The following is a 115343-nucleotide window of genomic DNA, read 5'->3' as shown; positions in this document are numbered from 1 at the left end:
TTCTGATGAAGAAATACTGGTGCATGCTGGAGAAATGAATGCTGATACATTGTATCGATTTAATCTTTTTTCCGGTAAATTGACCCCGATATACGAAGCTGGTAGTATTATTTTGACCGCAGCCATCTCTGAGAATAAACAGCAAATTTTTATTCAAGTTGCTGGTGAAGCTGGCGGAGAATTGCGTATTATTAATTTAGCTGGAGAAGAGCAGCAAAAATTAGCAATTGAAACGAATGGGTATTTAAATGTTCAATGGAACCCAGTAGAACAAAACCAATTATTTATATCTTATTATCAATGGGAAGAAGAAATGGTTGTTCAAAAATGGGACATTGAGACAAATCAATTAAAAGACATCAAATCAAATTCATTAACGCCGATTTGGTATTCTGAAAACCTTTATTTATATGTGGATAATACTGGAGATTTTTTATTGAAAACAGGGGAATTGTATATGGGCGATATTCGTAACGATGAGGTGACGCGGATTCGGAATCAAGTCTCTGGCTTCTTCTTAAGCAATGACACGTTCGTCACATTTTCACCATCTGATTTCAGCAAAAACGAGTTGCTTTTAACTCGTCAGTATCCATTTATGGTCGACAAAGGATTCATTACCGTACCAAAAGTTTCAATGAATGAACGTTTAGTTTTTCCTTATTTGACACAATCAGGCAGAAAAGAAGCTATTTATGGAGTATTTGCTAAAGAGCCAACTCAATTAGAGTTAGAAACAGGTGAATTTGAGTTTGGTAAATTAAATTTTGATACGCGAAAAATCGAACCTATCGTCGATGTGCCGGATAATGCACCTATCAGCATTGCTGGAAATGGTCGATACAGTTTGTATGGTTGGCGTTTTGAATATATTATTGATTTGGAACAAAAGAAAGTCTATCCTTTGATTCCAATGGAGACCCCTTAAGGATCTTAGAAAACAAGCTTTATAAAAAAATGCTAGTAAAATGCTTTCTTCTTGTGTACAATTATTCATGTGAGTACGAGAAGAGAGGGGCATTTTGAATTGAATGGAAATGTACTATTAAATACAATTTTATTGATCATTATTATAGGATGGGGCGGTTACGAACTGTATCAATACTTTAACCGCAAACGTGCTGCAGTTGAATTAACAGAAGAAGAATTTAAAAAAAATATGCGGAAAGTTCAATTGATTGATGTTCGTGAGAAAGCTGATTTTGATGCTGGCCATATTCTAGGTGCTCGAAATATTCCTTTTTCTTTGTTTAAAACGAGAATGGTAGAGATCAGAAAAGATCAACCAGTTTATCTTTATGACCACAATAAAGCTTTAAGTGGGCGTGCTGCAGTTAAATTGCGTAAAGCGGGCTATGAAGACTTGTATCGTTTGAAAGGCGGTTACCGTGATTGGACCGGCAAAGTTAAGAAAAAATAACAGCATAAAAAAATTCGCCTGCTAAGTGAAGAGGCGAATTTTTTTATGCATTTTTCGAAAAAATTCTATTACTAAAAATCAGGTCAGTCTTCATCTTTAATGTCGCTGTCTTCGGGTAAGGTTTCATTTAAATAATCCTGCAACTCAGCTTTATATTTTTCTAAAGCTTTAAAGTAAAGATTAAATTGTTCTTTATTGACCAATAGATTTTCACCATCGGATACGGTGCGGATTTGTTTTTCACGAACAAGGCGATAGACCTCTGAAATCGTGAGATCCAGATATTCTGCAGTTTCTTCAAGCGTTAGATACATCTGACACACCTCCGTTCTTTTGATATAGTTTATTTTACGCTATTTCACTTAAAAATACGAGGAAAATACGTTTGCCTTAACAGTCGACAATAACGGTTCATTCTATGAATATGTTATAATAAAAACGTTATCGTTGGTAAGTGGAGGTGTTTTAATGAGAAGAACAGAAGTTATCGCTCATAGAGGCAGTAAAGGAACACATCCTGAAAATACACTTCCTGCTTTTGAAGAAGCTTTAAAAGCAGGAAGTGACGGAATTGAATTAGATGTCCAACTGAGTGGAGATCAAGAACTTGTGGTGATCCATGATGAAACAGTAGACCGGACGAGTGATGGCCATGGTTTGGTAGGTGAGTTTACTTTACAAGAATTAAAAACTTTGGATGCGGGCAGCTGGTTTGCTTCGGAATACGCATTTAGCCGTATTCCTAGTTTGCAAGAAGTTTTTGATTTATTGAACAGCTATCAGTATACTGGTGTATTAAATATTGAGTTCAAAACAAATAAATACCCTTATCCAGGTATCGAAGAAAAAGTGATGGAACTGGTTTGCCGACAAAATTGGCCGTTCGCTATTGAATATTCAAGTTTTAATTATCAAACTCTTAGACGTGTGAAAAAATTGGACCAATCCAATAAAATAGCTTTACTGTTTGAACAAAGTGAAGGGGCGATAGAAATATTGGATAATCGGTTTCTTGTCACTATGTGGCACCCAAAATTAACATGGCTTCGAGAAATCAGCGAGTCCAATGTACCAAAAATCCCTACTCGTCCTTGGACCGTCAATCATAGCCATGACTTGGACTACTGTTTCAGTAAAAGAACATATGGTGTTATCACTGATTACCCAGCAAAAGCTCTCGCAATTCGAGAAAAATGGCAATCATAGAAACAAAGGAGAATATTGTGACTAAACCGAAAATTATCGTTATTGTAGGACCAACAGCTGTTGGCAAAACAAGTTTAAGCATTGCATTAGCCAAACGGTTTGATGGCGAAATCATCAGTGGCGATTCAATGCAAATTTATAAACAGTTAGATATCGGAACAGCAAAAGCAACTTTAACAGAACGGTCTGGAATTCCTCACTACTTGATCGATGAAGTTTCAGCTGCAGAAAATTACACTGTTTCCGACTTTCAAAAAAGAGCTAGATGCTTGATCCAAGAAATCAGTGCTAAAGGCAAGGTCCCGATTATTGTTGGCGGAACGGGCTTATACATGGAATCTTTATTGTATGATGTGAGTTTTGGCGGAAAAGGAGAAAATGATGGAATTTTTCGGGCTGAAAAAGAAGCAGAAGCTGCAGAACATGGCTCGATTTATGTGTGGGAAGAACTAAAAAAAGCAGATCCCATCGCAGCCGAGAATATTCATGTTAATAATGTCAGACGAGTCATTCGTGCTCTGGAAGTCCTTCATGTTACTGGTCGTCCTTTTTCTGCTTCGCAAAACGAACGTGAAACAAAAGAACCTTTATATGACGCAAAAATTATCGGATTGACCACCGATCGAGCGCTTCTCTATAAACGCATCAATAAGCGGGTGGAAGAGATGATCGATCAAGGATTGGAAACAGAAGCACGTTGGTTAGTTGAACAAGGATTGCAAGAAGCTCAAGCAATGCGCGGCATAGGCTATAAAGAATGGCTGCCTTATTTTAATGGAGAAGGAACAGTTTCGTCAGTTGTAGAATCCATCCAACAGAATTCCAGGCGGTATGCTAAGCGTCAATTCACTTGGTTCAGAAACCGAATGAAAGATGTTGAATGGTGGAATTTAGTGGAACGTCCCGAATCTGAAAAAGATCTCATTGAGGAAGTCCAGCAATTTTTAAATCAAACTACACTAGAGAGGTAGGATGTAACGATGGAAACTAAAAAAGAACAAGAAAAAGTAGTGCTTGTCGGTGTTCAAACAAACGAAACAGATCAAGATTTTGCCTATTCACTAGATGAGCTCGCTCAGTTGACAGAGACAGCTTTAGGAAAAGTTGTCGGCGAGTTGACTCAAAAAAGAGAGCGTTTTGATCCTAGAACATTTTTAGGTAAAGGCAAACTGGAAGAGTTAGGACATTTAGTTGAAGAGTCTGCAGCAGATGTCGTCATTTTTAACCATGCATTAACACCGGGACAAACCCGAAACATTCAAGAAGTCATTGATGTGAAAATTATTGATCGAATCCAACTAATTTTAGATATTTTCGCTATGCGTGCTCAAAGCAAAGAAGGCAAACTGCAAGTTGAACTGGCTCAATTGCAATATATGTTGCCTCGTTTAGCTGGACAAGGAATCAATTTGTCGCGTTTAGGTGGAGGAATCGGAACTAGAGGTCCTGGTGAAACCAAATTAGAAACAGATCGTCGTCATATTCGTGATCAAATCAGCGATATCAAACGTACGTTAAAAGAAACAGAAAAACACCGTGACCGTAATCGTATACAGCGGAAAGAAAGCGGGACCTTCCAGATAGGGTTGATGGGGTATACAAATGCTGGCAAATCAACGTTGTTAAACAAATTGACACAAGCCGAAACGTATGAAGAAAATCAGTTGTTTGCTACATTGGATCCTTTGACTCGCAAACTAGTCTTACCGTCAGGGATGAATGTTACATTAACAGATACGGTTGGATTTATTCAAGATTTGCCAACAGAATTGATTGAAGCTTTTCAGTCAACATTGGAAGAAACTCGCAATGTAGATCTGTTGCTGCATGTAGTAGATTCTTCTGCAGAAAATATGGCTGGGCATGAAAAAACAGTTATGCAACTATTGAAAGAGTTAAAAATGGATCATATTCCTATGTTGACAGTTTACAATAAAAAGGATTTGGTTGACGGTATGTTTTTCCCAAGCCTATACCCCAATGTATGGATATCAGCTAAAGAACCTGCGGATATTGCTGTTTTACTGGAAGAAATCACGAATCATATGAGAGAGATCATGGTTCCTTATCAAATTGAAGTAAACGCAGCAGAAGGCCATAAATTGGTTCGTTTAAAACAAGAGACGTTGCTGCTGTCAGAAACCTATGACGAAGAAAAAAACGTTTATATTGTAAGAGGCTATACAAAGAAAGAGTCAAAATGGATTGGAGAGAGTCACTAAATGAGTTGGAACAGTCACTATGCACCCGAATTAATCGAGAAAATAAAAATGGTTGAGGAAAAAATCAAACCTGTTCATGAGCAGATTCATGAAGTTGCTTTGGCCAATCAAAATAAAGTATTAAGCAGTTTTAGAAATAAAAAAGTTTCAGAACAAAACTTTACGCCTTCGACCGGTTATGGTTATGACGATTACGGCCGTGATGTGTTGGAAGAAGTGTATGCTGATGTTTTTAAAGCAGAAGCGGGTCTAGTAAGACCGCAGATCATTTCAGGAACCCATGCTATCGCAACAGCCTTATTTGGAGTGATGCGTCCTGGAGACGACCTGTTGTACATTACGGGATCGCCTTATGATACGTTATTGGAAATCGTTGGAGTAACCGGTAATGGCATTGGGTCTTTTAAAGAATATCAAATGGGGTATGACCACGTTGATTTATTAGAAGACGGTAGTGTCGACTTTGAAACAGTCAAAGAAAAAATCACAAAAAAACCAAAAGTGGTTGCCATACAACGTTCACGCGGTTACGCTGATCGTCCTTCTTTCACGATTGAAAAAATCAAGGAGATGATCGACGTTGTTAAAACCGTTCATCCAACAGCGATTATTTTTGTAGACAATTGCTACGGTGAATTTGTTGAACAAAAAGAGCCTATCGAAGTCGGAGCTGATTTAATGGCGGGTTCGTTGATTAAAAACCCAGGTGGCGGTTTAGCTAAAACAGGCGGCTATATTGTAGGACGTTTAGATTTAATAGAAGCTTGCGGATACCGTTTGACTTCTCCAGGAATCGGGCGTGAAGCAGGGGCTTCTTTATACAGCCTGCAAGAAATGTACCAAGGGTTTTTCATGGCACCCCATGCAGTTGGAGAGGCTTTAAAAGGCGCGGTGTACACTGCAGCTTTATTGGAAACCTGCGGAGTAGACAGTTCGCCGAAATGGAACGATCCGCGAACAGATTTGATTCAAATGATTTCATTAAACGACAAAGACAAAATGATCCAATTTGCCCAAACGATTCAAAAGTATTCACCTATTAACGCTCATGTGACTCCGGTTGGAGCTTATATGCCTGGTTATGAAGATGATGTCATCATGGCTGCTGGAACATTTATCCAAGGCTCAAGTATTGAACTAACAGCCGATGGTCCGATTAGACCACCTTATACATTGTACGTCCAAGGCGGGTTGACATATGAACATGTCAAATTGGCAGTAAGCTCTGCTGTATCGGAATTGTATTATCCTCAATAGAAAAAACCTCCCATTAGATTTTTTGTTAATGGGAGGTTTTTTTAGGTAGACCAATATAAGCAAAACTCACACAATCATGTCAGGAAAGTTTTGACAAATCAAATAAGCCTTGTTAAAGTGGAAAGAAATAAAAGATTTATTCATGTGAAATGCGTTGAAAGTTGGACAGTTTTGTTCGTTCAGTTAGAGAAAAAATAAAAAAAAGAGCCACATCATGAAAGGGAGAATTTTTAAGACAATGAAAAAATTCACAGCAGAAGAAATCAGAGATAGTGCAACAGAACAAAATGTTCGTTTTTTACGTTTGATGTTTACCGATATTGATGGAACGATCAAAAATGTTGAAGTTCCGATCAGTCAATTGAATAAAGTGTTAGACAATCAAATGATGTTTGATGGATCTTCAATTGATGGTTTTGTCCGAATCGAAGAAAGCGATATGTATTTATGTCCTGATTTGGCTACATGGTTAGTTTTTCCGTGGGAAATTGGCACTGGGAAAGACAAAGTAGCTCGCTTGATCTGTGATATTTATAATCCCGATGGCACACCTTTTGCAGGCGATCCTCGTACCAATTTGAAACGCGTCTTGAAAGAAATGGAAGAGCTAGGCTTTACTGAATTTAATTTAGGGCCAGAACCAGAATTCTTCTTGTTTAAACTTGATGAGAACGGCAAGCCAACTCTCGAATTAAACGACGATGGCGGATACTTTGACCTTGCTCCGATGGATTTAGGTGAAAATTGTCGTCGTGAAATCGTCCTGCAATTAGAAGATATGGGCTTTGAGATTGAAGCAAGTCACCATGAAACAGCTCCGGGCCAACATGAGATCGATTGGAAATACGCTGATGCTGTAGAAGCTTGTGATAATATTCAAACCTTTAAGCTTATTGTTAAGACTGTTGCGCGTCAACATGGCCTCCATGCAACATTTATGCCTAAACCGTTGCAAGGTGTCAGCGGGTCAGGGATGCATTTCAATATGTCTTTATTCAATCAAGAAGGCAATGCTTTTTGTGATGAAACAGATGACTTGGGATTAAGCAAAACGGCTTATCAATTTTTAGCAGGAACGATGAAGCATGCATTAGCGTTTACAGCTATTTGTAATCCTACCGTTAATTCTTATAAACGATTGATTCCAGGTTACGAAGCTCCAGTTTATGTGGCGTGGAGCGCTCGTAACCGTTCGCCGCTGGTTCGTGTACCGAGTTCACGCGGAATGTCTACACGGGTCGAATTACGAAGCGTAGACCCAAGTGCTAATCCTTACTTGGCTTTAGCAGTTCTATTAAAATCAGGTTTGGATGGAATAAAAAACGAAATGGAAGTAGCAGAACCAATTGACCGCAATATTTACCGTATGACTTCTGAAGAACGTCATGAACGAGGCATCATCGATCTTCCGTCTACACTGCATAATGCATTGAAATACCTGCGTGAAGACGAAGTTGTCAAAGAAGCGTTGGGTTCCCATATCTATAATAGTTTTATTACAGCTAAGCGTGTGGAATGGGCAGCTTATCGTGAACAAGTTTCTGAATGGGAACAAGAGAAATACATGACTCTTTATTGAGCTCGATTAAAATAACGATCTATACAACCAGAAAGAGCCAAGACTTAATATTGTCTTAGCTCTTTCTTTTTTTAGGCCGCTAAATAGATGTCAGGAAATGTAACATCTTCGTTTCTTTTTATTGACAGTAAAAAAAAACACTGCTATTCTGTAAAAGTAATCGAAAGGAGGGCAAAAATGAGAGAGAAAGAGTTGAGACGCTCCAGGTCAGTTTTTCCCATTGGCACAGTTATGACATTAACAGATTTATCAGCACGTCAAATTCGGTACTACGAAGAACAAGACTTGATTCACCCTGAACGCAATGAAGGGAACAGAAGAATGTTTTCTCTAAATGACATTGATGTGCTTCTTGAGATCAAAGATTATTTAGCTGATGGAATCAATATGGCGGGCATTAAGCAAATTTATACTTTAAAAAAAGAGGAATCAGAAACTAAAAAACAAAAAGAACATCAAATGATAACAGATGAAGATGTTAGACGCATTTTACACGCTGAGTTTTTATCGGTTAGCGGATTGATGTCTAAAGAACCGACACAATACATTGATTCAAAAGATTTGTTTTAAAGAAAGTGCATAAAACAAAAAAGGTCCATAAAAGTTTTTCGTTAAACTCTTATAGGCCTTTTTAATTAGCGGAGTGTTTCTCGATGTATCATCTGTAGCGATAAAGTATTAGTTAAACTCTAAATCAATCATCATGTCGTCTAAATTTTCTAAAGCTTCAGTTTTTTCTATATAATCGATCCAAGCTTGATAAGGATCAGAAGATTGAGTACGAATAGTCATTTTAAATTTGTCGTAAACATTTTTCATTAACTCCACCCATAATTTATCGACCGCTCTATCTAATTTCGTCTCATTCCATCTCTTAGCTGGTGCGCGTCTAGCATTTCTGGCCAATTGATCCTCCAACGCTTTTTCATAAAATGTATCTTTACTCGTTAAGTTTTTATCCATGTATGCTATAAATTCTTTAAAAGTCATTTCTTTTACCTCCTAAATGATATGCCTAAAATTATTTTAGAACTTTCTAAAAAACAATATGTATCAGTAAGGGCATCAAATATAAAAATGTTTACTGATCTCAATAAAACATTAAACAAAAAAACTTTTATTACTGTCTTTTAACCACTCGTTTAATAATATGAGCCTGTTTTGTAACTAATAAATGACCAAGAACGGTATTTCAAATCAATGTCTTAATAAATTGAAACACTCTCTGTTTCTCTTCATCAGTTAATTCTGCGCCGTCATAAGCCATATTGACGTTGTTTTCTAACATAACTTTTAAATCCAATATGTCTTTCTTGTCAGACCACTGAGGAGTTGGTTTATCTCCGCCAATAATGAAATCTACTGAAACACGAAATAAATTTGCCATTTTATAAATTGCACCCATACGCGGTACTTTTAATCCTGTTTCCCAATTAGAGATCGTTTGTTTAGAAAAACCGATTCTATCCGCTAATTTTTGTTGGGTCCAACCAAATTGTGAACGAAGTAAAGAAATTTGCTGAGACGTTTTTGTTTCGTTTGCATGAGGCATTTTTCCGCTCCTTGTCCTGAAGTAACTATTGAAGTATAACTTAAAGTGTTGAAAACACAACGGAAAGTTATATAAAGTTATTTTATCGTATATTCTGATAGAAGGAGTTTGCATATGAGCAACAAGAGAGATGAGTACCAGGTAAACTAAATTACAATCCTACTAGTTAAAGCATAGACAGAAAACTTCCTGTTAAAATTGTTTGTAAGAGATTTGTGCATAAAAATTGGTGAAACATACATAAATATGTAAATATATTATTCTGGTTAACAACATAAAAAGCATCCACATTGAAGTGAATGCTTTTTTTGCTTTCCGAGATATTCCGAAATAACTCCGAAATGGTTTTAACTTGTATGTTTCTCAATTTGATGAAACGCTGTGAAATCAACGTTTTTGGTCATCGGTTTTACCTCGTTTTAGGTTAAATACGTCTCAGGAGAGATTCGAACTCCCGACCGTTCGCTTAGAAGGCGAATGCTCTATCCGGCTGAGCTACTGAGACATTTCTTAGCAACAGAATTTATTATATGGGATAATGAATAAAAAGTCAATACTATTCTTGAATTTAATTCAAGAGAATTTAAAATGTTTTTTTAAAAATAAATAGCTTTACTTCTTGGAACCATTTAACGTACTATTTTATTGGAGTTCATTACCTCAAGTTTATTTAATAAATTAAAGTTTGTTTTTTCACAAATCCATTTTTCAAAAAAAAAATTAAAAAAACGACTACTTTTTCAGATTTTAGAAAGGACCTAATAAAACACCTGCTGCTCAATATCTTTTCAAAATAAAAAAATCATACAAAGAAAATAAATGATTGTGAAAGACGTAGGGAACAATTAAAAAAACTGAGATAAAATAAGCGTTTAAGAAGTTTTTGACATTTCACAAGAGATACCATATATAGTGGCAGGGAGCCTTGTGAATATAAAATCAAACTATATATGGTGTCTTTATGATTGTAAAAAAGCAATATATTGTGTAGTATATTAGAAGTAAAGCAATTCGGTGTTTAACCCAAAGAGAATAGGTTTCACCAAAAAATAGTTAATTTAAAGGGAGTAATGAAAATGGCTCAAAAAGTAATCGTTGTTTATTCAAAACCTAATTGTATGCAATGCAACTTTACCAAAAAATATTTAGATGATAAAGGTATTGAATACATTGCTAAAGATATCTTTGAATCAGAAACTGCATTAGAAGAAGTAAAAGAATTAGGATTCAGTTCAGTCCCAGTTATTACAGTTGAAGGGCAAGAAGCATTCAATGGATTCCGACCAGACTTGCTTGACCAATTAGTATGAAAGTTGTTTATATGTCTTTAACAGGGCAGACACGAAAATTTGTGGAAAAGCTAGATATGGATTTATTGGAGATTACGCCAACGAATCCATATCTTTCAATTCATGAACCTTTTATCGTTGTTGTTCCCACTTATGAAGTAGAAGCAACTGAAATCATAAATGACTTCATAGAGACAGATAATAATCGTACTTATTTTAAAGGGATTGCTGGCGGCGGAAATCTGAACTTCGGAAACTTATTTGTTTTTACAGCAAAAAATCTGGCACAAGAATATAAAGTGCCTTTGTTACATACTTTTGAATTTCAAGGAAACGACGAAGATGTACAACTATTGAAGAAAGCGGTGAAAGAACTTGGATAAACCAGTATTAGCAACCAAGCCAAAAGATGTAACTTATTTTAAATTGAATAATGAATTGAATCGACCTGTAAATGGTTCTATTCCTTTGAATAAAGACCGTGAAGCTGTACGTGCTTACTTTTTGGAGTACGTCAATCCAAACACAGTTTTCTTTTATACACTAGATGAAAAATTAAATTATTTACTGGCAGAAGATTATATTGAAGAAGAATTTTTAAACCAATACGATCGTGGATTCGTAAAAGAGTTATTTGAAGATATTTACAGCCGTAAATTTCGGTTCCGTTCTTTTATGTCGGCATTTAAATTCTACACACAATATGCTCTGAGAACCAATGACGGGGAACGTTTCTTGGAACGTTACGAGGACCGTATTGTATTCAATGCGTTGTATTTAGCAAATGGAGACAAAGAACTGGCTCGTACGATTGCAGATGAGATCGTCAATCAGCGTTATCAACCTGCGACACCAACATTCCTAAATGCAGGACGCAAACGTCGTGGCGAATTGGTTTCTTGTTTCTTAGTTCAAGCAACCGATGATATGAACAGCATTGGACGCGTAGTCAATAGTGCGCTTCAATTGTCGCGTATCGGTGGAGGAGTTGGAGTCAACTTATCAAACCTGCGAGCTGCTGGCGATCCAATCAAGCAAATAGAAAATGCCTCAAGTGGCGTTATTCCAGTTATGAAATTATTGGAAGACAGTTTCAGCTATTCTAATCAATTGGGACAACTTAATGGTGCCGGAGCTGTTTACTTGAACGTTTTCCATCCAGACATCGTTTCTTTTTTATCTACAAAAAAAGAAAATGCTGATGAAAAGATTCGGGTTAAAACATTATCTCTTGGTTTAGTTGTACCAGACAAGTTTTATGAACTAGCAGCTCATGATGAGCAAATGTACTTATTCAGCCCTTATGATGTTGAACGTATTTACGGCAGACCGTTTGCTTATGTAGACATCACTGAAGAGTATGACAACATGGTTAATAACGAAGAAATCCGCAAATCAAAAATTAGCGCTCGTGAATTGGAAAATGAGATTTCCAAACTTCAGCAAGAATCAGGTTATCCTTACATTATCAATATTGATACAGCAAACCGCGAAAACCCTGTGTATGGAACAATCACGATGAGCAACTTATGCAGTGAAATTTTGCAAATCCAAGAACCTTCGCTGATCAATGATGATCAAACGTATGAAGCTTTAGGTACCGATATTAGTTGTAACTTAGGTTCAACAAATATTGTGAATTTGATGAAGTCCCCTGATTTTGGCAAATCCGTTGATGCTATGGTACGTGCTTTGACAATGGTGACAGATCAATCCAGTATCGAAGCTGTTCCTTCAGTTAAAAACGGAAATGATAAATACCATACGATCGGTCTTGGGGCCATGGGCTTGCATACCTTTTTAGCATTGAACCAAATCGAATACGGCTCGCCAGAATCGATTGAGTTTACAGATGTTTACTTTATGATGCTGAATTACTATACGCTTGTTGCTAGTAATAAATTAGCTCGTGAACGAAAAGTATCTTTCCATAATTTTGATAAATCAAAATACGCTACTGGTGAATATTTTGACAACTATACGCAGGAAGATCATCAATTTACAAGCGACAAAGTAGCTGGACTATTTGGTTCGCTTATTGTACCGACTAAGGAAGACTGGGCTAACTTGAAGGATGCAGTTATGAAAGACGGCTTGTATCACCAAAATCGTTTAGCAGTAGCGCCTACAGGTTCTATCAGTTACGTTAATGAAACTTCTGCTAGTTTACATCCAATTACTCGGTTGATCGAAGAACGTCAAGAAAAGAAAACAGGTAAAACATATTATCCTGCACCATTCTTGTCGAATGAAACATTGCCGTATTATACTTCTGCTTATGATATTGATATGCGCCGTGTGATCGATGTTTATGCAGCCGCTCAAAAACACATCGACCAAGGGATGAGTTTGACACTCTTTATGCGTTCAGACATTCCAGAAGGCATGTATGAATGGAAAGAAGGACGTACGTCTAAACAAACGACCCGTGATTTAAATATTTTGCGTCACTATGCTTGGCGTAAAGGCATCAAGTCGCTTTATTATATTCGTACGTTTACAGAAAATTCAGAAGAAATAGGTTCAAATGCTTGCGAAAGCTGCAGCATTTAAGAGGGGTGAATTGTGGCTATGACAAAAAGATATGATGCAATAAATTGGAATAAAATAGAAGATATGATTGATAAACTAACTTGGGAAAAATTAGTTGAACAATTTTGGACAGATACAAGAATCCCATTATCGAATGATCTAGGCGATTGGGCTCGTCTGCCTAAAAATGAAAAAGAGATGCTTGCAAAAGTTTTAGGCGGTCTAACTTTGTTAGATACGCTGCAATCACAAGATGGTGTCGAATCTTTGAAAGACTCGATTCGGACACAACATGAAGAAGCCGTCTACAACAATATCCAATTTATGGAATCCATGCATGCTAAAAGTTACAGTGCTATTTTTAGTACATTGAACTCTAAAGCTGAGATTGAAGATCTTTTCCAATGGATCAACACAGATGCATTATTGCAAGAAAAAACAGAGACCATCAATGATATCTATCAAAATGGTACTGAATTGCAACGTAAAGTAGCTAGCGTTATGTTAGAATCGTTCTTGTTTTATTCAGGGTTCTTTGCACCATTGCATTATTTAGGCAATAACAAATTGCCGAATGTGGCTGAAATCATCAAACTTATCTTACGGGATGAATCTGTCCATGGCACTTACATTGGATACAAGTTTCAAATAGGCTACAACCAGTTAGCTGAGGATGAGCAAGAAGAGATGAAAAACTGGACTTATGAATTATTATTCAGATTGTATCAAAATGAAGTGAAATATGCAGAATATTTATATGATGAAATCGGCTGGACTGAACGCGTAAAAGTATTCTTGCGTTACAATGCGAACAAAGCTTTACAAAACCTAGGTTTCGATCCTTTATTCCCTGATACGGCTAATGATGTTGATCCGGTTATTATGAATGGAATTTCAACTGGAACCTCTAATCATGATTTCTTCTCTCAAGTAGGAAATGGTTATTTAGTAGGTATGGTAGAATCGATGGAAGCTGAAGATTACGAAAAATGGACCGTTTAAAAAAATAAAATAAAAAGTAAGCCTGTTTGAAGCATTTATTTCTTCAAGCAGGCTTGTTTTTTTCTGATTAGAATGGGAAAAGAAAAGAGCTCAATGCATCCGATCAGAGAATGTTCTTTGTGATTGTATCGTACCTGTATTCCGTAGAGGTTCTAATTAAAACTAGTGATATTGTTAAACAAATTGTTATGGACTCCTATTGAGAAATTAAATTATTTGAGAAACTTATTTTTATACACTATGATAGAATTTGAAACAGAGGTTTTGCTGCCTCGAATAAAAGGAGGAGATACAGATGAAAATAAAAGAAATCAAACAGACGGCTAGGCAGCGTTTAAAAGGGAATTGGAAAGTGGCTATTTTAAACTTGCTGGTTATTTCTGTTTTAAGCGGAGTAATCAGTCAAGTGATTTTTGGTGTAATGGGATTGGCTTCTTTTTCAACGCTAACCAATCTATTCGACAATGCTGGTTCCTATGATCCTTATACGGCTTCAAAAATAACCATCAGCAGCGGTATACTGGCTAGTTTAATTGGTATGTTTGTTGGAATATTGACCAGTGTCCTTTCTGTTGGTTACGATTGGAGTATATTGGATATGGTAGATGGGGCTAAACTTACTGTAGAAGCACTTTTTCAAACTTTTAGCCGAAAGCGAATCTGGAAAGTGTTGGGGCTTACGCTAGTAACGAGTATTTTGGTTATGTTGTGGTCTTTGCTTTTGGTTATCCCAGGAATTATTAAATCTTATAGTTATAGTCAAGCTTTGAATATCTTAAAAGATGAACCAGAAATAACGATCATGGAAGCACTTGATAAAAGTCGGAAGATGATGAAAGGGAAAAAATGGAAATTGTTCCGTTTGCAATTATCTATTTTATTATGGTTATTGGTGCCTTTATTCGTTTTCATTATTTTCTTATTAGGCAGCCTTCAAACCTTAGAAAACAGCTCCATGAACGGCGGGGGAGTAATGGTTGCGTTTATTATCGTTTTTATTCTGTTAATGATTTATACAATTTTTATTTCATTTTATATTCAACCTTACCAAATTACCGCTAAACAAGTTTTTTATCGTGAGTTATCAGATGGAACAACACCGTTTCAAGCTGAACAAAAATATGATGAAGAGTATGAAGGCACACAATTAGAAGACGTCGAATTAAAATAAAGAAGAAACTGGCAGTTAAAAAAGCTATGATCCTATTAGGATTCATAGCTTTTTTTAGTTTAGCAGGCATCAATGGCGTGTTTTCATGTGCTTATTGAGCCCTTGACGCGCCAAGTGATCGGCTTCTTTATTTTGAGATTCAGGAATCCATTGAATCATAAACGACGGAAACAAGCGCAACAGCTGATTGATGCTGGTGAGGTATGCTTGAAAGACCTTGTTTTTTACGTAATTGCGTTCAATAGCCGTTACGACAATCTTACTATCTGAAAAAATCAATAACGACTGATTTGTGTAATTGTGTTCTGACAAATATATTAACCCCGTCATGAGCGCCTCGAACTCAGCTTCATGATTGCTCAGTTCTCTTTTGAGCGGAATAGCTAACTGTTCATGTAATCCATCGGCAATTAAAACGATTCCTGCACCACTCGGACCGGGGTTGTTTTTTGTAGAAGCATCTGTATACATTCGCAACATAAAGTCTGATCCTTTCTATACTTCTCAATTGGACTTAAGAAAAAGTTGTGCTATGATAAGTGTGTAGTTTCATTAGATGAAGCGGGGGAATGCCAAATAGTTAAAGCAGAATTAGCATTAAAAGTTCGTCTCTCCTTGGAACCAGCTTTCCAAATTATTTATTGGTCGATTTGTTGGTTAACTTTTTTTATCAGTCTTATTGATATTCTAGAAGGACAACATTTTTCTGGTATTAGCATTTTTATGAGCGTTACTTGTCTGATTCTGCTGTATTTTGGATTTGGTTCTACACTAAAGCTTTCAAAAGACTCCTTTGAACTAACTTATTTTAGAGGCTTCAGAAAAAAGAGTTATTCGATGTTTCTTTTGTCTAAATTAGTTTTGTCAGAACAGCGCACCATTCAAGCAGAATTTGCTGATTCCGCAGAACCTCTTGTCTTTTATTTGAATCAAAAAAACAAGAAAAAGTTGGTAACGGCGATTCAACAACTGGCTCCAGCTGTCTTAATTGAAACAGCAGAGGCAATCAACCAAGTATGAAGAGGCTGCAGAGGCGATAAAAAACGATAACTCGATAGAGTTTATCGTTTTTTATTTAGAAAATTTTAGTGAACTATCTAATACTTGATAAGCAGAAGCATTCAAAAATCAAACATTTTCAATTACGATCACGTTTGTCGCTTGCAGGCCTCTGTTGCCTTCCACAATATCGAAAGTAACCTGCTGACCTTCTGATAAGCTTTTAAAACCTTCTCCTTCGATTCCGGTAAAATGCACAAAGACATCGTCTGATTCATTATATTCAATGAAACCATATCCTTTTTCGTTGCTAAACCATTTAACTACTCCATTTTCCATCTGTAAGTCCCCCTTAATGATGAGTTTATTTAAACTTAAGCCAACTTGTGCATATAAAATAAAGAGGATACAAGAATGATGGCTTATCTACATTATAGGAAGATTAACCGCTTCCGTCAAATAGATTTCAATGAAATTGAGCCAATTGAATATTTAACAAGTTTATTTGCCAAGAATAAGAAGCAAGGTTTTTCTTTTTAAGCAAGTGTTGTATAATTTAAAGCAGATAGAAACAAACGAGAAAACAAATTTAGTACGTGTCTGCTCGTTTAGTTGAAAGGAGAGTACATATGTTATCGGATATTGAAATAGCTCAGCGATCGACAATGTTGCCCATTGTTGAAATCGCAGAAAAAATAAATTTAATAGAAGACGATTTAGAACTATATGGTAAGTACAAAGCTAAAATCAATTTAAAACGCATCAACCAATTAGCTGGCCAAAAAAAGCCAGCAGGAAAACTGGTGCTTGTTACGTCTATCAATCCTACTCCAGCTGGAGAAGGGAAAACCACTGTTTCGGTTGGACTGGCTGATGCATTGAACTATTTAGAGCAATCTACTATTTTAGCGTTGAGAGAACCTTCACTAGGACCTACGATGGGGATGAAGGGCGGGGCAGCAGGAGGAGGTTATGCGCAAGTGATGCCGATGGAAGACATCAATATGCACTTCACAGGAGATATGCATGCTTTGACTGCAGCTAACAATGCCCTATCGGCTTTTATTGACAATCATCTCTACCAAGGAAATGGCTGTCAGATCAACCCAGCAACCATCACTTGGAAACGCGCATTAGATTTAAATGATCGTGCATTAAGAAATATCGTGGTTGGACTTGGCGGACGTTTTAATGGCGTTCCTCGTGAAGATGGCTTCGATATTACTGTCGCTAGTGAAATGATGGCTATTCTATGTTTGGCTACTGATATAGATGATTTAAAGAACCGTCTTTCACATATTGTCATTGGCGAAACTTATGATCGTCAAATGGTGACGGTTGCTGACCTGAAAGTTCAAGGAGCTTTAGCTTTATTGCTGAAAGATGCTATCAAGCCAAACTTAGTACAGACTTTATACCATACACCTGCCTTAGTACATGGTGGCCCATTTGCAAATATCGCTCATGGCTGTAACAGTGTTTTAGCGACTCAGACAGCTATGAAACTAGCCGACTATACTGTAACTGAAGCTGGGTTTGGTGCAGACTTGGGTGCAGAAAAATTTCTAGATATTAAAGTTCCGCAATTGGAAAGAGCTCCAGATGTAGTCGTCATTGTTGCGACTATCCGTGCTTTGAAAATGCACGGAGGGGTCATAAAAACTGAATTAGCGCATGAAAACATCGAAGCGCTAAAAAAAGGGTTTGCAAATTTGAAAAAGCATATTGAGAATATGCAAAATTATGGACTGCCTGTTGTAGTAGCCATCAATGAATTTTCATCAGATACCGAAAAAGAAGAAACTTGTTTAAAAGAAATGATTGAAGCGCTGGATGTCCCGGTTGCCCTCACTTCTGTTTGGGAAAAAGGCCCAGTAGGAGGAATTGAATTAGCTAAAGCCGTCATCGAAACGGCTGAGAAGCAATCATCTGATTTTGTTCCACTTTATGATATGAAAAAAAGAACCATTCAAGAAAAAGTGACCACGATCGTCACTGATATTTATGGTGGTTCCGGTGTGCAGTTTAGCAAAAAAGCCAAGAAACAAATGCAAACTTTCGCGGAAAGAGGATGGGATCATCTTCCCATTTGTATGGCAAAAACTCAGTATTCCTTATCCGATGATCCAACCCAGTTAGGTCGTCCTACAGGTTTTGATGTTACTATCAGAGAGTTTGTTCCAAAATTAGGTGCAGGATTCATTGTAGCGTTAACGGGACAAGTGTTGACCATGCCCGGCTTGCCTAAGAAGCCAGCGGCTCTGCAGATGGATATTACGGAGGATGGAGAAATCAAGGGCTTATTTTAACAATAAAAAAGGAGCTTATCTGATATACAAGGATAAGCTCCTTCCTTTTTATATGTGAGGCTTTCTTTGCTGGAGTCTCATAAGCAGAAACAGCCATTACCTTTAAGTTTGTATCGTAAGAAAGGATTGGTAGAATAGGAGGAGAAAGGAGCTGTTAAGAAATGGAGACTATTTTAACTGAAGAGTTGATTGAATTAGCTAAAAAACGAAGCGCGCACTTTCCAGTGGAAGGCTTTTTATGGGGAATAGGGCCAATCCACCCGCGTTTTATGTTGGTAGGTGAAGCTCCTGGAGAAGTTGAATCTTTAAACGGTATTCCTTTCACAGGCAGAGCGGGAATAGAATTGATGAAGTTTTTTGATTTCCTAGAGGTTACTCGTGAAGAAGTTTTTATTACCAGTACTTTTAGAAGTCGACCTTATCAAGAAAAAGAGAAAATAGATAGAAAAACTGGGGAACGTTTTATGCGCAAATACAATCGAACGCCGACTAAAAAAGAAATAATAGCACATGCGCCATTGCTAGATTATGAAATAAAAACCATTGATCCGCCGATTATTTTAACAATGGGCAATGTAGGGTTGCAACGTTTAATCGGAAACCAGGCGAAAATCATGCAGCTTCATGGCCAATTATATGAAGGACCCATTCAAAAGTTAGCTACCCCAGATGCCACTACTTACACCTGGACAATGGAACAGTACCGGATATTTCCGACTTTTCATCCAGCGTCTATTTTTTATAATCGTCAGTTATTAGAGATGATTTACGAAGATTTGGCTCTATTTAAAAATTACTTATCTTAAATTGCAGCTAGTCTTTAGGCCGGAGTTGAGACATCAGTCTCAGCTCCGGCTTTTGTTTTAAGAACTTTCTGAGTGAACCGTCAATATTTAACGGACAGCTGCAAAGTTAAAGCAATAGCTATACAACTGTTCGTTAAAACTAACCAATAGAACAAAACTATCAACCGACTTTTCAAATTTGGATCTTCCGTTTCTGAACTGCCTTTAGAAAGCTGAAAGAACCGAATCGCTTTGGATTGTACGGTGTTCGCTCTCTATAAAATTGAGTAAATGTATGTTAGAATAAAGCAGATTAAAAAATGCGTGCTAGTTATGGGAAAGTGGAGATTAAGTATGAAAGAAATGAAAGTAATCAATTTAACAAAAACATACGGTGAAAAAACACTGTTTGACGATATCAGTTTTTCTATTAAAACAGGCGAACGTGTCGGATTAATTGGCGTCAATGGAACAGGTAAAAGCAACTTATTAAATGTTATTACAGGCAGAGACAGCGGTGAAAAAGGCGAAATTCAAACACCAAAAGGATATCGAATGGGGTATTTGTTACAAGAACCGGATTTAAACCCAGAACAAAACGTTTTTGATGCTGTTTTTGAAGGCGATACGCCCATCTTAGTGGCTCTTAGAAATTATGAGAAAGCTTTGGAACAATTGATTTTAGATCCAATGAACGAAACTTATCAAAATGCCTATTCAAAAGCAGAACAAGGAATGAACGATCATGATGCATGGCTGGCAGACACCAACGCTAAAATGATTTTAACGAGATTGGGTATTACCGACTTAGAGCAATCAGTAGCGACTCTTTCCGGAGGGCAAAGAAAACGCGTAGGCTTGGCCCAAGTCCTGATACAAGAACCGGACCTATTAGTATTAGATGAACCGACAAACCACTTAGATTTTGAGACCATCACGTGGCTTGAAAACTATCTTAGTTCTTATCGAGGAGCTTTACTGCTCGTTACTCATGACCGATATTTCTTAGACCGTATTGTCAATCGTATGATTGAACTGTCACACGGAAAAGCTATTATGTATACAGGAAATTATGAAAAATATATCATCGCTAGAGCAGAACGCCAAGAAGCCTCTATTCGAGCAGAACACAAACGCAAACAACTGTATACCAAAGAATTAGCGTGGATGCGTACCGGAGCTAAAGCTCGAACAACTAAACAGCAAGCTAGGATCGATCGTTTTTCTGATTTGGAAGAAAATTTAAACCAAGTCAAAACAGATGAATCTGTGGAGATGAATTTAGAGGGAGCTAGGATTGGAAAACGGGTCTTTGATTTACAAGATGCCTCGCTGGAATTTGCTGGTCACCCAATTGTCAAAGATTTTAATTTATTGGTGCAAGCAAAAGACCGGATTGGCATCAGTGGGAAAAACGGTGCTGGAAAATCGACGTTACTAAACGTTTTGGCTGGACGTATTCCGTTAGATTCGGGCGTACTTGTCGTTGGAGAAACAGTGAAAATTGCTTATTATACTCAAATGACAGAAGAAATGGATCCTAACAAACGGGTTATTTCTTTCTTGCAAGAAGTTGGAGAAGAAGTTGAAACTTCTAATGGAGAACGAATCAGTGTTACCAACTTGCTAGAACAGTTTTTATTTGAAAAGTATACTCATGGCACACTTATCGGCAAATTGTCGGGTGGCGAAAAAAGACGTCTCTATCTATTAAAATTATTGATGCAGCAACCAAATGTTTTATTGCTAGATGAACCGACCAATGACTTGGATATCGCTACTTTGACTGTTTTAGAAGATTACATTGAAACTTTCCCGGGAGCTGTCATTTCGGTCTCGCATGACCGTTATTTCCTTGATAAAACAGCTGAAAAATTATTGATTTTTGAAGGGGAAGGAAAAGTGGTTCCTTACTTTGGCAGCATTACAGAATACATTCAAGAAGAAGAAACTGCAAAGTTGGATAGCCAAGATAAAAAAAATAAACCCAAAGAAAATAGCAGTGAAAACAAACAAACGGTCTCGGAAGAAAAAGGGTCTAAAGTTAAATTAACGTATGCAGAAAAAAAAGAATGGGATACGATCGAACAAGACCTTTTTGCTTTAGAAAGCGATATTGAAACTACAAAAAATGAAATGCTGGAAAATAGCAGTGATTTTACGCGTTTGCAAGAATTACAAGAAACGCTGACGCGTCGTGAGAATCAATTAGAACAAAAAATGGCGCGTTGGGAATATTTAAGTCAATTTGAAAATGAATAAAGCAATGTAGGGGGAGCAATTGTGGAAACCGAATATCTGAATTTAGGTAAAAATGTATTGAAAGAAGGCAGTAAAAAAACCGATCGAACAGGAACAGGAACAAATAGTCTTTTTGGGTATCAAATGCGCTTTGATCTCCAAAAAGGCTTTCCTCTGCTGACGACCAAACGAGTGCCTTTTGGTCTGATCAAAAGTGAGTTATTGTGGTTTATCAAAGGCGATACGAATATCCGCTATCTATTACAACACAATAACCATATTTGGAACGAGTGGGCGTTTGAACGCTATATAAAAAGCACAGATTATCATGGACCGGATATGACCGATTTCGGACGTAGAGCATTGGCCGACGAAGCATTTAACCAACTTTACCAAACAGAAATGGCAACTTTTTGTCAACGGATTTTGGAAGACGAAACTTTTGCAGCTCAGTATGGAGAATTAGGGAACGTTTATGGTTCGCAATGGCGTCACTGGAAAACAACGCAAGGAGAAACGATCGATCAATTGAAACAAGTTATTGAAATGATAAAAACAACACCTGATTCTAGACGTCTGATCGTTTCTGCCTGGAATCCAGAAGATGTGCCGAATATGGCTTTGCCGCCTTGTCATACGTTATTTCAATTTTACGTAGCTGATGGAAAGTTGAGCTGTCAACTTTATCAAAGAAGCGCGGATATTTTTTTAGGTGTTCCTTTTAATATTGCCAGCTATGCGCTTTTAACTCATTTGATCGCTCATGAGACAGGGTTAGAAGTAGGAGAGTTTATTCATACTTTAGGCGATGCTCATTTGTATTCTAATCATATCGAACAAATGACGAAACAATTAAAACGTGAACCCAAAGACTTTCCAGTATTGAAATTAAATGAAAACAAAACCAGTATTTTCGATTTTGAAATGGATGATATTCAAATTGAACAGTACCATCCGCATCCGGGGATCAAAGCTCCGATTGCAGTTTAGGATAGATCACAAAGGAAAGAAGGGGTAAACATGATTGCTTTTCTATGGGCGCAAGATCGTAACGGTGTTATCGGCAACAAAGGAACGTTGCCTTGGTATTTGCCGAATGATCTAAAGTATTTTAAAGAAATGACACAAGGAAATGCTGTTGTGATGGGCAGAAAAACGTTCGAAGGGATGAATAAACGTCCCTTACCCAACCGCATCAATATCGTAATGACCAACGATAAAGAGTATCAGGCGGAAGGTGTTTTGATCATGCATAGCCGCCAAGAGGTATTGGATTTCGCTAAGGATTATGAGAACGACTTATTTATTACCGGCGGTTCAGGTGTTTTTAAAGAGTTTATGGGCGATGCAGATTTGCTGCACCGAACAATGATCGATGGGGAATTTGAAGGAGATACGTTTATTCCTGAAATAGATTGGACTCAATGGAAACTAGTGAATGTGGAGCAAGGAATAACAGATGATCGCAATAAATACCCGCACCAATTTGAAACGTATACGCGAAACTGACTAAAAATACTCGACTAAAAAAGCCTTCAGCACAAAAGCTGGAGGCCTTTTTCGTTGACTGTGATTTATCAGCAGCAGCAGAAAAAAATCAAACATAAAAAAGAATTGAAAAGTACATAAAGGCTGTACCGGCTAAGACAAATAGATGCCACAGCACATGCATGTATTTAATGTTTCGCAAGCTATAGAAAATAGCTCCAATCGTGAAAGATAAACCGCCCAATACGAGCAAAGTAAAACCTTTAGTACCCAATCCCAAATACATAGGTTTCAAAGCGAAAACACATAACCAACCCATAGCAATATACAACCAAGTAGAATATTTTTGGAATTTGTTGATCCAGATGGCTTTATAAAGGACTCCAAGAATCGCGATTGCCCAAACTATTCCGAAAAGTGTCCATCCCAGAGCTCCGCCAATAGTAATTAAGGTATAAGGAGTATAGGTTCCTGCAATTAAAAGAAAAATACTCATATGATCAAATATTTTAAAGAGCTTGCGAGCCGGTGTAAATGCTAAACTGTGGTAAAGTGTTGAACATAGATATAAAAGAATGAGTGTGGCGCCATAAATAGCATATGAAACGATTTCAAGAGCAGTGCCGGTTTGAGAACCTTTATAAAGTAAAATGACTAGACCAGCAATGCTTAATCCAAAGCCGATACCATGAGTGATTGCATTAAACACTTCATTGGTGATCAAGTAGGTTTTGGTAAAATCGGGGTTATTCTTCAAAGATTTTTTTTCCATTTGACTACCTCCTGCCAATACTGTTTATAGAGTGACTCACTATAGATTGAGTATACGCTGATTAGAGAATCTGTTATACTATTCTATGTATAAATTAGGGTATGGAACGATAAAATAAGTGGGTGTTTTTTCAGTATAACATGATTTTTAAATAAATTGCAGGAAGAAAGATGGGATGAAAGAAAAATGAAGAACATAACAATCGTAACGGATTCATCTGCTCAATTAAGTCCAGAAGAATTGGAAAAATTAAATATCCATGTTTTGCCTTTAACGATTTTAGTGGATGAAGACACTTACGTAGACGGAGAAACGATTCAAAAAGATGTATTTATGGAGCGAATGGCGACAGCCAAAGAATTACCGAAAACGAGCCAACCTCCATTAGGAAGATTTCTAGAAACATACAACAAACTAGGAGAAAACGGCGGACAAGTGATCTCGATCCATATGACTGAATCATTAAGCGGCACAGTTAACGCGGCTAGACAGGCTGCTCAAATGACGGATACAGATGTAACCGTCATTGATAGCAAGTTTACTGACCGTGGGCTTTCTTTTCAAGTGATCGAAGCTGCAAAGTTAGCTTTAACAGGTGCTGATAAAACAGCCATTTTAAACCGTATTGAAACTGTTAGAAAAAACACGAAATTGTTTATCTGCGTTCGAACATTGGAAAATCTAGTTAAAGGAGGACGCGTCAGCCGTGTAGTGGGTGCTGTTTCTAGTTTAATGAACATGAAATTAGTTTTTGAACTCGTTGATGGAAAGTTAGAAAGCCGGGTCAAAGGTCGGGGTATGAAACCAGTCAATAAATGGAACCAGCAATTGAAAGAGGAACTGCAACAAACTAAGAACGTTTGTGAAGTGGGTTTTTCACATGCATCTGATTTTGAATACGTCAACGAATTAAATGAAGCTTTTCAAAAGGCGCTGCCAATGGTTCCTATGAGTATGGATCAGACTAGCCCGGTAATTGCCACTCATACGGGAAAAGGGGCCTATGCTATTATGTATTACACAGATGGAGAAAAAAGCAATAATGAAACGAACTAAACTTAGTTTTATCATGAAGCGGGGTGGAACACGATGAAAAAAATACGTTCTTTTTTTATTACTTGTTTGATTTTAGCAGTCGGTGTCTTCATCGTTTACCAAGGGTTAGATTTTTTATTCGGACAAAACAAACCATTTAAATCAGACCAAGCAGAACCGATGAATGATTCTCTCTATCTAGTAGCGGTAGGGGATTCTTTGACTGAAGGAGTTGGAGACAGCACACAAAATGGAGGTTATGTCCCTTTAACGGCCAACTTATTAAGAGAGACAAATAGCATCAAAGAAGTAACCACAAAGAATTATGGAAAAAGCGGTGACCGCAGCGATCAGATCTTGTCGCGCATTCAACAACAAGAGGAGATTCAATCCGATTTAAAAAAAGCTGATATCATTGTTTTAACAGTGGGTGGAAATGATGTAATACAAACCTTCAAAAAAGACACCCTCAACATAAATCAGGATAGTTTTATTCAACCAAAAAAGAAGTATGAAACCGAATTGAAAACGATTCTTTCAGAATTTAATAAGCTGAACCCTAAAGCACAAGTTTATGTTTTTGGGATTTACAATCCTTACGCTGATCTCTTTCCGGATATTACTGAGATGCAGACGATCTTGGATTCTTGGAATCAGTCAACAAAAGAACTGGTGGAAAAGGAAGAAGGCATCTATCTTTCGCTAGATGATATCTTTAACTTGTCTAAGCTCCCCTTATCAGAAGACGGAGTAGCGGATAGTTCGCTAGCAGCGGAGCAGGCTGAGATCAATCCTTTGTTGTATGAAGAAGATCTGTTTCATCCCAATGATAAGGGCTATGAATTGATGGCTGAAAAATTGTATCAGGCTATTTTAAAACAACGAATTGCTGGAGAATAGTTAAAAATTTTATAATCAAAAGGAGTTCATATGGAAGAAAAGAAAAACCACATCAAACTAAAACAAAAAGGATGGAAATGGGCCTTTCTTATTTTATTGACAATTGTATTAGGGACTGTTATCTGGTTTTTTACTCAAATGACAGCGGTCATTCAAGGAGAACCTAACTTATCAGAGGTTTCTCAAAAAGATGAAATGACGTTTCAAATTCAGGCACACAAAGAAGACCTGAATCAATTGGTAACAAAATATATTGATGAAGAATTATCAAATGAGGCGGTTGAATTTGATTTCTTATTAGAAGATCAAGCTCAATTATTAGGGACTTTTCAGTTATTCGGTCACGACGTGCAGTTTTCCTTGTTTTTAGAACCATTTGTGATGGAAAATGGAAATCTGCAGTTCAAAGCTACAAAAATCGCAGTAGGTTCTTTGAATTTACCCATCTCATTTGCCATGAATTTAATAAAAGAACAATTAAAAGTTCCCGCTTGGGTAGCTATCAACAGTGAAAAGGAACTCATTGTTTTTAATTTAAACGAATTTTATCTAGAAAGCGGCATGCATTTTTCAGCCAGCAAGATTGACTTAGTAGAAGACGATATTCGCTTAAATGTGCATCTGCCAGCCAAATAAATAATAATTTTTACCATACGAGGAGGAAACGATATGAAAGAAACAGCTATTTTTGCCGGCGGGTGTTTTTGGTGTATGGTGTCCCCATTCGATAAACAACCAGGTATCGAAAAAGTAGTCTCTGGCTACACCGGTGGACAAACCATTGATCCAACTTATGAAGAAGTGATGACCCAAACGACCGGCCACACGGAAGCTGTCGAGATCACATTTGATCCAGCGCTGATTTCCTATGAAGAACTGGTCGAAATCTATTGGAATCAAACGGATCCAACCGATGCAATGGGTCAGTTTCAGGATCGAGGCGACAATTACCGGCCAGTGATATTTGTTGCTGATGAATTGCAACGTGACAGTGCGAAGCGTTCAAAAAAACGGTTAGAGCAAAGCGGACGTTACACTAAACCGATTGTGACGACCATTGAACCTGCAACTACTTTCTATCCGGCAGAAGCAGAACATCAAGACTTTTATCGTAAAAACCCTGCCCGTTACGAACAAGAACAACTTGACCGCATAAAAAACAGAGCAGATAGAGAGGTGAAGTAAAAAGATGCGACGTCCATTTTATCATTATTTGATGACCGTAAGAGACCCTCATAAGAAAGATGCCATCACGCTATTTGCTAATGCTGTATACCTAGATGACGGGTTTCCTAAACAATCTGAAGATTATCAAGAAATCAGTCATTATTTAGAATTGAATGGCGATTATTTAGCTGAAATGACAACCTTTGATTTAGCGTGGGAACGGTATGTCGATAGAAACAAAGAATAACAGTTATATCATACACTGGTCTTGTAAAATGACATTTAGGAGGAATAAATAATGAGTGTGCATATTGAAGCAAAAGCAGGTCAAATTGCAGAAACAATTTTATTACCAGGTGACCCATTACGGGCGAAATATATTGCCGAGACTTTTTTAACAGAAGTAGAACAATACAATCGTGTGCGGAATATGTTTGGGTATACCGGGTTGTATAAAGGTGAACGGATCTCTGTTCAAGGGACTGGAATGGGATTGCCTTCCATGATGATTTATGCAGAAGAATTGATCACCAGTTATAATGTTCAAAACTTGATGCGTGTAGGAACCGCTGGCGGAATGAAAATGGATGTTAAAGTGCGAGATGTTGTGTTAGCACAAGGGGCTACAACGGATTCAAGTATCAACCGTCATACGTTCCATAATCAAGTAGACTTTGCTCCGCTAGCAAACTTTGATTTGCTGAAAACAGCTTATGAAGTAGGCATAGAAAAAGGAATGAATATGAAAGTCGGCAATGTTTTGTCAGCAGATCGTTTTTACAACGAAGAACTAGATAAAAAGAAATTAGCGGATTATGGCGTCTTAGCTGTGGAGATGGAAGCGGCAGGTCTCTACACACTCGCAGCTAAATACAATCGCAAAGCCCTAGCTATTTTGACGATTAGCGACCATTTATTGACTGGTGAAGAGACTTCATCAGATGAACGTGAGCGGACATTTGACGATATGATGATCGTGGCTTTAGAAACAGCGTTAAAAATGAAGAAAAAGTAAGGTTTTAGCTCATTTGGCAGGATCTTCGTAAAAGAATCATGCAAAAGCCAACGAAATCAACTTGGTTTTGTTGGTTTTTGTTTTCATGTAAGTTACAATCTCAATAAGAGAGCGGGAGGAGTTGCAGTATGGAGGAAGAACCGAAAAAGAAAAAAAAGATTAAAATGAGAATGGGAACGTATCTTATTTCTCTATTAGCTGTAGCAGCCATTTCGATTGGAGGAACTTATGTTGTTGCTGATCGAACAGAACAAACGGCACCAACCGAAGAAGGAACTGCACAAACCCCAGGTACTTTTTCAAAAATTGAAGCAGTTTACAATCAGCTTTCTACAGATTATTACCAAGAAGTAGATGAAGACCAGTTGATCGAAGGTGCTTTGTCAGGCATGGTAGACGCCATTGGAGATCCTTATACACAGTATTTAGACGTTTCAGAATCAGCTTCACTAAATGATACGATATCAGCTTCTTTTGAAGGTATAGGTGCAGAAGTGATGAAACAAGGCGATTCCATCATGATCGTTTCCCCTATTGCGGGTTCCCCAGCCGAAGAAGCCGGCTTGAAGCCAAATGATGTATTGCTTAAAGCAGATGATAAAAATTTGACCGGTTTAACCTTAAATGAAGCAGTTTCATTCATTCGCGGAGAAAAAGGGTCAGATGTGGTGTTAACCATCCAAAGAGGCGAGGAAACATTCGAAGTCACCGTTACTCGTGACACGATCCCAGTGGAGACAGTGGTATACAATTTAGATGAAACGGATCCAACGATTGGCTATATTGCGATCACTAGTTTTTCAGATCCCACTTATGATGAATTGGTAACAGCAGTTAAAGAGTTAAGAGAACAGGGAGCAACATCATTTGTGTTTGATGTTAGACAAAATCCCGGCGGTCTATTAGATGGGGCATTAAGCATCTCCAATATGTTTGTTGAAGAGGGATCGACCATTATGCAGACTCAGGAACGTGACCAAGAAGCGGTCAAAATTGTAGCCGACGATAAAACAATGGGCGATTTTAAAGTTACCGAACCGTCTGTTTTACTAGTGGATGAAGGAAGTGCGAGTGCTTCGGAAATCTTAGCAGGAGCATTGAAAGAATCAGCCAATATGCAAATTATCGGAACCAAAACGTTTGGAAAAGGAACCGTTCAAACGGTCGCTAGTTTTTCTGATAAAAGTGAATTAAAATTGACGATCGCTAAATGGTTAACGCCTAACGGTGAATGGATCAATGAAAAAGGCATTGAGCCTACTATTTCCGTCGATTTGCCAGCATACACTAAACTTTTGGTGATAGATGCTACTAAAACATACAAACAAGGTGATGTTTCAGCTGAAGTTAAAAACGTTGAACAAATATTGGATGCTTTAGATTACTCCAGCGGTGCTATTGACGGATATTTTGACGAAACGACTACACAAGCCGTAAAAGAATTTCAAAAAGGTCATCAATTAGATGAAAACGGTGTGGTAGAAGGCGAAACAGCTGCCGCAATGATTGCAGACTTAAGAGAATTAATGAAAGAAAACGATACTCAATATGAAAAAGGCGTTCAGTATTTAGAAGAAAATTAAAGTTTAGTTGCCGACCATTCATTAAAATTAAAAATAGAAAAAGAAGAAAGGAAGATGGTACACGCAATCTTCCTTTTTTTATTAGGCATTTTTTTAAGGAAATGAATAGTTATTTTCAACGTTTTCTTGTATGATAGAGTCAAATAGATTAGTTTGGAGCGACAAGTATGGAAAAAAAAACTTGGAGGAATCAAGTATGGGATTGGGTCAAACCATTTTTATTAGCGCTGGTCCTGACAGCTTTTTTTCGAAACTTCATTTTTTTACCAATGACGATTGAAGGTTCTTCAATGATTCCAACGTTTCAACAAAGTGATCAGATTATCGTAGAAACAATTTATCATATTAATCGGTTTGATTTGATTGTCTTTAAAGATGCTTCCAACCGAACATTGGTCAAACGTGTCATTGGGTTGCCTAATGAGACATTGCGTTACGAAGACGATCAATTGTACATTGATGATCGTCCAATTGAAGAGCCTTTCCTGGAAAATGATTTCGTAAACCATGCTGGCGGAACCTGGACTTCTGATTTTACTTTAGAAGAACTGACGGGCCAAAAAACAGTGCCGGAAGACGAGTATTTTGTTTTAGGAGACAATCGGCGATCTAGTAATGATAGTCGTTATTTTGGGTCTATCCCATCATCTGCTATTATCGGTGAAACAACGATGATTTATTTTCCGTTCCAGCGTTTATCCATTGTTCAATAATTTAATAGAAGGTAGTGGTGGTAGTCAATGAATAAAACAACTTATTCGGATGGTCGAGATGCTCAAGAAGAACAGTTTGAGCCTAGACGTTTAAAGTACAATTTGGGTAAAAAACCTAAAAACAAAAAGAAGAAAACTTGGTTGGAAGAGGCCTTCAGTACTTTATTATATGTCGTTATAGCAGTTATTATCTTTTTATTGATTCGTCATTTTTTATTTGTTCCGGTTAGTGTCGACGGGGAATCAATGTACCCGACCCTTCACGACCAAGATCGTTTGATTTTAAATAAAATTGAAGAGACTGAACGGTTTGATTTAATTGTTTTTCCTGCTCCAGATGATCCGGAAAAGCAATACATTAAGCGTGTCATCGGGATGCCAGGTGATGAAATCATGGTAATGGACGAGACGTTGTACGTGAATGGAGAAGCCGTAGCAGAACCTTACCTAGAGGAATCAAAATCAGAATTAGCTCCAGGCGAATCATTTACCGAAAACTTTACGCTGGCTTCGGTGACTGGAATGGAAAAAGTTCCGGAAAATTCTTATTTTGTATTGGGAGATAACCGAACGAACTCTAAAGACAGTCGTTCTTTTGGATTTATCGATAAAGAAACGGTTTCTGGCACTACAGATATCCGAATTTGGCCTTTAAAAGACTTTGGTATGATCAAAGAGTAAGCAGAAAAAAGCATTAAATCAAAAAGGGGGAGCGATTCTGCTCTTCACCTTTTTTTTTGAAGAAATAAAAGGAGCGATACAATGACAACGATACAATGGTTTCCAGGCCATATGGCCAAAGCAAGAAGACAAGTGACTGAAAAGTTAACGTTAGTAGATGTTATTTTTGAATTAGTAGATGCTAGGATTCCGCTTTCTAGCCGTAATCCTATCCTGGATGAATTGATTGGCGACAAACCACGGATAGTTATTTTAAATAAAAGCGATTTAGCTGATGAGGCGTTGACTCAAAAATGGGTCAGCTATTTTAATAAACAAGGGATTTCTGCCGTTCCGATAGTTGCGCAAGAAGGTATTGGCATGAAAAAAGTTATGAGTGAAGCTAAGAGATTATTAAAACCTAAATTTGATCGAATGGCTGCTCAAGGCCGAAAACCACGTCCAATCCGGGCGATGAGTATTGGAATACCAAACGTCGGAAAATCTACACTGATCAATCGATTCGTTAAGAAAAATATTGCTAAGACAGGCAATAGACCTGGCGTAACGAAAGCTCAGCAATGGCTAAGATTAAACAAAGAACTTGATTTACTGGATACTCCAGGAATTCTTTGGCCGAAATTTGAAGACCCAGAAGTTGGGAAAAAACTGGCTTTAACAGGAGCGATCAAAGATACTATTTTGCAATTAGATGATATTGCTTTATATGGAATAGAAGTAATGCAGCAGCACTACCCGGAACAATTGGCTGATCGTTATAAGTTAACCGCTGAAGAGATCGTTTTGCCTTCGCCGGAAATGTTGATGCTGATTTCCGAAAAAAGAGGATTTAGAGAGGATTATAGCCGTGCTGCGGAGATGATCATCTATGAAATTAGAAGCGGAAAAGTAGGGCGCTATACATTAGATGCAGTTCCTGCAGTATCAATACCAGAAAAAGGGGCAGAGTAACATGGAAAAGCCACTGTCCATTATGGCGGTCAAAGAGTTGTTGACAACGATTGAGCATCCTTCTGATGAACGCCTTTTAGCGCTCAAAGCAGATACCCGAAAAGGGGTGGGCACAGCTTTGAAAGCCTGGGAAAAAAGACTTGAAAAAAAACAATTATTAGAAGAAAATTATCAAAAAATGCTGCAAATTGAAAAACACCTTTGGGCTAATGGCATCCAGTTTGTCGCAGGAATCGATGAAGTCGGCCGTGGTCCGTTAGCTGGACCAGTTGTTACGGCAGCAGTGATTTTGCCTCAGGATTTTCATGTTTTAGAGATCAATGATTCAAAACAGCTGTCCAGCGAGAAACGCGATCAATTATTTGATGAAATTCAAGCCAAAGCTTTAGCCATCGGTATAGGGGTGAAAGAGCATTCGGTTATTGACGAGGTCAATATTTACCAAGCAACTAAATTAGCCATGCTTGAAGCTATTCAAAAATTGCCGATTGCTCCAGAGCATTTGCTGATTGACGCTATGCAGTTGCCAACTTCGATTCCTCAAGAAAGTCTCATCAAGGGAGATGCGAAAAGTTTATCGATTGCCGCAGCAAGTATCGTTGCAAAAGTGACGCGTGATCGGATGATGGCGGAGTATGATCGCCTTTATCCAGGATACGGGTTTGCTCAAAATGCAGGTTATGGTACAAAAGTGCATTTAGAAGGCTTGGAGACGTTAGGCGTTTGTCCGATTCATCGCCATTCTTTTGCACCTGTCCGAAATAGATTACAACTTTATTAATAAACACACGACTGAAGCTCATGAAAGACATGAGCTTCAGTTTTTTTCGTATAGAGATCTCTTCATTATAATAAATAATAAATAAAGAAGTTCTGCTTTGCGGATAATAAATCTGATTGTCATCAGACTAAATAGACCATGAAACGAAGGAGCAGAAAAGATGGACAAACAATTACTAAATCAAAGGATTTTTCATTTATCGCATTGTGGCGGTATCGGACCTGCCAGTAAACTACGTATGATTTCTGCCTTACTAGATAACCCTTACTCATCTGCTTATGAGTTGTCCGTAAATGCAAAATTAACTCCAGCACACACAAAAACTTTTTTAAACAGCTATGCTGCCGTTCAACTAGAGTTGCTTTTTCAACGCTATCAAACAAAAAATATCCGTTGGCTAACGATTTTAGATGATCAGTACCCTGAATATTTAAGACAAATCTATAATCCACCCGTCTTGCTGTTTTATCAAGGCGATCTATCTTTATTAGAGCAGCGGTTATTAGCTGTTGTAGGGTCCAGAAAGAGTAGCGCTTATGGTGAAAATGTCTTAAACCGACTGCTGCCGGAGTTGGTTAAAAATGATATCGTGATGGTTAGTGGACTAGCCAAAGGAATCGATTGTGCTGTTCATCAAAAAACAATGCGCGAAAAAGGAAAAACGGTTGCTGTTGTTGGAACGGGTTTGGATCGTGTTTACCCTTATGAGCACAAAGCACTACAAGAAAAAATCGGTCAAGAGCATTTATTGCTTTCAGAATATCCTTTAGGTGCCAAACCATTACGCCATCATTTTCCGATGAGAAATCGAATCATTGCCGGCTTGTCTTTAGGGACGTTAGTAATAGAAGCAAAATACCGTAGCGGAAGTTTAATTACAGCTAATCTAGCGTTACAAGAAGGAAGAGAAGTTTTTGCTGTACCTGGAGACATCACCAATCCTGGTGTTGAAGGAACAAATGATTTGATTTTGCATGGGGCTAAGTGTGTTTTATCGGCTGCTCATATCTTAGAAGAAATAACGTTTTGAAACAGTCATTAGCAAAGAACATTAGATGGTTCATAGAATACAAAAGATGGTTCATAGAATACAAATGAACTCAGTATAAGATCAAAATAGTCTTCTTTTTCTTCTATTTAAGAGAGAACATTGAGGAAGCTGTTTTTTAAGAGGAGATATCAATAGTTGACAAAGGGCCTTTAGATAGCATAAGATGATTAACGATTTCTCTTTTAGCAAAGAAAGTGCTGAAAATAGAAAATAAGAGCTCATTTGAAAGGAGCATTCCATTGGCCTATAAATACCTGGTGATTGTAGAATCGCCTGCGAAAGCAAAAACAATTGAAAAATATTTAGGAAAAAACTACAAAGTTGTTGCTAGTCTAGGTCATATTCGTGACTTGCCAAAAAGCCGCATGGCAATTGATGTAGAAAATAACTATGAACCCGAATACATTTCCATACGTGGAAAAGGGCCTCTAATAAAAGAACTAAAAGGTTACGCTAAAAAGGCTGAAAAAGTTTTTCTCGCAGCTGACCCGGATAGAGAAGGAGAAGCTATCGCATGGCACCTTAGCTTTCTTCTGGGATTAGACAGTGAAGCTAAAAATCGAGTCGTTTTTAATGAAATTACAAAAGAAGCCGTCAAAGGTGCATTTAAAGAACCCCGTTCCATCGATATGGAATTGGTAAACTCACAGCAGGCTCGCCGAATTTTAGACCGTTTAGTAGGCTATACGATTAGCCCTATTTTATGGAAGAAAGTCAAAAAAGGTCTTAGTGCTGGACGAGTTCAATCGATTGCCTTAAAACTTATTTGTGAACGTGAAACAGAGATCAATGAGTTTAAACCAGAAGAATACTGGAGCATTGCTGGGAATTTTAAAAAAGGGACCAAAAAATTCAAAGCCAATTTTTATGGTTTAAACGGCAAAAAAATGAATTTAGGCAATGCTGAGGATGTTCAAAAAGTGATTCAAGAAATCAAAGGCAATGATTTTGACGTTACCAAAGTAACTAAAAAAGAACGCAAACGTAATCCCGCTTTGCCTTTTAAAACAAGTACTCTACAACAAGAAGCTGCACGAAAATTAAATTTCAGAACACAAAAAACCATGATGATCGCTCAGCAGCTTTATGAAGGGATCTCATTGGGGCGTGGCGGAGCCGTTGGTTTGATTACCTATATGCGGACAGATTCTACACGGATCGCTGAATCTGCTAAGAACGAAGTTGCGGAATACATCACTAAAGAGTTTGGACCAGAGTATTCTGCTTCAAAACCCCGTATAGCTAAAAAGTCGGCTAGTTCTCAAGATGCCCATGAAGCTATCCGACCATCAAGCGTGATGCGGACACCTAAAGAAATCGAAAAGCATTTGACAAAGGATCAATATAAACTCTACAATCTTATCTGGTCACGGTTAGTTGCTAGTCAAATGACCCCTGCAGTTTTTGATACGGTAAAAGTTGATATTGTTCAAAATGCCATTCTGTTTAGAGCAAATGGTTCAACACTTAAGTTCCCTGGTTATCAAAAAGTTTATGTGGAAGGAACCGATGACGGGAAAGAAGAAAAAGAAAACATCTTACCTGAGATGGAAAAAGGCGACCGTGTTCAATCGGTTGACATTGAACCGAAACAGCACTTTACTCAACCGCCAGCTCGCTTTTCTGAAGCAACATTGATCCGGACACTGGAAGAAAATGGAGTTGGTCGTCCTTCTACCTATGCTCCAACACTTAATACCATCCAAAAAAGATATTATGTGAAGTTGCAAAGCAAGCGGTTTGAACCAACCGAGTTGGGTATGATCGTCAATAATTTAGTCGTTGAATTTTTCCCGCAAATCGTTGATACTCATTTTACAGCAGAAATGGAAAAAGACTTAGATGCTGTCGAAGAGGGCAAAGAAAAATGGGTGAATGTTATCGATCGTTTCTATCAACCGTTTATTAAAGAAGTTGAAACAGCTGAAGAAACCATTGAAAAAATCCAAATCAAAGATGAACCTGCTGGTTTCGATTGTGAGTTATGTGGCCATCCAATGGTCATCAAACTAGGACGGTATGGTAAGTTTTATGCTTGCAGTAATTTTCCTGAATGCCGCAATACGAAAGCTATCGTCAAAGAAATTGGCGTCACTTGTCCGACATGTAAAGAAGGCCAAGTGATTGAACGGAAATCGAAGAAAAATCGGTTGTTTTATGGTTGTGATCGTTACCCAGCTTGCGAATTCGTTTCATGGGATAAACCGATTGGCAGAAACTGTCCAAAATGCGATCATTATTTAGTTGAAAAGAAAACTAAAGGGAAAAAGCAAGTGATTTGCAGTCACTGTGAGTATAAAGAAGAAGTACAATAATAAAGCAGCGCTGTGCTTTCCCGATGAAAGATAAAAGAACTAAACAGGTATAAACAGCGGTTTTAAAAAAAGACAGAATAGTTTAAAATTTCGATAAGTTTGAAACACAATCAATTGTAATCCCTTTGCTTCTATGATAAAGTAACTTTGTCATATGAGTGGAGGGACTTTTTTTGAATAATCATGAATTGAAAACAACTTTTTTACAATACTTGATCACTGAACGTCACTACTCTGAACTTACCAAAAAAGCTTATGAAGAAGATATTCTTGATTTTTCGAATTTTTTGCTTGAAACGGGCGATGCAGCATATGAAGCCGTGACCTTGCAAGATGTTCGGATTTTTTTAGGCGAACTAACAGAACGCGAGCTAAGCCGTAATACAATTTCAAGAAAGATATCGAGTTTAAGAGCTTTCTATCAATTTCTTTTAAAAAACCATGTGGTTGCAGAAAATCCGTTTTCTTATATACATTTAAAAAAGAAAACGCTTCGTTTACCGCGTTTTTTTTATGAGAAAGAAATGGAAGCTCTATTTCAAACCGTTAAAGGCGATAAACCGCTCGATTTTCGGAATGAAGCTCTTTTAGAAGTTCTATATGGTACAGGGATACGGGTCAGCGAATGCAGAGGGATCAGCATAAAAGATATCGATTTTGATTTAAGCGTTGTTTTGATTCATGGGAAAGGCAATAAAGAACGTTATGTGCCGTTTGGACACTACGCAAGTGTGGCGATCCAAGAATACCTGGAAAAATGTCGGAGTGTATTAATGGCTAAATACCATAAAGAACATGATTATCTGTTTGTGAATCATTATGGCGATCAGATATCTGTATCCGGTATTGAATACGTCTTAAATCAAATCATAAAAAAAAGTAGTTTGACAGCAGATATTCATCCTCATATGTTGAGGCATACATTTGCTACACATTTATTAAACAATGGAGCAGATATGCGAACCGTCCAAGAGTTATTAGGACACGCCAGCTTATCGTCTACGCAAATTTATGCCCATGTTACCAAAGAACATTTACAAAAAAATTACCGTCAATTTCATCCTAGAGCCTGATAACTAGAATGATTGAACAATGGAGGAATAACGATGACAACATTTCACGCAACAACGATCTTTGCGATCCAACACAACGGCTCTTGTGCAATGTCTGGCGATGGCCAAGTGACAATGGGCGAAAGTGTGATCATGAAAGGAACGGCTCGTAAAGTACGCCGCATCTATAATGGAGAAGTACTAGTTGGGTTTGCCGGAAGTGTAGCAGACGCGTTTACTTTAGAAGAAAAATTCGAAGGAAAATTAAACGAATACAAAGGCAATCTAACTCGTGCAGCAGTTGAACTTGCGCAAGAATGGCGGACTGACCGAGCTCTTCAAAAATTAGAAGCCTTGCTGATTGTCATGAACAAAGAAGAGATGTTAATGGTTTCAGGAAGTGGGGAAGTCATCCAACCAGATGATGGTGTCTTAGCGATTGGATCAGGTGGAAACTTTGCACTTGCAGCAGGACGAGCTTTAAAAAAACACGGAGATCATTTAACAGCTGCTGAAATTGCACAAGAGAGTTTAAATGTAGCTGCCGATATTTGTGTCTTTACCAACCATAATATTATTGTCGAAGAATTATAAGGACGTGATGAAATGATGAATACATTAGAAAATATGACACCAAGAGAAATTGTGAATGAATTAGACAAGTACATTATTGGCCAGACAGAAGCTAAAAAATCTGTTGCAGTTGCATTGCGCAACCGGTATCGCCGTTTACAATTAGATGAAGACCTGCAAAAAGAAATCACACCAAAAAATATGCTGATGATTGGAGCTACGGGTGTAGGAAAGACGGAGATTGCACGCCGCCTAGCTACAATCGTTAAGGCACCTTTTATTAAAGTTGAAGCAACGAAGTTTACTGAAGTGGGTTATATTGGAAGAGACGTTGAATCAATGGTGCGTGACTTAGTAGAAGCCGCTATTGGATTGGTCGAAAAACGCCAGTATTCAAGCGTTTATATACAAGCCGAGAAAAAAGCTATTGATCGACTGGTTAAAATCTTAGTTCCGGGCATTAAAAAAGAGAAAAAAGAAACGGCATCAGGTAATCCTTTTGAAGCTATGTTCCAAAACATGGGAATGAATGTGGGACCAAAACATCCTGAAGAAGAGGAAGAAGAAGTTACTGAAGCCATCTCGACCAATCGAGAAACCATCAAACAACAAATTCGTGATGGTTTATTGGACACTAGAGAAGTGACGATCGAAGTTGAGGAAAATAAAAAAGCTAAAAGTTCCCCTATGAACGCTGGTCTAGAACAAATGGGAATTGATTTGAATGAAACGTTAGGAGCAATGCGTCCTAAAAATAAAGTGAAACGTTCTGTAACGGTTAAAGAAGCCATTGAAATCTTGATTCAAGAAGAATCAGAAAAATTAGTAAACCGTGAAGACATCCATTCTGAAGCCATTCGTTTGGCGCAAGATTCCGGTATTATTTTTATTGACGAGATTGATAAAATCACATCTAAAGGCAGCAATTCCGGAGAGGTTTCTCGCGAAGGAGTCCAACGAGATATTCTGCCGATCGTTGAAGGATCACAAGTATCGACAAAATACGGTACGATTCATACTGATCATATTTTGTTTATTGCTTCAGGAGCTTTCCATGTTTCGAAACCAAGCGATTTGATTCCTGAATTACAAGGACGTTTTCCAATTCGTGTTGAATTGGATGATTTAACGAAAGAAGATTTTGTTAAAATTTTAACAGAGCCTAATAATGCTTTGATCAAACAATATGTTGCTATGTTGGGGACAGATAATATTGATGTAACGTTTACTTTTGAAGCCATTGAGCAATTAGCCGATATCGCTTATCGTGTAAACCATGAAACCGACAATATTGGTGCGCGTCGTTTGCACACTATTTTAGAAAAATTATTAGAAGACCTATTGTTTGAAGCACCAGATATGCAAATGGGCGAAATCACCATTACTAAAAATTATGTCACTGAAAAAATTGAGCATATTGTGGAAGACAAGGATTTAAGCCGGTACATTCTATAATAACTATTTGGAGGAAGAACATGAGTGGTTTACTTCAAAAAATGCGTAAAATCAATAACATGCTTCAAAAAAAAGGCGGCGTAGTAAGCAACGGCTCGATAGAAGAAGGGAATTTGCCCTTTACTGATATGGCTGTTATCTTAGGAGACGTTTTAAATGCCAATACTTATTTGATCGATGAAGCCGGTAATCTACTTGGCTATACCGAAAAGCATGAAATCAACAACGAACGAGTTAAAGAAATGCTGGATGCTAAGAAGTTTCCGCTTGAGTATGCTTTAAGCATGCTCGAAATTAAGGAAACACGTACCAATATTGGTATTGAAAGCGACTATACAGTCTTTCCTATTGAAACGCGCGATTTGTTTATAGATGGGTTAACCACTGTTATTCCTATCTATGCAGCTGGTGAACGATTAGGGACGTTGATTTTAGCCCGCTTAGCTCCTCAATTTGATGATGATGATCTGATATTAGGAGAACATGCAGCGACGGTTGTGGGGATTGAAATTCTCTATAAGAAATCTACTCAAATCGAAGAAGAAGCTAGAGATTCGGCTAATGTCCAAATTGCCATTAAAACATTGTCTTATAGTGAATTGAAGGCTGTCAAAGCTATTTTTGAAGAATTGGGCGGCTTAGAAGGACGGCTGACTGCTTCGAATGTAGCGGATAAGATCGGAATCACACGTTCGGTGATTGTTAATGCCTTAAGAAAATTAGAATCTGGCGGCATCATCGAATCTAAATCACTTGGAATGAAAGGGACGTATATTCGTATCCATAATACCAAGTTTATCGAGGCTTTAGATAAAGAATGGGCTTACTGACAACCAATAATAAAGAAACGGGATTAAAGGGGGATATCAATGAGTATTAAATTAGAAAACCAAAACTTAATTGTTACTATTTCTGAAAAAGGTGCAGAATTAACGAGTCTAAGAAATAAAGAAACGGGTATTGAGTACTTATGGCAAGGCGACCCTGCTTTTTGGAATAGACAAGCACCGGTTTTATTTCCAATCGTCGGACGATTAAAAGACGATCAATATGAATACAAGAACAAACGATACTCGATGTCACAACACGGTTTTGCAAGAGACTACCCTTTTAATATAACCCAACAAAGTGAAACAGCAGTAGCTTTACAATTATCAGCCGATCCTTCTACTAAAGAAAAGTATCCTTTTGATTTTCGTTTAACGATTACTTATCGTTTAGAAAACCAAACTCTTGATGTTGGTTATTTAGTTGAAAACTTAAATCAACAAGAAGAAATGTATTTTTCAATTGGAGGCCATCCAGGGTTTAACGTTCCTCTAACCTCAGAGACCGTTTTTGAAGATTACTATTTGAACTTTTCACCTAAGCGTTCTAGAACGCTTATCCCTTTAGAAGGGCCTTATCTAGATCTCGAAAACCGTACATTAGCTCAAACCAATACGGATATCGCTTTAAAAAGAGCTTTATTTGATCAAGATGCATTGATTTACGAAACTAAAAGGAAAAATACATTTTCTATCCAATCAGACAAAACCAAGCATAAAGTAGCCGTAACGTTAGAAGGATTTCCATACGTTGGTATTTGGTCTCCTCCTAAACAAGAAGCTCCGTTTGTTTGTATTGAACCATGGTTTGGAGTGGCAGATTCACTTGATGCAACTGGACAATTAACAGAAAAGCTAGGTATTCAACACCTGGCTCCGGCTGAACAATTTAATTGCCACTATGAAATCGCTGTTGATTGATTTAGTGCAAAAAAACGCCTGACAGATAAAAATCTGTCAGGCGTTTGATTTGTTGAGGATTACTTTTTTGTTTGAGACGAATCTTTTTTATAACCAAATCCAAATGGAACTTTGCTTTCTGTTCCGTTACGGATTCTTTTGATATTATCTTTGTGACGATAGATGATAAAAACAGTCAAGACAGCGGCAATCGTTGTTAAAATCCAATCGTTTGTCAAAAGGGTTGACGGCGTTATAATCAGTAAGGCCAGCATACTTGAAAAACTGACCATCCGTGAAAAGAATAAAATCACTAAAAATAAAACCACGCAGAAAATAAAAAAAGTCGGATTGTATGCCAGAAGAACCCCTGCGCTAGTAGCGACTGCTTTTCCGCCTTTGAATTCAGCGAATATTGGGAATGTGTGTCCTAGGATGGCTCCTAGGCCTAATACCATTGGATTCAAATCAGAATGCACTAAGTAGGGCAAACTCGCTGCTAATGTTCCTTTTAAAACGTCTGCTAGCAATACAAGTATGCCAGCTTTTACGCCTAATACACGAAACGTATTAGTGGTTCCTGAATTTCCACTGCCATAATTACGAATATCTTTTTTATATAGTTTTTTACCTAACCACACTCCAGATGGTATAGAACCTAAGAGGTAGGCTGTAATAAACATGAGTATAATTTTTACCAACTTCACTCACTCCTAACTCAGCAACTTGATTGCCGATAAGCCATATTTTACCACTTATTCTACTGTAAGGCTAGTTAAAATCGATTGAATAAAGCTGAACCAAATTATAGAGAGAGCATTGTTTAACGGTTGCAAAAGAATTGAAATTAAGTTGCCTCTTGCGTTTTACTATGAGAACTAGTTTAATAGTAAAGCAGGAGATGTGCATTTTTTGAATGCGAACATACTTTCCCTTTTTTTACAGAAATAGCGATTTTTTCTTTTCAATCGTTGTTAGATAGAGTATTATTGAATAGATGCTTAGATAAATAAACGGATGAATACGAAGTGAGCTTTTTAATTGTGCACTTGAAAAAGGATTTTTTTGAGGTAAGTTTTAATTAACGCACTAAGTAACTCGTAATAATGGTTAAGGAGTTTTTTTAATGCCAAAAAAAATAAAAGTAGAATACAACGATGAATCCATTCAAGTTCTTGAAGGATTAGATGCTGTCCGTAAAAGGCCGGGAATGTATATTGGGTCAACAGATACTAGAGGTTTGCATCATTTAGTATATGAGATTGTTGATAATTCCGTAGATGAAGCTTTATCTGGCTATGGTAATGAAATAATCGTTACTTTACACAAAGACGATAGTGTTAGTATAAAAGACAATGGACGCGGAATGCCAGTTGGAATGCATTCTTCAGGCGTTTCGACGATCCAAGTTATATTTACTGTGCTGCATGCCGGTGGGAAGTTTGGACAAGAAGGCGGTTATAAAACATCGGGTGGTTTACATGGTGTAGGTGCAAGTGTGGTTAATGCACTTTCTGAGTGGCTGACCGTTACTGTCATTCGAGATGGCACAGAGTACCAACAACATTTCGTAAACGGCGGAAAACCAAAAGGAGCATTAACAAAGAAGAAAAACAATCGCGGAAAAAACGGAACAACGGTTCATTTTAAACCGGATGCGACAATCTTTTCTACCGTTAATTACTCTTATGATGTCTTATCAGAAAGGCTGCGAGAATCAGCTTTTCTTTTGAAAAATTTGCGGATTGAACTGATTGACGAGCGAAACGATAAATCTGACGTTTTCCATTATGAAGAAGGAATCAAAGAATTTGTCGCTTATTTAAATGAAGATAAAGATACTTTAACACCAGTTGCTTATTTTTCAGGAGAGAGCAACAGTATGGAAGTGGAGTTTTCGTTCCAATACAATGACGGCTATTCAGAAAACATTTTATCGTTTGTTAACAACGTGAGAACCAAAGACGGTGGAACACATGAATCAAGTATGAAGACGGCTTTAACTAAAACATTTAATGAATATGCCCGTAAAGTAAATCTGTTAAAAGAGAAAGAAAAAAATCTTGAAGGCAGTGACTTTCGAGAAGGGTTAGCCGCGATCATTTCTGTTCGTATTCCTGAAAATTTGTTGCAATTTGAAGGTCAAACCAAAAGCAAATTAGGGACGGCACAAGCTCGTGGAGCCGTAGATGCGGTCATCAGCGAACAAATGGGTTTCTATTTGATAGAGAACGGTGAAATGAGCCAACAGCTCATTCGTAAAGCTCTTACCGCGCGAGAAGCTCGAGACGCTGCCAGAAAAGCCCGTGAAGAAAGCCGAAACGGGAAAAAACGCAGAAAAAATGAGTCATTGTTATCAGGTAAATTGACGCCGGCACAAAGTAAAAATGCTAAACGTAATGAATTGTACCTCGTGGAGGGAGATTCTGCAGGTGGATCAGCTAAACAAGGACGTGATCGTAAGTTCCAAGCTATTTTACCGTTGCGTGGAAAAGTTATCAATACTGAAAAAGCTAAATTACAAGACATCATGAAAAACGAAGAAATCAATACAATGATTTATACGATCGGTGCCGGGGTAGGGCCTGAATTTGATATAGAAGCCTGTAATTACGATAAAATCATTATTATGACCGATGCAGATACCGATGGGGCCCATATTCAGGTGCTGTTGCTGACCTTCTTTTATCGGTACATGAAACCGTTGATTGAAGCGGGTAAAATCTATTTAGCTTTACCTCCATTATATAAACTATCAAGAGGAATCGGTAAAAAAGAAAAGATAGCCTACGCTTGGACGGATGATGAATTAGTAGAAGTAACGAAAAGATTTGGTAAAAACTACATTTTACAGCGTTATAAAGGGTTAGGTGAGATGAATGCGGATCAGCTATGGGATACGACAATGGATCCTGAGACTCGAACCCTCATTCGTGTTAGAATCGATGATGCTGCACAAGCAGAACGACGTGTTTCTGTTTTGATGGGAGATAAGGTTGAACCTCGACGCAAATGGATCGAATCTCATGTTGAATTCTCACTAGAAGAAGGCAGCAGTATTTTAGACAATGATCAACTTATGGAAACATCGGAATTAGAAAATGAAGGAAGTGCTGTAGATGGAGAATAGAGCGGATATTCAAGAACTGACTCTTGAAGAAGTTATGGGAGACCGCTTTGGACGTTACTCAAAATACATTATCCAGGAACGTGCTCTCCCAGATATTCGTGATGGTTTAAAACCGGTTCAACGTCGAATTTTATATGCCATGAACGTAGAAGGCAACACTTCTGAAAAAGGCTTTCGGAAATCGGCTAAGACAGTCGGAAACGTTATCGGGAATTATCATCCGCATGGAGATAGCAGTGTATATGAAGCGATGGTGCGGTTGAGTCAAGACTGGAAACTACGTGAAGAACTGGTTGAAATGCATGGAAACAACGGAAGTATGGACGGTGACCCGCCAGCAGCAATGCGGTATACAGAAGCTCGTTTATCTAAAATTGCGGAAGAACTCTTACGCGATATCGAGAAAGAAACCGTTGATTTTGTTTTAAACTTTGACGATACAGATGAGGAACCGACTGTTTTACCTGTTCGCTATCCTAATTTGCTAGTCAATGGTGCAACAGGAATCTCAGCAGGATATGCAACCGATATCCCTCCGCATAACTTAAGTGAAGTCATTGATGCAACGATGCACTTAATAGATCATCCGAATGCAAAGGTATCTGACTTAATGGTTTACTTAAAAGGACCAGATTTCCCTACAGGCGGTATTTTGCAAGGGCTAAGCGGGATTAAAAAAGCTTATGAAACCGGAAAAGGAAAAGTCGTTGTCCGTTCAAAAACGCGTATTGAAGATTTAAGAGGCGGAAAACAACAAATTGTTATCAACGAAATTCCTTATGAAGTCAATAAAGCTGTATTAGTCCGGAAAATGGATGAAATCCGGATCAACAAACGAGTGGATGGTATTGCTGAGGTTCGAGACGAATCGGATCGTACCGGATTACAAATCGTTGTAGAATTGAAAAAAGAAGCAAACGCTAACGGAATATTAACTTACCTATTGAAAAACACCGATTTACAAGTTTCATATAATTTTAATATGGTAGCTATTGACCAAAAACGACCGAAACAAGTAGGCATTTCTCGGATGCTAGAAGCGTATCTTGAACACCAACGGGAAATCATTACACGACGCACCAATTTTAATCTAAGAAAAGCTGAAAGCAGATCTCATATCGTCGTCGGTTTGATCAAAGCACTTTCTATTTTAGATCAAGTTATCAGTGCGATTCGAAACAGTAAGGATAAGAAGAATGCAAAAGATAATATCATTGAGCAATTTGACTTTACTGAAGCACAAGCCGAGGCAATTGTTTCTTTGCAACTGTACCGATTGACCAATACGGATATTACAGCGCTGGAAAGTGAAGCAGATGCTTTGAGCAAAGCCATTGCTTCTTTCAAAAAAATATTAACGAGTCCAGCTGAGATGAGACGCGTGATGAAACAAGAGTTAGCTGAGATTAAGAAAAAGTATGGCAGCCCGCGTCGGACAGTCATTGAGAATGAAATTGAAGAGTTAAAAGTGGAGACGGAAGTGCTTGTAGCTCAAGAAGAAGTGATTGTTTCCGTGACAAAAGAAGGGTATATCAAGCGAACCAGCTTGCGTTCCTATGGAGCTTCGAAACCTGAAGAAATTGGAATGCGTGAAGGTGATTATCCAATTTTCATTGAACAGATGAATACATTAAACCATCTCCTGCTTTTCACTACTAAAGGGAATATCATTTACCGGCCAGTTCATGAATTGACAGAATTAAGATGGAAAGATATCGGAGAACACCTCTCTCAAAATATCACCTTTGAGACAGACGAAATGGTTCTTAAGGCATTTGCCTTAAAAGACTTTAATCCGTCTGCGACCTTTACCTTGATAAGCGAAGAAGGATTTATTAAACAAACGAGCGCAGCAGATTTCGTGGTTGGCCGCAGTTATCGAACAAAATCGTTCGTAGCTATGAAGCTGAAAACAGATTCAGATGCTATCGTTAATGTCGTTTACACTGAAGATCAAACAGGACAAGATGTCTTTTTAGTTACTCATCGTGGTTTTGGCTTACGCTACCCACTGGCTGAGGTTCCGATAGTCGGAGCGAAAGCAGGAGGAGTAAAATCCATCAATCTTAAAGATGGCGATTATGTTGTTAACGGGATATTATTTGAAGCGGAAGCCCCTAAGACAGAAGTCATTCTTGTTACTCAACGTGGTTCTGTTAAGAAAATGAATATCCATGATTTTGATTCATTAGGACGAGCCAAACGTGGCTTATTGGTATTGAGAGAATTGAAAAACAATCCTCATCGAGTTGCCTTTTTATTAGATGGTGAAAAAAATCAGGAATACATTATTTTAACTGAAAAAGATAACGCGTTCGATTTATCTAGTACGAGTTATCAAATTAGCGATCGCTATTCAAATGGTTCATTTATTTTGGATGAAGCTACCGATGGAGCACCTGTTGATGTACACAAAAAAGTTGTCTATGAAATAAAAGAATAGAAAAAAAGAGTGCGAAGAGATTCGCACTCTTTTTTTGTACTACAACGAGCGGATAAAAGTCGCGTATACTAGTACAGAAGTATTTAGAAAATATTTTTGTGAAATGACAAACATAAACAAATAAACCATCTGCAGTTTAATGAACGTTTATTCTAAAGGAAATTTAAACAAAAATATGTTTTAATTATAAAATACTATGGAATATAGCGTTAATAAGATTGTTTTATTTTTAACTTGTGTTATACTGAGCATGTAAAAGCTGTTACATAAATATTTTAATTTATAAGGAGGTTCACTTATAATGGAACAATGGCAAGGGTTTAAAGGGAAAGTATGGAAAGAAGAAATTAACGTACGTGAGTTTATACAACAAAACTATCAGCCTTATGACGGTACTGACGAATTTTTAGAGGGTTCTACTGAGGCTACCGCTGCATTATGGGAACAGGTGATGGAATTAAACAAAGCTGAACGCGAAGCAGGCGGGGTATTGGACATGGATACTAAGGTGGTTTCCACGATCACTTCTCATGCTGCAGGCTATTTGAATAAAGAATTGGAAAAAATAACTGGATTTCAAACTGAAAAACCTTTTAAACGAGGATTGCAGCCGTTTGGAGGTATTCGCATGAGCGAACAATCAGCTGAATCTTATGGATTTAGCATTGATCCTGAAGTTTCACACATTTTTCGCGATTATCGTAAAACACACAATCAAGGTGTATTTGATGCCTATACTCCAGAAATCCGTGCTGCTCGCCGCAGCGGAATCATTACAGGTCTCCCGGATGCTTATGGACGCGGAAGAATCATTGGAGATTACCGCAGAGTGGCTTTATATGGCGTAGATCGTTTGATTGCTGAGAAAAAAAGCGATTTAGCTAATACAGGATACGGTACTATGAGTGAAAATGTGATACGCGACCGTGAAGAATTAAATGAACAAATCAGAGCTTTGATCGAATTGAAAGAGTTAGGACATATCTATGGCTTTGACATTTCCCAACCCGCTTCAACAGCCATTGAAGCTTTCCAATGGTTGTATTTAGGCTACTTAGCAGCGGTCAAAGAACAAAATGGTGCTGCTATGTCATTGGGACGGACTTCTACTTTCTTGGATGTTTATATCGAACGTGATCTCGCTAATGGAACGTTAACTGAAGTTGAAGCACAAGAAATTGTTGATCACTTTATTATGAAGCTTCGCTTAGTTAAATTTTCTCGGACTCCAGACTACAATGATTTATTTTCTGGCGATCCTACTTGGGTTACCGAATCAATTGGTGGCGTAGGAGAAGATGGACGTCATCTCGTCACCAAGAATAGTTATCGTTTCTTACACAGTTTAACGAACTTAGGACCTGCACCTGAACCTAACTTGACGGTACTTTGGTCAACGCGTTTGCCGGAAAACTTTAAAAAGTATTGTGCAAAAGTTTCAATCGCTTCCAGTGCCATCCAATATGAAAACGATGACGTTATGCGACTTGAATGGGGAGACGATTATGGGATTGCGTGCTGTGTTTCTGCTATGCGGATCGGCAAACAGATGCAGTTTTTTGGCGCTCGTGCTAACTTAGCAAAAACTTTATTATACGCAATCAACGGCGGGGTAGATGAAAAACTAAAAGTTCAAATCGGGCCTAAATATCAGCCGATCACTTCAGAGTATTTAGACTATGACGAAGTAATGGAAAAATATGATGCAATGATGGAATGGATCGCTGGTTTGTATTTGAACACATTGAATATCATTCATTACATGCATGATAAATACTCTTATGAACGCATTGAAATGGCCTTACACGATAGCGAAGTAATGAGAACTATGGCGACTGGTATTGCTGGGTTCTCTGTAGTCATTGATTCCTTATCAGCTATTAAATACGCTAAAGTCAAAGCTATTCGCGACGAAAACGGCTTAGTCACTGATTATGAAATTGAAGGGGACTACCCTAAATTTGGCAATAATGATAATCGTGCAGATGATATTGGCATCTGGTTATTAAAAACATTTATGTCAAAAGTAAAAAAACACCCCACATATCGGGGAGCAACACACACAACATCTATTTTAACAATCACATCAAATGTCGTTTACGGTAAAAAGACTGGAAACACTCCTGATGGACGTCGTGCAGGGGAACCTTTTGCTCCTGGTGCGAATCCTATGCACGGGCGTGATACACATGGAGCATTAGCAAGTTTAAATTCAGTGGCTAAAATACCTTATCGTTACTCTTTAGACGGCATTTCAAATACGTTCTCGATTATTCCTAAAGCATTAGGGAAAGAAGATGAGGTTCAACAATCAAATCTAGCAAATATGTTAGACGGCTACGTAAAAAAAGGCGGGCATCATCTAAACGTGAATGTCTTTAATCGAGAAACGCTGTTAGATGCTATGGACCATCCGGAAGATTACCCGCAATTAACGATCCGTGTCTCTGGCTACGCTGTAAACTTCATTAAGCTAACGCGTGAGCAACAGATGGATGTTATCAACCGTACGATGCACGGCAGTATGTAAAAATAAACGTTGATGTTATACTTTTTAGAAAATAATGTATGTCTGGCACACTTTCTTTATAAAAAAGAAAGTGTGCCTTCTAAAATAAAGGAGGTTTTATCATGAGGGATTTAACTACCGGTTATGTGCATTCAACAGAAAGCTTTGGATCAGTAGATGGTCCTGGAATCCGTTTTATCGCTTTTATGCAAGGCTGTCGTATGCGTTGTGAATTTTGCCATAACCCAGATACTTGGAATATGGGAGGAGGGACACCTTACACTGCCGATGAATTACTCGAAGAGGCATTAGCTTATCGTGAATATTGGGGAGAAAAGGGCGGAATCACCATTAGCGGAGGGGAACCACTGCTGCACATTGATTTTCTAATTGAACTTTTTAAAAAAGCTCAAGCTGAAGGCGTTCATACAACGCTTGATACATGTGGTCAACCTTTTACGTATGATGATCCTTTTTTTAGCCGTTTTGAAGAATTGATGAAATACACAGACTTACTCTTATTCGATATCAAGCACATCGATGACGAAAAACATAAAAAGTTAACAATGATGTCGAATAAAAACATTTTAAATATGGCTCGTTATTTATCGGATATAAAAAAACCGGTTTGGATCAGACATGTCTTAGTCCCAGAACGATCAGATGTGGATGAAGATTTGGTGCGTTTAGATGAATTCATCAAATCTTTGGGCAATGTCCTTAAAGTTGAAATCCTGCCTTATCATAAATTAGGGGTTTATAAATATGCGGCATTGAATATCCCCTACAAATTAGAACACATCGAACCGCCAACTGCAGAACGCGTAGAAAATGCCAAACGACTCTTACATGTGGATGAGTATACCCTGCATCAAACGGTATAGTGCTTAAGTGAATTTATGACACGAAACAAAGGAAGAGCAATTTTTAGTTGCTCTTTTTCTATTTGTTTATTAGAATGAGAGTAACTATTTACATAAGAAACTGGTTATAATGAAAGAGGTGACGTTAATAATATGGATCAGAAAAAGGTATCTATTTTTTCTTCAAAAACATTGGATTACTTTTTGCAGCTAGCTGAAACCATGAACTACACAAAAGCAGCTCACATTTTAGGGATCTCACAACCAGCCTTAACCCAACAAATTAAAAAGATTGAGCGCTCAATTGATGCGCCGTTATTCTATTCTATTGGAAAAAAGTTATATATGACCGAAGCAGGGCAGACTATGCTGCGGACAACGCACTCTATTTATACGATCTTAAATAATGCCTCTAACGAGATACAAAAAACAACAAATTCTAACCAAGGCGATGTTAAGTTAGGCTTATTGTCTTCTATTGAAGATAAAATATTCATGCAATTTATCATGAATTATTTTAAGGAAAATCCCGGAATCAAAGTAACGCTTTATATGCTGACTCGTGACGAAATCTGGCATAAATTAGAAAACAACAAAATCGATTTAGCTATTATGTATTTACCTGATCAAAAGATAATAAATTGGAAACCATATTCTTCACGAAAAATTATTGATGAAGAACTGCTTTTTTTACACCATAAAGAAGAATTGGCTGATCAAGAAACCATCATGTTAAGTCAAACGACCAATCATCCATGGGCCGTTTATCCTGATACATATTACATCAATGATTTACTGCGTGAGGCCTTTAAAAACCAACTGTCTGACTGGCCTTCAATTTCTGGCTTTTTTACGACACCGGAACAATTGTATGAATTTAGCGAAGCTACAAAAAGCTTTACTGCATTGCCTAAATCATTTGTGCGTGCCAATCAAGATAAAATGTCTGCTAGAGCATTATCGTTCGAACCGCCCATCGTTTTTCAATTATCTTTTGTTTACCGACATGATAAAGAGTTGATTCCGCGAATCAAACGTTTTTTAGAAGATTTTGATCATTATTTAAAAGAAGTAGATTATTCTACTAGACTAAAAACCTAAATTAGTTGATAATAGAAAATAGAGTTAAAAGAGTAAAGGAGCGTTATTATATATGAGTAAAGTATTAATTTTTGGTCACCAAAATCCAGATACAGATGCGATCGCATCTGCTATTTCATTTGCTTATCTGCAAAATCAATTAGGGGTAGAAGCTGAGGCAGTAGCATTAGGCGAAGTAGGCGAAGAGACACGTCATGCCTTAGATTATTTTAAATTTGAAGCTCCGCGTGTTGTTGAAACAGTAGCAAATGAAACCGATAAAGTTATGTTAGTCGATCATAACGAATTTCAGCAAAGTGTGTCAGACATTCGCGATGTTGAGATCTTAGCAGTAGTCGATCACCATCGTATTGCTAATTTTGAGACCGCTAATCCTTTGTATTACCGTGCTGAACCTGTAGGGTGTACAAACACGATTTTGTTGAAATTATACAAAGAAAATAACATTGAAATACCTGCAGCATTGGCAGGGTTGATGTTATCAGCTATCGTATCAGATAGCTTATTATTCAAATCGCCAACGTGTACAGAAGAAGATATCCAAGCAGCTAAAGAGCTTGCAGAAATTGCGAAAGTCGATGTTAATGAGTATGGCTTAGAAATGTTAAAAGCTGGTACTGATTTAAGTGAGAAATCAGCAATTGAACTGATTGATATGGACGCTAAAAGCTTTCCAATGGGAGATAAACAAGTTCGAGTAGCTCAAGTGAATGTTGTTGATGTAAACGACGTATTCTCTAAACAAGCTGAATTAGAAACAGCCATGTTACAAACCAACGAAGCAGAACAATATGATTTGTTTGTTTTAGTGGTAACCAATATTTTAGATAGCGATTCAGTTGTGTTGGCTGTAGGAAATCCTATTGAAGCTGTAGAAGAAGCTTTCAATGTTACATTAGAAAACAACAAAGCTGTATTAAAAGGAGTGGTTTCACGTAAGAAACAAATCGTGCCACAATTAACAGCAGCGTTAACGAAATAAAAGATGAATACAAAAACGGATCAAGCTGATAATAGGTTTGATCCGTTTTTGTATATAAAATTCTATCAAATGAAACTTAGAATGGTTTAAAACTATTTTAAAGTCGTTTAAAGACATACGGTCATAGAAAGAACTTGAAACGAGCTTAAAATCGTCCTAAAAAGCAGATATTTTGATAGAAGTCCGCTTTTTAAGCAAGTTAACTACTCTGTATAATATATATTATGTAAACTAGTAAAAATCGAAATTACTGCCTTATATAGGTTCCAAAACATTTATCAGTTATCCTCTCTTTTTGGTTCGTTTTCTATTTTTTAAATCATTTAATCATTCAGTTGCAGTTTTTATATTTCTTACCGAATAAAAATATTTCTATGATTAATTATGATCTCTAGCGGAATATTTTATACTAACTTATGATCATTATATTTATATTTAGAGTATTTTTTTCAGATCTTTTTATTCGCTCGCTAAAATTATTTATGCATTAGAAAATAAATATTGTTTTTAAATCGATTACCTAATAATTTAAATTAATTTGATCGTATCCATAAAAAATGAATTTATTCGATTCAATTTTATATAAATTTTTAAATAATTGGGTTTGTTTATTGTATTTAAGGATAAATGGTTATTTTGAAAAATCAGGTTCATTAAAGCAATGCAATTCTTTTTTTTGTGGTGAAACTTCCTTTAAAGAGCTTTAATGAATCAAAAACTCAGTTTATTTGCTAACCAAATGAGGTTTACGCATTGAAGTTCTTTGATTTAAGCATTATAGAAAGCCTTTTCATTTATTGAGCAAAAAAAACAGCTTATTTAACCTCCTTCTTTGTTCCCTGCTCTCTTTTTAACCATAAAAGCAGCGAACCCCTCTCTTAAAACAGAACAGGGCAATGAAAAGAGAGGGATTCACAATAGCTGTTCAAAAATTGGCAAGTAACGCAATGTTTCATTAATTTGTTTGCTCTCGTATAAAACAACCTTAGTGACTTCAACAGTATTGACTTTTGGCCAGCTTAATTTTGGTTCTATTTCTTTTATGGGTGCAGTTAGAAGCATTTTTCTTCCAATTGTAATATGAGGCAAAAACGCTGTTTTTTTTATTTTTAACTGTTGGTTTTCTTGAAAAGTCTGTTGCAGCCGAGTATACAAATCAAATAAGGTAGGGTTATTCTCTATCCCTGTCCAAATCACTTGTCTTTTCTTCTTTGTAAATTGCCCCAGGTGATCAAATGTTAGATAAAAAGGCTCAACTATTTCGGCTGATGCTGTGATTATCTCTTTTAAAGGTTGCAAGTCGCTATCTTTAATTTCTCCGATAAACTGAAGGGTCAAATGGAGATTATCCTTAGAAATAAATTTTCCTTTTTCAGTATAAGGTCTTAATTGATTTTGTATGTCCGTCAATTCTTCTTTCACTTGATCCATTTCAAGTCCAATAAAAACACGTTTATTGAAAGAATTACTGTTGCTGTCTCTTATTTCTTTTTCCATGGCCACCATTTCTTCTTCGTTTTTTGTTGTTCAAGGTTATTTTCAGAAAGCTCTTCGCTATTGCTTGAAACTGACTTCCCTTTTTTTAACCGTTCTTCAAATTTATCCCGCATTAACTTTTCGATATTCTTTAAGTCAGGATATTTCCCTTCTTTTTCTCCTTTAGCAATAATCGTCATAACTTCAATGTAGCTCAATGCTAGTGCGGTAGTCATAATTGAAGCCGTTGTGCCGCTGATTAGTCCACCAACAATCGTTCCAACGCCTGGAATCAATTTGATGACATTGGATACAATGTACTTACCAGCATAAGTTGCTCCCCCAGTTCCCCCGATAGCGGCTACCAAACTAGCTATAGTAGCTTTATCCATTGAAATTCCAAAAATCGCAGTGATATGAGCTAACAATGTTACTTGCATCGGAACTAAAACAGACGCATCTGAAAAAGGAATCGGAACGAAACCAATACCAAAAGAAGTGGCAATATACTTGGTCGCCCAACTACGAGCAGATTTTGCTTTACGATCAATATCTACTTGTTGGGCATTGTTAAAAGCTTTCTTTTGCTCTTCAGGAATAATTTCAAAACTCTGTTCAATTAACTCTTTTAATCCGAAAGCAGGAATTGAAAGCTCTTCAGAAATAGAGAATTCCTTAGCCATGACGTTAATAACACCATAGATATTTAAATTTAAATTTTCGATATAGGTTTTAAGTTCTTTTGCCGGCTCGCCAATGGACTGTGTCAAAACGACTAATACTGGTACTTCTTCACTTAACTTTTTAATCAACTCTAATTCCAGCGGTTCGATTCTAGAAGAATTAGCATTGATACAATAGTAAACTAAATGAATTTTTTCTTCATTGTTCTTTTGCTTTCCTTCAGCAATCGTAGAAAAAATTTCTTTTTGAACTTCTTTTTGAACTTCAAGATTAAGTTCTAATCCACGTGTATCGTATAAAACAATGGGTATCCCCTCTTTAGAAATTCTTCTTAAATGTTTAGTGATGGGTCTGCCAATTCCGGTTTTGGCTAAATTTTCACGAAATACTTGATTGATTAATGTGCTCTTTCCTACCCCCGTCTTGCCGACTAGCAATATATTGACGGGTTTCATTTTTTTAATTTCAGTTTCGGTCTTATTTATAATGTCTTCTACAATAGTAAAGTTCTTTTCTATATTTTTCATAGTAACCTCCATTTTTTATTTTTTAAGGAAGATCAAAAGAATCTCCTTCGCTAAAAGTGTCACCGTCTTCCAGGTTTCCAGATTCAAATCCTCGTTTAAACCAACTCATTCTTTGCTGAGAAGTCCCGTGGGTAAAACTTTCAGGGACAATATATCCTTGTGCTTGTAATTGAATACGATCATCCCCTACAGCACTGGCTGCGTTGATAGCTTCTTCGTAATCGCCCTCTTCTAAATAGCCTAGGCTCTGAGCGTGGTTTGCCCAAACCCCTGCTAAATAATCTGCTTGTAATTCAAAACGTACTTGATACTGATTGTATTCACTTTCGCTTATCTTTCCACGCAACTCAGCTAGCTGATCGGTTATGCCAAGTTGTGTTTGAACATGGTGTCCTACTTCATGAGCAACGACATAAGCCATGGCGAAATCGCCAGGGGCATCAAACTGTTGACTTAATTCGTCATAGAAGCTTAAATCAATATATACATTAGCATCTGCCGGACAATAAAATGGTCCTGTTGAAGAACCCGCTACTCCACAGGCAGATTGAACAGAATCAGAAAAAAGAACTAAAGTAGGTTCTTCATAAGTATACCCATATTCTTGAAAAACACTCGACCATACGTCTTCTGTATCTGCAAGTACAACAGATACGAAATCTGCTCTTTCGCCTTCTGTTTCCGTTTCTTGGTAAGGGGCAGTGGCAGTATTTCCGCCTATTTGCGATGCAGTGTTAGTAAGGAAATCACCTAAATCACCGCCTCCTAAAAAAGTGAATACCAATAAAATGATGAGACCGCTGATGCCTCCGCCTACAAGTGTACCACCGCTAATGCTGCTTCCTCTTCTATCTTCGATGTTGCTGCTTTTTCTTCTGTCTTTCCACCGCATATTCATTCCTCCTCCAAAAGCAATAAAAAATTTAATCGTATAAAGCGATCTAGACAAAATAATGATACCATTTTCTGCTTTAAAACGAGAAGCGAAACCTTCTAAGCAGCTTTTGTGTAGCAATGTTTTTAAAAACAAAAAGATTGCTAACCATAGGAAGCCTCCTACAGTTAACAATCTGGTCATTTAGCTTAATTTAATAAACCGCCGTTAGTTTTTATCGTTTACTTTTAATTGTTCAACTTTTGTTGGTTGCCATCCTTGATTATCGACCCAAGACAGATAAATGCGGTAAGTTTCAGTTTGATTGCTATCCGAAACCGTTGCAAGAACTTTTTGATCTCCGTCATTTTCTATGCGCCATTCGATCATATCGGAAGCGTCCAATCCTGTAGCATAAGCAGCAGCTTGTTTTATTTCATTCCGGTCTTGAGAACCAGTATCGTAATTAGTAGCATGTTCCCCTTCTTGTTGAGTACCGATTGGTTTCCAATCCCCTGTAACAGCTGATAGGACATTATCATCAGAAGGCGTTGTTTCTTCTGTTTCAACGGCCTCTGACTCTTCTTTGGTTTCTTCTTCTGAAGCAGAACTTTCTGAAGCAAGGCTGCTTTCCGACTCCATTTCTGGCTTTTCTGTCGAAGAAGTGGTCATGTTCATACTGCTTGACAGTTCTTTCATAGATTCGTTTGAAGCTGAATTATTGCCGCCCAATAACCAAGCGCCAAAAATAACCAGCATAAGAATAAGCGTAACGCTAATAATCAGGGTAATGATTCTAGCAATTTTCCGATTTTTTTCGAATTTATTTGCACGTGTAGGTTTAGTTGGTTTTTTCATAATAGTCTCTTCCCTTTCTATTTGACTCTCTCATAATAGCATATATCTTATTTGTATTGATATTAGCAGTTTATTACAATTTCATACCTCAAGTATTACAGACATATTTAAGTGCCGTTGTTTTATTGTAACGGCTAAAAAGAGAATGTATTTGAACAAAAATAGAAACATGTTATAATACAAGAGAAAAGAGAGAAATGCGTCAACATTCCCCTCTTTTGCAGAACCGTTAAAGACGGTAGCCAAATAGAAGAAACAAAAAGTAATCGTCCTACTCGCTAAAGTTTAGACGGTTACTTTTTTTTGTCATTAGATGAGATTTTTAAAACCAATGTTGCAAAAGCTAGTGCAAACATCAAGGCTTCGAAGATACTCATGGGTTTTCCTTTCTGGGGAAAGCCCGAAACAAAAACATCGGCATCACCCCATTTTAATAAGAGATAGCCACCGTCTTAAACTTTTCTACATTTTCAATAATACCATAGCTGATCTTTTTTTGAAACTAATACTGAACATTAGTTCTTTTTGTTGGTAGAAACAAATGGGATTTTCTTTTTTTTATTTTATCCGTTATAATGAACGAGCTAGAAGATTAACAACTAGCTTAAGATATGTGAATGGAGTGGTAAAATGACAAACAAAATTCGTATCGGCTTAGTCGGGTATGGAAACATCGGAAAAGGCGTAGAATTAGCGCTTGAAGAGTTTCCAGACATGGAAGGAATTGCCGTCTTTACCAGACGAAATCCTGAAGATCTCGATTCTAAACTTAAAGCCATCAGTTTGGATCATATTTTAGACTACCAAGAAGATTTGGATGTCTTGATTTTATGTGGAGGTTCAGCGACAGACTTGCCAGGACAAGGGCCAGCTTTAGCCAAACATTTTTCAACCATTGATAGTTACGATAACCATAATCAAATTCCAGAATATTTTGAAACAATGGATCAATCAGCAAAAGCTGGTAAAAATATCAGCATTATTTCAGTTGGCTGGGATCCGGGTTTGTTTTCATTAAACCGTGCAGTATTTGAATCAATCTTACCTGCTGGAGAAACATATACGTTCTGGGGGAAAGGTTTAAGTCAAGGCCACTCAGATGCTATCCGTCGTATTGATGGTGTTAAATTTGGCGTGCAATACACTATTCCAGTTGAAACAGCTCTGGAAGAAGTTAGAAGCGGCTCAAACCCGACACTTTCTACTCGAGAAAAACATAAACGCGTTTGTTATGTAGTTGCTGAAGCAGGTTCAGATCAAAACCTCATTGAAGAAACGATTAAAACCATGCCAGATTATTTTGAACCATATGATACGACCGTTCACTTTATTGATGAAAAAACATTTAAAGAAGAACACCAAAAAATGCCCCATGGCGGGTTTGTTATTCGGACAGCAACGTCAGCTACTGGAAACAAACAAAAAGCCGAGTTTCAATTAGAACTTGAAAGTAATGCTGAATTTACTTCATCTATTCTAGTTGCCTATGCTCGCGCAGCTTATAAATTTAAAAAAGATGGCAAATCTGGTGCATTAAGTGTACTCGATGTTCCGCCTGCTTATCTTTCTCCTAAATCTGCAGCACAATTAAGAAAAGAGCTGCTTTAAACTTAAAGAACCCTCTTCAAACAGAGTTGACTCCGTTTGAAGAGGGTTCTTTACTGGTCTTTTGTTTAGTTTGTTCTAAACCGTTTTAACGGTCTAGCTACAATAGGTGCGATAATTGCTGCAGCAACAGCTTCTGCAATACCGTTGGTCAGCACGATTGCACCTAACGCTTTGGCAAGATTGGCCACATCCACATTTAAAGCCGTTGCGTAATCGTCTTTATAAAACACATAAATGAAAAATAAGACTAAAACGGTATTTGTCAAAGAAGCAAATACCGAAGAAACGACCATTCCCAAAGAGTCCTTCCCTTTTTTCTGCTTAAACAAATGGTAAACATATCCTGCAACAAAACCGACAAGAATACGTGGGACAATAGAAATGATGGGATTAGTAAACAGCAACAAGTCTAAAGGTGAAGCTGGAGCGATAAAAGCTTTTATTAAGCGGCTGACACCCCACACCCCGCCGATGATCATCCCGTCTTTTGTGCCGAGTGTTAGAGCGGCGACAATTACTGTAATATGAATAATTGTTGGATTTAACGGTGGGATCGGAATATACCCTAATAGAGGCACAAAGTTTTGAATGATAATGATGGCTGACAAAATCCCTAAGATAGCCGTATGATAAGCCTTTCTTTTGTTTTGATACATGGTTTTCCCTTCTTTCTGTTTCACAAGTATAAAAATGATAGCATAGGATTATTCTACAACAATTAGAAATGAATAGCACCAAAAATCAAAGTACTTTTGTTCTAGAAATTAAACGAAAGAAAGTTCTTTACCTATCGGAAAAGGCAGTGAATCGGTTGAGTGTCCAATTTGCTCTGTTTTAAGTACCGGTTTGGCATACTGTTCCGCGTAGAATCGAATCAATTCATCTAACTGTTCCGTTTGTTTTTCAGCTTGGATGGTTGTGAACTGGCCCAATAAAATAGCACCGCAATTTTTAAATGCTCCTGTTTGATCTAGCTGAGCAAAATAAGCAGCAATTTTTTCTATCTTTCCACCATTAGCTTCTAAAAACAAGATTTTATTGGTAATTTCTGGCCAATAGGGCGTTCCGGAAAGTTTCAAAAAGCAGCGGATATTGCCTCCGACAGCAATACCAGTCACAGGAACAGGAGACGTGAGCCAGCAATAATGAAATGCTATCAAAGAAACAGGTTCTATAAAAGTTTTTCGAAAATGCTCTTGTTGCTTTTCCACTTCAAGAAGATGTAAAACCTGGTAATTGTAGCCTATACAGCTTGTCTGAGCGTAGATAGCGTTCAAGATGACCGTTAAGTCGCTGTATCCAACAAATGGCTTGTTGGCCTTATTTATAGCTTCATAATCAAGATAAGGAAGAATCTCATTAGCTACGTCACCACCAGATAAATCAAAAATCATTTTTATCGAAGGATCAGTATAAAATAACATTAAAGCTTCGCCTCGTTCTTGAGGAGTACCGCTAAAAACCGTATTCTTTTTTTGATAAATAGTCGATGCTAAACAAACGTTTAAATCATACTGTTGCTCTAATAAATAAACCAATTGTTTGATGTGAGCTTTTTCTTTAGGAGGTTTCCCGTTAGAACAGCAGATCAATCCAATTTTCTCACCCTTTTTCAACACCGTCCTTGTCCCCCCTTTATATCCTTGTTTAATCGTGTGAAGCAGATAAAAAAAGCAACAACCATACTGAATGATTGTTGCTTCGAACTCATTTACTTTGTACCGTTCTCAAAAGCCGCAATATACTGTTGCATGTACTCTGGAAGATCAAGCGGTCTACGACTCGAAATGATGTGTCCATCTGTAATTGCCGGAACATCATGCCATGTAGCACCTGCATTCGTCATATCATCTTTGATTCCTGGTGTACTCGTAACATTGACACCATCTAAGATGCCAGCAGAAATCAATACCCAGCCAGCGTGACAAATTTGGCCAATAGGTTTCTTTTCTTGATCAAAATAACGAACGAAGTCAAGAACAGCGGGATAACGTCTTAGTTTGTCAGGGGACCAACCGCCAGGAACCAAGATTCCATCATATTCTTCTTTTTTTATTTCATCAAAACTATAATCAGATGTTGCTGGAACTCCATATTTTCCAGTATAAACGGTCTTAGCTTTCTCACCAACTAAATCAACCGTTGCGCCTGCTTCTCTTAACCGGTAAACAGGGTACCATAATTCTAAATCTTCAAAATCATCGCTGACAAGAGCCAATATTCTTTTATTTTTTAAAGTCATAAACGTCTCCCCATTCTTTATTATACTGTAAGTGTATCAATTAAAGGATAGGTCTGTAAACCTATTAAGCTTATTCGGATCAAATATGGTCTTCAATATAATGATCTAATAAATTTAAAACAGCATCTGTTCCATAATCTTGCACAAAATCATTAAAGAGTCCTAAGAAGATACTGCCTTTTTTGGCTGTTCCCTCACTTTCGTCTTCAAAAAATGAAATGAAGTACTCGCTGTAGTCTTGATACCCTTCGACAAAACCTAAGCTTTTAAAGAAACGGTTTTCTTCTATTTCGCTTTCTAATTGCTTTTCGTTTAAACTTAAAGCGGAACTTTGTTCCATGATCAATTGGACCAGTTCTTCTTTGGGAAGGTTTGCTAACGTTTTTTCATCCATGCTTTATCCTCCTGTCTTCTTACGTTTTTTAAATTATTTTTCATTAGTTTACCACTAATTCAATTTTTCGATTGATACGCCTAATCAAAATAATCAATAATTGTTTTTCTTCATCTGGCCAAGAACTGAAAACTTGGGTCAATTGATGTTCGATTTCAAATTGAACGGTATGAACTTTTTGTTTAGCTTCTTTTGAAAGCATCAACTGAATGAACCGCTTGTCTTTTTCGGGCGTTTTTGTAACCCATCCTTTTTCGGCTAAGTCATTTACTTGCCTGCTTAAAGTAGATTTATTTAATGAAGTGATATGAACCAATTCTGTTAGCGTTAGTGGTTGTTCAATAAGCTGTTGCATAATAAAAAAAGCAGAACGGTTAAGCTGGTTTTTTTTGAGCATCGACTGCTCAATGGAAGCATATTTATGCTGGAAGAGATTGAGCTCTCCCATCAATTCATGTACAGAAATAGAGTCAGCCATAAAAGAACTCCTTTAAAACAAACTAGTTGTATTGTGCAACTTATACAGTTGCACAATACAACTATAACGAAAAAAGCTCTCTATTACAAGGGAAAGCTTTTAATTAGACATTTTATTTATTCTTTTTTATGCTTTTTTGTATGAGCATTCTAATGAGAAAGAAAACTAAAAAAGAACAATAGCCTTCGTCTTTTTTAGAGACAAAAGCTATTGTTTCTTTTCATGAAAATGATTAAAAAACACTACATTTATTTTTTTCTGCTTATTGATTCTATCCTGTTATTTTTTTACCCCAGTATCATTTCATCTGAAAGAGCACTTTCTTCTGTTGAAGCTTGGAATAAATTTAAAACTGTAGCGACAGTTAAATTGTTTTTTTCTTCACCTTTGACATCCACGACTACTTTTCCTTGATCCAACATAATTAAACGATTGCCATAATTTAAAGCATCTTGCATATTGTGGGTGATCATCAATGCCGTTAGATGCTCTTCGGAAATCCGCTTATTTGTCAAATCTAAAACAATTTTTGCTGTTTTAGGATCGAGCGCTGCAGTATGTTCGTCCAATAACAACAACTCTGGTTTTTTCATAGTAGCCATTAGTAATGCTATAGCCTGACGCTGTCCACCAGATAATAATCCCATTTCACTGTCCAAACGATTTTCCAAACCCAATCCCAATTTAGATAGAATTTCTTTGAAGAACTCTCTTTCTTTTAGAGAGCTGCCTTTTCGTAGCGTTCTTCTCTTTCCGCGCCGATAAGCGATGGACAAATTTTCGCTAACCGTCATACGCGGCGCAGTCCCCATCAAGGGATCTTGAAATACCCGCCCGATCATTCCTGCGCGTTGTTCTTCTTTTAATTTAGTGATCTCTTTGCCTTCGATTTTAATGGAACCTTGATCAATTAAAAAGTTTCCTGAAATACTATTCAACATAGTTGATTTCCCAGCACCGTTTCCACCAATGATCGTTATAAAATCGCCTTGTTGGACTTCTAGGTTTAGCCCTTTTAAAACTTGGTTTTGGTTAGCTGTTCCAGGATAAAATGTTTTAGTGATATTTTGAAGCGATAAGACTGCGGGCGTTGTCATTTAAAGAACCTCCTTTTTATTGAAAAAGTTTAAATTCAGTTTGTTTCTTAAACTTGGTAAAGCTAAACAGAAAGCTAAAATAATGGCGGAAATCAGTTTTAAATCGTTTGGTTGTAGACCTACTAGCAAGACAAACATAATGATGAAGCGATAAATAATAGCGCCTAAAATCACACAAATCAAACGATTGGCAAAAGATAAGTTCCCGAAGATGACCTCTCCAATGATAACGGAAGCCAATCCGATAACAATGGTACCAATCCCCATACTAATATCTGCATAACCATTGTCTTGTGCAATCAAAGCTCCTGCTGCAGCAACGATTCCGTTTGACAACATTAAACCCAATATTTTTGTACGGTTAGTCGATATTCCTAATGAACGTGCCATTTTTTCGTTATCTCCAGTAGCAATCACCGCTTGGCCTAGTTCGGTTTTAAAGAAAAGGACTAGTGCAGTGATAATCAAGACCGTTAGAAGGATGCCCATAAAGATTGTATCAAACTGAGGCGGCAAGTTGTATCGACTTAATAAGTCCGTTATTTTTTGTTTGCCTAATAAGCTTAAATTCGCCCGGTTCATTATGCGTAAATTAATGGAATAAAGTCCTGTCATAGTCAGAATACCGGCTAATAGACCTGGTATGTTGGCTTTAGTGATCAAAAAACCAGTAATGAACCCCGCGAGAGCTCCAATAATAAAAGCTGCTAGTGCTGCTAGCAGCGGATGAACGCCTGAAAGGATCAATCGGGCACAAACAGCAGCTCCTAAAGGAAAAGACCCTTCTGCTGTCATATCCGGTAAATCTAGAATCCGATAAGTGATAAAAATGCCTAAAGCCATTATTCCCCATAACAAACCTTGTGCTGTTGCTGTTACAATTAAATCCATCGATATGACCTACTCTCTTAGATATAGTTAAATTATTGATTTGCCATTTGGTCTAACAAGGTTTGCGGGATAGAAATCCCTAATTCCTTTGCTTTTTCTTCATTGAGTATAATTTCTCCTTGCTCAAGGTATTGCACAGGCGTTGTTGCCGGATCGCTTTCGCCTTTAAGAACAGCTGCTGTCATTTGACCCGTTAATTTTCCTAATTCGTATTGGTTTAAACCGATCGTTGCTAGTCCACCTTCTTCTACCATTGTATCTACGGCTGGAAATACCGGTATGTGGTTAGCATCAGTTGCTGCAATCAAGGTATTCATAGCACTGGCTACAGTATTATCTGTTGGAACCCAAATAGCATCTACTTGGCTGGCCAATGAAGAACTAACTTGTGACACATCATTCGTTGATGAAACGGTTAAAGTAGTTGTTTCATACCCCATAGCGGTAGCAATTTCAGCAGCTTGTTTAGCTTGAACGATAGAATTGTCTTCACTGGATGAATAAAGAATGCCAATCTTTTTTGCTTCTGGCAAAAGTTCCTTGATCAATTCAAACTGTTCTTTAATTGGAGTTAAATCACTAACACCCGTAATATTTCCACCAGGTTTTTCATTGTTGGCAACCAACCCAGCTTCTTCAGGATTGCTGACCGCTCCTAAAATAATTGGAATCTCTTGAGAACTATTAGCTAGCGCTTGAGCAGCTGGGGTGGCGATGCCCACCATAACTGCCGTATTCCGACTCACGAAACGAGCGCTCATAGAATTTAAATTGCTTTGGTCGCCTTGAGCGTTTTGAAAGTCCAATGTCATGGTTTCTCCGTCGATGAATCCTTCTTCGTTTAGAGCATCGATAATACCTTCATAAATCAAATCTAGCGCAGGATGGCTGGTTAGTTGTAAGACGCCTACTATAGGCAAATCTTTTTTTGTTGCTGTGTTTGTTTTAGTTTGGTTCGTAAAAAATGCAAACGTTAAAATTAGTGCTAACACACTGATAAACCCAATCATTTTTTTCATATTTTTTCCTCCAAAGTAAGTAGCTAAAGAATCTTTCGTTCCTATTGAATTGTTTTCTCCAAGTACTGCCATCGTTTCATAAAAAGAAAAGACATCTTATTTTGCTCCTTTATCTCTATTATTTTAAATAATGATGGTAAAAAAATAAACAGCTACACAAAAGTACTTGTGGTAGCTGTTTATAGTAAACAACTCCACATAGAATAAACGTCTTACTCTATGTGGGTCGTTTTCACGTGTGTTCAAATAAACCAACATAGATACAAGTTCAGAATTTTCCTGAAGGTTGTACCTATGAAGAAGCTTCATAAATCAACCTATCTATCTTGGCTTTGCCAACGATTATTTAAGTTCATAGCGATAGGTAAAAATGGATTCATGGGAAACACTCCTTTTGGTTGATTAAAAACTTATTAGATTTATCTTACTAGTTGCTTTCATAAGTGTCAAGCCAAATCGTTATTTTCTTTAAAAGGGACTGATTTTATTTAGATAAGAAAATAGGCCGATTAGCTGCAGGCTGCAGCGGACGGTTGGTTTTACCAACGTTCTCTTTGAAAGCTTGCAATAGACCTTTGCGCATATAAGCTTGATGTCGAAAAACGATCCAATCAACGGGTCCAGAAGTAGGCGGTGTCGTCAATGAACCGCTATAATGAAAAAATTGTTGTTTGGCCGGTAAAATATTAGCTAAATCTATGGGGACTTCTAGCCCTCTTCCAGAAATTCTTGGGTTTAAGGCTAAGCTATCCATACGAGCCATTTCAGGATTTGCCGGCTCTTTGTTTGGAAGGACAGTAATTCCTAAAACGAGTAATTCATTTTCTCTTGAACGATGAACCAAATGCAATTCTAATGGAAAAGACTCATGGTTGATTTCATGCTCACTAGGTAAGTGAAAGTGCAGATCCTCTAATATGTATCTTTTGTGATTAAAAAAAATCGAGTTCAACTCTCCCCCTGATAATGGTCTCAAATGTACTGTATGGTTAAAAAAAGAAGTCTCAAAACGTGTCGTATGGTAACGAATCGTTAACGACTGTTGACTGATTTTGTCTGTGACCTCTTTCTCGCTTAATTGAATGGGAGATTGCAAACTGCCTTCTTCTGCTGTTTTGAAAGCTTGGCAGATGTCTTTCCAGTGCTCAGGTCCTCGTTCTCCTTCATAATACCATTCCATTTATTTTCTCCTTTAAACTTAGACTTTCCTATTTCAAAAAATAGTAACTAGTTGTATTTTACCTTTCTTTAAATACTTTTTTCAACTGTTTTGTATATTAAAAATAAATTTCTATGTGATTTCCTTGATGCATATACATTCTTATTAAAAATGTTATAATTAAAAGCACGATCATAAAAACGATGAATTGTGTTTGTTTTTACTTAAAAAGAAAGACAAATAGCTATTTAACAATCAGTTATAAAGAAAGAAGGGAAAAACATGTCATTTGATGGTATCTTTACCCATGCGATGGTTGACGAGTTAAGATATGCGCTCAACAATGGACGAGTATCCAAAGTACATCAACCTTATAAAAACGAGATTATACTTGTTATACGTGCGAATGGAAAAAACCATAAGCTGTTGCTGTCTGCGCATCCTAGTTACGCTCGGATTCAGCTTACTGAAATTCCATATGAAAATCCAAGTTCCCCGCCTAATTTTTGTATGGTGATGCGGAAACACTTAGAAGGCGCTGTTTTAGAAGATATTCAACAAGTTGGAAACGATCGAATCATTCACTTTACATTTAAAAGCCGTGATGAATTAGGCGATGTTCAAAATATGATGCTCATCGTTGAATTGATGGGGCGACACAGTAATTTATTCTTAGTTGAACAAGACACGCAGCGAATCATGGATACAATCAAACACGTTCCTGTTAGTCAAAATACGTATCGAGCAGTGATGCCGGGTGCAACCTATGTCACTCCTCCTCACCAAGACAAATTGAATCCATTTGAAACGACTAATTCAGCCCTAATTGAAGTGCTTGAAAATCCTGTTGATCTTCCGTTAGCTAAAAAATTTCAACAAGCCTATCAAGGACTTGGCTCCGATACAGCCAATGAACTGGTCTACCGCAGCGAGGAACAGTTGGATAAATTTCCAGAAGTTGTGCATTCTTTTATTGAAACGATTCGACTGGGGAAAACTGCGCCAACTTTAACACAAGTAAAGAAAAAAACGTTCTTTACACCGGTCCCTTATCTTAGTTTAAATGGAGAATCTGAGAGTTACCCAACATTGAGTACTCTTTTAGACCACTATTATCAAAGTAAGGCCGAAAAGGACCGTGTTCAGCAGCAAGGAGCAGACTTGATCCATGTTGTGCAGACAGAATTGCAGCGAAATATGAAAAAATTAAAAAAACTTGAAAAAACAATGGCAGAAACAGAATTAGCGGATGATTATCGAATCCGCGGCGAAGTATTGACTGCTTACTTGCATGAGCTGCATAAAGGACAAACGGAAGCAACATTAGCGAATTTCTATGATGAGGATCGGCCAATGACCATTGCTTTAAATCCCAGAAGTACTCCTTCTCAGAATGCTCAAAAATATTTTTCGAAATACCAAAAATTAAAAAATGCGATTATTTTTGTTACCGAACAAATTCGATTGACCAACGAAGAAATTGATTATCTGGATTCTGTTTCAACACAATTAGAACTTGCAACGCCTAAAGATATAGCTGAAATCAAAGAAGAATTGATTCAACAAGGGTATTTAAAAAAGAAAACGAAGAAAAAACAAAAAAGGCAAAAAGCTAGTGCTCCTGACAAGTACGTATCGAGTGATGGCGATTCTATTTTAGTTGGAAAAAATAATTTACAAAATGATCAATTGACCTTGAAAACAGCTAGGAAATCGGATATCTGGTTGCATACTAAAAATATTCCAGGCTCACATGTGATCATTCAAAGCAACGATCCTTCTGAAACAACGATTTTGGAAGCTGCTAATATCGCCGCTTATTTCTCGAAATCGCAGCTCTCAGCTTCTGTTCCAGTGGATTTAGTAGAAGTTAAAAAAATACGCAAACCCAATGGTGCTAAACCAGGGTTTGTGATTTACGAAGGACAACGGACAGTCTTTGTAACACCGGATAAAACGTTAGTCGATAAATTAAAAGTTTAGCATTTTTTTGTTAAGATTGGCAATTATAACGAGGGAGGTCTAGAAGATAGAAACAGATGATCCAAAACAAGTTGTATTGCAAGTAGGTGCAGTATTAAGAAAGCTTAGAAAAGAAAGACAGTTAAGCCTCGAAGAATTATCTAAATTAACCAATGTAAGTAAATTAACGCTCGGAAATATTGAACGCGGCGAGACAAACCCAACCCTAGGTATGTTGTGGAAAATTTCAAAAGGATTATCTATTCCTCTTATGACGTTGTTTGCAACAGAAAATGAAGTGAACCTATCTCGATCAGGAGAAGGATTGAGAATTTCGGGAGATCAAAAATCATGGATGATTGAACCCATTTTTCAAAATACAAGCAATGAAATTGAAATGTATCGTGCTTACCTTCAGAAAAATAGTTCATATCATCCAGAAAAGCACCATTGGAATACAACTGAAATCGTGACAGTGATGTCAGGAGAGGTTGAGATTGTTATTAATGAGGAATCGTATACGTTGAGTTCGTATGATTCGATTAGTTTTCGTGCTGATGGTGTGCATTCTTACAGCAATAACTCTAATGATGTGGTTGTATTGCATATTTCATTGAAATACGGTCCTTATTAACTAATTCTTTTTTAAATCAGTAGTTTATCTATTACTAAACCATAACACTCAATTATCTATCTTACTGGATAATTGAGTGTTTTTTTTATGGGCTTTTTAAATAAAGTAAAAATTTAAATAGACAAACCATTAGTTGTATATTATAGTATATTGTATTCGTTTTTTTGTTTACTATAATATACAAAAAGAAAAAGTATTGGAAAGTAACTGTTAGAATGGTAGCAACTAGAAAACTATTTAACCCTATTCAGTTATGAGCACTATCAGGAGGAATAAAGATGAATTTGCCAAAACAATTTAATACCGACCAACGTATAAAAACAACCATAGAGGTTAAGAAACAATCAAAAGAATGGGTGATGATTTTAGGCATCGTTTTTATTGCGACTAATCTACGGGCTCCTTTAACTTCAGTCGGGCCGTTGGTTGGACATATTAGAGATCAATTACAATTATCGAATACATTAGCTGGTATGATTACTACACTTCCTCTACTCGCTTTCGCCTTTATTTCGCCTTTTGTGCCTAAGTTAGGACGAAAATTTGGTATAGAGTTTATGATTTTATTCGCAATTATTTTTTTGACCTTTGGTATCCTCGTGCGTTCTATTTCTGGTACGGCTAATTTATATATTGGAACAGCTATGCTAGGACTCGCTATTTCTGTGTGTAATGTCTTGCTGCCTAGTCTTATTAAACGAGAATTTCCTGGAAAAATCGGGGTAATGACTGGTGTGTATTCTATTTCAATGAATTTGTTTGGAGCTATAGCTTCAGGTATCAGCATCCCTATTATGATGAAATCAGGCTATGGTTGGCAGGGAGCTTTAGGAATTTGGGGGATATTAAGTTTTCTGTCCATTTTCTTTTGGCTGCCGCAAATGAAAAAACAGCACTATCTAAAAACGTCCGAGACATATACCAAACCCACACAAGCTAAAGCCAATTTATGGCGTTCACCATTAGCTTGGCAAGTAACTCTATTCATGGGCCTCCAATCGATGGTGTTCTATGTCCTAATTGCTTGGTTACCTGAAATATTGATGCAACAAGGAATAAGTTCTGATCAGTCAGGATTGCTACTCTCCATGATGCAACTGGCCTTGCTTCCTTTTACTTTTATTATCCCCCTTGTTGCTGGTCGTATGGCTGATCAACGTTTATTAGTCAGCATAACGTCCATTTTATTAATAACAGGCATTTTGGGATTGCTTTATGGCGGTTCGGGTTTAATTATTTTATGGATTATCTTGATTGGTATTGGTGGAGGATGTGCTTTTGGCCTATCAATGATGTTTTTTGGCTTACGAACCGAAAACGCACATCAAGCAGCAGAATTATCCGGTATGGCTCAATCTTTTGGATACCTGCTTGCTGCAATAGGACCCATGCTCTTTGGGTATTTGCATGACGTAACGAATAGCTGGGATAGTCCGTTATTGCTGTTAGCAGGAGCAGCTCTGTTGCTCTTCATTTGTGGTCAAGGCGCAGCTAAAAATCGTTTTATTGGTTCTAGTAACCTATTAAATTAAAAAAGAGGATGAGACTTTTGTCTCATCCTCTTTGCATATCCGAATGTTTATTCTAAAACGTGTTCCAAAAAGCAGACCCGACGTCCACTTTATCATGGCAGTTGTAGCTTTAGCTACGTACAAACACGATACACTTAGGCGCTAGCCTACAGTGTGCTCCTACATAATGCTCGATGGTCTATGACCATACTGCGCTTATTCCCTCTAGTTGCCTTAGCCCTTGCAGCTTTAGCTGCTTAGGTACGGGATGCGAGGTAGAAGATTCGAGTCTAAACGCTTTTTATCTCACTCTCTTTTTATTTCGTTCAGTAGTTCAGCAAATGTGTTCGCTGAGCAATATTATTTTTTCCAATTCACTGGATCTTTTTTCCACTGTTTTAAAATGCTGACATCTTCTTGTTCAATGGCTTTCGTTTCTAAAGCAACTTCAATTAAAGTTGTATAGTTGGTTAATGTTTTTAAAGCAATTTCGTGTTTTTTGAAATTTTCTAATCCTTTTGGCAATTCATAAGTGAAAATAGCAGCTACTCCAAGAATCTCTGCCCCTTCTTTAGCGGCTGCTCCACAAGCATCAATGACACTGCCGCCAGTTGAGATCAAGTCTTCGATCACGACCATTTTCTGACCGGGTACTAACCGTCCTTCTATTTGATTGCCTTTACCATGTTCTTTTGCTTTACTGCGTATGTAAACCATAGGCAAATCCAATACTTCAGCGACCCACGCCGCATGCGGAATTCCAGCTGTAGCGGTACCGGCAATGACTTCTACGGAAGGGTAATTTTCTCTAATCAAATCAGCCATATCTTGGGCGATTTCTTTTCTAACCGCCGGATACCCCATTGTAATGCGGTTATCGCAATAAATTGGGCTTTTCATTCCACTTGCCCAAGTAAAGGGATTATTTGGGTTTAAACTTACTGCTTTAATATCTAATAAGTGCTTTGCAATTGTTTTTTCGATTGTCATTTAATGGTTGTCTCCGTTCCATTGATTTTTGATTAAGTGATAAGCTGCTACGGGATCTTGGGCCAATGTAATGGGACGCCCGACCACGATGTGGCTGGCCCCTTCTTCATAAGCTGATGCTGGTGTAGCGACCCGTTTCTGATCGCCTTTTTCTTCGCCGCTAGGTCGGATTCCAGGTGTGACACATAAAAAGTCTGAAGCGGTATTTTTTTTGATTAGCCGTGCTTCTAACGCAGAGCAAACAACTCCATCCAATCCGGCTGTTTGAGTCAATTGAGCGTAATGGATAACGCTTTGCAATAAAGGTACTTCGATCAGCTGTTCTCTCCGCATAGCTTCGGGTGTAGTAGAAGTCAGTTGAGTGACGGCAATTAAATCCGGCCGCATACTGCCGGCTGGAGTGCCTGCAAGAATACCATCCATTGCAGCTTCCATCATTTCACTTCCTCCAGCTGCATGCACATTGATCATATCGATATCCAAAGCTGCCAAACCTTTCATTGAACGCTTGACTGTGTTCGGTATATCATGCAATTTCAAATCTAAAAAAATCTCATGTCCTAGTTCTTTCATGTACTTAACGATTTCAGGACCGTTTTGATAATAGAGCTCCATCCCTACTTTGACAAATAATGATTCATCTTTAAAATGACTTAAAAACTGTTTTATCTCTTCACTTGTTGAAAAATCTAACGCAATAATTGGTTTAGTATTCACTATTCTGGCCTGCCTTTACTTCTTTGATCAAGGACTCAATAGATGTAATTCCTAGTTCATCCATTCGATCTGGTAAAGCTTCAATCAATTCTTTACAAATCATAGGGTTGTTATAATTAGCTGTCCCTATGGCTACTGCGCTAGCACCTGCCATCAGCATCTCAAGAACATCATCGACTGTCGAGATGCCTCCCATCCCAATGACTGGAATCGATACAGCCCGAGAAACTTGGTAAACCATTCGAACAGCAATGGGGCTTATAGCTGAACCTGATAAACCTCCTGTTTTATTGGCTAAAAAAGGCTGTTTAGTTTTTAAATCGATGCTCATTCCTAAAAGCGTATTGATCATACTGATGCCATCTGCTCCGCCTGCTTCAGCAGCTTTGGCAATTTCAGTAATATCCGTTACATTAGGTGTTAATTTAACATAAATTGGAACAGTAGCCACTGATTTGACTGCTTTTGTCATCTGATAAACAGCTTCAGGATTTGAACCGAATGTTAATCCTCCATCTGCTACATTTGGACAAGACAGATTGATTTCAAGAGCTTTCACAATTGGTGAGTGACAGAGTTTTTTTGTTACCGCTACATAATCGGAAATCGTCGTTCCTGCTACACTTGCGATAATAGGCGTGTCAAATTTTTCTAACGCTGGTAATTTTTCATTTACGATTACATCTACACCTGGGTTTCGTAAACCGACTGCGTTTAATACTCCATTTTCTAAATGATGGTAACGTGGCTCAGCGTTTCCTATCCGCGGCTCTGCAGTTGTTGATTTGATGATCAGAGCTCCTAAGACACTATAATCGTAGCGATCCATGTATAGATCGCCAAAGCCAAACGTTCCGCTGGCCGGCATAATAGGATTTTTTAAATCCAATCCCGGTAATGTTACTGTTAAACGACTCATATGATCCCTCCAAAAATTGATTACATTGATGTGATTCCTAACTTAAATCGGATTTGTTGTGAACGTGCGCAATTCCAAGAAATTTAATACAGCTGAAATCGTTGTAATAGAAGTAAGCAGAGGAATATTTTGTTCATGCGCTGCTTGACGAATGGTCAACTGTTCTTTTACTGTTTTCGTTTTAGATGCTCTAGTGTCGATCACTAATTGAATTTCCTTTTTATTGATTCTTTTTGCACTGCTTTTATCGATAGACTCAAAAGATGGATCCAGCGCAGTCACTACTAAACCTTTTTCAGCTAATTGTTGACTTAATGGTTGAGTAGTTAGCATACGGTATCCTATTTGCTGAAATCGCCTAGTTAATTCTTCGGCTTGATCTTGATCTTTTTCGGAAAGCAGCAAAAGGATAGAACCAAATTCTGACAAATGAACTTGGGCGGCTTCAAAGGTTTTAAATATTGCCTTGCCTAACGTTCGATCAGATCCCATAACTTCCCCCATCCAGTCTATTTCAGGTTCTGATGAAAATGAATAAACAGGGGCTTTTACATAAACGGCGGGGCTTATTGTTTGTGTGTTTTCTTTTAAATCTAATTGAGCTGCTAAAGAGTTACCCAAGAGAACTTGAACGGCCGTCGGAATGATAGGGAAACCCGTTGCTTTGCTTAAAAAAGGAATCGTTTGAGTTGTCCCTAGTGTTAGATTAAGAAACTGGATGTTTTCTTGCTGAATCGTGAAATACATAGTGGTGATGCCCGTCCATTTTAAAGCAAGTGCTAGACGAGCGGCATATTCTTTGATTTTCTGCTGTTTTTGTTCAGAAAGAGTTTGTGTAGGATGAACCATCACGGGCTCTGTCCCTACTCCATTCAGGTGTCCAATGTGTTCGATCAACCCTGGAAATAGTACTCTTTCTCCATCAGAAATACTGATGACTTCGATTTGTTCATCAGCCATTGCCTGATTCTCCGGTGCAGCATATGGGATAGCCAATTCTGCCAGCAACGGTTGAATAAGTTCGATCATCCCGTCATTCTCTGCCTCTTTGCTGACTAAATACGACGGGACAGCGTCCAAGACAGGGATTTCTAAAGGAGTTAACGCTTTAGACAATTCAAGTGCCTCTGGGCCTCCAAATTGAACCATCACGCCTATAGGTTTTTCCAACTGAACTACCTGTACGATATCTTCCACCGTTGACGGGACCAAATACGTTTTAGCCTGGACAGAAAAATCCGTTGAAAGAGATGCTGGATGGCTGTTTAATAAGATTGCTTCATAGCCAGCTTCTTGGATAGCCGTTATGGCTTGTAAAAGAGCGCTATCGTATCCTCTTCTTGGATCGTTCATGCCTGTGCTGGCAGTTAAAAGTAAAATGGACTTTTTACCGATTGCCGTACTTTCATTTTCTTCTTCATACGTACTATAAAAACATGTGGATTGTGCAGCGATTTCTCCCGCCGAGCTATCAATAGCTTTATAAACAGGAACGATATCATGTGCATTACGCAATCTATTTACTTCGTCAGCGGTTGTTTTCCATAGTGCAGCAATAGCTGAATCAGAAAATCCATATTCTTTAGCACTTCTTAATGCAGTAAGATCACTAGGGTGACGTTCGAGCTCGTGCTCGATCTCAATGATATGGGCTAATTTATCTAAGAAAAACAACTCGATTTTTGTTACCTCGCTTAACTCTTCAATCGTGTATCCGCGGCGAAGAGCTTCGAGTAAATAAGCGAGATGATCATACTGAGCATGCAGTAGGTGCTCTGCTATTTCTTCGTCGTTACTGTGAGTGGCTGTTTTCAGTAACGTTACGCCATCTGCTGTATCCAAAGAACGAAAAGCTTTCAAAATCGATTCTTCAAGTGTTCGGCCAATAGCCATTGCTTCTCCGGTAATTTGTTTTTTAGGAGAGTTTCTTTTTACAGATGTCCCATTAGACCAATTCGAAATATAGGTAGTAATGTAGTCCAACGTAGGTTCGTATTCGAGATAAGCCGTTTCATTAAACGGATTTTTTAATGTATCTAACGTTAAACCGGCAGCTAGTTTAACAGACAATTTGATGATTGGATACCCTGTTGCTTTGCTGACTAAAAGAGTTGAACGAGTAAAACCAGGATCTATTTTAGTCACATAATACATAAAACGGTTTGGATGAAAAGCGAACTGGATCGTACATCCTCCTTCGATCTCTAATCCGCGGACAATCGTTAATGCTGCATCACGGAGTAATTGGTAATCAAGATCCGTCAATGTTTGGCTAGGGGTGATCATGATCATAGTTTTTTGATCGGATTCATCTGTCTTCAAATTCTCTGACGTAGAAACAACTAAAGCCTGATCTTTTTTATCCCGCAATACTTCAAATTGAATCAATTTATAACCGGTCAGACCCGTTTCAATAAAAATAGGGGTGTGCGGCGATAAAAGAAAATGAGCAGCTGCTACTTTTTTTACCTTTTCATTAGTAGAACACCATTCTTGTACCCATTCGCCAGTAGGGGTCTGAGACTGAATAAGCAGCGGAAAGCCTTCTTTTTCAGCAAAACCCAAGGCTTCTGTCTGTGAGTAAACGCCTTGTCCTGCTCGTGTTGGTTCTTTGAGGGTCTGCATCCATTTCCGAAAAGTTTCGGGCTGTTTAATTTTTTGAATGGTCTGTTGGCTTGTTCCCAGTACCTTGATGTGCAGTTCTTCTAACAGTCCTGAATGAGCCAACTCTTCCATCAGATAAAAACTTAAAGAGTTGTGTAAGACAGGAAAGATTTCATTTGGCCGTTCTTTTCGAATGATTTGTGAAACAAAATCAACGGTCAGAGGTTCGATGTAAACTTTATCCGCTCTATCTTTATTTGTTGCCAATGCGGTTGGATTCGAATCAACCAGAATAACTTCATAGCCGATCTCTTTTAAAGAGAGAATGATTTGGGCTGTTCCGTAATCCACATTAGCTGAGGAATCACTGTCGCTTGGAGTTGATCCAATCACTAGAACTTTTTTAGCTTTCGCCTTGTTGATCATGCTCTCTTGCCTCCTTCCAACCATCGATCATTTCCATAAACTGATCGAATAGATGAACAGCGTCATGCGGCCCCGGTGTTGCGTTAGGCTGAAACAAAGTGCTGAAAACAGGCTGGTAGCGGTGTTTTATTCCGGCTATAGCGCTGTCTTTAATTTCTGTATGAGTGATGATCCATTGATCAACATCGAGTGTTTCTTTTTCTAATGCAAAGCGATGGTTTTGTGAAGTGAAATCAACTCGACCAGTTGCCTCTTCCCTTACAGCGTAATTAAAACCATGATGACCTACTTTCAATTTGCTGATTTTAGCTCCATTAGCAAGCGCGATCAGTTGGTGGCCCAGACCAATCCCGAAAATAGGAACCGTACCTTGCAACTCTTGAACCATTTTAAGAGCTTGCGGCAAATCATTTGGATCACCTGGGCCGTTGCTCAACATGACCCCGTCCGGAGCCAAGTTTAAAATGGTTTCTCCTGTTGTATCATAAGGTAAAACGACAACATGGCAATTGCGTTTGTTTAATTCTTTTAAAAGACTGTGTTTTAAACCAAAGTCGATCACAATGATATTTCTTCCTACTCCTGGACTAGCATAAGAACGGCTAGCCGAGACTTGCGATACCTGGTTGCTAGGCAAGACCGTTGCTCTTAACTGGTCAAACGCATGAACTAAGTCATCTTGAGCGTCGATTAACATACCGCGCATAATGCCGGATTCACGAATGTGACGTGTTAGTCTCCGCGTATCGATACCCGAAATCCCGGGTATTTTTTTGATTTTTAAAAATTCATCCAAGTTCATTTGACTGCGCCAGTTAGCTGGAACACGGGCAAATTCTTTGACAATAACTGCTTTACAAATCGATTCGATGGATTCATAGTCATCTCGGTTTATGCCGGTATTGCCCACTAAAGGATTAGCAAAAACTAAAATTTGACCGTTGTAAGAAGGATCGGTTATCGTTTCTTGGTAGCCGGTCATTCCCGTTGTAAAAACAACTTCCCCAATCGTATCAATCAAAGAACCGAATCCTTTGCCTTTAAAGATAGTGCCGTCTTCTAAAATTAGTAAACGATCCATCCTTAAATTACCTCCTCATATACAATCTTTCCATCTGCGATCGTCATAACAGTCGTGCCTTTTACTTTCCAGCCAATAAAAGGTGTATTGGCTGACAGCGACAAAAAGTCTTCTTCTCGAATGTCTTTGGCAGTAGTTAAATCAAACAAGGCTAAATCAGCTTGTTTGCCAACCGCTAAAATACCGCTATCCAAGTTGAATATTTTGGCCGGTTGAACGGTTAACCAGTCAACCACTTGTTTCAATGTGAAAATGCCTGTTTCAACCAAGTGTGTATAAAGTAAAGAAAAGGCTGTTTCGCTTCCGACGATCCCAAATGGAGATCCAATCATGCTGCCTTCTTTTTCTTCTTTGCTGTGCGGTGCATGATCTGTAGCGATCATATCAATTGTACCATCAAGTAAACCTTTAATTAAAGCCGCACGGTCTTCTTTGCTTCTTAAAGGAGGATTCATTTTATACAGACTAGTATCTCCAGGAATATCCTCTTCTGTCAGAATCAAGTGATGAGGCGCGACTTCAGCCGTTACATGGATGCCGGCTTTCTTGGCATCGCGGATAACTCGGACACTTTCTTTTGTTGAAACATGACAAACGTGGTAATGCGCTCCAGTTGCCTCACTGATCAAAACGTCACGTGCAATTTGGCTCGCTTCAGTGATGTTTAAGATCCCTGGCAAACCCAGTTCACGTGAACGCTTGCCTTCGTGCATCACGCCGCCAAACAATAAAGAATCATCTTCTGTATGGGCCACGATCGCTACATTATTTTTAGCGGCTTCTTTCATTGCTAAATACATGGTACCAGCTGATTGCACTCCGACTCCATCATTGGTGAAGGCAAATGCTCCTGCAGCAATTAAAGCTTTTTGATCGGTTAAATGATCGCTGCGCAGCCCTTTAGTAATTGGAGCGTATTGTAATACTTTGATAACCGCATCCGCTTTATTTTTTTCCTGAAGAGCCAGCATTTTTTCAGGCGTATCCGGTTCCGGGTTTACGTTTGGCATTGCGCAAATGGTAGTGAATCCGCCTCTTGCCGCTGCCTCCGTACCTGTTTTAATGGTTTCTTTGTAAGAAAAACCTGGTTCTCTTAAATGAACATGAACATCGATCAGACCCGGAGTCAGTAAAGCTCCTTTAGCATCAATGATGTTCTCCGGTTCTGTTTTCCCTTTGATTAAAGAAGCTACATCATCCCCTATTGCAGCAATCTTGTCTTCTTTAATCACTAGTTCGGTTAAGTTAAGATTCCCTTGTTGATCTATCGTGGTTGCATTTTTGATCCATAGTGTCATTTTTATCCCTCATTAGCTTTCTTTATTTCTATTCAATACTATTCTACCCTTTTTGACCAGCCAATACTGCTTCTAAGATGGCCATTCTTGTAAAGACGCCATTAGCCATTTGAGCCACGATTCGCGCCCGTGGACATTCCAGTAAAGTACTTTGCAGTTCAACATCGCGGTTAACCGGAGCAGGGTGCATAATAATGGCGTGGTCCAGCATCTTGCTTTCTCTGCTTTCTGTTAAGCCGTACATTGTTAGATAAGCAGGTTTAGAAAAGTTTCCGTACGTTTCATGCCGCTCATGTTGAATGCGCAGCAACATCATCACGTCAACTATTTTGATCAGGTCATCCATTGGAACGTATTGTCCATATTGATCAAACGATTCATCGTACCATTCAGGCGGACCGGAGAAGTATAGTGTAGCTCCAAGGCGTTTCAACATCTGCATGTTTGATCGCGCAACTCGAGAATGAGTTAAATCGCCAACAATTGCAACTTTTAGACCTTCAAAATAACCAAACTCTTCATAAATCGTCATTAAATCTAACAGGCATTGACTCGGGTGTTGTCCTGCACCATCGCCGCCATTGATGATTGAACAGGTAATCGTAGGACTAGCGATCAATTCAGAATAGAAAGCCTCTGATGGGTGGCGAATAACCGCGACATCTACTCCAATAGCTGACATCGTCAGTACGGTATCGTATAAGCTCTCTCCTTTTGTTACACTGCTTGTCGAAGGTTCAAAATCGATGACTTTGATTCCCATTTTATTTTCAGCCATTTCAAAACTTTTATGTGTCCGTGTACTGTTTTCAAAAAACAGGTTAACAGCATATTTCTTATCGTCATACGAAGGATGAACTCCTTTTTTAAATTCACCAGCACGACCGATCAGAGCTAGTACTTCTTCGTTCGTTAATGCTTCGACTGAAACAAAATGTTCTAATTGAATGCTTTCGATGACTCCACCCATTTTATAGTCCCCCTTGTTTTTTGTACTTCAGTAACCGGTTAGTTCCTTAAAGCCCTTGAATTCAGTTTAATTGTCTTAGGTAGATTTGAGCCGGTTCTCTATTATGCCTCACTGCTTAGTGTTTGGTGGTTGCTGAGGGCAAATAAAAAGAACCTAAAGATCTTAGAGACCTTTAGGTTCGATAATAGCCCAACAGTATAGGAGCAGACGGCTCCCAGCTTGCTGGTTTATAGTCGTGACCTTTTGTGTCTCTCTGGACTCAATTAAAGTTTCACTTTGGTTTAAGTTAATTTCTGAATCATCACGTGATCTGCCCCATCGATTTCTTCGACCGCGACTTTGATTTGTTCTTCCAATGATGTTGGGATGTTCTTTCCTACAAAATCAGCGCGAATCGGCAATTCTCGATGTCCTCGATCGACTAAGACGGCTAATGAGATCTTCCCAGGACGTCCGATATCCATTAAAGCATCTAATGCTGCCCGGATCGTACGGCCTGTATACAAAACATCGTCAATTAAAATGACTTGCTTGCCTTCAATAGAAACAGGAATATCCGTTCCTTTGACTTCAGGTTCGCGGTCCTCACTAGTGTGGACATCGTCGCGGTACAACGAAATGTCTAATTCACCTACTGGTACCGCCACTCCTTCAAGTTGCTGCATTCGTTCAGCGATCCGCTTAGCAAGGTAAATGCCTCGTGTTTTGATGCCGACCAGTATCAAGTTTTCAATACCTTTATTTTGTTCAATAATTTCATATGTGATCCGTGTCAAAGCACGTTTCATAGCATTTTCATCTACTACTTCTACTTCAGATTTAATCAATGTCCTTTACTCCTCCTTCAGTACCAGCGTATAATTAATTTTTTCTGTTTAGCGATAAAAAATGCCCTCTTACCTATTGAGTAAGAGGGCATTTTGAGGTTGACTGTTTTAAAAACTAGCTAGTCTTCGCTCATACGTGTCTGCTCCTTCTTAGTCTCACAGGACTAGGATTAAAGGATTACTTGTTTTTCTATCTCCAAAGACTTTACCGTGTCCCGCATGAAAAGTCAACGGTTTTCTCTTAACTCAGCAAGAGTTTCTTCAAACAATGCAGGTAAAGGTGCTTCAAAAGTTAAAAATTCCCCAGTACGCGGATGCTTAAATCCAAGGACTTTAGCATGTAAAAATTGGCCATTTCCTGCTAACGTTTTTCGCGGACCATAGATAGGATCTCCTGCCAATGGATAACCAATGTATTTCATATGCACTCTAATTTGATGCGTTCGGCCTGTTTCTAATTTCAACGAAACAAGGGTGAAATCTTTAAACCGTTCTAAAACGCGGAAATGGGTCACTGCCGGACGCCCGTCTTGGATGATATCTTGTTTTTTACGGTCTGCTTTTGAACGACCTAAAGGAGCATCTATCGTACCTTTGTCATGGGGTATTACACCATGGACTAAAGCGATGTATTCTCTTAAAGAAGTGCGGTCTTTCAGCTGAGCTGCTAGTTTTTCATGAGCAAAATCATTTTTAGCAACCATCAATAAGCCGCTTGTGTCTTTATCGATTCGGTGTACGATACCCGGACGGATGGTTCCGTTGATTCCAGATAAATCTTTTACTTGATACATCAACGCATTTACTAGTGTACCTGTTTGGTGACCAGCGGAAGGATGTACGACTAATCCTTGTGGTTTGTTGACCACTACGACATCTTTATCTTCATAAACGATATCAAGAGGGATATTTTCAGCTTGAACGTCTAAAGGGACAAGCTCTGGCTCAGTGATCGTGATGGCATCCCCTGGTTGGACTTGATAATTTGGCTTCGTCGAAGCGTTATTGACCAAAACATCTCCTTCTTTAATCCATTGCTGAACATGGGAACGTGTTTTGTCAGGCAGCAATTCGACAAGAACTTTGTCTAATCGCCCTTTTTCATTTTCTATTGTAAACTGATATGCTTGAGACATACAAAAACTCCTTTTTAATGATCAGGTTTGACATAAGCGTTTAACCTGGACTGTTCTTTTTTTGTTTTTTTTCATCGAGAAAGACATAAAGGATCATCAGTACGACACCGATGCTCAATGCCATGTCCGCGACATTAAAGATTGGAAAGTTAATAAATTCTAGACGAACCATATCGATAACGTATTCGACACGCAGGCGATCGATAAAGTTGCCAATGGATCCGGCCAAAATAAAAGCCAATGCGATCGACAGCAAACGGCTATTCTTTCCATATTTTTGTAAATAAACGACCACTACTCCGACGACGACAATGGTTACCAGATAGAAAAACCACATTTTTCCTTCTAAAATACTCCAAGCTGCGCCGGTATTCCGAATGTACATCCATGATAAAACACCTGGAATAACTTCGACGACCTCATATAAATCAATATGGGCTACAGTCAAATACTTTGTCCATTGGTCAACGCCAATAATGACAGCAGCTAAAACATAATATAAAAACATAGGTGTACCTCGCTTTGTTTATAATCTTCTAAATCTAGTCTTCTCCCATTTTACATGATATGCTAGCCAAGTGATAGTTTTTTATTTTGTTGAAGAATGAAAGGTTTACAAATCTCTAAGCTTTTTTATTGGCTTTTAAATAAAAAAGGAGTAAAATAGTAAAAGGTTAAAGAAAGGAGATGAATTTATTATGAATCAAGCAACCATTGAAAAAGTTTGGCAAATCAAAGGTTTATTGTTTAAAAATGATGATTACCCGTTGGCTTTAGACTTAGAAGATAGCGAAAATCGTGTATTGATGCGTTACATCATTGTTGACGCTCATTCTTCAGATTATCAAAATGGCTTGGAAATCGGCTACAACGCTGGTGAATTTCAAGTGTACGCGAACAAAGAAACGGCTAAAAAAAGTTTATATTCTATTGCATAAATAGACTGAGCAATTCGTCCATGAGAGTTGCAGTCTATTTTATCTTTTTTTTAAAATCCCTCCATTTAATGGATGTGGATTATTTTTTTTGCTTTTTTATCAAGCCTGCCTACACTCTTCATATAATTCAAAGCAGCTTTTGAAAAGACAAACGATTGTTTTTACGGAATTTTTTATTCAATCGTAAGGAATATACTGAAAACAAGAGTTATCTCTTGGGTAACATTCCTACTTTTGATATACTGATAGAGTTCTTATGTAACGGTGTTGGATAAGAATAAGCATGTTCTTACTACATAATGATGGTTAAAAATCAGTGGTAAAGACAATAGACTACATAATAAAAGGAGATTTATATTTATGAAGAAACGATCCAAAACGGTTTATGCCTTAGCGACGTCTTTATTTTTAGCTGGTTGCGCCAATGATGGAATTGCTGATGCTACAAAAAGCATTGAAGCCATTGAACCAGAAGAAAAAACGGTACTGACTGAGTTAAATGCTATAACAGAACAAGAAAAAGCTTTACAAAAAATGTTTGAAGACAGTCTAGCTGAGGATAATAGCTCCAGCCAATTTTCAGACGGCAGCTCTCCTGTTTTTGAAAATATCGAAGCACGCACAACTTCTCTAACGACTATTAAAGAAGCCAACTCTGAAATAGAAACCATTCAAAAGGATTTGTCCGAAAATGATGGTGATAAAGTACCCAAAGAGCAAATAGATGCTTTGACTAAAGAAATGGGAACCCTTACCGACTCTCTCGATACTTATTCAACCCAGTATGAAAAATCATTATCCGAAGAAGAAGAGTATTTTAAATCGCTTGCTGCTGAAGATGCTACCTACGAAACATTAACAGACGGCATCACTAAACTAAATGAACAAGACGCTAAAACAAAAGAGCTTTTGCAACAACTAAATGAACAATTTAAAGCATTGGATAAACAACGCAATGAAGCAGAAAAAGCTGTACAATCTGTCAACGATTCATCTAAATAAACGACAACTTATAGGAGTGATACTAAAATGAAACAAACAATTATGGGGTTAACGTTGATGAGCGCCTTGATTTTAAGTGGCTGCCAAACTAGCGATTCTTCATCCGCAAAAGAAAGCTCATCTGACTCTGCACTTACCCAGTCCATGCAATCTAGTTCGGAAACAGCTAATTCTACGAGCGAATCACAAACCTCTTCTGAAGAAGCAGTAAAAGAAAGTGAAGAACAGCCTGCCGCATACAAATACCGTGTAAATCCAGCGAATTCTGTGATTGAACCGATCAATGCCGATGATGAATCAAAAGTCGTTTTATTGACCTTTGATGATGCTCCTGATGAGCATGCTGTTGAAATTGCAACCAAGTTAAAAGACATTGGCGCTCCCGCTATTTTCTTTATTAATGGGATGTTCATCGAGTCTGATGAAGGAAAAGAAAAATTGAAAGAAATTTATGATATGGGCTTTGAAATCGGGAACCATACTCAAACTCACCCTGACTTAAGCACGCTTAGTCCTGAAGAAGAACGGAAAGAAATTTTGGAAACCAACGATTTGATCTATGATGCTATCGGTATAAAACCTCGTTTCTTCCGTGCTCCATTTGGTATCACAACGGATACAACAGACGAAATAATGGCTGAAGAAAAAATGGTTTCTATGACTTGGACCTATGGCTATGATTGGGAAGCCGATTATCAAGATGCAACAGCTTTAACCGATATTATGCTACATACTGAATACTTAAACGATGGAGCTAATTTGTTGATGCATGACCGTACTTGGACCAATGAAGCAGCTGTCGACATTGCAGAAGGTCTAAAAGATCAAGGCTATACTTGGGTCGACCCTGCTTTACTTGAATCACCAGAAAGAGAGGTACCAAACGAATGAAAAACAATAAAAAATGGATAGGAACACTTCTATTAAGTGCAGCCTTCTTCCTAAGCATGCCTTTTGCGGTACAAGCAGAGGAAACGGAACAAAAAGAACCCATCGCAATCAATGATCAGCCTTTATTAAGCATTCCAGAAAAATTTCCGGCGCAATTTGCTTACGATTCAGGAATTGACATCCCTTATCCTGAAAAAGGCGTTAAAGGCATCTACGTAACAGCTTATTCAGCTGGCGGAACAGATAAAATGGCTGAATTGACGGATTTTGTCAAATCCAGTGGTTTGAACTCAATGGTCATCGATGTTAAAGATGATGAAGGAAGCATGACCATGGATATTGGTTCTGAAAATGAAATCGTCCAACAAAGTACACAAGATTACGTAACCGATCCACAAGCTATGTTGAAGCAGTTAGAAAAAGATGAAATTTATCCAATCGGGCGTATTGTTGTCTTTAAAGACACGTTGCTTGCCGAAGCTAGACCAGACCTCTCTTTTAAACGTGCAGATGGCAGTGTTTGGAAAAACAGCAATGGCGATGCTTTTGTCAACCCCTTCTCTAAAGAAGTTTGGGACTACAACGTTGAAGTCGCTAAACAAGCGGCTAAAATGGGATTCAAAGAAATCCAATTTGATTACGTGCGGTTCCCAGAAGGTTTTGAGACTCAAAGCGATTCTTTAGATTACACACACGGAGATTACGATACGAAGAACTTGGATGAAGTTCAACAACGTGTTGAAGCCGTCACTGACTTTGTCAAATACGCTCGTGAAGAACTAAAACCTTATGGTGTTGAAGTTTCTGTCGATATTTTTGGTTATGCTGCTACCGTACCGGAAGCTCCTGGTATTGGCCAAAACTTCAGTAAAATATCGGAAAACGTTGATGTTATTTCTTCAATGATTTACCCAAGTCACTGGGGCTCGTATTTTGGTATTGGAAAACCTGATTTAGAACCTTACAAGCTAGTCTCTGAATACATGAAAGTTGAGAACGAACTGTTAGGCGGTTTAGATACGCCACCACAATCACGACCATGGTTGCAAGACTTTACAGCTTCTTATTTAGGTGCTGGAAATTATATGAATTACGGCGCACCGCAAGTAGAAGATCAAGTCAAAGCGTTGCATGAAGCCGGTGTAGATGAATTCTTATTATGGGATGCAAACAATACCTATACCCCTGGCGTTAACTACAATTTTAATTAAAAAAACCACTCATCGAAATTATTTTCGATGAGTGGTTTTTTCTTTAGGAAGAATCAAATAGTGATGATTTCACCACTCGCTAATAAACACAGATAGGCTGCCGTAACCGGCTTATCTAAAATAGATTCCAAAGCCATTTGATAAAGATTCATTTGCCCTTTGTACTTTTCTAACATTTTTTCTCCAGCATCGCGACCGTAACGAGCTACTTGATCGGTTTTATAATCAAAAAGGATCAGTTCCTTATCAAATTCAAGATACCCATCAACGATACCATGGACCAGAATTTTATCTTCTGCTGTTTCTTCTAAATCCGTAAAAATAGTTTCTGCTGCTAACAGCAATGAAAAAGGCGCTTCTCTATGCACATGATTCGGATGAGCCAGCAACAATTGCCCAATAGTTGTTTGGAAGAAGCGTAAGATGTTTTCAACTTCAATTTTTTCAGCAATTTCGTGCTGCAGCATTCCCCGTCTGATCAAGTCTGCAATCAACTCATTGACTGTCTCCGCTGTTACTGGAACGCTCAAATCAATCGACTGCATCACAAGGTGAGTGCCGGTGCCGATTTCTGCACTGGTAGGTGCAGTCATTTCAGCCATGAAATTTGGCCGGGCCAAGGTATCTTCTATATAACGATTTTGATTCCGCGGCTGATTGATATCAATTTTAACCATTTGACCATCGTCCGGTTCTTCGAACAAGCGTTTGATTTCAGAAACGGATTGGTAACTGGTGGTATGCGTTGCACTTTCATAGCGGTATTGGTAATCCATTAAAGCGATGGCTTCGTTTAATAATGGATACTCTTGTTTTGTTTGTTCATTTTTTGAAATAGCTGTATCTAATTTTTCGATCCACTGTTCATCAGGTACTAGATCTTGTTGAATCATTTGTTGTTGGATCATCGTTTCATTATAGAAATGAATGGAAAATTTAACCGAATGCTGGCTGATCGAGCCATTTTTAGCAGTGACAGACAAGTAATCATTTTGACTGTCTGGATGCCGGACTAATGCTAAGCCCACCCACTTCATTAAACTGTTAGCAGTAAACCGTATATCGTTTGGCAGAACAGTTGCTTGGTGAGCAGCGACGACCCCCCACTCTTTCCAAGCCGCTTCTTCATTTTTGTAGGAACCGACTAAAAACAGCTTTTCTTCAGCTCTTGTCAGAGCTACATACAATTTTCGCATTTCTTCTGACAACAATTTGTTTTTCTTTTCAACTTTTAAGGCGATCTCTGGCAGTGTTTGGTATCGGATACGGCGTTCTAGGTCTTTAAAGTCTGTTCCGACCCCGTATTCTTCATTGAACAAATACCCTTTGCGGATGTCTTGTAAATTAAACCGTTTAGTCAGATCCAGCACAAACACAACCGGAAATTCTAACCCCTTGCTTGCGTGGATCGTCATTACGCGAACCGCATCTTCATCGGTAGTGATGGCGGTTGGTTCAGCTAGATCTTTATCTTTGTCTTGCATTTTTTCGATAAAGCGGACAAATTGGAAGAGTCCTTTAAAGCTGGTTTTTTCATAACTGGCTGCACGTTCATATAAAGCATGTAAATTAGCTTTCCGCTGTTTTCCTGAGCTCATACCGCTGACATAGTCCAGAAAATGAGTATCTTCATAAATAGACCAAATCAAATCTACTAAATGGTTTCTGCGGGCTTCTTCACGCCATTTCGTTAAACGATTTAAAAAGACTTGAACTTTGTGGTAAAGCACAGTCGTAAATCGGCTGGCTTTATCTGATCCGGAATAGCTGGCATGGAAAGCCAACAGTGCTTCATAATAGTCGCCTGTTTTTTGGCTGATGCGAATGGAAGCTAATTCATTTTCATTTAAGCCAACAATCGGCGAACGCAATACAGCAGCTAACGGAATATCTTGGTAAGGATTATCAATTACTTTTAATAATGACATCATGATGGTGATCTCGGTTGTTTGGAAGTAATTTTGTGTGTCGTTGACTTGTAACGGAATGGCAAGCTGTTTAAAAATCTCCAGCAAGACTAAATTATTTTTTTTAGTGGGTGTGAGTAAAACGATATCTTGATAACGAATGGGCCGATTCATCTTGGTTTTTTTATCGTAAATTGGAAACTCTTCTCGAATCAATTGTTGAATCTTTTGGCCAACCATCAGTAACTCACCTTCTGTTTTATCATCGATCCGCATATCCCACTCCAATGGTTCTTCTTCGGTTTCTTCGGGGGTATCTATTCCTTTTTCGTAAATCAGCAGTTCTGTTTCATGCTGATTCATTTCAGGAAATGCTGTAAACCCTTGGATAAGTTTGGCTGATTCGTCATAGTCCATCTGCCCCACAGCTTTATCCATCAATTGTTCAAATATGAAATTGGTGAACTGGAGTACTTCTCCCCGAGAACGGAAATTCTCGGCTAAAATAATCCGTTCTCCGCCTTCTTGCTGACCATATCGTTCATATTTTGATAAGAATAAACCTGGATCGGCTAAACGAAAAGAATAAATCGATTGTTTCACATCGCCAACCATAAATAGATTGCCGGCTTGTGAAAGATCTTGTACAAGCCAATGCAAAATATTTTCTTGTAATTGATTGATATCTTGGTATTCATCAACCATCACTTCTTTGAATTTCTCTTTGTAATGCTGTGAGGCTTCGGTCGCTGACCACTGACCATTCTCATAGCGGGCCAGGATCTGTAAAGTTAAATGTTCCAAGTCATTGAAATCCAACAAGTTCCGTTCGCTTTTACGAGCGCGATAAGCTTCTGTAAAGACATTTGTAACACGCGCCATTTCATCAACAAGCGGTGCTGCTTGTTTCATGATGTCGATCTGCTTCTCCAGAGGTGTGGTAAAATAAGAAAGCTGCATTTCGCTGTACCGTTTTTTTACTTGGTCACGCAATTCTTTCATGTCGCTGCCAACTTCTTTTATCGCTTCATCCGTTGCTTTTTTGACGGCTTTCCAACGAACAAATTCAAAAGCTTGAACCGTTTGATAAGCTGCTTCATAATTATCTTCTTGAATAAATGTTATTAGCTCTTTCAAGTGTGCGGCTTCACGCGCAACAATTTCAGTTTGAGTGCTTAGCTCCTCTGTACCTTCCCCTAATTTTTCTGCAGTTTCAGAAAGTTCAATTAAACTTACTAGAATATCTGATATTTGAGGTTTTAATAACTCTTGGTACAATATGTCATCACCAAAAGAAGTTTGGTCTACTGTATATAATTCGGATAAGCGTTCCAGCCACTCAGCAGGATTAGGATTGGCTCTAGAAAACTCATACAAAGAAAAAATCAATTCCGTTAGACCCGCGTCGCTTCGGTCATTGGAGTACGCACCAGCTAATTCTTTAAAAAAGCTCGTTTCTTCCCCATAAAGCTCTTCTCTGACCTCTTCCCAAACGTCTTCTTTCAATAGGAGGATTTCTGTTTCATCTGTTAACAAACGAAAAACAGGATCTAAATCAATTAGATAATAATAGCGTCGAATCACTTGTAAACAAAACGCATGCAAGGTACTGATCGATGCTTGTGATAATAGAGATAATTGACGAATCAAATGTCGTTTTTCATCCGGCTCGCTTTCGTTAGTAACAGCTTGCTGAATCGCCGTTTGTATGCGTTCTTTCATTTCTCTGGCTGCTGCTTCAGTGTAAGTTACGATCAACAACTCATCAACATTTGTTCCTGCTTTGATTTTTTCAATCACCCGCTGGACTAAAACCGTTGTTTTTCCTGAACCAGCAGAAGCAGAGACCAGAATATTGTGCCCCGCTTCATAAATAGCTTGCCATTGGCCATCTGTAAAGCGGCTGTTTTCCGGTTTGATTGGAATAAGACTCATTCTTCTTCCTCCTCTTCCTCATGCTGCATTTTTTCTAGAATTTCTTCACGCGATAATTTTTCCATTCGACGATAATTGTTTTCAGGAAGCATCGCATCAAATTGAGAAACAGCTCGTAATTCGCCATTAACTGAAGAAATAAATTGCCGTTTTTCATAAAAAGGATTGAGCGTGGTAACGCCATCCATGATTTTGTTTCCAGCGTCCAAAATCAATTTCTGATTGTGTTTTCGTAAAGCGGCCATTTCATCAAGAGTGACAAATTTTCGTGATTTAAGTGTTTCATTTTTCAATTGGTTAAATGGATAAATGAAAGAAGCAGTCGACGGCTCAATAGTCGGATCTAACGCCAATAGCAAGTCTTCTTCTTCTAATAAAAGGCCATCCAATTTGAACTGTTTCAACAGTTCATTGGTATAAGCTTGTTCATCTACCAGTTTATCGCCTTTGATGAAGGGATTTTTAACGTGCAGATAAAAAGCCCCTGCTGGTTTTGCTTCATGACCAATGAGTTGAGGTGCATTTGCAATCGCCGTGTCCAAATAGGTAATCATTTGCATCGCTAATCCATAATAGGCATCTTGGTAGTTAAAGGCATGAGCACTTGATTTATAATCTACAACGCTAAGGTAGTGCTGATGGTCGATTTCTACGGTATCTACACGGTCGATTTTACCGCGAATGTATAATTTTCCTCCGTTATTTAATGGAAAAGACAGTCCTTCGATTCCTTTTTGGTTCGCTAGTTGCCCAAAGAGCACTTCTGTCTGGACATTTCTCATATTTGTTCTTCTGCTTTGATTGCCGAGGGCCCAAGCCATCCTTCTAACCGTTTGGCCTAATTGGTCGCGAATAAACTTCATGCGGTTAGAAGCTGATAAAATAGCGAATTTAGACTTTCCGTAGAGAGACTCCAATACTTCGTTCGTAATAGCATTCACTGTCTCCTGATCTAATTCATGGAAACGCAGATCGCGGCTCAAAAGAGATTTAAACAATTGATCTAAAGCATCATGGAAAAATTCTCCTGTTCCTGCTGGTGATAGTCCGAACACGTCTCTTTCTCTTAAGCGTAAACCGTACTGCAGAAAATGCGCGTAATGGTCCGCATAAAATGTTTCTAAACGAGAAACAGACAAGTACAAATCTTTGCCGTATAAAGCAGTAGCAATGTCGGCTTTCAAAGGATGAGGTATATTTTTTTTCACTAAACTGACCAGTAAGTGATTAAAGGTTGGCGCAATGGCTTTCGTTCGTTTAAAGTACTGATATAATCCCATCCAAAAAGGCGATAACTGTCCTTTTTGATCTTGTTCTTTACGTAAAACCAATAACAACTGGCTTAATGTGCTCCGTTGGGTTCCGATAAAATCCAGTAATTCAGCATTAGCCGGTGAGCTTAACGAACTAGCTTCTCCGACTTTGGCTTGGATCGGAATATCGAAGCCTTTGACGATTCGATCTACATAAGGAGAGAGTTTAGGACTTTCCTTGGAATCATTACTGGTGGGATACGTCATAATGAGTTTTTCTGATGAATTCAAAAATGCTTCATAAGCAATAAACGGTTCAGAAGCCATCATCGATTCCACGTTAGGTTTTAAATACTTGGTAGGATCTAAAAAATCAGCAAAAACACTGCGGTCTTCTTCGGTCAGAATCGTTTTATTTTCATTTTTTGCAGGAAGATGGACATCTGTCATTCCTAATAAAAACGTTACTTTTGCTGTTCCAATACGCGTACTTTCCAGTCCGGAGTAGGTTACTTGATCGATACTGGGAGGTACGATGCTGTATGAAGCATTCTCAAAACCTGAAGCTAGGATTGTTTGGAAACTCTCTAAATCAAAAGGGTCATCTCCTAGTACTTCTACATATTCATCTAACAGTTGTAAGAACGTTTGCCAAGTTTGTTCATGTTTTTTAGCAGTCTCTAAATCATTTTGCTCAACCGCTTGATCTCGCCAAAAAGAAAGTTGTTTGTCGACGCCTATTTTTTCTAAGAAAATGTATAAGATTTTTGCGGCTTCTCCGCTCGTTTCAGCACCTTCTAATCGTTGGTAAAAAGGCAACAATGTATCTTTTAAGAACGTCCGTACCGTGTTAGCGATTTGTTCAATGCGTTGATCGGAATCGGATTGGAAATCGCCGTCTTCATAATTAAATCGTGTGTAATGCCATGGTTTCTTCATCGTCCATTGATGTCCTTCATACCCATAGGCTAAAACAACGTTTTCTGTGACATCAATTTCTTCTCTAAAGGCATTGACTTGCTGTTGAAGAACAGCCACACGTGCGCTTCGCTCAGCTGGTAAATCGTTGTGTGTTTGCGGAACCAGTAATTCGGTTCGTAAAAATCGCATAATATCTGCATAACGCCAATTTCTGCGTTTGATGGACAATAAAGTATCTAAAAATTCCACCAGGGGATGTTGGTTCATCAAATCCGCGCTGTCAATAAAAGTCACGATTCCATTCTCACTAAAAATAGGCTCTAAAATCGTTAAATAATCTTCAATGTTTCGGGTCAATACTAAAATATCTTGGTAACGATAGTCTCCACTTTTTACCATTTTCCGAATTTCTTTCGCTACATGCTCAACTTCTGCTTGTTTATTCTCACCAGCCCAGACTTCGATACAGTCTTCCATTGAAATTTGTTCCTTTGAACGATTATGATCGACAGGGGACAATTTGCTAGTTTCGACCCAAAAGTCTTCTAATTGATTCAACTCTTCACAATAAGATGCGTTCAGCTGGCGGATTATTCGATCAGGAGCGACTGGAATATTTTCAGAACGAGCTGCTTGATACAAATGATAATACGTTTCTCCGGCTGCTTGAAATAATTCATGCAGCTCTGGTTTTTCAGTAGGGTAACCTTTGTCAAGCGTCAAAGCAACGGTCACCTGCTTGGCTTTTTTCATCAAAGCTAAGATAAGAGCTTGTTCTTGAGCTGTAAACCGAAAAAAGCTTTCAATATAAACCGTGGTTTCAGATAGATCCAATTCTTCCAGTTTTTGAGTCAATGCGGTCAAGATATCTTCAGTTTCAATGTATTTTCCGACTAGAGCAGCATCGAAGGCTTGATAAAGTAGTGAGATATCCTGTAGTTTTAAACGAAAATCCGACTCTTTCGGTGTTGAACCTAAATTCATCAATAAATGTGCTAAGTCATCTTGTGTAATACGACCAGTCCTCAGCTCCATAAAGAGATCTGTCATTTGCTGAACAAATCCTGTTTTACGGACTTCCCCTCGGTATATGGTCAACTCTTCCTCGTATTGGATCAACAATTTCCTCACTAACATCGACAACCCTGAAGCGGTCAATTGAGGTTTAACAAATGTATCGGTATCTTGCAGCCAAAACCAAGCCAACCGACTAAAACTAAAAACTTGTAAATGCATCATACCCATTAGGGGCTTTTTATCAAAAGGCGGCATTTTCCCCAAATTTTCTAAGACCGTCATTTCAGCTTCAAATTTAATATGATCGGGTACCAAATAGAATATATTGGCGTGTTTATTTGTGGCCAATGTTTCAGCAATCTCATCTAACATGATACCCCGTTTATCACGATTGGCGCGACCTAATATAAATTGTAATCCCATTGGTGATTCACCTCTTCTTTAACTATTCTATGCTCTTATTTTAACACAAGAAAAAAGAAAGGACGCTTTCTTTTAAATTATCTGTCTCTTAGTCTCGATCTCATTAATTTAAAGACAGAATAAAAAATAAAGGGAGTGAGACAAAAAGCGTTTAGACCCGAATCTTCTACTTCGCATACCGTATCCCTAAGCAGCTAAAGCTGCAAGGGCTAAGGAAACTGGAACGAATAAGCGCAGTATGGTCATAGACCATCGAGCATTATTCGTGAAGTCGACGTCGGGTCTGCTTTTTGGAACACGTTCTAGAATAAATATTCGGATATGCAAAAGAGGTTGGGACTTTTGTCCCAACCTCTTCATTCTTAAGATAACGTTCAGAAAAAATAAATCAAAACGAAAATCATCAAAAAACAGCCCAAACTATAAATTATTTTAAATTTAGGTTCTCGGGTTTTGTGTCTGAAGAGCTGCATCCCTAACAAACCGCCTAGTCCTCCGCCAAATAGTCCTAGCAGTAACAAGCGTTTCTCAGGAATCCGCCATTGGTGTTTTTGGGCTTTTCTTTTATCCCACCCCATTAAAAGAAACAGCCAACTATTTAGGATAACAGCATAACCGATCCCATAAAAAGGGTCAAGCATGGTTTGCAGCATTTAAACGTGCGATTTCTACAATGACGTCTGTTGCTTTCTGCATACTTTCCACTGCTACAAATTCATAGCGGCCATGGAAATTTTCACCGCCTGCAAAAATGTTCGGTGTTGGCAATCCCATGAAAGATATTTTTGATCCGTCTGTTCCGCCACGAATGGCTTCAATGATCGGTTCAATACCTAGATTTTTCATTGCTTGTTCAGCAAGGTCTACTACAGTCATATCTTTTTCGATAATTTCACCCATATTGTAATAAGAATCATTCAAGTCAACAGTAACTCGCTCAGCATTGTAAGCTTTATTTAGTTTTTCAGCAACACTTAAAATGACTGCTTTACGTTCTTCAAATTTAGTACGGTCATGATCGCGGATGATGTATTCCATACGAGCTTCTTCAACTTCTCCGGTCAAGCCTAATAAATGATAAAAACCTTCTCTGCCTGCTGTCTTTTCAGGAACTTCATTTTGCGGCAGTGCTGCATCAAAAGCTAGCGCTAATTTTAATGCATTGATCATCGTATCCTTAGCTGTACCGGGGTGCACATTTTTCCCTTGGATAGTGACGATCGCTGAAGCCGCATTGAAACTTTCGTATTCTAATTCGCCTACAGGACCGCCGTCCATTGTATAAGCGAAATCGGCATTAAAACCTGCCACATCAAAACGATCAGCTCCAATTCCAATTTCTTCATCTGGGCCAAAAGCTACACGAATATCGCCGTGTTCAATTGAATCGTCTGTAAGTAAAATTTCCATAGCAGTCATGATTTCAGCAATTCCAGCTTTATCATCTGCGCCTAGTAACGTTGTTCCGTCTGTTGTGATCAATGTTTGACCGATATAGTTTTTTAAATTCGGAAAATCTTCTGGAGATAAGATTACATTTTGTTCTTTATTCAAAACAAGTGTTTTGCCGGTATAATTTTCGTGGAATTGTGGATTCACGTTTTCAGCATTAAAATCAGCGGTATCCATATGGGCGATGAATCCTATTGTCGGTACTGTTTTAGCCGTATTGCTTGGCAACGTTGCTGTCACATATCCATTGTCCGTATTATAAGCAACTTCTTTTAAACCCAATTCTTTTAATTCAGCCATCAGTGTTTTGGCAAACTCTACTTGTGACTGGGTTGATGGAATGGTTGTACTATTTTCATTAGAACGTGTTTCTGTTTGAACATAGCGAACAAATCGCGGAATTAAATTTTTATACATTTGACAGACTTCCTTTCCATAATAAAAATAAACGAATGGGTACGATCCGTTATCATAAAAACACCAAAATTGTGATTAAATGAATTGATAAGGATCGGTATTCAGATTAGATTGGATAATTTCTAAATCCCAATCCATTTCTTGGCTCCATTTAGTAAAGAGCTGTTGCAGCTCTGCTTTGCAAACACTCTCAATATGGTGCCCTGGGTCAATGACAGACAACCCTTCTGCTAACATGTCATGAGCAGTATGGTAGTAAACATCTCCAGTAATATATACTTGAGCTCCTTTTTTGATAGCAGCAGGATAAAATTTTCCGCCATCTCCGCCGCAAATCGCTACGCGGTGAATGAATTGAGACGCGTCATCGGTCACATAGCGCAACCCTGTAACGCCAAAAACACTTTTTATCTTTTCAGCAAAATCTGAAACTGAAAGAGGTTCCGCTAAGTTTCCTACTCGTCCTAAACCATATTCATCAACATAGTTCTCAATTGTATAAATATCGTATGCAGGTTCTTCGTAAGGATGAGATGCAAACAAAGCCTGTTCGATCTTTGCAGTTAGTCTTTTGGGAAAGACTACTTCGATTCGTGCTTCATGAACTTTTTCAGCTTGACCCAATTGTCCAATCGTTGGATCGGCTTGATTTACCGGTGTGAAACGTCCAGTACCTTCGACCGTATAAGAACAATCTTGGTAATTTGGTCCTATTTTTCCTGCGCCTGCTTTTGTTAAAGCAGTTAGTACTTGTTCTTGATTTTCCACTGGCACAAACACAACTAAATTTTTGTAACTTTCGCGTTTGGTGACGGACATGATTTCGGTATTGTTCAAACCAATCGCTTTCGCTAACCAGGCATTCATTCCATTTGTTGCTACATCTAAGTTCGTGTGAGCTGAATATACGGCTATGTCGTTCTTTAATAACTCAGCATACATTTTATTTTGAGGCTGATCGGTTACCAAGTTTTTAACAGGACGAAACAGCGGCGGATGATGAGAAAAAATCAAATCCACTTGTTGTTCAATGGCTTCTTGCACGACTTCTGGGCGAACGTCTAACGTAACCATCACTTTTTTGATGGGTTTAGCTAACGTCCCAATGGCTAACCCGATTGGATCTCCCTCTTCTGCTAAGTGCTTTGGTGCAAATGTTTCGAATTTATTGATCAAGTCATTTCCATAAATCGTTATCATCTTAACAGCTCCTCAATGTTATCGATTCTAGCTTTAAAGCAGTTCATTTTTGCTGATTGTTCAGTAGCTGACTTAGATAAATCAGCTAAAATTTGTGTATTTTTTGCTAATTCATTTTGCCATTTTTTAATAAAGATCGGCGATTTTTCTTTCCTTAAGTGAAAGCCAAAGGCAATATCAGCTTCGGTCGCAACGACTGGAAGAAAGTTAGCTTTTTCAGCAACCATAATTTCATATAGTTTGCCGCTTTCTTCTAATAATGCTTCGTGCATCATTTGGTAACCATGCTTTACCAACCAGGTCCTTAACTCTGCTTCGTCTTTATTAGGCTGTAAAATCAAGCGTTCTTTGCCGGTTAACTTTTTCAGCTGTTTTCCTTCTTCTAAAATAGAGGCGATCAAGGCACCACCCATGCCGCAAATAGTAATAGCTGTCAGCTGATCGCTCTCTGGATCAATAATCGTTAAGCCGTCCCCTAAACGTACGGTGACCATTTTTTGTAAACCTAAACGCTCCACTTGTTTAGTCGCGATTTGAAACGGGCCTTCAATAATTTCACCAGCAATAGCTGATTCAATTCTACCTGCAGCAGCAAGCGCACAAGGCAAATAGGCGTGATCCGAACCAATATCGGCTAAGCGAGCTCCGGGTTGTACATAGCTAGCAACTTTTTCTAAACGCAACGACAATTTTTTTGTATCCATTTAGTTGGTGTCACTTCTTTCTTTGTAATAAAAATTATTCTAAACTTCTAAGGTTATGAACCTTTAAAAAAGTCCTCATCCATTAAATACCCTTCAGCTGCTTCTTTTGTTTTAAAAATTCCTTCTATTTTATCATTAGGAAGGGTCACCGACCACATGGGATTATCGTAAATCAATCGTAAGACATCGCCTCTTTGATCAAACCATAATTCTGAGTATCCTTCTTCATAACCATCAGCTGTTTTTTTCAAATAAGCAATGGCTTTATCCACTAATTCACGAATGGTCTTCTCATCCGCATCCCGGATGGATAAATAACCTTTATCTGTTTCTTCTTTAGGCAAATAACCGGCATAAACAAAAGCATTGCCATTAGGGTGCAGAAAACGGATTACCATCGTTTTAGCTACTGCACTGTCTTCAAAATGGTAGTTGATCCGATTTAAAGAAACCGGTGCAGCTGTTAATTCTGGATACTCTTCAAAAAGAGCTTTTTTTTCTTCAAATGATAACATAGTATCTCGTCCCTTCGTTCGTTCAGTCATACTTTTTCATTATACCAGTTTTTTAGCGAGTATGCTGTAGTAATACCGACAAAAAAAGCCAAACAAATGCGACTCCATCTGTTTGGCTTTGATGCTTGGTTTATTCTAAAAAGTCTTTCAATTGTTTTGAACGACTTGGATGACGCAATTTACGTAAGGCTTTGGCTTCGATTTGACGAATCCGTTCTCTCGTTACGCCAAACACTTTACCCACTTCTTCTAATGTTCTCGTACGGCCGTCATCTAACCCAAAACGCAACCGTAAGACATTTTCTTCACGATCAGTCAAAGTGTCCAATACGTCTTCTAATTGTTCTTTCAATAGTTCGTAAGCAGCATTTTCTGCAGGACTTGTTGCATCATGGTCTTCAATAAAGTCGCCCAAATGTGAATCATCTTCTTCACCAATCGGAGTTTCTAAAGAAACAGGTTCTTGAGCAATTTTTAGAATTTCACGAACTTTTTCAGTTGGCAAATCCATTTCTGCTCCAATTTCTTCAGGAGTTGGTTCTCTGCCTAAATCTTGCAGCAATTGACGTTGGATACGAATCAATTTATTGATGGTTTCCACCATGTGTACTGGAATTCGGATCGTACGCGCTTGGTCAGCGATGGCACGCGTGATTGCTTGACGAATCCACCAAGTGGCATAGGTTGAGAATTTAAATCCTTTAGTGTAATCGAATTTCTCAACAGCTTTCATTAGTCCCATGTTTCCTTCTTGAATTAAATCTAAGAATTGCATACCCCGACCAACATACCGCTTAGCGATACTAACAACTAAACGCAAGTTAGCTTCTGCCAACCGTTGCTTCGCTTCTTGGTCACCGACTTCAATTTTTTTAGCTAACATAACTTCTTCAGCGGCAGTCAGTAAATTGACACGGCCGATTTCTTTTAAATACATTCTGACAGGGTCATTGATTTTCACTCCTGGAGGAGCAGTCAAATCTTCTGGTTTTTCTGCTTCTTCTTTGCGTTCTTTAGCAAGCATCTGACGCACTGTTGGACCGCCGTCGTCTCCTACTACGCCAATTCCGGCATCTTCCACTTGTTGGATCAAAGCGTCCATTTTGTCAGCATCCAATGTATACGGAACAGCTAATTGATTCGTTAATTCATCGTAATGAATGGTTCCTTTTGGTTTATATTCTTTAATTAATGCCTTTATCGCATCTTTATAAGATAATGTTAGTCCTTTTTTTTCTTCAGCCATTAAAAAATGCCTCCCTTTTCAATCTCACTTTATTCTTACTTAATCAACTGTTTTTTAATGAACGCGATAAGTTTACGACTTCAATCATTAATGTCCGAAGTTGGGCTTGATCGCCTCTTCGGGATGCTTCAGTCATCGCTTCCTGCTTCTCTTTTAACTGAGATTGTAAAATAGATTTTCTAGAAATAACATCAATGTAATCCTCGATTTCTCGTGCCGTCATCTCTTCGCTGACCGACAATAGTTCGATTTCAACCAACTTGCTTTTTAAACTGGATTCTTTAACAAAATCAATAAATGCTTCAATAGATGTATCACTTTGGGCATGATCTAAAAAGCTCTCATACAAAATATACAGCATTTGGTAATCGTCATGAACAAAATGAAATTCATTGGGTAAATTTTTGAGTTGTATCCAAGCTTCTTCAAAATGAAACAGGCGATTCAACAATAATTGTTCTGCACGTTCCGTTGAATCAATTTTACGCCGTTGGTTTTGAACTTGCGGAAATGTCGTTGAACGAATTTCAGGACTACTAGGTGTATTCCGTTTCGTTTCTTTAGCTCGTTCATTTCGTTGTTCGTAAAAATATTTTTGGAATTGTTCTTTCAAAGAGTCCAGCGACACATCAAATTCAGCGGCTAATTGTTTGAAATACATTTCTCGCTCAACTGCTGAAGTAATGGTTAGCATTTCTGTTAAAATCTTCTCAATATAACCTAAACGTTCACTTTCATTGGCCAAGTTCAAAGATCGTCTAAAATACCTCATTTTAAAGCCAAACAATGTCGTACGTCCGTGCGATAACAGTTCTTTAAATGCTGCTGCGCCGTTTTCTTTAATAAAATCATCCGGATCCATTCCTTCTGAAAACGATAGGATCTCAATATCGAAATCAGTTTGTTCAGAAAGTAAATCAGCTGCTCGTTTTGCGGCCTCAATACCAGCATTGTCACTGTCATAAGCGATCAACACATGATCGGTAACCCGATCCAGCATATGGATTTGCTCATTTGTCAGGCTTGTTCCCATTGAAGCGACTCCATTTTGAACTCCAGCTTGCCAAGCCGCAATAACGTCCATAAAACCTTCAAACAAAACGACTTCTTTTTCGCGACGAATAGCAGCTCGGGCTTTATCATAATTAAACAACACATTACGTTTATTAAATAAATAAGTTTCTGGACTGTTTAAATATTTAGGGCCGTCTTCATGATCGTCTACTTCAAAGATACGACCAGAAAAAGCTACGACTTTTCCTTGTTGATTGCGGATAGGGAAAATAATTCGATTGTAAAAGCGATCCAATAATTCGCCGTTATCTCTTTCAACAAATAATCCCGATTCTTTTAATAGAGTCGGTTGATAATCTTTTCCAATTAAGTATTGGTGCAACATAGTTCGTTCCCGCGGTGCAAAACCAATACCAAATGTTTCAATGACTTCTCGTGTCAACCCTCTATCGGTTAAGTAGGCTAAAGCTTGCTCGCCGATTTTTGTGTTGAGCAGGATATGATGAAACAGTTCTAGACTTTCTTCATGAGCTTTTAAAAGGAGCTCTTTTTTTGAATCTGTTGCTTGTGGATTTGTGTTCCGATCATTGATGAGTGATTCCTCTAACTCGATTTGGCTGATTTCAGCAGTTTTAATCACAGCTTCTGGAAAACTTAACCCATCCACTTCCATTAAAAATGTAAAAACATTTCCACCACGACCACAGCTAAAACAATGAAAAATTTGTTTTTCTTCTGTCACAGAAAACGACGGAGTTCGCTCATCATGAAAAGGACAAAAACCAAATAGATTCTTACCTTTCTTTTTAAGTTGTACATATTGACTGACAACATCCGTAATATTTGTTGCTTGTCTAACTTTATTGATGGTTTCTTCCGGAATCATCATTGCCAAGCCATTCACCTCTTCAGTCAAATACAAAAAACTTTCATCTCTCTATGAGCGCAAGTAGTTAAGAGTCGCACCCAATAAAGAAGTGCGACCCAGTTATTTGCATTTATTCATAGACAGAACTCTACATAATTCATTGTAACACAGAAAAAGCCCGGAAACAACTAGTTAGCTTCTGGGCTGACAGCTTATTAAAAAAATAAAATAGGCCTTATGCGTCTTTCTATTTCATTCCGATTAAGGACTCAGTCTATCCCAATGGTTAATTGTTATTTCTTAACTTTGTCATTTTAGCAACAAAACTTTGACGTGTATTCAAAGCTTTCCATACAATGTGGGCCAGGCTAAAATCAACCATACTATGGATAACTGTACCCACCCCAACCATTAAAAATACGGATCGTAAGAAACCTTGGCTGTAATCTGCTTCCGTCATAGTTCCGCCAAAATAAAAGAGTGCTACAACCAAGACTTCTGCAACAGCGTGGAGAATACCGATCATCAGTGAATACAGTTGTGTTTTGATGGGAGAATTCATTAGGCCAGGGTCTTTTTGCAGCCAGTAAGCTCCCACCCCAGCAAATAGTACATGGGTCAAAGCTCTTAATGAGATCACTAATGGAAACCCGCTAATCAAAAACCCGACTGTCGTTCCTAAAGCAACAGAGACAGCCATCATCGGTGAAATAAATAAAGCAATAAAAATAGCTACATGGCTTCCTAACGTAAAAGAAGCCGGTTCTAAAATAATTTTAACAGGAGAAATAATGGGAATCAAAATACCGATTGCTACTAATAGAGCTGAAATTGTTAGCTTTTGTACACGTTCGTGTTGCATATAAACCTCTCCTGCATCGTTATAATTTACATGTGTCAAGACACTTGTATAAACCATATTATAATGCATTGAAAAGAGATGTCAAGACAGCTAGTTATCTTGATATAAAATACCTAATTCATCCAGTTGTTGTTTGATCCGCATAAATGTTTGTTTATCTTTACAAGCGATTGTGTGCAAGTGAACACCTGCTGTTAACTCTGATAATAAATTTGCATTTGTCTTATGAATGCTTTTTAAAAATAGATCGGCATCGTGACGTGAAGCAATGTTTAATTGCCCCGTTAACTCACCATAAATAGGATGTTCGACAACGACATCAATCAGCTCTCCTCCATTATCCACCACCGCATAAAGTTCATGCTGAGTTTCAGCAGCTGTATGTGCACAAGCAAGCTGCCCTAAATAGCGTTGTTCAGTTGTGGAGAGTTTATGCAGAACGTATCCTTTAGGCGTTGCTGTAATGGTCACTCCTGAAGCGCGGATCAACGCCACATCGCCTACAATAATTTGCCGGCTGACTTGTAATTGTTTTGCTAAAGCAGTCGCACTGACCGGAGTATTTTCTTTTTTTAAAATAGCCACGATTTCATTTCTTCTGTCTGATGGTTCCATCTGATCCAATCCCCTCTTCCCAATTTTCGGTTTTTAGTACACTATTTTCAGTATACATAAAGTTGAACTAAAAAACCCAGCAGCTCCGATTTAAGAGCAGCTGGGTCGCTAGATGAAAAAGCATTATTCCAGTCGTTGAGCAAGCAAACTGTCTAGAAAGGAAAACGCTTAGCAGGCGATGCTTGCGTTCGTTTTAATTTTTCGGATCTTCGATTATGGATAAAAGAACGAATAAAAAAGCTGTAAAAACTAAGCAGCATAGCACCATAAATAAGCGATCCGGCTAAAACGGTATACTTATCCATCGAATCTCCTCCATCGTGTTGGTTTTTTGAAAACAACAGATCTATTTTAATAAGCTGATTATACTAAACAAACCCATGTAAAGCTATCTTTTTTATTTTTTTTTTAATTTGCAAACTGTGCTTCATATAAACGTCGATAAGCTCCATTTAAAGCCATTAATTCCTCATGACTTCCTTCTTCAGCAATTCCTGTTTCGTTTACGACAACAATGCGCGTAGCGTGTTTAATAGTGGCTAGACGGTGAGCAATGATCAAAGTCGTTCGTCCTTCTGCTAAAGAATTTAAAGACTCTTGAATCCCTAGTTCTGTTTCGGTGTCCAAAGCAGAGGTAGCTTCATCTAAAATTAAAATAGGAGGATTTTTTAAAAACATACGCGCAATAGATAACCGTTGTTTCTGCCCACCTGATAATTTTACTCCGCGTTCCCCGATAACAGTATCTAGGCCCTGCGGCATATTTTCAATTACTTGATCTAAATGTGCCAGCCGTGCAGCTGCATTAATTTCTGTTTCGCTTGCGTCTAATTTGCCATAACTGATATTTTCGCGGATACTGCCTGGAAATAAAAAAACATCTTGTTGAACAACACCAATTTGTCTTCTCAAAGACTCCATGGTAACATCACGGATATCTGTTCCGTCAATGGTGATTTCTCCTTGGTTGATTTCATAAAAGCGCGGCAATAAGTTGCAAAGTGTGGTTTTTCCGGCTCCGCTTGGTCCGACAAAAGCAACGGTTTCCCCTGCTTTAATAGACAAGCTGACATTGTCTAGTACCTTTTTAGAATCTTCATACCAAAAAGAAACGTGTTGGTAATGGATATCTCCCTTTACCGTCTGCAGCTCTTTAGCATCAGGTTTATTTTGAATAGCGGGCTTTTTGTCCAATTCTTCAGTAAAGCGGTTGAAGCCTGCAATTCCTTTTGGATAGCTTTCAATCATCGTATTCACTTTCTCGATAGGACGCACAAAAATATTAGCCAATAGAATAAACCCAACAAAATCTCCATACGTTATTTCTCCGCGAATGGTATAAAATGCACCAAAGAATAAAGCAAACAAATTAATCAAACGAATTAAAAAGTAATTATAAGAAGAACTGATTCCCATCATCTTATAGAACAAAATTTTTGAACTGCGATAAGCTTGATTCAGTTTTTCGAAACGTCCAGCTTCATACTCTTCGTTAGCAAAAGCTTGGACTTCACGAATTCCGCTGACTGAAGCTTCAATTCCTGCGTTGAATTCTCCAAGGTTCTGGTAAATTATTGTATTTACTTGGGTCATTCTTTTATTGAAAAATACCAATGCAATCGTAATGAAAGGAATCATGATAAAGGTAGCAATCGCTAATTTGACATGAATCGTCAACATCAATATAAAAGCACCGGTCAAGGTGATAAGAGTAATAAAAATATCTTCCGGTCCGTGGTGGGCCACCTCAGAAATCTCAAATAAATCAGTGGTTAAACGAGCCATCAGTTTACCGGTTTTTTTATTATCATAGTAACTGAATGGCTGTCCTTGTAGATGAGCATACAGCTCTCGACGCATATCTGTTTCAATATTGACTCCCAATTTATGCCCAAAAAATACGACAACATATTGTAACGCTGTGTTGATCACATAAAAGAATAATAGCGAAAGCGATGCAGTGACGATCAAGGCCCAGTTTTCTGAAGGCAATAAATCATCAATTACGCGGTTAACGACGATCGGAAAAGCTAATTCTAAAACCGCAGCTAAAACAGCACATGAAAAATCAATTAAAAATAATTTTTTATAAGGACGGTAATAACTAAAAAAACGTTTTAACATAAAATCCCCCTTTATACTTTATTCTATTCATTATATGCAATCAGCAGCTCAAAAGAAAGGCTAAATCTCTTTCCCTTTAACTGTTCTGCTGGTTTTAAAGAGGTTCAATCTTTTTTACATTCTTTTTCTCTGCTTTATCGATCCCTTTAGAAGCGAGAAACTCGAGCAAGACGACCACTTGGTTGTGCTCAACATCTTTGGCAGCGTAAACCAACGTGACGTTTCCTTTTTTCAACTGTTTTCTGATCGTTTCAACAAACTCATCGCTGTTATGGTTTTCTTTTAACTCTGCTAAATAATCTTTTTTGAATTGATCGAATTTTTTAGGATCGTGATTAAAAGCTTTACGCAGCTCCGTTGAAGGTGCAATTTCTTTCTCCCACTCATCCAAGTTGGCTTTTTCTTTTGATAGGCCTCGTGGCCAAATGCGATCCACTAAAATACGATAATGATCAGCTTTTTCTGCTTCTTCGTACACACGCTTCATTCTTAACATAACTATTCCCTCCGCTCGTTTTGATTTTTTTAGGAAAGCAAAAACTCCACTAAGGAAAGCATATCCTTAGTGGAGCAAAAAGTAAAAGATTCAGTTCTACTTAACGATCAATTGATCAACACTTGCAAAAGAAAGCGTCAGTTGAGCGATTTTCATCAATAAAGCCAACCGGTTATTTCGAATTCTTTCATCATCTGCCATAACCATATTTTCATCAAAGAAAGCATCTATTGCGGGATGCAAGCTTTCCAATGCTTGATACTTGCTTTCCATATCTAGTTGATGGAAGTCCGTTTCTATTTTTGCCACACGCTCAGACAATTCTTTTTCCGAATGGGTTTCAAACAAGGTTTCATCGACTCTTGGAACGGTTCCTTCAATCAATTCTTTGCCTTTTTTAGCTAGATTCAATACCCGTGTCAATGACTCGATTGTTGGTTTGAATTGAGTATCTTGAAGATGTTGCTCTAAAATACGTCCCACTTTGACCATTTCGATCAAGTCTTCTTGATTGGATTGCAAAGCAGCATCAATAACATCATGACGAATTTTTTCATTGAGCAGCAATTGGCGGATTCTTGCTTTCACAAAATCAAGTACCTCTTTACCGCTTTGTTCATACCCTTGGAGTAATTCTTTAGAAGTGGTTCGTAAACTAGCGGCCATGTCTCTTCTAAGCGTATTGAGTGGGAAGAACCATCCTTGGGCTTCAACAATACGGACAATACCAAACGTTTGGCGCCTTAAAGCATACGGGTCATTAGAACCGGTCGGAATTTTTCCGACTGCAAAGAAAGACATGACACTATCTAATTTGTCCGCAATGGCTAATACTGCACCAACAGCGGAAGTAGGCAACTCGCCTTCACTCGAAATTGGCATGTAGTGTTCACGAATGGCTTTTGCTACTGCAGGCGATTCTCCTTGTAACAAAGCATACTTCTCACCCATGATACCTTGCAGTTCTGGGAATTCACCTACAACGTTCGTTACCAAATCAAATTTATAAATTTCTGCTGCCCGGTTTAAATCAGCTGTTTCTTCATCGGTTAAACCTACTTTTTGGCCAATAATTTGAGCAAATGAACGAACACGCTGCATTTTGTCATAAACAGACCCTATTTTTTCATGAAAAGTAACTTGAGTTAAACGTTCAACACATTCTTGAATGCTCAACTTCTTATCTTCTTCAAAAAAGAAATTAGCGTCATCTAACCGAGCAGTTAAAACTTTTTCATTTCCTTTTGCAACATTCTCAATGTAGTTCGCATTGCCATTCCGTACGGAAATAAAATAAGGCAGCAATGTACCAGCCTGGTCCGAAACATCAACATAGCGTTGGTGATCCCGCATGGAAGTGATCAGCACTTCTTCTGGAAGTTTTAGATACTCAGGATTGAACTTGCCGTAAAAAGCTGTAGGGTATTCAACTAAGTTGATGATTTCTTCTAATAAATCAGGGACAATAGTGACTTTCCATTGGTTTTCTTTTGCAATAGTTTCAATTTGAGAAACAATCAGCTGCTGGCGTTTAAAGCTGTCAGCAATCACGAATTCTTTTTCTAAATTGGCTTCATAGTCCAGAGCGGTTGCAAAAGTTGTTTCTTTTCCTAAAAAGCGGTGTCCACGGCTCGTATTAGAAGTTTCAATATCCAATAAACGGAATGGGATAACTTCTTCGTCTAACATAGCTGTGATCCAATGAATCGGACGAATGTATTTGAAATGATAGTTAGCCCAGTTCATGCTAACTGGAAAAGTCATTGAGGTAATCACTTCGTGTAATTTAGATAAAATATCTTTAGCTGCTTTCCCAGCAATAAATTTGTCTACATGAACGTATTCGATCCCTTTTAGTTCTTTAAAATAGATATCCTCGACAGTCATTCCTTGTCCTCTAGCAAATCCTATAGCAGCCTTGCTCCAGTTTCCCTCAGCATCTAAAGCTATTTTTTTTGCTGGACCTTTAGCAGACTCTTGGATATCTGTTTGTTTTTCAGCAAGATCTTTAACAATGACAGCTAGTCTTCTAGGTGTTGAGAAAGATAAAACTTCGCCGTAAGTTAAGCGGTGGTCGCTTAAAAACCGTTTTATTTTTTGAGTAAGTTGTTGACTAGCCGGTGTCACAACATGTGCTGGCATTTCTTCTAGTCCAATTTCTAATAATAAATTTTTCGTCATCTTACTTTACCTCCTCAGTTGTAGCCTGGTTATCTCGAAGCAAAGGAAAACCAAGTTTTTCACGTTCTGCTACAAAAGCACGGGCAATAGCGCGTGCCATCTTACGAATGCGGGCTAGGTAACCAGCTCGTTCCGTTACAGAAACGGCTCCTCTAGCATCAAGCAAGTTAAACGTATGGCTGCATTTTAATACGTAATCATATGCTGGATGTACCAAGCCTGCTTCAATCTGGATCGTCGCTTCTTTTTCGTATTCATCAAATAACATCAACAGCATTTCTTGATTGCTGTTTTCAAAAGCATAGGTTGAATGTTCGTACTCAGGTTGAATGAAAATTTCTCCATATTTTACACCTTTCGTCCATTCGATATCGTATACACTGTCTACTTCTTGGATATAAGAAGCCAAACGTTCTAAACCATACGTAATTTCGCTGGTTACAGGATAACAATCTAGTCCTCCGACTTGCTGGAAGTAAGTGAACTGTGTAATTTCCATTCCATCTAACCAAACTTCCCAACCTAAACCAGCACAACCCATTGAAGGATTTTCCCAGTTGTCTTCAACAAAACGAATATCATGTTTTAATGGATCAATTCCTAATAAAACCAAGCTTTCTAAGTAAAGTTCTTGAATATTTTCAGGTGAAGGTTTCATGACAACTTGAAATTGGTGGTGTTGAAATAAACGATTAGGGTTTTCGCCGTAACGGCCATCAGCTGGACGTCTGGATGGTTCTACATATGCTGCATTCCATGGTTCTGGCCCAATGGCTCTTAAAAAAGTATAAGGACTCATGGTGCCGGCGCCTTTTTCCGTGTCATAAGATTGCATTAATAAACAACCTTTATCAGACCAATAATTTTGCAATGTTAAAATGATTTCTTGAAAAGTTAATTTTTCTTGATTCATCTCACTCACTCCTTTAGTTTTTATGCCTTTTTAAGTTAAAATAAACAAAAAAGTCCCTATGCTGACGTTTAGATCAGCATAGGGACGATTTATCATCGCGGTTCCACCCTAATTCTAGCTTCGTTAAAAACTAGCATCTTTGTTGGACAGCTCAAGAATGCCTTTCAAAATCTCTTCTATCTTTGGCTCACACTATCCCAAATTCGCTGAATTAGATTACGAGAAATCTACTTTTATTTCTTTCAACACTGTTTATTTAATTAAACTCATCATATCCTTTGAAGGAAGCACTTGTCAATCTTTTTTTCAAGCCATTCAGTCAGTTTCGGGAGGATCCGTGCGTTTTTCGGTAAGCATGTTTCCCCATGTGTGCATTTGATCAATAAATCGTTTGCTTTTTAATTTTATCCCAACCGATTCATCGTAAATCATATCCAAAACCGTCCGAATCTCACGTTTTGTTTCATCTTTTACATTAATGGTCCCTAATTTATCCATTGACACAACCGAAAAGAGCCTTAGGAAGTAAATAGCTCTTTGACTGGCGTGATAGCGGTGCTGATCTAACCCCCAATGTTCGCGGCAAAGCAATCCGCCGTAACTGCCTGAATAATCAAAAGGCCCTGTTGTATTGCCGCAGATACGACAGCCCCGCCATTCAGGAGCCACACCAAAATAAGGTAGCACTTGAACTTCAAAAATATTTACTAAAATTTCGGGATCGGTACCTTCGTCAATTTCAAACAGCAGTTGTTTGATCTTATGAAAGAGTGTTGGATCTGGTCGACCATCTTCAAGAGCAGCATCCGCTAAACTTAAGATATAGGTTGCATAAGCATTTAAAAAGATATCCGTGTGCAAATGATTTAAATGAACCAAGTCTTTAGCATCGCGGATAAAACAAAGTCCTTCGTCTTTGATATCGGCAATATAGGTAGCGGTAGTGAAGGGTAAAACAGCTGCTTTTAACTTGCTGTTGGCCTTTCTGGTTCCTTTAATGAAAAACATGCGTTTGCCATAGCGTTCTGTAAAAATTTTGACTAAACGATCATTTTCCCGGTAATTGCGTGCAGAAATGACGATACCTTCTGTATCTTGTAACTCAGCCACTCCTAGACCTCCTTTCATTAAAAAACAGGATAGAAAAGAAAACCTCACCAAAGTGAGATTTTCTTAGTTCAATACATCCGGTTGATCAATAATCGTCTTTGCGGTAACCAAAATCTTGTAAATTGGTTTGACGGTCACGCCAGTCTTTTTGTACTTTGACCCAAAGATCTAAATAGATTTTGTCTCCTAAAAGAACTTCGATATCGCGACGAGCACGGATTCCAATGTCTTTTAACATCTTCCCGCCTTTTCCAATGATGATGCCCTTTTGGCTCGAACGCTCAACAATAATGGCTGCATGAACTTGGACTTTACCCAGTTCATTTCGTTGCATACTTTCTACAACAACAGCAACTGAATGCGGCACTTCTTCCCGAGTCAATTGCAAAACTTTTTCGCGAATCAATTCTGAGACAATAAAATACTCAGGGTGATCCGTTACTTGATCTTCAGGATAAAATTGCGGTCCTTCAGGCAAATAATTTGTAACTTCTGAAAGCAACGTGTCAACGTTATTTCCTTCAGTAGCGGAGATCGGTACGATTTGTGCAAAATCCATTTGAGTTCTATAATCGTCAATAATTTCAAGCAACTTATCAGGATGGATCTCATCAATTTTATTAATAAGCAAGAATACTGGAGTATGAACGTCTTTTAACTTGTCAATAATAAAATTGTCTCCTGGACCACGTTTCTCAGCCGCATTTACCATGAAAAGAATGGTATCGACCCCTTTAAAACTGCTTAATGCTGATTCTACCATGAAGTCGCCTAAACGGTGTTTTGGTTTATGAATTCCTGGTGTATCTATAAAAATAATTTGTGAATCTTCTGTGGTATAGATTCCTTGAATTTTATTACGAGTTGTTTGAGCTTTATCGCTCATAATCGCAATTTTTTGGCCGACGATCCGGTTTAATAACGTTGATTTCCCGACATTTGGACGCCCGACAATCGAGACGAAGCCCGATTTGTGTTCAATTGTATTTTTCATTAATTCATATCCTCCGATCGAAACGCTCCCGGTAAAAGTTCTTTAACAGTAGTTTCGAATTTATCGCCTTTTGTATTGGTCAACAATACAGGCATATCTGGCTCAAAAAATTCTACCATAACTTGACGGCAAGCGCCACAAGGAGAAATAGGATCTTCCGTTCCGCCTGTAACCACTAAATAATCAAATTGTTTCTTTCCTTCAGAGACAGCTTTGAAAATAGCCGTTCTTTCGGCACAATTAGAAAGTCCAAATGAAGCATTCTCAATGTTGCATCCGTTATAAATTTCTCCATCACTCGTTAACAGGGATGCCCCAACTGGAAAATGAGAATAAGGTACATAAGCTTTTTCCAACATTTTTGTAGCACCGTCAATCAGTTTTTCTGTCATAACTTGGTTTAGTTTCATATTTTCATTCTCCTTTAGAATAGTAGTTTCCAAATCTTCGGCAATAACACAATTAAAGCTACGATAACCGCAAAACCTGCAGTTATTAAAACCGCAGCTGCGGCCATATCTTTTGCTTTCTTCGCAAGCGGGTGGAAATGGTTATCCGTAACAAGATCGACCACATTTTCAATGATCGTATTCAATACTTCTATAACCAATACCAAAAAAATGCTTAAAATCATCCACAGCCATTCTGATGGTTGCAAATGAAGAAAAAGGCAAGCGATCAAAACAAACGTTCCTAAAAAAACATGAGTTCGCATATTGCGCTCTTCTTGAAAGACTGTTTGAACACCTTTAAAAGCATATTTAAAAGAGTCGATAAACCGTGAGTTTTTCCAATTCTGCTTATTATCTTTCAAGTCCATATGCATCCAATATCTCTTTCTGCATACCAAACATCACTTTTTCTTCTTCTGGTTCCATGTGGTCGTAACCATTTAAATGTAAAAAACCATGAAGAGCAAGAAAGCCAAGTTCACGATCAAAGGAATGACCGTATTCTACTGCTTGGTCTGCTGTTTTTTCAATTGAGATGATAATATCTCCTATATTATTAGGGACAATACCTTCAAAACCGGCTAAGCTCATTGAAAAATCATCTTCGACTTCATCTTCAAGCGCAAAACTGATGACATCTGTTGGTTGATCCTTAAAGCGGTACTCACGATTGATTTCTTGTATTCTTTGATTATCGACAAACAGAACCGACATTTCAGTATTTTCAGCTAAATGGATGTGTTTTCCTGCAAATTCAAGCAAAGAATGAACCAACTCTTGCTGCTCTTTCGTTACTTTATCCGTTTCATCGAATAAATCTATTTCCATAAATTAAACGGTCCCTTCTAATTGTTTATTCAGTCACTTTTAAATCGGTTTTTTTTTTAAAATTTGGATACTCAATTCTTGAATGAAACGTTCCATTCAACCCTTCACAAATAGAATGCTCAACAATTTTTAATTCTTTCATCGAAATATCGCATTCATCAAATTGCCCATCCGCGATCCGACCGTTAATAAGTTGGTGAATGAATTCTTCAATGGCTTTTTTAGAAGGGTTTGACATGGAGCGTACAGCTGCTTCCGCGCTGTCAGCAATGGTAATAACTGCTGCTTCTTTTGTTTGCGGTTTAGGGCCTGGGTACCTAAAGTCGCTTTCTTTTACCTCAGGATCCAGTTCTTTGGCTTTGATGTAAAAAAACTTCATTAAAGTTGTTCCATGATGCTGTGCGCAAATATCAATGATGGTTTGAGGCATTTTAGCTTCTTCTAACATTTTTATACCTTCACTCACATGGCCGAAAATAATCTCTTTGCTTTCAAATGGTGTTAATAAGTCATGTGGATTCTCCATCCCGGGAGACAAGTTTTCTACAAAGAAAAGGGAATGCCTTAGTTTTCCAACATCATGATAATAACAAGCAACTCTGGCAAATAATGAATCTCCTCCAATAGCACCTACTGCATTAGCGCTTAAATTTGCTACCATTAAACTATGGTGATAAGTTCCCGGGGCTTTTGTGACCAACTCTTTAAGTAAAGGGCTATTTGGATTCTCTAACTCTGTTAACGTCAATACCGCATTCTCTTCAAAAAGAACTTCCACATAAGGCGAAAGGATCACGGCTAGGAAATAAGAAAGCAGTCCGCCTGCTAAAGCAAATGCCACCATCAAAAGCGATTTTTTAGTAAAGAACGGCATATTTAAGTATAAAATAAACGAACTGATAAATAATGCATTAAATAACGTTGTCCAAATGAATGTATTCCAGAATTGACTAGCAATTCTTTTTCGTGTGATCATCGTACCCATCATTCCGCTTAATAAATAAAACAACGCTAAAACAATACTGAAGCTTGTCCCAGTATCAGCTTTAAAAATAAAAACTGAAAAGGCAGCTAAAAATCCATTGGAAACAATCCCGTAGCGTCTAGAAATAAAAGCCGTTAATAACACTGGCGCTAAAGCTGTAGGATACAATAAACTTACATTGCTGATATCAGCATTTTGCATTAATTGTAAACCTTTCAAGATCAGTAAAGCTCCAATCATTGTGAAAGCATATAATGTGATTTCATGACCTTGTTTTACTGAAGGATCTTTTTTAGATTTCCCTAGATAGAATAAGACCAAGGCCTGAGCTAAAATCAGCAAAGCCAGCCCGTAAATCATTTGATAAGAAGGTTTAGCGTCTAGTAGTCCCAATAATTTCATTTGGTGCATGGCGTTGCTATCAACCACATGTCCTTCTTGAACAATAACCTGCCCTTGCAGTATCAAAGCCGGTTGGACATTGGCACTTGCTGCTTTCCGCTGCTCTTGAGTGGCTTTTTCATTGTAAATATTATTTTCTACAATGGTATTATCAATAATCAAACTTGCGATTCTTTGATCATTGGTTGTTAGATCCCAATAATCTAAACGTGTGCTTGATTCTTGTTTAACTTTGCTAAGTTCATCAAGTTTGATCGGCTTTGACATTGACTCTGAAACAATATCAGTAGTCGCGTCTTCTATTTGTTTTCTAACGGTTTCAGAGGCATCTAAAAGGTCGAGAATGACCCATTCAGGCAAGCTCTGAATAAAAGTTTTGGTAGCATCATCGATTGCGATCAGCTTTTCGTTAAATAAACTCAATTTCTCTTGCGGCGTTAAGCGCGTTACCTCTGCCTCCGAGGCTTTATCCTCTTTCTTCTTAGCTTCGAGAGCAGCTTTTTCTTTAGACAGTTTCTCTTGATACTGTTCGTCTGCTAATTTATTCACGTCTTCAATAGCAGCGAACAACAATTGGATTTTCTCTGTTTGGATTCCATTCAGATCGGCATTATAAGAAAAAACTGGAGTAACGTTGTCTGCAGCAATTTGTCGATTTTCTTCTGTTTTTTCAGTATCTTCAACAGTCGTTTGAGCCCGAATGGTTTCTTCAGCTACTTGATACAAATGGATTTTCAAAGCTTTAGGCTTAACGTTGCTGAACATAATAAAGAAAAGAAAGGCAGAAAAAAGAATAAGAACAAACGGGATATAAGTTTTCCCCATTCTTTTTTGCACATTGGTTAAATGACCCTTCATTTATTCACATCCTAGCTCAAATTATTCACCGGTTATTCTGTTGAATCTTTTTGGCTTAATAAAGCTTCTTCCTTTTCTGCACTGTAAGCTTCGATAATACTTGCCACTACGGGGTGTCTTACAACATCTTTTGAATCAAAGTAAACAAAATCAATGTTTTTAACATTGCGTAAAATTTTTTCAGCATGGATCAACCCGCTTTGGGCTCCTCTTGGCAAATCAATTTGTGTGACATCACCATTGATGATCATCTTAGACCCAAAACCTAAACGAGTTAAAAACATTTTCATTTGAGAGATTGTTGTATTTTGAGCTTCATCTAAAATGACAAAAGCATCATCTAGCGTCCGACCGCGCATATAAGCGAGTGGAGCAATTTCAATGACTCCACGATCCATCAAACGTGCCGTATGTTCTATACCAAAAAGGCTATAAAGCGCATCGTAGATTGGTCTCAAATAAGGATCGACTTTTTCTTTCAAATCACCGGGTAAAAAGCCTAAATTTTCACCAGCTTCAACGGCTGGACGAGTTAAAATAATTTTTTTAACTTCCCCTTTTTTCAAAGCAGCAATAGCCATCACTACGGCCAAATAAGTTTTACCTGTTCCAGCAGGTCCGATACCAAAAACGATATCGTGTTTTTTTACTGATTGAACGTATTCTCTTTGGCCAAAATTTTTAGCACGAATAGGCTTTCCAGTAAAGTCTTTTCCAATTTCTTCTTCGTACATACTGATAAAATAATTTAAGGTACCGTTTTGAGCCATCTTGATTGCGGTAACGACATCGGTTTGACTGATACGGATGCCACGTTCGAATAATTCCTGTAATTGGGTCAAAATTTTTTCCGTTAAATTAGCTTGTTTTTCAGTGCCAATGATTTCTACTCGATCACCTCGGCTATTGATGACCACTTCCATTGACTCTTCAAGCAATTTCAAGTGTTTGTCTTGAGCGCCAAATAAAGCACCCGCACTATCAGGATTTTTCAATTGAAAATCATTGGTTTCGTTCGTTAACTTGGTCAAACAACCGACACTCCTTCATTGTGAGTTTATTTATCAAAATAATAACTTGTTTTATGTTTAAACAGAGGATTAACTGCTGTTCTTAAAGCGTATTCTTATTTTAGCATAATTAAACTGCTTCTGCGTGTTTTGGTTTCTTTTTATCATTTTTTTACATAAAAAAAGATAAAAGCCAAGGACGTATCCTTTGCTTTTATCTATCGAATTAGTTTAACTGTTCTTTAACTAGACGATTGATCTCATTTCCGTCTGCTTTACCTTTGGTTAAAGGCATAACAGCACCCATAACTTTACCGAAGTCTTTCATGGATGTAGCATTCACTTTCGCTATGGCTTCTGTAACAATCGCTTTTAGTTCTTCTTCAGTAAACTGTTGAGGTAAATATTTTTCAACTAAAGTGATGGCTCTTTGTGTCTGTTCAACCAAATCTTCGCGATTGGCATTTTGAAATTCAACAAGAGATTCACGACGTTGTTTCATTTCGCGAGAAAGAACTGTTAGTTCTTCATCCTCACTCAATTCATTACCTGTTTTAATTTGTTCGTTTTGTAATGCAGCTTTTAACATGCGCAGGACACCTAAAGTTTCTTTATCTTTAGCTTTCATGGCTGTTTTGACATCTTGATTTATGGTTGTTAGAAGTGACAAGACTTTCTCACCCTCAATTCTTCTGCGTTATCTGATTAGAACTTACGTTTTCTAGCCGCCTCAGATTTCTTCTTACGTTTCACACTTGGTTTTTCGTAGAATTCGCGTTTACGGGCTTCTTGCAAAGTACCAGTTTTTGAAACGGTGCGTTTGAAGCGACGAAGAGCATCATCAAGAGATTCATTTTTCTTAATAACTGTTTTTGACATAGTAAATTCCCTCCCTCCGTGCTTGTAAAAGTAACCGTTATTTCTTATACAAAATAAAGAAACTTGTATAAATAAGAACTGTCCTTCTTTATTATATCGAATGTATTTTTTTACGTCAATAAGGTATTTGTTTTTTATTCGAAAAACAGTGAAACGTTTTAGAAAAAAACGTTGGGATAGCTATGACAAATCACGGTAAATAACGATTAGCAAGCTCTAAAAAGAGAAAAACACTTTTATGAATAAAATGCTGGAAATTTTTATTTAGGCCTCTTTTTCGAACATTTTTCGCATTTCCCAAAAATCTCAAAGCGATGAGAATCAATTTCGCAACCCGTCAATTGTTCTTCAAAAAAATTCATAGGACACATTTCAATATTTTTTGTCATTCCACATGTTGTACAAATAAAGTGATGGTGGTGACCTTCATGCATACATCCAAAGCGGAACATTTTCTCACCATTTAATTCTGTTTCTTCGAGCACGTCTAAACCGACAAAAGTATAAAGATTACGATAAATGGTATCATAACTGATTGTAGGATAACTTTCTTTTAAGAGGACGTGCACATCTTTAGCAGGCAGATAACGATTTTCATTTGCAAAAATGGACAGTATTTGTTCACGTTTATCAGTATATTTATATCCGTTTTTTTTCAATGTTTCAATAGCTTTTTCAACAGCAGTCATATCTATTCTTCGTCTCCTTTAAATCATTCACTGATTATCGTCTATTATAACGCATTTTAAAGATATTAAGCAAGGCAGCTGTTCTCTCTTGGTTCCCGCTGTTTTTCTGTTAACAAGTCAGGTATAATGAATGTGACGGATATTCAGAACGTAACGCAATTGGTTTTTACCGTTAGCTGTATCGTTCAGAAAAGAGGGGAAAAATGACGGAAAATGAAGAAATCAATATCTATATCATTTCGGACTCTGTTGGTGGAACTGCTAATACATTAGGTAGAGCAGCAATGGCTCAATTTCCAGAAGTTAATGCAAATGTATCTGCTTATCCTTTTATTCGAGGAGAAGATACACTAGTATCAATATTGGAAAAAGCACATAAAGATAATGCTTTAATTCTTCATACGCTTATCTCCAATAATTTAAACGACATTGTAGCTAAATTCTGTCAAGAGCACAAGTTATTTTGTTTCGATATCTTAAATCCGGTTGTGCAAGAAATTGAGCATCGTTCTCATCAGCAAGCTTTAAAAAAACCAGGAGCCTTACATCAGTTAGATGACAGTTACTTTAATCGCATCAGCGCAATTGAATTCGCTGTAAAGTATGACGACGGTCGTGATCCTAATGGTTTTTTGGAAGCAGATATTGTGATTTTGGGAATTTCAAGAACTTCAAAGACACCTTTGAGTATGTTTTTAGCCAACCAAAACTATAAAGTGGCCAATCTTCCACTCGTTCCGGAAGCTCACATTCCTGATTTATTGTGGCAAGTTGACCCTAAAAAAATAGTTGGGTTAA

At 38.0% G+C, this 115343-nt stretch carries 108 protein-coding genes and 1 tRNA gene (2 of these 109 only partly in view); 52 read left to right on the top strand and 57 right to left on the bottom strand.

Annotated features, from left to right (window positions below; genetic code table 11):
• Both JHE06_RS06590 and JHE06_RS06585 read left to right on the top strand, forming a co-directional pair.
• Window positions 1-928 carry the 3' portion of a hypothetical protein gene (locus JHE06_RS06590; protein ID WP_201088287.1) on the top strand. Its footprint begins 182 nt before the window's first position, so only the last 928 of its 1110 coding nucleotides appear in the window; its start codon lies off the left edge, out of view; the stop codon is at window positions 926-928.
• A gap of 99 nt (window positions 929-1027) precedes the next feature.
• On the top strand, window positions 1028-1420 hold the full coding sequence (locus tag JHE06_RS06585; RefSeq protein ID WP_201088286.1) for a rhodanese-like domain-containing protein: 393 nt from the start codon (window positions 1028-1030) through the stop codon (window positions 1418-1420).
• A gap of 83 nt (window positions 1421-1503) precedes the next feature.
• Here JHE06_RS06585 and JHE06_RS06580 read toward each other — a convergent pair whose 3' ends face one another.
• Window positions 1504-1734 (bottom strand): helix-turn-helix domain-containing protein, encoded by a 231-nt coding sequence (locus JHE06_RS06580; RefSeq protein ID WP_058918640.1) that lies wholly within the window; start codon window positions 1732-1734, stop codon window positions 1504-1506.
• A 154-nt stretch (window positions 1735-1888) separates the two neighbouring features.
• Between JHE06_RS06580 and JHE06_RS06575 the strand changes: the two genes are divergently transcribed.
• From JHE06_RS06575 to JHE06_RS06550, 6 genes are all read left to right on the top strand, one after another.
• Window positions 1889-2626: a glycerophosphodiester phosphodiesterase gene (locus JHE06_RS06575; RefSeq protein ID WP_058918639.1), complete on the top strand. Its 738-nt coding sequence runs from the start codon at window positions 1889-1891 to the stop codon at window positions 2624-2626.
• 14 nt (window positions 2627-2640) lie between these two features.
• Window positions 2641-3597: a tRNA (adenosine(37)-N6)-dimethylallyltransferase MiaA gene (gene miaA / locus JHE06_RS06570; RefSeq protein WP_328706716.1), complete on the top strand. Its 957-nt coding sequence runs from the start codon at window positions 2641-2643 to the stop codon at window positions 3595-3597.
• Between the two features lie 9 nt (window positions 3598-3606).
• Window positions 3607-4848, top strand: a complete 1242-nt coding sequence (gene hflX, locus JHE06_RS06565) for a GTPase HflX (RefSeq protein ID WP_201088284.1) — start codon at window positions 3607-3609, stop codon at window positions 4846-4848.
• Window positions 4849-6105 carry a methionine gamma-lyase family protein gene (locus JHE06_RS06560; protein ID WP_058918636.1) on the top strand — a complete coding sequence of 419 codons (1257 nt, stop codon included), beginning with the start codon at window positions 4849-4851 and terminating at the stop codon, window positions 6103-6105. It abuts the gene before it with no gap.
• 238 nt (window positions 6106-6343) lie between these two features.
• The gene (gene glnA / locus JHE06_RS06555; protein WP_201088283.1) at window positions 6344-7684 is read left to right on the top strand and encodes a type I glutamate--ammonia ligase; all 1341 of its coding nucleotides are present in this window, start codon (window positions 6344-6346) and stop codon (window positions 7682-7684) included.
• A gap of 177 nt (window positions 7685-7861) precedes the next feature.
• Window positions 7862-8254 carry a MerR family transcriptional regulator gene (locus JHE06_RS06550; protein WP_201088282.1) on the top strand — a complete coding sequence of 131 codons (393 nt, stop codon included), beginning with the start codon at window positions 7862-7864 and terminating at the stop codon, window positions 8252-8254.
• Between the two features lie 108 nt (window positions 8255-8362).
• On the opposite strand, the gene JHE06_RS06545 is transcribed toward JHE06_RS06550, so the two are convergent.
• From JHE06_RS06545 to JHE06_RS06535, 3 genes are all read right to left on the bottom strand, one after another.
• Window positions 8363-8674, bottom strand: coding sequence for a hypothetical protein (locus tag JHE06_RS06545; protein ID WP_058918634.1), 312 nt, complete (start codon window positions 8672-8674; stop codon window positions 8363-8365).
• A gap of 202 nt (window positions 8675-8876) precedes the next feature.
• Entirely contained in the window at window positions 8877-9236 is a 360-nt protein-coding gene (locus JHE06_RS06540) for a helix-turn-helix transcriptional regulator (protein ID WP_201088281.1), read from the bottom strand.
• Window positions 9237-9667: 431 nt separating this feature from the next.
• Window positions 9668-9741, bottom strand: a tRNA-Arg gene (locus tag JHE06_RS06535).
• Window positions 9742-10312: 571 nt separating this feature from the next.
• Between JHE06_RS06535 and nrdH the strand changes: the two genes are divergently transcribed.
• The 5 genes from nrdH (at window position 10313) to JHE06_RS06510 (ending at window position 15230) form a co-directional block, all read left to right on the top strand.
• Complete coding sequence (gene nrdH / locus JHE06_RS06530; protein ID WP_058918633.1) at window positions 10313-10546, top strand: glutaredoxin-like protein NrdH; 234 nt, start codon at window positions 10313-10315, stop codon at window positions 10544-10546.
• On the top strand, window positions 10543-10908 hold the full coding sequence (nrdI, locus tag JHE06_RS06525) for a class Ib ribonucleoside-diphosphate reductase assembly flavoprotein NrdI (RefSeq protein WP_201088280.1): 366 nt from the start codon (window positions 10543-10545) through the stop codon (window positions 10906-10908). Before nrdH ends, nrdI begins: the two co-directional genes overlap by 4 nt.
• Window positions 10901-13078, top strand: coding sequence for a class 1b ribonucleoside-diphosphate reductase subunit alpha (nrdE, locus tag JHE06_RS06520; protein ID WP_201088279.1), 2178 nt, complete (start codon window positions 10901-10903; stop codon window positions 13076-13078). Before nrdI ends, nrdE begins: the two co-directional genes overlap by 8 nt.
• Before the next feature lie 18 nt (window positions 13079-13096).
• Window positions 13097-14059 (top strand): class 1b ribonucleoside-diphosphate reductase subunit beta, encoded by a 963-nt coding sequence (gene nrdF / locus JHE06_RS06515; RefSeq protein WP_058920222.1) that lies wholly within the window; start codon window positions 13097-13099, stop codon window positions 14057-14059.
• 295 nt (window positions 14060-14354) lie between these two features.
• A complete protein-coding gene (locus tag JHE06_RS06510; protein ID WP_201088278.1) occupies window positions 14355-15230 on the top strand; it encodes a DUF975 family protein in 876 nt (291 codons plus the stop codon).
• Between the two features lie 69 nt (window positions 15231-15299).
• Here the strand turns inward: JHE06_RS06510 and JHE06_RS06505 are convergent, their stop codons facing one another.
• A complete protein-coding gene (locus JHE06_RS06505; RefSeq protein WP_201088277.1) occupies window positions 15300-15710 on the bottom strand; it encodes a ribonuclease HI family protein in 411 nt (136 codons plus the stop codon).
• 45 nt (window positions 15711-15755) lie between these two features.
• Between JHE06_RS06505 and JHE06_RS06500 the strand changes: the two genes are divergently transcribed.
• Window positions 15756-16250: an EbsA family protein gene (locus JHE06_RS06500; protein ID WP_201088276.1), complete on the top strand. Its 495-nt coding sequence runs from the start codon at window positions 15756-15758 to the stop codon at window positions 16248-16250.
• Window positions 16251-16358: 108 nt separating this feature from the next.
• On the opposite strand, the gene JHE06_RS06495 is transcribed toward JHE06_RS06500, so the two are convergent.
• Complete coding sequence (locus tag JHE06_RS06495; protein WP_058918628.1) at window positions 16359-16568, bottom strand: cold-shock protein; 210 nt, start codon at window positions 16566-16568, stop codon at window positions 16359-16361.
• A gap of 290 nt (window positions 16569-16858) precedes the next feature.
• Here JHE06_RS06495 and JHE06_RS06490 point away from each other — a divergent pair, with 290 nt between their 5' ends.
• The 5 genes from JHE06_RS06490 to JHE06_RS06470 all read left to right on the top strand — a co-directional run bounded on the left by JHE06_RS06490 (window position 16859) and on the right by JHE06_RS06470 (window position 23073).
• The gene (locus tag JHE06_RS06490) at window positions 16859-18538 is read left to right on the top strand and encodes a formate--tetrahydrofolate ligase (protein ID WP_201088275.1); all 1680 of its coding nucleotides are present in this window, start codon (window positions 16859-16861) and stop codon (window positions 18536-18538) included.
• A gap of 161 nt (window positions 18539-18699) precedes the next feature.
• Window positions 18700-19344, top strand: a complete 645-nt coding sequence (locus tag JHE06_RS06485) for a uracil-DNA glycosylase (RefSeq protein ID WP_201088274.1) — start codon at window positions 18700-18702, stop codon at window positions 19342-19344.
• A 333-nt stretch (window positions 19345-19677) separates the two neighbouring features.
• Window positions 19678-21585, top strand: a complete 1908-nt coding sequence (locus tag JHE06_RS06480) for an ABC-F family ATP-binding cassette domain-containing protein (protein WP_201088273.1) — start codon at window positions 19678-19680, stop codon at window positions 21583-21585.
• 21 nt (window positions 21586-21606) lie between these two features.
• Window positions 21607-22554 (top strand): thymidylate synthase, encoded by a 948-nt coding sequence (locus tag JHE06_RS06475; RefSeq protein ID WP_058918624.1) that lies wholly within the window; start codon window positions 21607-21609, stop codon window positions 22552-22554.
• A 30-nt stretch (window positions 22555-22584) separates the two neighbouring features.
• On the top strand, window positions 22585-23073 hold the full coding sequence (locus tag JHE06_RS06470) for a dihydrofolate reductase (RefSeq protein WP_058918623.1): 489 nt from the start codon (window positions 22585-22587) through the stop codon (window positions 23071-23073).
• A gap of 88 nt (window positions 23074-23161) precedes the next feature.
• Here the strand turns inward: JHE06_RS06470 and trhA are convergent, their stop codons facing one another.
• Window positions 23162-23824 carry a PAQR family membrane homeostasis protein TrhA gene (trhA, locus tag JHE06_RS06465; RefSeq protein WP_058918622.1) on the bottom strand — a complete coding sequence of 221 codons (663 nt, stop codon included), beginning with the start codon at window positions 23822-23824 and terminating at the stop codon, window positions 23162-23164.
• A 186-nt stretch (window positions 23825-24010) separates the two neighbouring features.
• Here trhA and JHE06_RS06460 point away from each other — a divergent pair, with 186 nt between their 5' ends.
• The 18 genes from JHE06_RS06460 to JHE06_RS06375 all read left to right on the top strand — a co-directional run bounded on the left by JHE06_RS06460 (window position 24011) and on the right by JHE06_RS06375 (window position 40844).
• Window positions 24011-24880 (top strand): DegV family protein, encoded by an 870-nt coding sequence (locus JHE06_RS06460; protein ID WP_058918621.1) that lies wholly within the window; start codon window positions 24011-24013, stop codon window positions 24878-24880.
• A 33-nt stretch (window positions 24881-24913) separates the two neighbouring features.
• Window positions 24914-25759: an SGNH/GDSL hydrolase family protein gene (locus tag JHE06_RS06455; protein WP_201088272.1), complete on the top strand. Its 846-nt coding sequence runs from the start codon at window positions 24914-24916 to the stop codon at window positions 25757-25759.
• Between the two features lie 30 nt (window positions 25760-25789).
• The gene (locus JHE06_RS06450) at window positions 25790-26395 is read left to right on the top strand and encodes a YpmS family protein (protein WP_201088271.1); all 606 of its coding nucleotides are present in this window, start codon (window positions 25790-25792) and stop codon (window positions 26393-26395) included.
• A 33-nt stretch (window positions 26396-26428) separates the two neighbouring features.
• Window positions 26429-26944, top strand: coding sequence for a peptide-methionine (S)-S-oxide reductase MsrA (gene msrA, locus JHE06_RS06445; RefSeq protein ID WP_082664162.1), 516 nt, complete (start codon window positions 26429-26431; stop codon window positions 26942-26944).
• 4 nt (window positions 26945-26948) lie between these two features.
• A complete protein-coding gene (locus tag JHE06_RS06440; protein WP_058918618.1) occupies window positions 26949-27173 on the top strand; it encodes a YozE family protein in 225 nt (74 codons plus the stop codon).
• A gap of 51 nt (window positions 27174-27224) precedes the next feature.
• Entirely contained in the window at window positions 27225-27941 is a 717-nt protein-coding gene (deoD, locus tag JHE06_RS06435) for a purine-nucleoside phosphorylase (protein ID WP_058918617.1), read from the top strand.
• A 128-nt stretch (window positions 27942-28069) separates the two neighbouring features.
• A complete protein-coding gene (locus JHE06_RS06430; RefSeq protein ID WP_201088270.1) occupies window positions 28070-29524 on the top strand; it encodes a S41 family peptidase in 1455 nt (484 codons plus the stop codon).
• A gap of 167 nt (window positions 29525-29691) precedes the next feature.
• Entirely contained in the window at window positions 29692-30237 is a 546-nt protein-coding gene (gene lepB, locus JHE06_RS06425; protein ID WP_058918615.1) for a signal peptidase I, read from the top strand.
• A 27-nt stretch (window positions 30238-30264) separates the two neighbouring features.
• Window positions 30265-30918, top strand: a complete 654-nt coding sequence (gene lepB, locus JHE06_RS06420) for a signal peptidase I (RefSeq protein ID WP_201088269.1) — start codon at window positions 30265-30267, stop codon at window positions 30916-30918.
• Between the two features lie 81 nt (window positions 30919-30999).
• Window positions 31000-31869: a ribosome biogenesis GTPase YlqF gene (gene ylqF, locus JHE06_RS06415; protein ID WP_201088268.1), complete on the top strand. Its 870-nt coding sequence runs from the start codon at window positions 31000-31002 to the stop codon at window positions 31867-31869.
• A gap of 1 nt (window position 31870) precedes the next feature.
• Complete coding sequence (locus JHE06_RS06410) at window positions 31871-32650, top strand: ribonuclease HII (RefSeq protein WP_058918612.1); 780 nt, start codon at window positions 31871-31873, stop codon at window positions 32648-32650.
• A 160-nt stretch (window positions 32651-32810) separates the two neighbouring features.
• A complete protein-coding gene (gene dprA, locus JHE06_RS06405) occupies window positions 32811-33680 on the top strand; it encodes a DNA-processing protein DprA (RefSeq protein ID WP_201088267.1) in 870 nt (289 codons plus the stop codon).
• Window positions 33681-33940: 260 nt separating this feature from the next.
• Complete coding sequence (gene topA / locus JHE06_RS06400; protein ID WP_058918610.1) at window positions 33941-36016, top strand: type I DNA topoisomerase; 2076 nt, start codon at window positions 33941-33943, stop codon at window positions 36014-36016.
• A 173-nt stretch (window positions 36017-36189) separates the two neighbouring features.
• Window positions 36190-37089 carry a tyrosine recombinase XerC gene (gene xerC / locus JHE06_RS06395; RefSeq protein ID WP_201088266.1) on the top strand — a complete coding sequence of 300 codons (900 nt, stop codon included), beginning with the start codon at window positions 36190-36192 and terminating at the stop codon, window positions 37087-37089.
• 33 nt (window positions 37090-37122) lie between these two features.
• Window positions 37123-37662 (top strand): ATP-dependent protease subunit HslV, encoded by a 540-nt coding sequence (gene hslV, locus JHE06_RS06390; RefSeq protein ID WP_058918608.1) that lies wholly within the window; start codon window positions 37123-37125, stop codon window positions 37660-37662.
• Window positions 37663-37677: 15 nt separating this feature from the next.
• The gene (hslU, locus tag JHE06_RS06385; RefSeq protein ID WP_201089962.1) at window positions 37678-39096 is read left to right on the top strand and encodes an ATP-dependent protease ATPase subunit HslU; all 1419 of its coding nucleotides are present in this window, start codon (window positions 37678-37680) and stop codon (window positions 39094-39096) included.
• 20 nt (window positions 39097-39116) lie between these two features.
• Window positions 39117-39926, top strand: a complete 810-nt coding sequence (gene codY, locus JHE06_RS06380) for a GTP-sensing pleiotropic transcriptional regulator CodY (RefSeq protein ID WP_201088265.1) — start codon at window positions 39117-39119, stop codon at window positions 39924-39926.
• Window positions 39927-39965: 39 nt separating this feature from the next.
• Window positions 39966-40844, top strand: a complete 879-nt coding sequence (locus tag JHE06_RS06375) for an aldose 1-epimerase family protein (protein WP_058918606.1) — start codon at window positions 39966-39968, stop codon at window positions 40842-40844.
• Window positions 40845-40903: 59 nt separating this feature from the next.
• Here JHE06_RS06375 and plsY read toward each other — a convergent pair whose 3' ends face one another.
• A complete protein-coding gene (plsY, locus tag JHE06_RS06370; protein ID WP_058920218.1) occupies window positions 40904-41506 on the bottom strand; it encodes a glycerol-3-phosphate 1-O-acyltransferase PlsY in 603 nt (200 codons plus the stop codon).
• Window positions 41507-41949: 443 nt separating this feature from the next.
• Between plsY and parE the strand changes: the two genes are divergently transcribed.
• The 6 genes from parE (at window position 41950) to JHE06_RS06340 (ending at window position 51851) form a co-directional block, all read left to right on the top strand.
• A complete protein-coding gene (gene parE / locus JHE06_RS06365) occupies window positions 41950-43953 on the top strand; it encodes a DNA topoisomerase IV subunit B (protein WP_201088264.1) in 2004 nt (667 codons plus the stop codon).
• Window positions 43943-46396 (top strand): DNA topoisomerase IV subunit A, encoded by a 2454-nt coding sequence (gene parC / locus JHE06_RS06360; RefSeq protein ID WP_201088263.1) that lies wholly within the window; start codon window positions 43943-43945, stop codon window positions 46394-46396. Before parE ends, parC begins: the two co-directional genes overlap by 11 nt.
• Before the next feature lie 301 nt (window positions 46397-46697).
• A complete protein-coding gene (gene pflB, locus JHE06_RS06355) occupies window positions 46698-48926 on the top strand; it encodes a formate C-acetyltransferase (protein ID WP_201088262.1) in 2229 nt (742 codons plus the stop codon).
• A 101-nt stretch (window positions 48927-49027) separates the two neighbouring features.
• On the top strand, window positions 49028-49789 hold the full coding sequence (gene pflA, locus JHE06_RS06350; protein ID WP_058918602.1) for a pyruvate formate-lyase-activating protein: 762 nt from the start codon (window positions 49028-49030) through the stop codon (window positions 49787-49789).
• Window positions 49790-49921: 132 nt separating this feature from the next.
• The gene (locus JHE06_RS06345; RefSeq protein ID WP_201088261.1) at window positions 49922-50869 is read left to right on the top strand and encodes a LysR family transcriptional regulator; all 948 of its coding nucleotides are present in this window, start codon (window positions 49922-49924) and stop codon (window positions 50867-50869) included.
• 52 nt (window positions 50870-50921) lie between these two features.
• Window positions 50922-51851, top strand: a complete 930-nt coding sequence (locus JHE06_RS06340; protein ID WP_201088260.1) for a manganese-dependent inorganic pyrophosphatase — start codon at window positions 50922-50924, stop codon at window positions 51849-51851.
• Between the two features lie 912 nt (window positions 51852-52763).
• Here the strand turns inward: JHE06_RS06340 and thpR are convergent.
• The 4 genes from thpR to JHE06_RS06320 all read right to left on the bottom strand — a co-directional run bounded on the left by thpR (window position 52764) and on the right by JHE06_RS06320 (window position 56270).
• Window positions 52764-53348, bottom strand: a complete 585-nt coding sequence (gene thpR, locus JHE06_RS06335) for an RNA 2',3'-cyclic phosphodiesterase (protein ID WP_201088259.1) — start codon at window positions 53346-53348, stop codon at window positions 52764-52766.
• The gene (locus JHE06_RS06330) at window positions 53333-54538 is read right to left on the bottom strand and encodes a YcjF family protein (protein WP_201088258.1); all 1206 of its coding nucleotides are present in this window, start codon (window positions 54536-54538) and stop codon (window positions 53333-53335) included. The genes thpR and JHE06_RS06330 overlap by 16 nt, the downstream gene beginning before the upstream one ends.
• 22 nt (window positions 54539-54560) lie before the next feature.
• Window positions 54561-55430 carry a KPN_02809 family neutral zinc metallopeptidase gene (gene ypfJ / locus JHE06_RS06325; RefSeq protein WP_058920217.1) on the bottom strand — a complete coding sequence of 290 codons (870 nt, stop codon included), beginning with the start codon at window positions 55428-55430 and terminating at the stop codon, window positions 54561-54563.
• 210 nt (window positions 55431-55640) lie between these two features.
• A complete protein-coding gene (locus JHE06_RS06320; protein WP_058918597.1) occupies window positions 55641-56270 on the bottom strand; it encodes a YrrS family protein in 630 nt (209 codons plus the stop codon).
• A gap of 630 nt (window positions 56271-56900) precedes the next feature.
• Here JHE06_RS06320 and JHE06_RS06315 point away from each other — a divergent pair.
• Window positions 56901-57878 (top strand): diaminopimelate dehydrogenase, encoded by a 978-nt coding sequence (locus JHE06_RS06315; protein ID WP_058918596.1) that lies wholly within the window; start codon window positions 56901-56903, stop codon window positions 57876-57878.
• 65 nt (window positions 57879-57943) lie between these two features.
• Here JHE06_RS06315 and JHE06_RS06310 read toward each other — a convergent pair whose 3' ends face one another.
• The 9 genes from JHE06_RS06310 to JHE06_RS06270 all read right to left on the bottom strand — a co-directional run bounded on the left by JHE06_RS06310 (window position 57944) and on the right by JHE06_RS06270 (window position 65179).
• Window positions 57944-58534, bottom strand: a complete 591-nt coding sequence (locus JHE06_RS06310; RefSeq protein WP_058918595.1) for an ECF transporter S component — start codon at window positions 58532-58534, stop codon at window positions 57944-57946.
• A 108-nt stretch (window positions 58535-58642) separates the two neighbouring features.
• Window positions 58643-59497, bottom strand: a complete 855-nt coding sequence (locus tag JHE06_RS06305) for a S66 peptidase family protein (RefSeq protein WP_201088257.1) — start codon at window positions 59495-59497, stop codon at window positions 58643-58645.
• Between the two features lie 92 nt (window positions 59498-59589).
• The gene (locus tag JHE06_RS06300; RefSeq protein ID WP_201088256.1) at window positions 59590-60120 is read right to left on the bottom strand and encodes a type 1 glutamine amidotransferase domain-containing protein; all 531 of its coding nucleotides are present in this window, start codon (window positions 60118-60120) and stop codon (window positions 59590-59592) included.
• A 79-nt stretch (window positions 60121-60199) separates the two neighbouring features.
• Window positions 60200-60514, bottom strand: a complete 315-nt coding sequence (locus JHE06_RS06295) for a hypothetical protein (protein WP_058918592.1) — start codon at window positions 60512-60514, stop codon at window positions 60200-60202.
• A 43-nt stretch (window positions 60515-60557) separates the two neighbouring features.
• Complete coding sequence (locus JHE06_RS06290) at window positions 60558-60992, bottom strand: MarR family winged helix-turn-helix transcriptional regulator (protein WP_058918591.1); 435 nt, start codon at window positions 60990-60992, stop codon at window positions 60558-60560.
• 287 nt (window positions 60993-61279) lie between these two features.
• Window positions 61280-62089 carry an ABC transporter ATP-binding protein gene (locus JHE06_RS06285; RefSeq protein ID WP_201088255.1) on the bottom strand — a complete coding sequence of 270 codons (810 nt, stop codon included), beginning with the start codon at window positions 62087-62089 and terminating at the stop codon, window positions 61280-61282.
• Window positions 62090-62980 carry an ABC transporter permease gene (locus tag JHE06_RS06280; protein WP_201088254.1) on the bottom strand — a complete coding sequence of 297 codons (891 nt, stop codon included), beginning with the start codon at window positions 62978-62980 and terminating at the stop codon, window positions 62090-62092.
• A 32-nt stretch (window positions 62981-63012) separates the two neighbouring features.
• Window positions 63013-63999, bottom strand: coding sequence for a tryptophan ABC transporter substrate-binding protein (gene trpX, locus JHE06_RS06275; protein ID WP_058920216.1), 987 nt, complete (start codon window positions 63997-63999; stop codon window positions 63013-63015).
• A gap of 484 nt (window positions 64000-64483) precedes the next feature.
• Window positions 64484-65179, bottom strand: coding sequence for a carbonic anhydrase family protein (locus JHE06_RS06270; RefSeq protein ID WP_201088253.1), 696 nt, complete (start codon window positions 65177-65179; stop codon window positions 64484-64486).
• A 261-nt stretch (window positions 65180-65440) separates the two neighbouring features.
• Between JHE06_RS06270 and JHE06_RS06265 the strand changes: the two genes are divergently transcribed.
• The 3 genes from JHE06_RS06265 (at window position 65441) to JHE06_RS06255 (ending at window position 69286) form a co-directional block, all read left to right on the top strand.
• Complete coding sequence (locus JHE06_RS06265) at window positions 65441-67141, top strand: NFACT RNA binding domain-containing protein (RefSeq protein WP_058918587.1); 1701 nt, start codon at window positions 65441-65443, stop codon at window positions 67139-67141.
• 76 nt (window positions 67142-67217) lie between these two features.
• Window positions 67218-67754, top strand: a complete 537-nt coding sequence (locus JHE06_RS06260; RefSeq protein ID WP_197408972.1) for a helix-turn-helix domain-containing protein — start codon at window positions 67218-67220, stop codon at window positions 67752-67754.
• 278 nt (window positions 67755-68032) lie between these two features.
• The gene (locus JHE06_RS06255) at window positions 68033-69286 is read left to right on the top strand and encodes a CynX/NimT family MFS transporter (protein WP_058918585.1); all 1254 of its coding nucleotides are present in this window, start codon (window positions 68033-68035) and stop codon (window positions 69284-69286) included.
• Between the two features lie 339 nt (window positions 69287-69625).
• Here the strand turns inward: JHE06_RS06255 and pyrE are convergent, their stop codons facing one another.
• The 10 genes from pyrE to lspA form a co-directional block, all read right to left on the bottom strand.
• Window positions 69626-70255 (bottom strand): orotate phosphoribosyltransferase, encoded by a 630-nt coding sequence (gene pyrE / locus JHE06_RS06250; RefSeq protein WP_201088252.1) that lies wholly within the window; start codon window positions 70253-70255, stop codon window positions 69626-69628.
• Window positions 70256-70972, bottom strand: a complete 717-nt coding sequence (pyrF, locus tag JHE06_RS06245; protein WP_201088251.1) for an orotidine-5'-phosphate decarboxylase — start codon at window positions 70970-70972, stop codon at window positions 70256-70258.
• Window positions 70962-71891: a dihydroorotate dehydrogenase gene (locus JHE06_RS06240; protein ID WP_058918582.1), complete on the bottom strand. Its 930-nt coding sequence runs from the start codon at window positions 71889-71891 to the stop codon at window positions 70962-70964. Before JHE06_RS06240 ends, pyrF begins: the two co-directional genes overlap by 11 nt.
• Before the next feature lie 42 nt (window positions 71892-71933).
• Window positions 71934-74921, bottom strand: a complete 2988-nt coding sequence (locus JHE06_RS06235; RefSeq protein ID WP_201088250.1) for an ATP-binding protein — start codon at window positions 74919-74921, stop codon at window positions 71934-71936.
• Window positions 74899-76002, bottom strand: coding sequence for a carbamoyl phosphate synthase small subunit (locus JHE06_RS06230; RefSeq protein WP_058918580.1), 1104 nt, complete (start codon window positions 76000-76002; stop codon window positions 74899-74901). Before JHE06_RS06230 ends, JHE06_RS06235 begins: the two co-directional genes overlap by 23 nt.
• A gap of 2 nt (window positions 76003-76004) precedes the next feature.
• Complete coding sequence (locus tag JHE06_RS06225; RefSeq protein ID WP_058918579.1) at window positions 76005-77300, bottom strand: dihydroorotase; 1296 nt, start codon at window positions 77298-77300, stop codon at window positions 76005-76007.
• A gap of 43 nt (window positions 77301-77343) precedes the next feature.
• The gene (locus JHE06_RS06220; RefSeq protein WP_058918578.1) at window positions 77344-78270 is read right to left on the bottom strand and encodes an aspartate carbamoyltransferase catalytic subunit; all 927 of its coding nucleotides are present in this window, start codon (window positions 78268-78270) and stop codon (window positions 77344-77346) included.
• A 281-nt stretch (window positions 78271-78551) separates the two neighbouring features.
• Window positions 78552-79097, bottom strand: coding sequence for a bifunctional pyr operon transcriptional regulator/uracil phosphoribosyltransferase PyrR (pyrR, locus tag JHE06_RS06215; protein ID WP_082664159.1), 546 nt, complete (start codon window positions 79095-79097; stop codon window positions 78552-78554).
• 227 nt (window positions 79098-79324) lie between these two features.
• Window positions 79325-80233 carry an RluA family pseudouridine synthase gene (locus JHE06_RS06210; RefSeq protein ID WP_201088249.1) on the bottom strand — a complete coding sequence of 303 codons (909 nt, stop codon included), beginning with the start codon at window positions 80231-80233 and terminating at the stop codon, window positions 79325-79327.
• 40 nt (window positions 80234-80273) lie between these two features.
• The gene (lspA, locus tag JHE06_RS06205; RefSeq protein WP_058918576.1) at window positions 80274-80741 is read right to left on the bottom strand and encodes a signal peptidase II; all 468 of its coding nucleotides are present in this window, start codon (window positions 80739-80741) and stop codon (window positions 80274-80276) included.
• Between the two features lie 190 nt (window positions 80742-80931).
• Between lspA and JHE06_RS06200 the strand changes: the two genes are divergently transcribed.
• From JHE06_RS06200 to JHE06_RS06185, 4 genes are all read left to right on the top strand, one after another.
• Window positions 80932-81171, top strand: a complete 240-nt coding sequence (locus tag JHE06_RS06200) for a hypothetical protein (RefSeq protein WP_058918575.1) — start codon at window positions 80932-80934, stop codon at window positions 81169-81171.
• A 360-nt stretch (window positions 81172-81531) separates the two neighbouring features.
• The gene (locus tag JHE06_RS06195; protein WP_058918574.1) at window positions 81532-82173 is read left to right on the top strand and encodes a YkyA family protein; all 642 of its coding nucleotides are present in this window, start codon (window positions 81532-81534) and stop codon (window positions 82171-82173) included.
• A 27-nt stretch (window positions 82174-82200) separates the two neighbouring features.
• The gene (locus JHE06_RS06190) at window positions 82201-83064 is read left to right on the top strand and encodes a polysaccharide deacetylase family protein (RefSeq protein ID WP_058918573.1); all 864 of its coding nucleotides are present in this window, start codon (window positions 82201-82203) and stop codon (window positions 83062-83064) included.
• Window positions 83061-84275 (top strand): putative glycoside hydrolase, encoded by a 1215-nt coding sequence (locus tag JHE06_RS06185; RefSeq protein ID WP_082664158.1) that lies wholly within the window; start codon window positions 83061-83063, stop codon window positions 84273-84275. The genes JHE06_RS06190 and JHE06_RS06185 overlap by 4 nt, the downstream gene beginning before the upstream one ends.
• A 53-nt stretch (window positions 84276-84328) precedes the next feature.
• On the opposite strand, the gene addA is transcribed toward JHE06_RS06185, so the two are convergent.
• From addA to JHE06_RS06055, 26 genes are all read right to left on the bottom strand, one after another.
• The gene (gene addA, locus JHE06_RS06180) at window positions 84329-88117 is read right to left on the bottom strand and encodes a helicase-exonuclease AddAB subunit AddA (protein WP_201089884.1); all 3789 of its coding nucleotides are present in this window, start codon (window positions 88115-88117) and stop codon (window positions 84329-84331) included.
• Window positions 88114-91731 (bottom strand): PD-(D/E)XK nuclease family protein, encoded by a 3618-nt coding sequence (locus JHE06_RS06175; RefSeq protein ID WP_201089882.1) that lies wholly within the window; start codon window positions 91729-91731, stop codon window positions 88114-88116. Before JHE06_RS06175 ends, addA begins: the two co-directional genes overlap by 4 nt.
• A gap of 374 nt (window positions 91732-92105) precedes the next feature.
• Window positions 92106-92384, bottom strand: a complete 279-nt coding sequence (locus JHE06_RS06170) for a DUF1294 domain-containing protein (protein ID WP_156413260.1) — start codon at window positions 92382-92384, stop codon at window positions 92106-92108.
• Window positions 92365-93600, bottom strand: a complete 1236-nt coding sequence (pepT, locus tag JHE06_RS06165; RefSeq protein ID WP_201089880.1) for a peptidase T — start codon at window positions 93598-93600, stop codon at window positions 92365-92367. Before pepT ends, JHE06_RS06170 begins: the two co-directional genes overlap by 20 nt.
• Before the next feature lie 75 nt (window positions 93601-93675).
• The gene (locus JHE06_RS06160; RefSeq protein WP_442861674.1) at window positions 93676-94797 is read right to left on the bottom strand and encodes a Nif3-like dinuclear metal center hexameric protein; all 1122 of its coding nucleotides are present in this window, start codon (window positions 94795-94797) and stop codon (window positions 93676-93678) included.
• Complete coding sequence (locus JHE06_RS06155; protein WP_201089876.1) at window positions 94797-95504, bottom strand: tRNA (adenine(22)-N(1))-methyltransferase; 708 nt, start codon at window positions 95502-95504, stop codon at window positions 94797-94799. Before JHE06_RS06155 ends, JHE06_RS06160 begins: the two co-directional genes overlap by 1 nt.
• A gap of 53 nt (window positions 95505-95557) precedes the next feature.
• The gene (locus JHE06_RS06150; protein WP_058918567.1) at window positions 95558-96019 is read right to left on the bottom strand and encodes a hypothetical protein; all 462 of its coding nucleotides are present in this window, start codon (window positions 96017-96019) and stop codon (window positions 95558-95560) included.
• Between the two features lie 130 nt (window positions 96020-96149).
• Window positions 96150-97265 carry an RNA polymerase sigma factor RpoD gene (gene rpoD, locus JHE06_RS06145; RefSeq protein WP_058918566.1) on the bottom strand — a complete coding sequence of 372 codons (1116 nt, stop codon included), beginning with the start codon at window positions 97263-97265 and terminating at the stop codon, window positions 96150-96152.
• A 43-nt stretch (window positions 97266-97308) separates the two neighbouring features.
• A complete protein-coding gene (gene dnaG, locus JHE06_RS06140; RefSeq protein WP_231726784.1) occupies window positions 97309-99168 on the bottom strand; it encodes a DNA primase in 1860 nt (619 codons plus the stop codon).
• A gap of 265 nt (window positions 99169-99433) precedes the next feature.
• Window positions 99434-100009 (bottom strand): hypothetical protein, encoded by a 576-nt coding sequence (locus JHE06_RS06135; protein ID WP_201089873.1) that lies wholly within the window; start codon window positions 100007-100009, stop codon window positions 99434-99436.
• Between the two features lie 90 nt (window positions 100010-100099).
• Window positions 100100-100624: a transcription repressor NadR gene (locus JHE06_RS06130; RefSeq protein ID WP_058918563.1), complete on the bottom strand. Its 525-nt coding sequence runs from the start codon at window positions 100622-100624 to the stop codon at window positions 100100-100102.
• 152 nt (window positions 100625-100776) lie between these two features.
• On the bottom strand, window positions 100777-100929 hold the full coding sequence (locus tag JHE06_RS06125) for a hypothetical protein (protein ID WP_156413259.1): 153 nt from the start codon (window positions 100927-100929) through the stop codon (window positions 100777-100779).
• A 103-nt stretch (window positions 100930-101032) separates the two neighbouring features.
• Window positions 101033-102748: an ABC transporter ATP-binding protein gene (locus JHE06_RS06120; RefSeq protein WP_058918562.1), complete on the bottom strand. Its 1716-nt coding sequence runs from the start codon at window positions 102746-102748 to the stop codon at window positions 101033-101035.
• 94 nt (window positions 102749-102842) lie between these two features.
• The gene (locus JHE06_RS06115; protein WP_058918561.1) at window positions 102843-103244 is read right to left on the bottom strand and encodes a DUF488 domain-containing protein; all 402 of its coding nucleotides are present in this window, start codon (window positions 103242-103244) and stop codon (window positions 102843-102845) included.
• A gap of 96 nt (window positions 103245-103340) precedes the next feature.
• The gene (gene glyS, locus JHE06_RS06110; RefSeq protein WP_201089871.1) at window positions 103341-105425 is read right to left on the bottom strand and encodes a glycine--tRNA ligase subunit beta; all 2085 of its coding nucleotides are present in this window, start codon (window positions 105423-105425) and stop codon (window positions 103341-103343) included.
• Between the two features lies 1 nt (window position 105426).
• Entirely contained in the window at window positions 105427-106338 is a 912-nt protein-coding gene (gene glyQ, locus JHE06_RS06105; protein WP_058918559.1) for a glycine--tRNA ligase subunit alpha, read from the bottom strand.
• Window positions 106339-106653: 315 nt separating this feature from the next.
• Window positions 106654-107448, bottom strand: coding sequence for a DNA repair protein RecO (gene recO, locus JHE06_RS06100; RefSeq protein WP_058918558.1), 795 nt, complete (start codon window positions 107446-107448; stop codon window positions 106654-106656).
• A gap of 85 nt (window positions 107449-107533) precedes the next feature.
• A complete protein-coding gene (era, locus tag JHE06_RS06095) occupies window positions 107534-108442 on the bottom strand; it encodes a GTPase Era (protein WP_201089869.1) in 909 nt (302 codons plus the stop codon).
• A complete protein-coding gene (locus JHE06_RS06090; RefSeq protein ID WP_058918556.1) occupies window positions 108442-108852 on the bottom strand; it encodes a cytidine deaminase in 411 nt (136 codons plus the stop codon). Before JHE06_RS06090 ends, era begins: the two co-directional genes overlap by 1 nt.
• Window positions 108853-108866: 14 nt before the next feature.
• Entirely contained in the window at window positions 108867-109262 is a 396-nt protein-coding gene (locus JHE06_RS06085; RefSeq protein ID WP_236253555.1) for a diacylglycerol kinase, read from the bottom strand.
• Window positions 109246-109722, bottom strand: a complete 477-nt coding sequence (gene ybeY, locus JHE06_RS06080) for an rRNA maturation RNase YbeY (RefSeq protein WP_201089865.1) — start codon at window positions 109720-109722, stop codon at window positions 109246-109248. The genes JHE06_RS06085 and ybeY overlap by 17 nt, the downstream gene beginning before the upstream one ends.
• Window positions 109723-109747: 25 nt before the next feature.
• A complete protein-coding gene (locus JHE06_RS06075; RefSeq protein ID WP_201089864.1) occupies window positions 109748-111967 on the bottom strand; it encodes an HD family phosphohydrolase in 2220 nt (739 codons plus the stop codon).
• A 32-nt stretch (window positions 111968-111999) separates the two neighbouring features.
• Complete coding sequence (locus tag JHE06_RS06070; RefSeq protein ID WP_442861672.1) at window positions 112000-112998, bottom strand: PhoH family protein; 999 nt, start codon at window positions 112996-112998, stop codon at window positions 112000-112002.
• Window positions 112999-113203: 205 nt separating this feature from the next.
• Window positions 113204-113647 (bottom strand): GatB/YqeY domain-containing protein, encoded by a 444-nt coding sequence (locus tag JHE06_RS06065; RefSeq protein ID WP_058918551.1) that lies wholly within the window; start codon window positions 113645-113647, stop codon window positions 113204-113206.
• Between the two features lie 35 nt (window positions 113648-113682).
• The gene (gene rpsU, locus JHE06_RS06060; protein ID WP_034550187.1) at window positions 113683-113856 is read right to left on the bottom strand and encodes a 30S ribosomal protein S21; all 174 of its coding nucleotides are present in this window, start codon (window positions 113854-113856) and stop codon (window positions 113683-113685) included.
• A 260-nt stretch (window positions 113857-114116) separates the two neighbouring features.
• The gene (locus JHE06_RS06055; RefSeq protein WP_058918550.1) at window positions 114117-114545 is read right to left on the bottom strand and encodes a Fur family transcriptional regulator; all 429 of its coding nucleotides are present in this window, start codon (window positions 114543-114545) and stop codon (window positions 114117-114119) included.
• 203 nt (window positions 114546-114748) lie between these two features.
• On the opposite strand from JHE06_RS06055, the gene JHE06_RS06050 reads away from it, so the two are divergent.
• On the top strand, window positions 114749-115343 hold the 5' portion of the coding sequence (locus JHE06_RS06050; RefSeq protein ID WP_058918549.1) for a pyruvate, water dikinase regulatory protein. It continues 236 nt past the right edge of the window; the window shows 595 of its 831 coding nt (coding positions 1-595); its start codon is at window positions 114749-114751; the stop codon falls past the right edge of the window.

The sequence above is a fragment of the Carnobacterium sp. CS13 genome (assembly GCF_016653495.1).
GTDB classification, from domain to species: Bacteria; Bacillota; Bacilli; order Lactobacillales; family Carnobacteriaceae; genus Carnobacterium_A; species Carnobacterium_A antarcticum.
The sequence above is the reverse complement of the archived record's forward strand: the minus strand, read 5'-3'. Positions and strand labels throughout refer to the sequence as shown.

Bases quoted from the DNA above. Each gene is read 5' to 3' on its own strand.
- JHE06_RS06580 (WP_058918640.1), bottom strand. From the start codon at position 1,734: ATGTATCTAACGCTTGAAGAAACTGCAGAATATCTGGATCTCACGATT.
- JHE06_RS06295 (WP_058918592.1), bottom strand. From the start codon at position 60,514: ATGGATGAAAAAACGTTAGCAAACCTTCCCAAAGAAGAACTGGTCCAA.
- ypfJ (WP_058920217.1), bottom strand. From the start codon at position 55,430: ATGCGGTGGAAAGACAGAAGAAAAAGCAGCAACATCGAAGATAGAAGA.
- lepB (WP_201088269.1), top strand. From the start codon at position 30,265: ATGAATAAAACAACTTATTCGGATGGTCGAGATGCTCAAGAAGAACAG.
- rpsU (WP_034550187.1), bottom strand. From the start codon at position 113,856: ATGTCAAAAACAGTTATTAAGAAAAATGAATCTCTTGATGATGCTCTT.
- JHE06_RS06255 (WP_058918585.1), top strand. From the start codon at position 68,033: ATGAATTTGCCAAAACAATTTAATACCGACCAACGTATAAAAACAACC.
- JHE06_RS06460 (WP_058918621.1), top strand. From the start codon at position 24,011: ATGAAGAACATAACAATCGTAACGGATTCATCTGCTCAATTAAGTCCA.
- ybeY (WP_201089865.1), bottom strand. From the start codon at position 109,722: ATGGAAATAGATTTATTCGATGAAACGGATAAAGTAACGAAAGAGCAG.
- JHE06_RS06200 (WP_058918575.1), top strand. From the start codon at position 80,932: ATGAATCAAGCAACCATTGAAAAAGTTTGGCAAATCAAAGGTTTATTG.
- lepB (WP_058918615.1), top strand. From the start codon at position 29,692: ATGGAAAAAAAAACTTGGAGGAATCAAGTATGGGATTGGGTCAAACCA.
- JHE06_RS06375 (WP_058918606.1), top strand. From the start codon at position 39,966: ATGAGTATTAAATTAGAAAACCAAAACTTAATTGTTACTATTTCTGAA.
- nrdH (WP_058918633.1), top strand. From the start codon at position 10,313: ATGGCTCAAAAAGTAATCGTTGTTTATTCAAAACCTAATTGTATGCAA.
- hslU (WP_201089962.1), top strand. From the start codon at position 37,678: ATGAATACATTAGAAAATATGACACCAAGAGAAATTGTGAATGAATTA.
- JHE06_RS06290 (WP_058918591.1), bottom strand. From the start codon at position 60,992: ATGGCTGACTCTATTTCTGTACATGAATTGATGGGAGAGCTCAATCTC.
- deoD (WP_058918617.1), top strand. From the start codon at position 27,225: ATGAGTGTGCATATTGAAGCAAAAGCAGGTCAAATTGCAGAAACAATT.
- nrdF (WP_058920222.1), top strand. From the start codon at position 13,097: ATGACAAAAAGATATGATGCAATAAATTGGAATAAAATAGAAGATATG.
- JHE06_RS06470 (WP_058918623.1), top strand. From the start codon at position 22,585: ATGATTGCTTTTCTATGGGCGCAAGATCGTAACGGTGTTATCGGCAAC.
- hslV (WP_058918608.1), top strand. From the start codon at position 37,123: ATGACAACATTTCACGCAACAACGATCTTTGCGATCCAACACAACGGC.
- JHE06_RS06505 (WP_201088277.1), bottom strand. From the start codon at position 15,710: ATGTTGCGAATGTATACAGATGCTTCTACAAAAAACAACCCCGGTCCG.
- JHE06_RS06550 (WP_201088282.1), top strand. From the start codon at position 7,862: ATGAGAGAGAAAGAGTTGAGACGCTCCAGGTCAGTTTTTCCCATTGGC.
- JHE06_RS06090 (WP_058918556.1), bottom strand. From the start codon at position 108,852: ATGAAACTAAACCAAGTTATGACAGAAAAACTGATTGACGGTGCTACA.
- JHE06_RS06220 (WP_058918578.1), bottom strand. From the start codon at position 78,270: ATGGGTGGAGTCATCGAAAGCATTCAATTAGAACATTTTGTTTCAGTC.
- JHE06_RS06560 (WP_058918636.1), top strand. From the start codon at position 4,849: ATGAGTTGGAACAGTCACTATGCACCCGAATTAATCGAGAAAATAAAA.
- JHE06_RS06410 (WP_058918612.1), top strand. From the start codon at position 31,871: ATGGAAAAGCCACTGTCCATTATGGCGGTCAAAGAGTTGTTGACAACG.
- glnA (WP_201088283.1), top strand. From the start codon at position 6,344: ATGAAAAAATTCACAGCAGAAGAAATCAGAGATAGTGCAACAGAACAA.
- JHE06_RS06450 (WP_201088271.1), top strand. From the start codon at position 25,790: ATGGAAGAAAAGAAAAACCACATCAAACTAAAACAAAAAGGATGGAAA.
- JHE06_RS06155 (WP_201089876.1), bottom strand. From the start codon at position 95,504: ATGGATACAAAAAAATTGTCGTTGCGTTTAGAAAAAGTTGCTAGCTAT.
- JHE06_RS06280 (WP_201088254.1), bottom strand. From the start codon at position 62,980: ATGGATTTAATTGTAACAGCAACAGCACAAGGTTTGTTATGGGGAATA.
- JHE06_RS06540 (WP_201088281.1), bottom strand. From the start codon at position 9,236: ATGCCTCATGCAAACGAAACAAAAACGTCTCAGCAAATTTCTTTACTT.
- JHE06_RS06150 (WP_058918567.1), bottom strand. From the start codon at position 96,019: ATGTTATCATTTGAAGAAAAAAAAGCTCTTTTTGAAGAGTATCCAGAA.
- JHE06_RS06230 (WP_058918580.1), bottom strand. From the start codon at position 76,002: ATGGATCGTTTACTAATTTTAGAAGACGGCACTATCTTTAAAGGCAAA.
- JHE06_RS06455 (WP_201088272.1), top strand. From the start codon at position 24,914: ATGAAAAAAATACGTTCTTTTTTTATTACTTGTTTGATTTTAGCAGTC.
- addA (WP_201089884.1), bottom strand. From the start codon at position 88,117: ATGAGTCTTATTCCAATCAAACCGGAAAACAGCCGCTTTACAGATGGC.
- JHE06_RS06210 (WP_201088249.1), bottom strand. From the start codon at position 80,233: ATGTCTCAAGCATATCAGTTTACAATAGAAAATGAAAAAGGGCGATTA.
- JHE06_RS06485 (WP_201088274.1), top strand. From the start codon at position 18,700: ATGGAGACTATTTTAACTGAAGAGTTGATTGAATTAGCTAAAAAACGA.
- glyQ (WP_058918559.1), bottom strand. From the start codon at position 106,338: ATGAATCAAGAAAAATTAACTTTTCAAGAAATCATTTTAACATTGCAA.
- JHE06_RS06300 (WP_201088256.1), bottom strand. From the start codon at position 60,120: ATGACTTTAAAAAATAAAAGAATATTGGCTCTTGTCAGCGATGATTTT.
- JHE06_RS06190 (WP_058918573.1), top strand. From the start codon at position 82,201: ATGAAACAAACAATTATGGGGTTAACGTTGATGAGCGCCTTGATTTTA.
- JHE06_RS06310 (WP_058918595.1), bottom strand. From the start codon at position 58,534: ATGTATCAAAACAAAAGAAAGGCTTATCATACGGCTATCTTAGGGATT.
- JHE06_RS06490 (WP_201088275.1), top strand. From the start codon at position 16,859: ATGTTATCGGATATTGAAATAGCTCAGCGATCGACAATGTTGCCCATT.
- JHE06_RS06320 (WP_058918597.1), bottom strand. From the start codon at position 56,270: ATGAAAAAACCAACTAAACCTACACGTGCAAATAAATTCGAAAAAAAT.
- JHE06_RS06510 (WP_201088278.1), top strand. From the start codon at position 14,355: ATGAAAATAAAAGAAATCAAACAGACGGCTAGGCAGCGTTTAAAAGGG.
- pflA (WP_058918602.1), top strand. From the start codon at position 49,028: ATGAGGGATTTAACTACCGGTTATGTGCATTCAACAGAAAGCTTTGGA.
- JHE06_RS06495 (WP_058918628.1), bottom strand. From the start codon at position 16,568: ATGGAAAATGGAGTAGTTAAATGGTTTAGCAACGAAAAAGGATATGGT.
- JHE06_RS06225 (WP_058918579.1), bottom strand. From the start codon at position 77,300: ATGACACTATGGATCAAAAATGCAACCACGATAGATCAACAAGGGAAT.
- glyS (WP_201089871.1), bottom strand. From the start codon at position 105,425: ATGACGAAAAATTTATTATTAGAAATTGGACTAGAAGAAATGCCAGCA.
- JHE06_RS06170 (WP_156413260.1), bottom strand. From the start codon at position 92,384: ATGCTGCAAACCATGCTTGACCCTTTTTATGGGATCGGTTATGCTGTT.
- JHE06_RS06265 (WP_058918587.1), top strand. From the start codon at position 65,441: ATGTCATTTGATGGTATCTTTACCCATGCGATGGTTGACGAGTTAAGA.
- nrdI (WP_201088280.1), top strand. From the start codon at position 10,543: ATGAAAGTTGTTTATATGTCTTTAACAGGGCAGACACGAAAATTTGTG.
- JHE06_RS06125 (WP_156413259.1), bottom strand. From the start codon at position 100,929: ATGGATAAGTATACCGTTTTAGCCGGATCGCTTATTTATGGTGCTATG.
- era (WP_201089869.1), bottom strand. From the start codon at position 108,442: ATGAAAAATACAATTGAACACAAATCGGGCTTCGTCTCGATTGTCGGG.
- dprA (WP_201088267.1), top strand. From the start codon at position 32,811: ATGGACAAACAATTACTAAATCAAAGGATTTTTCATTTATCGCATTGT.
- JHE06_RS06545 (WP_058918634.1), bottom strand. From the start codon at position 8,674: ATGACTTTTAAAGAATTTATAGCATACATGGATAAAAACTTAACGAGT.
- JHE06_RS06480 (WP_201088273.1), top strand. From the start codon at position 19,678: ATGAAAGAAATGAAAGTAATCAATTTAACAAAAACATACGGTGAAAAA.
- JHE06_RS06430 (WP_201088270.1), top strand. From the start codon at position 28,070: ATGGAGGAAGAACCGAAAAAGAAAAAAAAGATTAAAATGAGAATGGGA.
- rpoD (WP_058918566.1), bottom strand. From the start codon at position 97,265: ATGGCTGAAGAAAAAAAAGGACTAACATTATCTTATAAAGATGCGATA.
- trpX (WP_058920216.1), bottom strand. From the start codon at position 63,999: ATGAAAAAAATGATTGGGTTTATCAGTGTGTTAGCACTAATTTTAACG.
- pepT (WP_201089880.1), bottom strand. From the start codon at position 93,600: ATGTATAAAAATTTAATTCCGCGATTTGTTCGCTATGTTCAAACAGAA.
- trhA (WP_058918622.1), bottom strand. From the start codon at position 23,824: ATGGAAAAAAAATCTTTGAAGAATAACCCCGATTTTACCAAAACCTAC.
- JHE06_RS06075 (WP_201089864.1), bottom strand. From the start codon at position 111,967: ATGAAGGGTCATTTAACCAATGTGCAAAAAAGAATGGGGAAAACTTAT.
- parC (WP_201088263.1), top strand. From the start codon at position 43,943: ATGGAGAATAGAGCGGATATTCAAGAACTGACTCTTGAAGAAGTTATG.
- parE (WP_201088264.1), top strand. From the start codon at position 41,950: ATGCCAAAAAAAATAAAAGTAGAATACAACGATGAATCCATTCAAGTT.
- JHE06_RS06235 (WP_201088250.1), bottom strand. From the start codon at position 74,921: ATGATCAACAAGGCGAAAGCTAAAAAAGTTCTAGTGATTGGATCAACT.
- thpR (WP_201088259.1), bottom strand. From the start codon at position 53,348: ATGGAAAAAGAAATAAGAGACAGCAACAGTAATTCTTTCAATAAACGT.
- JHE06_RS06185 (WP_082664158.1), top strand. From the start codon at position 83,061: ATGAAAAACAATAAAAAATGGATAGGAACACTTCTATTAAGTGCAGCC.
- JHE06_RS06340 (WP_201088260.1), top strand. From the start codon at position 50,922: ATGAGTAAAGTATTAATTTTTGGTCACCAAAATCCAGATACAGATGCG.
- JHE06_RS06270 (WP_201088253.1), bottom strand. From the start codon at position 65,179: ATGGAATGGTATTATGAAGGAGAACGAGGACCTGAGCACTGGAAAGAC.
- pyrE (WP_201088252.1), bottom strand. From the start codon at position 70,255: ATGACAATCGAAAAAACAATTGCAAAGCACTTATTAGATATTAAAGCA.
- ylqF (WP_201088268.1), top strand. From the start codon at position 31,000: ATGACAACGATACAATGGTTTCCAGGCCATATGGCCAAAGCAAGAAGA.
- JHE06_RS06440 (WP_058918618.1), top strand. From the start codon at position 26,949: ATGCGACGTCCATTTTATCATTATTTGATGACCGTAAGAGACCCTCAT.
- codY (WP_201088265.1), top strand. From the start codon at position 39,117: ATGAGTGGTTTACTTCAAAAAATGCGTAAAATCAATAACATGCTTCAA.
- JHE06_RS06285 (WP_201088255.1), bottom strand. From the start codon at position 62,089: ATGACAACGCCCGCAGTCTTATCGCTTCAAAATATCACTAAAACATTT.
- JHE06_RS06130 (WP_058918563.1), bottom strand. From the start codon at position 100,624: ATGGAACCATCAGACAGAAGAAATGAAATCGTGGCTATTTTAAAAAAA.
- hflX (WP_201088284.1), top strand. From the start codon at position 3,607: ATGGAAACTAAAAAAGAACAAGAAAAAGTAGTGCTTGTCGGTGTTCAA.
- JHE06_RS06055 (WP_058918550.1), bottom strand. From the start codon at position 114,545: ATGACTGCTGTTGAAAAAGCTATTGAAACATTGAAAAAAAACGGATAT.
- msrA (WP_082664162.1), top strand. From the start codon at position 26,429: ATGAAAGAAACAGCTATTTTTGCCGGCGGGTGTTTTTGGTGTATGGTG.
- JHE06_RS06575 (WP_058918639.1), top strand. From the start codon at position 1,889: ATGAGAAGAACAGAAGTTATCGCTCATAGAGGCAGTAAAGGAACACAT.
- JHE06_RS06345 (WP_201088261.1), top strand. From the start codon at position 49,922: ATGGATCAGAAAAAGGTATCTATTTTTTCTTCAAAAACATTGGATTAC.
- pflB (WP_201088262.1), top strand. From the start codon at position 46,698: ATGGAACAATGGCAAGGGTTTAAAGGGAAAGTATGGAAAGAAGAAATT.
- JHE06_RS06135 (WP_201089873.1), bottom strand. From the start codon at position 100,009: ATGCAACACGAACGTGTACAAAAGCTAACAATTTCAGCTCTATTAGTA.
- plsY (WP_058920218.1), bottom strand. From the start codon at position 41,506: ATGTTTATTACAGCCTACCTCTTAGGTTCTATACCATCTGGAGTGTGG.
- JHE06_RS06085 (WP_236253555.1), bottom strand. From the start codon at position 109,262: ATGGACTTGAAAGATAATAAGCAGAATTGGAAAAACTCACGGTTTATC.
- JHE06_RS06195 (WP_058918574.1), top strand. From the start codon at position 81,532: ATGAAGAAACGATCCAAAACGGTTTATGCCTTAGCGACGTCTTTATTT.
- JHE06_RS06240 (WP_058918582.1), bottom strand. From the start codon at position 71,891: ATGAGTCGTTTAACAGTAACATTACCGGGATTGGATTTAAAAAATCCT.
- JHE06_RS06330 (WP_201088258.1), bottom strand. From the start codon at position 54,538: ATGAAAAATATAGAAAAGAACTTTACTATTGTAGAAGACATTATAAAT.
- JHE06_RS06315 (WP_058918596.1), top strand. From the start codon at position 56,901: ATGACAAACAAAATTCGTATCGGCTTAGTCGGGTATGGAAACATCGGA.
- JHE06_RS06175 (WP_201089882.1), bottom strand. From the start codon at position 91,731: ATGGGATTACAATTTATATTAGGTCGCGCCAATCGTGATAAACGGGGT.
- JHE06_RS06120 (WP_058918562.1), bottom strand. From the start codon at position 102,748: ATGTTAAAACGTTTTTTTAGTTATTACCGTCCTTATAAAAAATTATTT.
- JHE06_RS06115 (WP_058918561.1), bottom strand. From the start codon at position 103,244: ATGTTAAGAATGAAGCGTGTGTACGAAGAAGCAGAAAAAGCTGATCAT.
- lspA (WP_058918576.1), bottom strand. From the start codon at position 80,741: ATGTTTTTATATTATGTTTTAGCTGCTGTCATTATTGGCGTTGACCAA.
- dnaG (WP_231726784.1), bottom strand. From the start codon at position 99,168: ATGATGATTCCGGAAGAAACCATCAATAAAGTTAGACAAGCAACAAAT.